General features: G+C 50.3%; 62 protein-coding genes, 2 pseudogenes and 1 riboswitch (1 of these 65 running past the window's edge). Of the genes and pseudogenes, 24 read left to right on the top strand and 40 right to left on the bottom strand.

The window, feature by feature from the left end; genetic code table 11:
* A pseudogene (locus tag ACFRAM_RS21895) lies at nt 1-3,626 on the bottom strand (hypothetical protein); the annotation flags it as partial.
* A gap of 195 nt (nt 3,627-3,821) precedes the next feature.
* Here ACFRAM_RS21895 and ACFRAM_RS21890 point away from each other — a divergent pair.
* Both ACFRAM_RS21890 and asd read left to right on the top strand, forming a co-directional pair.
* Complete coding sequence (locus ACFRAM_RS21890) at nt 3,822-4,904, top strand: YheC/YheD family endospore coat-associated protein (protein ID WP_379468023.1); 1,083 nt, start codon at nt 3,822-3,824, stop codon at nt 4,902-4,904.
* 104 nt (nt 4,905-5,008) lie between these two features.
* On the top strand, nt 5,009-5,800 hold the full coding sequence (gene asd / locus ACFRAM_RS21885; RefSeq protein ID WP_175371343.1) for an archaetidylserine decarboxylase: 792 nt from the start codon (nt 5,009-5,011) through the stop codon (nt 5,798-5,800).
* A 155-nt stretch (nt 5,801-5,955) separates the two neighbouring features.
* On the opposite strand, the gene ACFRAM_RS21880 is transcribed toward asd, so the two are convergent.
* From ACFRAM_RS21880 to pdxR, 4 genes are all read right to left on the bottom strand, one after another.
* A complete protein-coding gene (locus ACFRAM_RS21880) occupies nt 5,956-12,933 on the bottom strand; it encodes a glycoside hydrolase family 3 C-terminal domain-containing protein (RefSeq protein WP_379468017.1) in 6,978 nt (2,325 codons plus the stop codon).
* Nucleotides 12,934-13,453: 520 nt separating this feature from the next.
* Entirely contained in the window at nt 13,454-14,203 is a 750-nt protein-coding gene (gene gpmA / locus ACFRAM_RS21875) for a 2,3-diphosphoglycerate-dependent phosphoglycerate mutase (protein ID WP_379468015.1), read from the bottom strand.
* Between the two features lie 230 nt (nt 14,204-14,433).
* Nucleotides 14,434-15,219 (bottom strand): helix-turn-helix domain-containing protein, encoded by a 786-nt coding sequence (locus ACFRAM_RS21870; RefSeq protein ID WP_175371346.1) that lies wholly within the window; start codon nt 15,217-15,219, stop codon nt 14,434-14,436.
* A 53-nt stretch (nt 15,220-15,272) separates the two neighbouring features.
* Nucleotides 15,273-16,877: a MocR-like pyridoxine biosynthesis transcription factor PdxR gene (pdxR, locus tag ACFRAM_RS21865; RefSeq protein ID WP_379468012.1), complete on the bottom strand. Its 1,605-nt coding sequence runs from the start codon at nt 16,875-16,877 to the stop codon at nt 15,273-15,275.
* Between the two features lie 81 nt (nt 16,878-16,958).
* Between pdxR and ACFRAM_RS21860 the strand changes: the two genes are divergently transcribed.
* From ACFRAM_RS21860 to ACFRAM_RS21850, 3 genes are all read left to right on the top strand, one after another.
* Complete coding sequence (locus ACFRAM_RS21860) at nt 16,959-17,579, top strand: pyridoxamine 5'-phosphate oxidase family protein (RefSeq protein ID WP_379468010.1); 621 nt, start codon at nt 16,959-16,961, stop codon at nt 17,577-17,579.
* Between the two features lie 342 nt (nt 17,580-17,921).
* Nucleotides 17,922-19,223 (top strand): aminotransferase class I/II-fold pyridoxal phosphate-dependent enzyme, encoded by a 1,302-nt coding sequence (locus tag ACFRAM_RS21855; protein ID WP_379468008.1) that lies wholly within the window; start codon nt 17,922-17,924, stop codon nt 19,221-19,223.
* Between the two features lie 156 nt (nt 19,224-19,379).
* Nucleotides 19,380-19,496, top strand: coding sequence for a YjcZ family sporulation protein (locus tag ACFRAM_RS21850; protein ID WP_217492848.1), 117 nt, complete (start codon nt 19,380-19,382; stop codon nt 19,494-19,496).
* A gap of 192 nt (nt 19,497-19,688) precedes the next feature.
* Here the strand turns inward: ACFRAM_RS21850 and ACFRAM_RS21845 are convergent, their stop codons facing one another.
* Complete coding sequence (locus ACFRAM_RS21845; protein WP_379468005.1) at nt 19,689-27,506, bottom strand: glycoside hydrolase family 3 N-terminal domain-containing protein; 7,818 nt, start codon at nt 27,504-27,506, stop codon at nt 19,689-19,691.
* Nucleotides 27,507-27,779: 273 nt separating this feature from the next.
* Here ACFRAM_RS21845 and ACFRAM_RS21840 point away from each other — a divergent pair, with 273 nt between their 5' ends.
* Nucleotides 27,780-28,142, top strand: coding sequence for a RidA family protein (locus ACFRAM_RS21840; protein WP_379468003.1), 363 nt, complete (start codon nt 27,780-27,782; stop codon nt 28,140-28,142).
* A gap of 125 nt (nt 28,143-28,267) precedes the next feature.
* Here the strand turns inward: ACFRAM_RS21840 and thrS are convergent, their stop codons facing one another.
* A complete protein-coding gene (gene thrS, locus ACFRAM_RS21835) occupies nt 28,268-30,223 on the bottom strand; it encodes a threonine--tRNA ligase (protein ID WP_379468001.1) in 1,956 nt (651 codons plus the stop codon).
* Nucleotides 30,224-30,364: 141 nt separating this feature from the next.
* Here thrS and ACFRAM_RS21830 point away from each other — a divergent pair, with 141 nt between their 5' ends.
* Together ACFRAM_RS21830 and ACFRAM_RS21825 are read left to right on the top strand one after the other, a co-directional pair.
* On the top strand, nt 30,365-30,487 hold the full coding sequence (locus tag ACFRAM_RS21830) for a hypothetical protein (protein WP_379467999.1): 123 nt from the start codon (nt 30,365-30,367) through the stop codon (nt 30,485-30,487).
* A 517-nt stretch (nt 30,488-31,004) separates the two neighbouring features.
* A pseudogene (locus tag ACFRAM_RS21825) lies at nt 31,005-31,208 on the top strand (transposase); the annotation flags it as partial.
* 95 nt (nt 31,209-31,303) lie between these two features.
* Here ACFRAM_RS21825 and ACFRAM_RS21820 read toward each other — a convergent pair.
* The 5 genes from ACFRAM_RS21820 to ACFRAM_RS21800 form a co-directional block, all read right to left on the bottom strand.
* On the bottom strand, nt 31,304-32,524 hold the full coding sequence (locus tag ACFRAM_RS21820; protein ID WP_379467995.1) for an ABC transporter permease: 1,221 nt from the start codon (nt 32,522-32,524) through the stop codon (nt 31,304-31,306).
* A 1-nt stretch (nt 32,525) separates the two neighbouring features.
* The gene (locus tag ACFRAM_RS21815) at nt 32,526-33,272 is read right to left on the bottom strand and encodes an ABC transporter ATP-binding protein (protein WP_379467993.1); all 747 of its coding nucleotides are present in this window, start codon (nt 33,270-33,272) and stop codon (nt 32,526-32,528) included.
* On the bottom strand, nt 33,269-34,759 hold the full coding sequence (locus ACFRAM_RS21810) for a DEAD/DEAH box helicase (RefSeq protein ID WP_379467991.1): 1,491 nt from the start codon (nt 34,757-34,759) through the stop codon (nt 33,269-33,271). Before ACFRAM_RS21810 ends, ACFRAM_RS21815 begins: the two co-directional genes overlap by 4 nt.
* A 98-nt stretch (nt 34,760-34,857) precedes the next feature.
* Complete coding sequence (locus tag ACFRAM_RS21805) at nt 34,858-35,634, bottom strand: SDR family NAD(P)-dependent oxidoreductase (RefSeq protein ID WP_379467989.1); 777 nt, start codon at nt 35,632-35,634, stop codon at nt 34,858-34,860.
* Between the two features lie 29 nt (nt 35,635-35,663).
* Nucleotides 35,664-36,119, bottom strand: coding sequence for a chemotaxis protein CheX (locus ACFRAM_RS21800; RefSeq protein WP_175371356.1), 456 nt, complete (start codon nt 36,117-36,119; stop codon nt 35,664-35,666).
* A gap of 250 nt (nt 36,120-36,369) precedes the next feature.
* Here ACFRAM_RS21800 and ACFRAM_RS21795 point away from each other — a divergent pair, with 250 nt between their 5' ends.
* The gene (locus ACFRAM_RS21795; protein ID WP_175371357.1) at nt 36,370-37,272 is read left to right on the top strand and encodes a LysR family transcriptional regulator; all 903 of its coding nucleotides are present in this window, start codon (nt 36,370-36,372) and stop codon (nt 37,270-37,272) included.
* A 42-nt stretch (nt 37,273-37,314) separates the two neighbouring features.
* Nucleotides 37,315-38,124 carry a histidinol-phosphatase gene (locus tag ACFRAM_RS21790; protein WP_379468050.1) on the top strand — a complete coding sequence of 270 codons (810 nt, stop codon included), beginning with the start codon at nt 37,315-37,317 and terminating at the stop codon, nt 38,122-38,124.
* A 134-nt stretch (nt 38,125-38,258) separates the two neighbouring features.
* On the opposite strand, the gene ACFRAM_RS21785 is transcribed toward ACFRAM_RS21790, so the two are convergent.
* The 6 genes from ACFRAM_RS21785 to ACFRAM_RS21760 all read right to left on the bottom strand — a co-directional run bounded on the left by ACFRAM_RS21785 (nt 38,259) and on the right by ACFRAM_RS21760 (nt 44,316).
* On the bottom strand, nt 38,259-38,816 hold the full coding sequence (locus ACFRAM_RS21785; protein ID WP_379467984.1) for a GNAT family N-acetyltransferase: 558 nt from the start codon (nt 38,814-38,816) through the stop codon (nt 38,259-38,261).
* A gap of 68 nt (nt 38,817-38,884) precedes the next feature.
* Nucleotides 38,885-39,790, bottom strand: a complete 906-nt coding sequence (locus ACFRAM_RS21780) for a metallophosphoesterase (protein ID WP_379467982.1) — start codon at nt 39,788-39,790, stop codon at nt 38,885-38,887.
* A gap of 41 nt (nt 39,791-39,831) precedes the next feature.
* Complete coding sequence (locus tag ACFRAM_RS21775; protein ID WP_379467980.1) at nt 39,832-40,620, bottom strand: DUF3891 family protein; 789 nt, start codon at nt 40,618-40,620, stop codon at nt 39,832-39,834.
* A gap of 228 nt (nt 40,621-40,848) precedes the next feature.
* Nucleotides 40,849-41,613, bottom strand: coding sequence for a succinate dehydrogenase iron-sulfur subunit (gene sdhB, locus ACFRAM_RS21770; RefSeq protein WP_066376509.1), 765 nt, complete (start codon nt 41,611-41,613; stop codon nt 40,849-40,851).
* A 180-nt stretch (nt 41,614-41,793) separates the two neighbouring features.
* Nucleotides 41,794-43,539: a succinate dehydrogenase flavoprotein subunit gene (sdhA, locus tag ACFRAM_RS21765; protein WP_066376507.1), complete on the bottom strand. Its 1,746-nt coding sequence runs from the start codon at nt 43,537-43,539 to the stop codon at nt 41,794-41,796.
* A gap of 111 nt (nt 43,540-43,650) precedes the next feature.
* Entirely contained in the window at nt 43,651-44,316 is a 666-nt protein-coding gene (locus ACFRAM_RS21760) for a succinate dehydrogenase cytochrome b558 subunit (RefSeq protein ID WP_175371362.1), read from the bottom strand.
* Between the two features lie 440 nt (nt 44,317-44,756).
* Here ACFRAM_RS21760 and ACFRAM_RS21755 point away from each other — a divergent pair, with 440 nt between their 5' ends.
* Complete coding sequence (locus tag ACFRAM_RS21755) at nt 44,757-45,659, top strand: LysR family transcriptional regulator (RefSeq protein ID WP_175371363.1); 903 nt, start codon at nt 44,757-44,759, stop codon at nt 45,657-45,659.
* 65 nt (nt 45,660-45,724) lie between these two features.
* Here ACFRAM_RS21755 and ACFRAM_RS21750 read toward each other — a convergent pair whose 3' ends face one another.
* The gene (locus ACFRAM_RS21750; RefSeq protein WP_066376500.1) at nt 45,725-46,390 is read right to left on the bottom strand and encodes a potassium channel family protein; all 666 of its coding nucleotides are present in this window, start codon (nt 46,388-46,390) and stop codon (nt 45,725-45,727) included.
* Nucleotides 46,391-46,404: 14 nt separating this feature from the next.
* Nucleotides 46,405-47,763 carry a TrkH family potassium uptake protein gene (locus ACFRAM_RS21745; protein ID WP_379467976.1) on the bottom strand — a complete coding sequence of 453 codons (1,359 nt, stop codon included), beginning with the start codon at nt 47,761-47,763 and terminating at the stop codon, nt 46,405-46,407.
* A 92-nt stretch (nt 47,764-47,855) separates the two neighbouring features.
* A riboswitch (cyclic di-AMP (ydaO/yuaA leader) is annotated at nt 47,856-48,028 on the bottom strand.
* Nucleotides 48,029-48,296: 268 nt separating this feature from the next.
* Between ACFRAM_RS21745 and ACFRAM_RS21740 the strand changes: the two genes are divergently transcribed.
* The 4 genes from ACFRAM_RS21740 to ACFRAM_RS21725 all read left to right on the top strand — a co-directional run bounded on the left by ACFRAM_RS21740 (nt 48,297) and on the right by ACFRAM_RS21725 (nt 52,772).
* The gene (locus ACFRAM_RS21740; protein ID WP_379467973.1) at nt 48,297-48,680 is read left to right on the top strand and encodes a GntR family transcriptional regulator; all 384 of its coding nucleotides are present in this window, start codon (nt 48,297-48,299) and stop codon (nt 48,678-48,680) included.
* Nucleotides 48,680-49,411, top strand: a complete 732-nt coding sequence (locus ACFRAM_RS21735) for an ABC transporter ATP-binding protein (protein WP_379467970.1) — start codon at nt 48,680-48,682, stop codon at nt 49,409-49,411. The genes ACFRAM_RS21740 and ACFRAM_RS21735 overlap by 1 nt, the downstream gene beginning before the upstream one ends.
* Nucleotides 49,408-50,955, top strand: coding sequence for a hypothetical protein (locus tag ACFRAM_RS21730; RefSeq protein WP_379467968.1), 1,548 nt, complete (start codon nt 49,408-49,410; stop codon nt 50,953-50,955). Before ACFRAM_RS21735 ends, ACFRAM_RS21730 begins: the two co-directional genes overlap by 4 nt.
* A gap of 137 nt (nt 50,956-51,092) precedes the next feature.
* Nucleotides 51,093-52,772: a CPBP family glutamic-type intramembrane protease gene (locus ACFRAM_RS21725; RefSeq protein WP_379467965.1), complete on the top strand. Its 1,680-nt coding sequence runs from the start codon at nt 51,093-51,095 to the stop codon at nt 52,770-52,772.
* Nucleotides 52,773-52,852: 80 nt separating this feature from the next.
* Here ACFRAM_RS21725 and ACFRAM_RS21720 read toward each other — a convergent pair whose 3' ends face one another.
* From ACFRAM_RS21720 to trxA, 8 genes are all read right to left on the bottom strand, one after another.
* Nucleotides 52,853-54,655: a cache domain-containing sensor histidine kinase gene (locus ACFRAM_RS21720; protein WP_379467962.1), complete on the bottom strand. Its 1,803-nt coding sequence runs from the start codon at nt 54,653-54,655 to the stop codon at nt 52,853-52,855.
* Nucleotides 54,656-54,660: 5 nt separating this feature from the next.
* Nucleotides 54,661-56,232 (bottom strand): response regulator, encoded by a 1,572-nt coding sequence (locus tag ACFRAM_RS21715; RefSeq protein ID WP_379467960.1) that lies wholly within the window; start codon nt 56,230-56,232, stop codon nt 54,661-54,663.
* Nucleotides 56,233-56,303: 71 nt separating this feature from the next.
* Nucleotides 56,304-58,031, bottom strand: coding sequence for an extracellular solute-binding protein (locus tag ACFRAM_RS21710; RefSeq protein ID WP_379467958.1), 1,728 nt, complete (start codon nt 58,029-58,031; stop codon nt 56,304-56,306).
* Nucleotides 58,032-58,113: 82 nt separating this feature from the next.
* On the bottom strand, nt 58,114-58,974 hold the full coding sequence (locus ACFRAM_RS21705) for a carbohydrate ABC transporter permease (RefSeq protein WP_379468047.1): 861 nt from the start codon (nt 58,972-58,974) through the stop codon (nt 58,114-58,116).
* Between the two features lie 63 nt (nt 58,975-59,037).
* Nucleotides 59,038-59,913 (bottom strand): ABC transporter permease, encoded by an 876-nt coding sequence (locus ACFRAM_RS21700; RefSeq protein WP_379468045.1) that lies wholly within the window; start codon nt 59,911-59,913, stop codon nt 59,038-59,040.
* Nucleotides 59,914-60,141: 228 nt separating this feature from the next.
* Complete coding sequence (locus tag ACFRAM_RS21695) at nt 60,142-64,437, bottom strand: discoidin domain-containing protein (protein ID WP_379467956.1); 4,296 nt, start codon at nt 64,435-64,437, stop codon at nt 60,142-60,144.
* 347 nt (nt 64,438-64,784) lie between these two features.
* Nucleotides 64,785-66,764 carry an excinuclease ABC subunit UvrC gene (uvrC, locus tag ACFRAM_RS21690; RefSeq protein ID WP_379467954.1) on the bottom strand — a complete coding sequence of 660 codons (1,980 nt, stop codon included), beginning with the start codon at nt 66,762-66,764 and terminating at the stop codon, nt 64,785-64,787.
* 188 nt (nt 66,765-66,952) lie between these two features.
* Nucleotides 66,953-67,270, bottom strand: a complete 318-nt coding sequence (gene trxA, locus ACFRAM_RS21685; protein WP_066376474.1) for a thioredoxin — start codon at nt 67,268-67,270, stop codon at nt 66,953-66,955.
* A gap of 340 nt (nt 67,271-67,610) precedes the next feature.
* On the opposite strand from trxA, the gene ACFRAM_RS21680 reads away from it, so the two are divergent.
* A complete protein-coding gene (locus ACFRAM_RS21680) occupies nt 67,611-67,769 on the top strand; it encodes a YqzM family protein (protein WP_139085089.1) in 159 nt (52 codons plus the stop codon).
* Nucleotides 67,770-67,998: 229 nt separating this feature from the next.
* On the opposite strand, the gene dnaI is transcribed toward ACFRAM_RS21680, so the two are convergent.
* From dnaI to ACFRAM_RS21665, 3 genes are all read right to left on the bottom strand, one after another.
* Nucleotides 67,999-68,952, bottom strand: a complete 954-nt coding sequence (gene dnaI, locus ACFRAM_RS21675; protein ID WP_379467950.1) for a primosomal protein DnaI — start codon at nt 68,950-68,952, stop codon at nt 67,999-68,001.
* 18 nt (nt 68,953-68,970) lie between these two features.
* On the bottom strand, nt 68,971-70,506 hold the full coding sequence (locus ACFRAM_RS21670) for a replication initiation and membrane attachment family protein (RefSeq protein WP_379467948.1): 1,536 nt from the start codon (nt 70,504-70,506) through the stop codon (nt 68,971-68,973).
* A gap of 331 nt (nt 70,507-70,837) precedes the next feature.
* The gene (locus ACFRAM_RS21665; RefSeq protein ID WP_066376464.1) at nt 70,838-71,134 is read right to left on the bottom strand and encodes a YuiB family protein; all 297 of its coding nucleotides are present in this window, start codon (nt 71,132-71,134) and stop codon (nt 70,838-70,840) included.
* Between the two features lie 456 nt (nt 71,135-71,590).
* Between ACFRAM_RS21665 and hemQ the strand changes: the two genes are divergently transcribed.
* Nucleotides 71,591-72,346 (top strand): hydrogen peroxide-dependent heme synthase, encoded by a 756-nt coding sequence (gene hemQ / locus ACFRAM_RS21660; RefSeq protein ID WP_175371375.1) that lies wholly within the window; start codon nt 71,591-71,593, stop codon nt 72,344-72,346.
* Nucleotides 72,347-72,484: 138 nt separating this feature from the next.
* Here the strand turns inward: hemQ and ACFRAM_RS21655 are convergent, their stop codons facing one another.
* Nucleotides 72,485-72,742: a hypothetical protein gene (locus ACFRAM_RS21655; protein WP_175371376.1), complete on the bottom strand. Its 258-nt coding sequence runs from the start codon at nt 72,740-72,742 to the stop codon at nt 72,485-72,487.
* Nucleotide 72,743: 1 nt separating this feature from the next.
* On the bottom strand, nt 72,744-73,937 hold the full coding sequence (locus ACFRAM_RS21650; RefSeq protein ID WP_175371377.1) for an NAD(P)/FAD-dependent oxidoreductase: 1,194 nt from the start codon (nt 73,935-73,937) through the stop codon (nt 72,744-72,746).
* 317 nt (nt 73,938-74,254) lie between these two features.
* Between ACFRAM_RS21650 and ACFRAM_RS21645 the strand changes: the two genes are divergently transcribed.
* Nucleotides 74,255-75,229, top strand: a complete 975-nt coding sequence (locus ACFRAM_RS21645; RefSeq protein ID WP_379468043.1) for an NAD(P)/FAD-dependent oxidoreductase — start codon at nt 74,255-74,257, stop codon at nt 75,227-75,229.
* A gap of 183 nt (nt 75,230-75,412) precedes the next feature.
* On the opposite strand, the gene sda is transcribed toward ACFRAM_RS21645, so the two are convergent.
* Nucleotides 75,413-75,556, bottom strand: coding sequence for a sporulation histidine kinase inhibitor Sda (gene sda / locus ACFRAM_RS21640; RefSeq protein ID WP_175371379.1), 144 nt, complete (start codon nt 75,554-75,556; stop codon nt 75,413-75,415).
* 317 nt (nt 75,557-75,873) lie between these two features.
* On the bottom strand, nt 75,874-76,536 hold the full coding sequence (locus ACFRAM_RS21635) for a YheC/YheD family protein (RefSeq protein WP_175371380.1): 663 nt from the start codon (nt 76,534-76,536) through the stop codon (nt 75,874-75,876).
* 388 nt (nt 76,537-76,924) lie between these two features.
* Between ACFRAM_RS21635 and ACFRAM_RS21630 the strand changes: the two genes are divergently transcribed.
* From ACFRAM_RS21630 to ACFRAM_RS21620, 3 genes are all read left to right on the top strand, one after another.
* The gene (locus tag ACFRAM_RS21630) at nt 76,925-77,134 is read left to right on the top strand and encodes a hypothetical protein (protein ID WP_066376429.1); all 210 of its coding nucleotides are present in this window, start codon (nt 76,925-76,927) and stop codon (nt 77,132-77,134) included.
* A gap of 260 nt (nt 77,135-77,394) precedes the next feature.
* Entirely contained in the window at nt 77,395-77,973 is a 579-nt protein-coding gene (locus ACFRAM_RS21625; protein WP_379467943.1) for a hypothetical protein, read from the top strand.
* A 242-nt stretch (nt 77,974-78,215) separates the two neighbouring features.
* Nucleotides 78,216-78,680, top strand: a complete 465-nt coding sequence (locus ACFRAM_RS21620; protein ID WP_379467941.1) for a hypothetical protein — start codon at nt 78,216-78,218, stop codon at nt 78,678-78,680.
* 462 nt (nt 78,681-79,142) lie between these two features.
* Here ACFRAM_RS21620 and ACFRAM_RS21615 read toward each other — a convergent pair whose 3' ends face one another.
* Nucleotides 79,143-79,502, bottom strand: a complete 360-nt coding sequence (locus ACFRAM_RS21615) for a HesB/IscA family protein (RefSeq protein WP_175371384.1) — start codon at nt 79,500-79,502, stop codon at nt 79,143-79,145.
* A 377-nt stretch (nt 79,503-79,879) separates the two neighbouring features.
* Here ACFRAM_RS21615 and mqnE point away from each other — a divergent pair, with 377 nt between their 5' ends.
* Together mqnE and ACFRAM_RS21605 are read left to right on the top strand one after the other, a co-directional pair.
* Complete coding sequence (gene mqnE / locus ACFRAM_RS21610; RefSeq protein WP_379467939.1) at nt 79,880-80,986, top strand: aminofutalosine synthase MqnE; 1,107 nt, start codon at nt 79,880-79,882, stop codon at nt 80,984-80,986.
* 49 nt (nt 80,987-81,035) lie between these two features.
* Nucleotides 81,036-82,097 carry an NAD(P)/FAD-dependent oxidoreductase gene (locus tag ACFRAM_RS21605; protein WP_379467937.1) on the top strand — a complete coding sequence of 354 codons (1,062 nt, stop codon included), beginning with the start codon at nt 81,036-81,038 and terminating at the stop codon, nt 82,095-82,097.
* 12 nt (nt 82,098-82,109) lie between these two features.
* On the opposite strand, the gene ACFRAM_RS21600 is transcribed toward ACFRAM_RS21605, so the two are convergent.
* Nucleotides 82,110-82,364 carry a YuzB family protein gene (locus tag ACFRAM_RS21600; RefSeq protein ID WP_379467935.1) on the bottom strand — a complete coding sequence of 85 codons (255 nt, stop codon included), beginning with the start codon at nt 82,362-82,364 and terminating at the stop codon, nt 82,110-82,112.
* Between the two features lie 82 nt (nt 82,365-82,446).
* On the opposite strand from ACFRAM_RS21600, the gene ACFRAM_RS21595 reads away from it, so the two are divergent.
* Complete coding sequence (locus ACFRAM_RS21595) at nt 82,447-82,695, top strand: NifU family protein (protein ID WP_066376413.1); 249 nt, start codon at nt 82,447-82,449, stop codon at nt 82,693-82,695.
* Between the two features lie 134 nt (nt 82,696-82,829).
* On the opposite strand, the gene ACFRAM_RS21590 is transcribed toward ACFRAM_RS21595, so the two are convergent.
* The 3 genes from ACFRAM_RS21590 to ACFRAM_RS21580 form a co-directional block, all read right to left on the bottom strand.
* The gene (locus ACFRAM_RS21590) at nt 82,830-83,705 is read right to left on the bottom strand and encodes a MetQ/NlpA family ABC transporter substrate-binding protein (RefSeq protein WP_379467933.1); all 876 of its coding nucleotides are present in this window, start codon (nt 83,703-83,705) and stop codon (nt 82,830-82,832) included.
* Between the two features lie 64 nt (nt 83,706-83,769).
* Nucleotides 83,770-84,438, bottom strand: coding sequence for a methionine ABC transporter permease (locus tag ACFRAM_RS21585; protein ID WP_379467931.1), 669 nt, complete (start codon nt 84,436-84,438; stop codon nt 83,770-83,772).
* Nucleotides 84,438-85,212, bottom strand: the 3' portion of a protein-coding gene (locus ACFRAM_RS21580; protein WP_379467928.1) for a methionine ABC transporter ATP-binding protein. Its footprint extends 242 nt past the window's final position; 775 of the gene's 1,017 nt are visible here — the last part of the coding sequence; the start codon falls outside the window, past its right edge; its stop codon occupies nt 84,438-84,440. The genes ACFRAM_RS21585 and ACFRAM_RS21580 overlap by 1 nt, the downstream gene beginning before the upstream one ends.

Genomic DNA, 85,212 nt, shown 5'->3' with positions numbered 1-85,212 from the left:
CTTCCGTCCACCAACAGTTCGGCTGTACGCACCTCTTCAGCCAGATGGGCGAGAGTAATGCTGCTTGGGAGGATGTGGCGGCTATCGACCGTCTCGTCTGCGATATGCTCTCCATTTACACTGCCCGGGGCTAGATGAAGCGATTCTACAGAGTTTTCCGCCAGCTTGGCACCGGTAATACTTCCGTCCACCAACAGTTCGGCTGTACGCACCTCTTCAGCCAGATGGGCGAGAGTAATGCTGCTTGGGAGGATGTGGCGGCTATCGACCGTCTCATCTGCGATATGCTTCCCATTTACACTGCCCGGGGCTAGATGAAGCGAGTCTACAGAGCTTTCCGCCAGCTTGGCACCAGTAATACTTCCGTCCACCAACAGTTCAGCTGACCGTACCTCTTCAGCCAGATGTGACAGGTTAATGCAGCCAGGTATGATGTGACGGCTATCGACCGTCTCTGCTGCCAAATGCTCACCGTATACACTACCCAGCGCTAATTGGGTGGAGCCTACGGAGCTGCCCGCCAGCTTGATACCAGTAATGCTGCCGTCTGGGAAAAGCTCAGCCGTTCGCACTTCTTCTGCCAGATGCTGCATGGAGATACTGCCAGGTATGATGTGACGACCCTCTACCATCTCTCCGGCTAAATGCTCTCCATAAACACTGCCCGGAGCAAGATGAAGGGAACCTACTGCATCCTGCGCAAGCTTTACCCCGGTGATACTGCCGTCAGGCAGAAGATCGGCAGTCCGTACTTCTCCGTCCAAATGCTCCAGTGTAATGCTGCCGGGACGGATGTGATGGCCTTCTACCATCTCCCCGGCTAAATGCTCGCCATATACACTGCCAGGTGTAAGGTGGAAGGAGCCTACAGAGCCTTTTGCCAGCTTTTCTCCGGTAATGCTGCCATCGGGCAACAGCTCGGAGGTCCGCACTTCCTCCGCCAGATGATCCATGGTGATACTGCCGGGGCGGATGTGACGGTTTTCTACCGACTGATCGTCCAAGTGCTGACCCTTTATACTATCCGGTGTAAGATGGACCGTGTCCACCGAACCTTCCGCCAACTTCGCTCCGGTAATACTGCCATCGGGTAACAGCTTAGCTGTCCGCGTTTCTTGTGCAAGATGCTCCAGCGTGATACTTCCATACACGATATGATGGCCTTCTACGGTATTCCCGGCTATATGCTCACCATACACACTCTCGGGTGTGAGATGAAGGGGACCGATGACGCTGTCGGCGAGCTTCTCTCCGGTAATACTTCCATCTGGCAGTAGTTCTGCTGTCCGCACTTCCTCGGCTAAATGCTGTAGTGTAATCTCACCAAGCTCGATATGGCGGCCTTTGACCGCACCGGAGCCCAGATGACCTTCCCCCACACTATCCGCAGCCAGGTGACCAGCATTCACCGAACTCTTCGCCAGCTTCGTGCCGTCGATGCTTCCATTCTGAAGCTGAATGGACGAAATGGCGTTCGGGATAATATGGCCATTGCCGATAGAAAGTGGACGGATATGTGTTCCGCCAATACTTCCGATGGACAAATGCTTGCCCTGTAAGGCACTGTCGGCGACCGCGCTTGACCCGATCACCCCTGGAGACAAGTGCTCGGGAAGAACGGCACCCGCCGTCAGCTTGGATGAATCCACGCTACCGTCCGCCAGCTTGATCGAGGTGACCGATAAGTCACCAAGTTTATCCGTGGATACACTCTCCGGCGAGAGCTTAAGTGAAGTCACGGCATAATCAGCCAGGTGATGCGGCTGAACCGCCCCTGCGGATAAATGAATCTCCTTCACTGCACCGGAGGCCAGCTTGTCGCCCGAAACTGCGCCGGGTTGCAGAGCTGTCTCTGTCACACTGTTGTCCCCAAGATGCCGCCGCTCTACCGATCCCGGCGCCAAATGTTCGGCCTGCACTGCGGCACTCTTTAACACACGTCCGCTAATACTGTCATCGGACAAATGCTTCTCCCCTACCGTACCTTGAGCCAGATGATCCCCGCTGACCGCTTCCCGGGCGAGGGCATGACTGCCTACCGCACCGGCTGCCAATTTAGAGGTGGTAACTGCACCGTCCGCCAGCTTGCCAGAGGTAATGCTGAGTGGACGGAGATGCTCTTGACCCACAGCTTCCACTGCGAGCTGTCCCCCCGTAACAGCACCGGAACTAAGATGGAGGGTCTTTACCGCTTCCTCCTGAATCTGCTCGGGCCCCACTGCGTTCTCTGCCAGATGAGAATGCTCCACAGTCTCCCGCTGGATATGAACGGAGGATACAGATTGTGCGGCCAGTTGTGGACCGCGTACGGCTGACTTGGCGATGTGCCGGGTATTCACGGCTTCATCGGCCAGCTTGTGCGCCAGCACACTTTGGTCCGCAATTTTCGAAGCTGTGACCGCCTGCTCCACAAGCTGGGCGGTACCGACGGCCCCCTCTGCCAGCTTCACGAAAGAAATGCTTCGATCAGCCAGATGACGGCCGGTAATCTCCCCTTCGGCGATGTGTTCCCCCCCAATGCTGTCTGGGCTGAGATGCGTCGCCCGCACCGCTTCCGTGCGGAGCTGGCGCGATCCGATGGCGCCATCAACCAGATGGCTGCTGTCGATGATCCCGGACTGGAGCTGCTCCTTGCCGATCAGCCCGCTGGCTAGTTGATCCCGCCCGATGGCACCCGGCGCCAGATGCTGCGCCAGGATGACACTGTCGCCGAGATGACCACTTTCAATAATACCTTGGGCCAGCTTGGCACCCGTGATTCCGCCATCGGCAATCTGGTCTTCTGCCACCGCGCCGTCCGCCAGCTTCGAGCGGTCAATGCTGCCGTTAGCCAAATGGCGGCTGGCAATGCTGCCGCTTCCTATTTTGTCACCGGTAACGGCACCGTCTTCCAACAAATCCGACGTGATAATGAATTGGCTTAAATGACGGCTCTCTATCGAATGGTCGGCAATTTTACCGCCGTCCATTACGCGGTCTGCAAGCTTATCCGGACCGATGCTGCCATTCTTCAGCTTTTCTGCGCCAATGGAGTGGTCCAGCAGCTTGCTTCCGGTCACACTGCCTTCTGCCAAATGCTCACCCGAAACAGCTTCGTGAGCAAGCTTGGAGGAGGTTACTGCCTTGTCCGCAATATTTATACTCTGTACGGCATAATCCTGTAGCCAAGGTGTGCCAATAATACCGTACTTGAGCTTGGAACCATCGATCGTGCGGGGAGCAATCTTGGCCCCGGTGACGGATGCATCGGACAGATCATCTGTATACACGGGCTGCAGACGCTCCTTCTCTGCCAGCCTTAAGACAGTTGTATCCGCTTCTTGCTCCTTCTGTGGAGTCAACTGATTCTGAACTTTCTCTTCCCGATGCTGCTCTCCGGCAGGTACGACATTCGGCACGGCCACCGCCGCATCTGCTTCCGCCATCCCCACCGCGCTAATCTGTAATGCCTGCTGTGCCTCTTCATCCGCCTCTTCATCTGCCTCTGTAAAGCTAACTGGGCTCTCTTTCATTGGAAAAGCTTTTTGGCTTCTATCCAGCAGACTCAATTCCTCAGTGTTGGGATTATCTACGAAATAGGGTTTCTTTTTAGCAGAACGCGGCTGCTTTTTTGGGGTTCTCCTCACAAGCAGTCCCCTCCTTCCATCGAATGTATCTCCTAGGCATCATATGCAGCGAGGTAGGCGAATGACACCCTTCTGGCTCCGTAAAAAAGGGCGTCTGCCGCCGCGCATTCGTCCACCCTGATCAGGACGTACAAACATACACTAAGGAGAGAAGCATACTGCCGTAAGCGACTGAAGATAACAGGAGGAACGAACATGGGGCAACAGCTCGTAGGAATACTGCTTAATGCCGCAATGCACCGGGGCGTTCCCCGGCTGAGAACGGGACAGGAATCCCTTTCCAACTATGAGGAGGCAGCCGCTGTGTACGGCCTGGTCCCATGCTTCCTGCGTCTGGATGAAATCGATACAGATTCGGGCTTCAGCGCCGCCTATATAAAAGAAACCCAGGGATACCGGAGAGCCATCATCCCCACGCCCACCGTCATTCATAACCGGGCTATTTACCATCAGAACAGTTCTGGCATGAAAAGGCTGCTCCGCCATGGTCCCAGAGTCTTCAACGCCTGGAACCGTTATGGCAAGGACGAGATCCACACCCTTCTCCGGAAGAGCGCAGAGCTCCGGGACTTCCTACCAGCTACGGCGCTTGGCCTGTCCGGGCTGAAGCTTATGATGGAGCGCTTCCCCGATCTCATCTTGAAGCCTTGCCGAGGCAGTATCGGCAAAGGTGTCATGCGCCTGATTCACCGGAATGCAGGGAACTGGACCTGGATTTACTACTCTGCCAGATCGCGGCACTGGGTAAGCGTTCCTGTTAGTATAGATGCGCTGCCACGGGCGCTGCGGAGTCATCTGGCCTCCGTGCCGTATCTGGTGCAGGAGCGCATTCCGCTAGCCGTCATCGGCCGCCGGCCCTTTGATCTGCGCGTCACCGTTCAGCGCGGCTGGGGCGGGGAATGGCAGATCACCGGCATGTTCGCCAAGGTGGCCGCCCCCGGCGGCTTCGTCTCGAACATTGCCAGAGGCGGCGAAGCGCTCCGTTCCAATGTCGCGCTGGAGAAGGCTTTTCCAGGCGAAACCGCTGCCCATCTTCGCATGTCGGTTGGCACTCTTGGTCTTGCCGTTGCACGTTGGCTGGAACAGGGCCTTCCGGAGCTGGCCGATGTGGGACTGGATATCGGTATCGCTGCGAACGGACGCCTGTTCTTCATCGAGTGCAACGGGCGCGATCAGCGCTACGGATTCCGCAAAGCCGGCCTGGCCGAGACCTGGAAAGACAGCTACCGCCGACCCATGGGCTATGCACGTTTTCTGCTGGAAAATGGCAGGCCTTAGTAGAAGGTTGTTGATTTGTCTCCTATTCTATGTCAATATAATGCAGAGCGGTTACGGTCCGGGTTCGCCGGGCCGTACTGCTGTATTATGGAAGGGAGATGGGCATGGTTAAACAATTGCTACGGCTGATGACCGAGCTGTCCTCACACAGATGGCTTTCGCAGGTGATGGGGGCCTTATCCCATAGCAGACTCAGCCGTTTCTTTATTCCGGCATTTATTCGTTCTTATCGTATTCCAGCCGCTGAAGCGGAAAAGAATCCCGAAGAATACCGTACGCTGAACGAATTCTTCAGCAGACGGCTGAAGCCTGGCATGCGTCCTGTTGCACCGGAGCCCAACGCGCTGGCAAGCCCTGTGGATGCGATGATTACCGCCATGGGAGAAATACAGGCCGGCACTATTATGAATGTAAAAGGCCAGGATTATAAACTGGAGGAACTGCTGAATCATTCCCCCCACCTGGAGCTGTACAAAAGGGGGTTCTTCTTCGTACTCTACCTGAGCCCCACCGACTATCACCGTATACATTCTCCGATTGCGGGACGCAAGGTGGAGAGCGATTATATCCGTGGACGGGCCTATCCCGTCAATGAATTCGGCATGCGGAACATGAAAGGGGTGCTGAGTCGCAACGAACGGCTCATTACCTATATTGCCGGAGACTACGGCGAGACTGCAGTAGTTAAGGTAGGCGCAATGAATGTCAGCAGCATCCGCTACGCGGATGACAAGGTAGTTACGTGGGAAAAAGGCGGCGATCTCGCCTACTTTGAATTTGGGTCAACGGTCGTGCTGCTCACTGAGAACGGTACCTTCTCTCCGCGCCCAGGCCTGCGGGTCAACACCAAAGTGAAAATGGGCGAACTGCTGGGTAGCCTCCATCGCCCACTGTAGTAGAGCGTTCTTTTACAATGACAATGAAAAACAAGGGTATCCCTGTCCGCATGTAAGAGCGGCGCCGGGATACCCTTGTTTAGTTACGCGAGGTGAAGATGGTTTTGGGACAGCCGGCAGACTAATGCAGTCTGCCAGCTCCTTTTAAATAGAGGTTATTGTACAGTTGTGCTTGTGAGGCTGGTATAGTAATCCAGTACGTTCTTGATAATCACAGCTGCTTCCGCTCTTGTGGCCGGTGCAGTCGGGTCCATTTTTCCGCCGGTGCCGCCATTGACAATACCCAGTGCTTTGAAGGCATAGACCGCCTCTTTGGCGTAGTCCGCAATGGAAGCATCATCCGGGAAGTCATGCTCGGTCACTTGCGGCAGCTCCACATTCAGCTTCTTCAATGCGTTGAATGCGATGACACACAGGTCTTGACGGCTGATACTCTTGTTAGGAGCGAACAGGCCATTACCGATGCCGTTGATCAGATTATTAGACGTTCCGATATCAACAAAGGTTTTATACCAGGCTCCGCTCAGAACGTCGGTGAATGATTTCTGTTGGTCGCCCAGACTAAAGTCAAAGCTTTTGACAACCATAGCCAGGAATTCAGCACGGTTCACTTGGCCACTCGGATCAAAGCTTCCGTCCGTGCGCCCACCGATAATTTTTTTCTCAGCCAAGGCTGCTACTGCAGATTCTGCCCAGCTTGGAATCAACACAGCATCTTTAAATTTGAGACTCAATTCTTGCTTGATTTGCTCAGGTGTCTTGATGCCTTCACCTGTCGCTGGAGACTGAGGTTGTTGCTCTCCAGGCTTAACGATTTCCCCTGGAACAGATGGAGTAACCGGTGTGCTTGGGCCCGACCCGCCAGGCTGCTGCCCGCCTCCGCTCGAACCGCCATCACCACCTGAACTTCCGCCACTGTTAGGTCTGACGACTACAGAAATCTCCGCTTTCAGGCTTTGCGGATTAACTACACCTTCCGGCAGGATCAGATTCCCCGTAAGGGTGTATGTTCCTTCTGCATTACCGTTATACCCCTCTTGGTTCCATTGAACGGAAACGATCTTAATGTCTCCATTATTCAAAGTTACGGATACTGCTCCTGGCAGTTCCAGGTTATTAAAGCCAGTACCGTAAGCAACACTCTTGCTCGCCAATGCTTGAACAGTCTTAATTTCTGCCAGCTTAATGACTTCCGGCAGGACATGAACCGTAATAGATGCCTTCAGGTCGTCTGGATTAATAATTCCCTCAGCTGGCACCAGTGTGCCGCTCAAAGTATAGCTTCCTTCCTGATGACCATTGTAGCCTTCACTGCTCCATTTCACGGTGATGTCCTTCGTCTCGCCAGTATCCAATGTCGCTGTAACTGAAGATGGCAGCTTCAATCCGGCAAATTCAGTTCCAAACGGAATACTCTTGCCTTCCAGTTCCTGCACTTCAGTAATCTTGGCAACCTTAACTACTTCCGGCAAGACATTAACGATAATGGAAGCTTTGAGATCGCTTGGATTGATCATTCCTTCTTCCAGCACCAATGTGCCGCTTAGGGTGTACGCTCCCTCTGCATTGCCGTTGTAGCCCGCTGGGCTCCATTCAACCGCAAGTGCCTTCGTACCATACGTATCCAGTGTTACGCTAGCTGACGATGGTAAATCCAGCTTATCAAAGGTTGTTCCGAAGTCAACGCTTCTGCTCTCCAGCTTCTCTACTTCAGTAATCTTGATCGGGTGGGTGCCTTCCGGCAGTACGACCACAGTGATGGCCACTGTTTTATTGGCACTGTTCAGAACACCCTCTGGCAGCTCGAAGGTTCCCGCCAAGGTATAGTTCCCTGCCTTGCCACCGTTGTAATCCTTGGTATCCCACTGTACAGTCAAGTTAACTGTCTTATGATTACCCAGTGTTGCCTCCACTTCTGGCGGCAGATTCAGTTCCTCTGCTGCAGTACCGAACGGTACACTGAGCAGCTGCGGCTGGGCAATCGAGACAATCTCTTTGGCTTGAAGATCTTCCTTCCATTTAGCGTAGAACACTGTGCTTGCATTCAATACCGTCTGCGATGTCAGTGCACTGCCTTCCCCTGCCTTATTGTCATACCAGCCTTCGAAGAGGAAGTCTTCACGAACCGGTGCCTGCGGCAGCGTTCCAAAGGTTTCTCCCTTAAGCGCCTTTACTTTGGCTGCTGCCGGTGCCTCTGGATAATTGAGATCAAAGGTAACCTCAATCGGTTCGGCATAAATGAGTTCAATATACTGTAAGTTGGCGTTCAGTCCATTGAATCGCATATAGACATTTTGTTTTCCTGTTGCTTTGCTTCTGTCCAGGAAAGTGTCATCTGCTACATAGTGATCAATGTTGGCATTGCCCAGCGTTTGCTTGGTGCTAGCCATGCCATATCCGGTCCAGGCAGCGCCTGCCTTTTGAGCCAGAGTGATGCTGGCAAACTCATTTCCGTATTCAAAAGAACCGCCACCACTATAGGCATCAGCATACGCTCTGCCTTGTGTAGTGGATCGTTTTACCGGTTTTCCCGTGTTGTCTGCCTCCGTATAGAACTTGAAGGATGGAGCGGACGCGCCTTCACGGGCATACTGTACTCTGATTTCAGCCAGATTGGTCAGGTCAATCTGCCCAAAGTAGACAAGGTCATTGGAATTGACATAACTCATGGCATCCGTACCCGCTTCAAATCTGAATTGGGTATTGCCTGCATAAATCCATGGTGCGTTATACGCGTAGACTCGAGTACCGTTCTCCACGCTTTGAGTATCCTTTGGCGCCAGATTGACCGGCATGGATGAAGTATTCAAATCTGCGATAGCCGCATTTAGAACAGCAATCGCGTCTGCAACAACCTCGTCATTAATCGGCTCCAGAAGAACACCCTTCACTTCTTCTAGCACAGCATTGAATTTGAGCTTTTTGTAGGATGTATACGCATTCATATCAATGTTCTGTGCAGCTTTGATAGCTGCATCCAGCGCTGATGTGTCTACATTATCCTGCTTCAGCTGGAAGGTCAGCCAGTTGATATCAATACCAGCGCTCTCAAAGACAATTCTGAGATTATGCTCGCCGGCAGATAATTGAACATCCGGAATTCTGAACGTTTTCCATTCGCCCTTGGTCGTAGTCAGATCGAAGGTGCCGAGATGTTTGTCTCCATCATAGACACCGAAGGACATTTGAGCGACATCGGACTGACTGGAACGAAGACGTGATGTGACTTTGTATGTGCCTGCCTTCTCCACATTCACTTTATAGGAGATCGCTTCACCTTTATTGGTGTTGGTGTAGCATAATCCGCCGTCTACATCGTTACAAGTGACCGGCGTGATGACTGGTGTAATGGAGGAGAACTCCGTCTCAGCCACCTTCAGTTTGGTGTTCTTGCCAATTTTCTTCACTGCCAAAGCCACATCACTTTTGATTCTCACATAGTCAAAATCAGCAATAAATGGCTCTGTGAGGACCTGGCTGCCGTTGGAAGCCAGTAATCCAAACTTCGGATTGGCATAATTCGCAGTTGTACTGCCGAGTGAGATATACTCTACGCCATCTGCACTAACATAACCGGAGTAGCTGTTGCCTATTTTTTTGAGGCGCAGATACAGCTCTTTCTTGTCGCCGAACACATTGGTCACCTGACTGGCTGAGAGCTGCCCGATAGTTACAGGTGCTGTTCCTCCAGTTTCTTTGACCATACCTATAATTTTGCCGGTGCTAAATTCATACTTCACCCAAATATAATTGTTGTTATCCTGTGAAGCCGTAATACCCACGCCGTTATAATTCTGATTAGGCGCTTTACTCATATTAATCTTCACAGTAGCTTCCCAGTTACCAAAGGCTTCTTGCTGGAAGTAATTTCTTAGATCGGCATGATCGCTCCAGAAATCGCCTCTTTCAGCAATGATTCTCAAGAATCCGGGAACCGTGCTTAACGACCAGTTATTTTTATTTTCCACATTTGTAGCAGTTTCTTTATTAATGGTCCAGAAGCTGTTCAACGTGGTGCTGTCGAACTCGTCGCTCTGTGGTGTCGTACCAAACTGGATCACATAGGAGTTGGCTTGGTCGGTACTTACAGCTTTGATGGTCACTCTTTTATTAACGTTATCTACTGTGGCCTTCGCTGTTATGCCTGTGTTGGTTTCAAACGTAACTGCAGGCAACACAGCCCCGTTAGTGAGACCTACATCGTAACTGAATCGGGTCTGCGAGAACCCTTCGAGTGGTTTGCCGCCAACGGAAATACTCTTCAAATAGGCATAGGTAGGATTCTCAAAAATCGGCTCCAGACCTTCCTCTGATGAGAATATTACTTTATAAGTCCGTTTCTCTCCTCCGGCAGTAGCTGTAATTACAGCAGCTGGCCGATCTTTGTCGGCTTGTCGAACCGTTACGTCTACCCCAGCCATCCCTGTAGCCTTAACTTCCGGATATGTGCTGGTTTCATCCGTCTCACCAAACGCTTTGTAATCAAGTTTCAGCGGATTGAAGATTTTGATCTTCTTGCCGCCTACTGTAATCCCGGAGAGCTGCGGATCTCCGGCTTTGGCCGTACTTACCCGGAACCAATCTTTCCCCGGTGTATAATTGACGACATAATCAACTTTAGCGGTTCTTGCAAAAGCTGGAGATTGGATCAGGAAGTTCACAATATTTTTGGCAGAGCGCTGCAATTCGCCCAGTGTCAGGCTTCCGTTCGTAAGCGAAGCCATCGTATTGAAGGTGCTGTTATTCCGGTTTCTGTGAGTCTCTGCATTATTATTCGGAATGACCATGTACAAATCGTTTTGCGCGCGAACCATGGATTTGCCGTTCGTTTCGTCATAACGGTTGGAAGAGGCATAGAAGCCTTGGTCTTCGCTCAACTTTGCCCACCAGTCTGTCATGACAATACCATCAAAGCCCCATTCTCCACGCAGGATGGTGGTATTCAGATCATAGTTACTGGCAGCCCAAGTTCCGTTGACCGGTCCATAGGACGTCATTACCGAACGCGCCTTCCCGCTCTTTATTGCCATTTCATAGCCTTTCAAATAAATCTCACGCAATGCTCTTTCCGAGACGAGTGCATTGACAAGGTGTCTGTCTGTTTCTTGGTTGTTAGCCACGAAATGCTTGAGTGTCGGTGCTGTACCGTTCTTCTGAAGGCCTTTTGTCTGCGCAGCAGCCATGATGCCTGTCAGCAGCGGGTCTTCTGAGAAATACTCGAAGTTTCTGCCGTTCAGCGGACTTCTGTGGATATTGATCCCTGGTCCAAGTAAAGTGTCAATATTATTGATCAGCATTTCTTTGCCGAGCAGGTCGAACAGTCTTTCATTCAGTTCAGTGTTCCATGTGCAGGCCAGCATCGTCCCGTTCGGAATACTGGTCGCTCTCTCTGCGTTGGTCTCCATCCGGATGCCCGATGGGCCGTCGGCAGCACTGTCGATCGGAAGCCCGAATTTCAGTAGGTTTTGGGTGACGCCGCCAAATGCTGCAGCAGTACCGGCAGTAACTTTAGGGCTGGACATCCCTTCCCCTAGAATAATCGCCCCCAGATCATTGTTGGAGAATTGAGCAATAAACTGGTCCATCGTAACTTTTTGATTGTACACATCCAATAAGGTGTAGCCCTTGTCTCCAGTTTGCGGAATGGCCGCAGGGAGGTTTTGCTTGATTCTCTCATCCAGGTTGTTACTCCGTGTCGGTACCTTTTCAGTAACTTCACTAAAGGTTCCGTCCCCCTTAGGCGCACCTGGTTTAATACGGTCAAAATTCTTAGTCGGTGCGAGCGCTTCCTGCAAAACTTCTACAACCTTCAACTGAGGCAATGTATACGTCTTTTGCTTCACGCTGTCTCTTACGCTGTTCCCTACAAAAATGTTATAGTCACCGGCCTCCAGAACATAAGAGGAATCGTGACCTGTAATTCCGCTGTCATCATACGAAGCCATATCTTTGGTATCGTACGTAATCGTGATTGACTGAGATTCCCCAGGTTGAAGCAACCGGGTTTTGGCAAAAGCAGCAAGTTCCTTGGTTGGCTTGCCAAGCTTCCCTTGCGGCGCGCCGTAATACACCTGCACAACTTCCTTACCTTCGGTCTTTCCCGTATTCTGCACAGTTACGTTTACAGCAACTTCATCGTCGCTAACGTTAACATTATTCGTAGTAATCTTGAAATTGGTATAGGACAGTCCGAATCCAAATGGATAAAGCACCTTTTCAGGAGCAAAGGTCTCAAAATAACGATAACCTACATAAATGTCCTCGGCATATGCATTTTCCGTTCTGCTGCCAAAATTGGCTGTGGAACGATAGTCAGCCAGTGTAGCTGCAATCGTATCACTCAATTTGCCGCTTGGCGTAACATCTCCGGTCAGCACGTCGGCTACTGCACTGCCGCCCTCCATTCCCCCCTGCCATGCATAGACAATAGCAGCTTTGGGATAGTTCTTGGCCCATGACATATCGATAACGTTGGCTACGTTCAAGACAATCGCAACCCGATCGAATTTGGCATACACCTTGTTAAGCATATCGACTTCAAGATCCGTGAGACGGTAGGCGCCTTTGACGTCCGTGTTATCCTTGTCTTCACCGGCTGTTCTGCCGATGATGACCACAGCTGCGTCAGATTTTGCCTTTGCTGCATCCACGATAGGATCCGTTAAAGGCATTTCCGCCTGAGACCACGGCTCGGCTGCCCATCCTCCACCGCCATTGTTAAAGGGGTGCGTTTTGATCCACTCCGCATAGATCTTCGCCAGATCTTCATTCAATTTGAGGCTGGGATTATTTCGTAGCCCCTCCAGAATGCCATTCACATACTCCACACGAACAGCTCCGCCGGAGCCTGTGCCGGATTTGTAGTAATGCGCTTGTATGCGGCCAAACACCGATACATTTTCACTCTTCTTGATCGGAAGCACTTGTTCATTCTCGTTCACTTGTGCCCCGGCAGGTTTATACCCCGGATTTTGCAGCAGCACAATCCCTTCGGCGGCTACTTCTCTGGACACATCCGCCAATCCCGGCAGAACCTTGGCCAAAGCAGGAGAACTGGTACCAGGCGTTATGATTGAGGCTAGCAGGATAAAGCAGAATACAATCTTAAGTAAGCGGTTACAATTTTTCCTCATTCCTATACACCATTCCTTTCGTTTAAGGGATAGCTTGAGAGATTCACTTTAATAGAACCCGATCGGAGTCTGCAAAAAACGACACGTAAATACATGAACATTCATTTATTATATAATATGGAGTTATTTGTTAATCAGAGGGATTATACTTCCGATATTGCTGTATCTATTAGCGTGGAATTCGGAATTGCTCAAGAACGGGTTACAATCTCAGGGGATCACCTCCAATATTACAGATTTATATTTGTTGAAACGAAAACCGGACCATAACTTCCAAACACCTGTAAGTGTGAGAATATTCATTGATTCCCCCTTTGCTTGATTAGCTCATCTTGATAGTAGCATCAGAATTTTCATCCTAACATAGAAAATCCTCATCCGTTCCATGAATATCCTCATGTATCATTTGTTTTGTGCCGCTTTACCGCATAAAAGGGAGTTCCAAAGCCATCATCCGGCTTAAAGAACTCCCTTTTTCCTTGATCAGCCCTGTATGGACTGGCACGTTAACCTCGTTCGATTACTCTGTAACCTTACTCTGATTGGCTACCTCCTGAGCCTTGGCCTGCACTTCAGCCGGCTCTCCAAGATAGAACCGACTGATCGGATTCACATTCTCGTCCAGCTTGTAAACCAGCGGAACGCCTGTAGGGATGTTCAAATCCAGTAGGGTCGCCTCGTCAATGTCTTCCATATATTTGATCAACGCCCGCAGTGTATTGCCATGTGCAGAGATCAGAACCCGCTCCTTCTTGCGAATCAGTGGTACAATCCGGTTGACCCAGAAGTCACCGACCCGATGTACAGTATCCTCCAGGCTCTCACCACGCGGAATATCGCCCTCCCGGACATTTTGATAACGGATATCGGTCCGGGGATATCTTGGATCATCCGGCTCCAAAAGCGGTGGACGGACAGACAGACTACGCCGCCAGATATGAAGCTGCTCCTCGCCGTATTTCACTGCCGTTTCACTCTTGCTGAGCCCTTGCAGCGCCCCGTAATGACGCTCATTCAGCTTCCAGGATTTCTGTACGGGAAGCCATAACAAATCCAATTCCTCAAGAATATAATGCAGGGTCTTAATGGAACGCTTCAACACGGAGGCAAAGGCCAGATCGAACGTATACCCGGCTTCTCTCAGCAGCTTGCCTGCTTCCTTGGCCTCCTGGACTCCTTTCTCGGTCAGATCGGGGTCACTCCAGCCTGTGAACAGGTTCTGCCTATTATATTCACTCTCACCATGCCGTATTAACACAATCTCATACATTTCTCTCTCTCCTTTAGCCTCTGGTATCGTCATCCCCAAGGTCCTTATGTAGCACCCCTGACAAAAGCGCACTTATATACCTTATACCCCGGTTACATCCGAAGGATACGCTTCTATAATACGATTATACTCCCGCTATTCATGACATCACAAAAAACCGGTCACCACATGGGCGCCGGTTCTCTGTGATTTTATTATATACATTGTAATTATAATCAGGCCCTGCGACTTCAGCGGATCTCAGAGGGGCTTTTTCCCGTATACTGCTTGAACTGGCGGCTGAAGAAGAAAATATCACGGTACCCCAGCGCGTCCGCCACTTCGGTAACGTTCATCCCGGCATACAGCAGCAAATGCTGGGCCCGTTCAATTCGGGCACGGATAACATAGGACTGGACAGACGAACCGGTAAGCTCCTTGAATTTGATGGAGAAATACCGCGACGACAGTCCCGCCCGGGCAGCAAGATCCTCCACCCGATGCGATAAACCGGGATGCTGGCTTACATAGTTGGCGACCTCATGAATCACCTCGGCGAGCTGGTTGCTGACATGACGCTCCACCGGCATGACCCGATCCTCCCGCAGCAAGTGGATCATCAGTTGCTTCAGGATCAATTGGCCTTCTTGCTCAGCAGCGAAGGTCTGCACGAGAAAGAGCCGGACATAACGGGCGAGCAGATGCTCGAATTCCACCGTCTCCGTGAGTACGCGGTAAGGCTGTGGAACCTCGGTTACATCTTCAGCTACATCGAAATGAATGTATGTAAGCACGAGCGGTTTTTGCGGATTATGTGAAGCCACTGTATGGTCTCCCGGACGGAACAGGAAGCAGCTCCCCTTGCCAATCTCATAAGGAACCCCGTTGCGCTCCAACGTGCCTTCCCCGCTCCAGATATAGAATAAATCATAATTTTGCAACGGCTTCTCCCGCTTCTGCCATTTCCAACCTGGTTCGCACACAATTTTCGCCAGGGCAGGCAGAATGACAAAAGAGGACGGCGATGCATGCAGCATAAATGTGACCTCCTGAAAGTTTAGTGCAGCTGTTCTTCTTCCATCATACCTTGTCACGTGGCATTTTGCACATCATCCCATGCCTGTTTTAGACGACGCATGCCTTCTTTAATAGAGGGAAGATCCAAATGGGAAAAATAAAAGCAGGCCGCAGGGTCTCCCCGCGCCACCCGGTACAGCCCGGCGTCCCGAAAGCCTGCGCCGCGCCGGAGGGCCGCGGCGCGGAAAGCCTCGAACGCCTCCGCGCTGCCCAGCCAGCGGGCGTACACATGCAGGCCAGCATCGCCGGGCAGCGGCTCGAACAGGCCGCCAAGCTGCGATGACAGCAGGGCGCGGAAGGCCCGCCCGCGCTCGCCGTAGATGCGGGTCATCCGCCGCAGATGGCGGCGGTACCCGCCGGTGTTCATGAACCGCGCCAGGGCCCGCTGCTCCAGCAGCCCTGCCGCCAGCGGTTCATAGAGGGCTTTGGCGGCCACCGCTGGGCCGGCAAGCGGCTGCGGCAGCACGGCGTAGCCGAGCCGCAGGCCTGCGAACATCGTGTTGGAGAAGGAGCCGATGTAAATCACACGGTCACCCCGGTCGAGCGCCTTCAAAGGCTCGATCGGACGGCCCGTCCAGCGGAATTCGCTGTCATAGTCGTCCTCAAGGATGACGGCATGATGACGCTGCGCCCAGTCCAGCAGCGCTCGCCGCCGCTCCAGGGGCAGCACAGCGCCCGTGGGGAACTGTCGGCTCGGTGTCACGAATAGCAGCCGAGCGTTCCAGTCCTCCGGCACAAGACCGTTATCATCGACCGTGCCGGGTATTAACACTCCGCCGGTCACCTCCACCGCCCGGCGGATGCCGTGAAAGCCGGGGTCCTCGGCAACGGCGGGCGCGCCAGGGTCCAGCAGCAGTTGAGTCAGCAGAACGATGCCCTGCATCGATCCGCTGAACAACACGATCTGCCCGGCCTCTGCGCGGATGCCACGGGTAATCCGCAGATGTGCGGCGATAGCCCGCCTTAAGCCTTCATCGCCCTGTGGCGGGCCAGCGCTCTCCAGCAGTGTGCCGCCCTTACCTCCGGCATAGGCAAGAGCGCTTTTCCATTCACTGTAAGGAAAATGCACCATTTGCATTCCCTTGCTGCTAAAATCGATGACATCTCCCCCGAAGTCTTCATAAATTCGGGCTGGGGCCGAGGCGACTGCCAGACGCTTCCCCCAGGCCGAGAGTGGAAGATGAGCCAGTTCATCATATTCCGCGGCCTCTGAAGCACCCCCTTCATTAGTGATAAAGGGTGAAAGGGGCCGTTCATGGGTTTCCTGATGCGTTGCGGCGAAGATATCCTCCGACACAAACGTTCCCCGGCCGGTCTCTCCCTGAACATACCCGTCGGCCAGGAGCATTTCATAGACTTGAGAAGCCGAACCTCGGGACAGGTTATATAACTCGGCTAATCTTCGCGTGGATGGCAGCCGGGTGCCGCCTGGCAGCGTCCCCTCCAAAATGGCCGCACGCAGAGCATGATAGAGTGCCAGATATTTATAGCGATGTAACGCCAGATACTGATCGTAAGGTAATGTAAGCTCCATAATGAAGTCATTCCTTTCACTCATGAAACCAATTGGACTAATAAAAATAATGCAAATCGGTCCTTTTTTATTGTCAATTTTCATTCTATCCTGTAGAAACCAAGACATACAAGGATAAGCAGGAGCGAACGCTCCACAAATTCAAGAATCAGAGGAGTGTTCAACATGCGCAGAAAAGAATTTCAAATCGACAACGAGGAGGAGCTGCAAACCTTCCTGAACGAGATGAGCTTCGGCTTTCTCGGTACGACGGATGAGCAAGGACGGCCAAGGGTGACCCCGCTGAATTTTGTTTACACAGACGGATGCTTTTATTTTCACGGCAGCCATGCCGGGGGCAAGATGGAGGCCATCCGCCGCCAGGAGCGGGTATGCTTCACGGTTGCGGACGAGTACGCTTTGATTCCCTCCTATTTCAGTGATCCGCATCTCGCCTGCCCTGCCACTGCATATTTTAAGAGCGTGACGGCCTTCGGCACCGCCGAACCGGTGAGTGATATCACTGAAAAAGCAACGGTGTTAGCCCTGTTTATGAAAAAACTGCAGCCCGAAGGCGGCTATGACGAAATTGATGCGACTGACCCGCAATATCGCGGCCGCCTGAAGGGCGTTGCCGTTGTCCGCATTACGCCGGATGAGTTGACCGCCAAATTCAAATTTGGACAGAATCTCAAAGAAGACGAACGGACAGGCGTGATCAGCGGTCTAGCAGAGCGCAACGGAGAACGGGATGCAGAGACGATAGAATTGATGAAGAAATTCTGTCCTTATCCACATGATTTATAAATTAAGACCGAGGAGTCACCTAATTATTAGTCCAGTGGACAACGTATACTCGCCGGACTTGCTGAAATGCATGGGGTACCCAAGCAGTTCTTTCCCGCTCCCTTCAAGGCAGGGATAACAAGATGCTGCACCCTTATGAAATGAGGTTCAAAAAGAACTGTCCGTCTACTGCGGACAGTTCTTTTTTCAAAACTAAAACGGACTGCTGAGGCCGCTGGAAATGCCGTAAAACTATTTGAAAAAAACGCGCTTTCATCAGTGACGGCGGCATTTCGCGATGATATAATGTTAGGCAATGTTAAGCGTATCTATTCCCCAAGATAACCCGGAAGGATGAAACTGATGAATTCATTGGCTGGACAATTGAACGAAAGTATCAAAGCCGGAAATGAACATGTCTACGAGATGCTCTCCACCCTTGGCAAGGAAATTTATTTCCCTAAAGAAGGGATTCTAAGCCAATCTGCGGAAGCTGGTGCTCATGCCAAGAAATACAATGCTACGATCGGCATTGCCACTGAAGGCGGCGTACCTATGCACCTTGGCGTCATTCAAGATAAACTCTCTGCCTACAGCCCCAAGGATCTTTACAGCTATGCTCCCCCGGCAGGCAAGCCGGAGCTGCGTACTGTGTGGCGTGAGAAGATGCTGCTTGAGAATCCGTCGCTGGAAGGCAAGTCCTTCAGCAATCCCGTTGTGACCAACGCGCTCACGCATGGACTTAGCATTGTTGCTGACCTGTTCGCAGAGCCGGGCGATGCCGTCATCTATCCGGACAAGAACTGGGAGAACTATGAGCTGACCTTTGGCATCCGTCGTCATGCCGAGACCGTTAACTATCCGCTCTTCACGGACGAAATGACCTTCAACAGCGCAGGTCTGCTGGATGCATTGCTCGCTCAGAAAGAACGCGGTAAAGCAATCGTACTGCTCAACTTCCCGAACAATCCTACAGGATACACCCCGGGACTTAAGGAAGGCGAAGAGATTGTAGCAGCCATTCTTCGTGCAGCTGAGGAAGGTATTAACGTAGTTGTAGTTAGCGACGATGCGTATTTTGGGTTGTTCTTCGAGGATTCACTCAAGGAATCCCTGTTCGGCAAACTGGCCAGCCTGCATCCGCGTGTTCTCGCCGTGAGGGTAGACGGAGCGACGAAGGAAGAATTCGTCTGGGGCTTCCGTGTTGGCTTCATTACCTTTGCTTCGGAGAACAAAGATTTGCTGTCTGCACTGGAGCAGAAGACGCTCGGTATCATCCGTGCCACGATCTCCAGCGGAGCCCATCCGTCGCAGACTTTCGTGCTGGATGCGCTGAAGGCACCGGAATTCTCGGCTCAAAAGGAAGAGAAATTCCAAATCATGAAAGGGCGCGCCAATAAAGTGAAGTCGCTGCTCGACAGCGGTAAATACGGTGACGATGTCTGGACCTACTATCCGTTCAACTCCGGTTACTTTATGTGCCTGAAGCTGAAGACTGTCTCTGCGGAAGCGCTGCGGCTGCATCTCATACACCATTATGGACTTGGCACCATCGCACTCGGCGAGACCGATCTGCGCATTGCCTTCTCCTGTATTGAAGAGGAGCATCTGGAAGACCTGTTCGATCTGGTCTATGCAGGCGTTCGTGATCTTGAGAAAGCTTGATTTCACTGATTTTTCATCCAATATCAGTCCCGACTTGATCCGGGACTGATATTTTTTTGTCATTCTTTCCGGCATTGGCCCATACACCTCTCCCCCTCCGCACATACAATACGATGTACTCAAGTACACACACTCACATGCGGAAGGGGAATGAACATGAGCGAAGAAGTTAGAGGCGGATACGGACACGGACACGGTGGATTCACAAGTACTGGCGCCATTTTGGTTCTCTTTATCCTGCTGGTCATCATCAGCCGTTCACTCTTTATCTAAGTGGAACTGACAAAGTAAAGAAGAGCGCCTCTGCGCTCTTCTTATTCTGTTAGTATCTCATCGCATCACATTCGTAGGAAGGTCTCAGAGATGATTATCCTTTGAAACAGCAGCCGCATTGAAAAAAACGCCTTGACGAAAGCATACGTCAAGGCGTTTATTTATGCTCACCGTTACCTACCGGCAGGGCGATTACAAATTATACAGATTGTAGATCAGCACCGCGGCCTCTGCACGGGTCGTTACCCCGTGCGGATGGAGACGCGTACCATCCCCTTTGATAATTCCTGCTGCGATCAGCCCCGCAACGCTATCTTGGGCGTATGGCGCCACTTGACCACCATCGCTGAAGCTTTGCAAAGAGGCCCCGCTTCCCGCCGGCAGTTTCTTCCCTGCCGCGGCGATTGCCTTGGCGGCCAGAGTCATCATCTCCTGACGCGTCACTGAAGCATCAGGATCAAAGCTTCCATCCGGACGGCCGGAGGCAATGTTCAGCTGCTTGGCAATAGCCAGCGCTTCGTATCGGTAGTCGCCCGCTTTCACATCACTGAAGCTGCTGTCACTTGCGGCAGCAGTGTCCAGACCGAGCGCTCTGACAAGCAGGAGTACAAAGTCTCCGCGTTTCACCTCACTCTGCGGTCCAAACGTTTGGTCCGAAATACCGGTAATAATTCCTTTGGACCCAAGCACTTCAATCGCCTGACGGGCCCATGGGTAACGCCCGATATCCCCGAAGGTCTTCTCCGTAAACGTAATGACATACGTGCCGGAGAATGCTCCGCTAAAGACTACTGCCCCTGCATCACTGTGATATTGACCACTTGGTACAGCGGTCAGTGTTCCTGCTGCATTCAGGCTGTGGATCGTGAGATGTTCCTCTTTACCACGTTCTCCAGCCAGTAGCACATACGGCAGGGCGACTGTGATCCGCAAATCCGGTGATTTCCACGACACTTCTTTTCCATTGATCGTTGCACTAATTTTGTAAGCTGGCCGTGCATTTTGTCCTGCCAATGATCCTTCTGCCTTGGCGATGGTAATGATCCATGGCGATTGACTCTGATCCGCCCCCGCCTTCAGCACACTGGCCGGAATCAACAGCGTACCGAATCCGGTACGGACTTCAATAGAAGTCTTCGCATCCGCGAATAATACTCCTGCCGGCAGCCCAAGCTCATAGGCTTTGGCATCCGCCAGAGCTGGAATTTCAATGACAACATTCTTTGCATTGCCAGACAGTGCAGCTTCCGCCTGCTTCAAGGCTTCTGCGCTGACCATCGCCCTTGCACTACCACTGTCTTTGGTTAAGACTGGTGACGCGGTGATGATTTTGCCGCCAACAACACTTTCTTTGCTTCCACCCGCTGCGGGTGTTGGACTTGGTGTCGGGGCATACCCTGAGTTCTGATCCGGGCTATAGGTTGATCCCGGCGTTGGGATTGGTGTCGGGCTTGGTGTAGGACTTGGCGTTGTACCTGGTTCACCATCCTCACCCAGGATATATTTAAAGCTCGATACGTCGCTGTCCTTCCAACCCTCTTTGAGCGCGATAGCCTTAATCGTTTTACTTTTGCCTACAAAGATTGGTCCGCTGTAAAGTTGACTGCTTGCTGTTGGAACGGAACCATCCTGGGTATAACGAATTTCCGCTCCGGCTGTTGCTGTCGTCAGCTTCACCTTCACCTCGCCGGTGTATGTGCCTCCAGCAGGGTCTGCTTGCGGCGCGGATACCTTCTTCACTTCAGAGTCTTCGGTGATGAGGTAAGAGAACGGTGCAACATAGCTGCTGTTCATGCCTTCCTTCACCGCTACGGAACGAATGACGGTCATATCCGAAATCTCAATCGGTCCGCTGTACAGCTTGCTGTCTGCTGTAGGCAGAGAACCATCTGTAGTGTAGTAGATTTCTGCTCCTTCCGTTTCCGTGCTTAAGGTTACGATTTGCAATCCTTTGTACGTGCCCCACTTCAGAGAAGAGACAGGCAGTGCAGCCTTGCCTTCCTTCACTTCGCTATCGTCCGCCGGCTCCAGTGAGAACCAATCCAGGTTCGCCCCGTTGTTGTTTAACGTGATCCGCAGAATCTGTTCTCCCTGTGCAAGCCGGACAACACCACCTGCCTCACTGTATGAGTCCCAGTTACCTGTTGCGGGCATGGCCGCATCCAGCAGCTTATTACTGTTCGCGGACAGGGCAGCACTTACGCCGCCTTCTGTGGTGGCATAGCGATAAATGATTTTGTATAATCCGGCTTCAGCAACACTCAGCTTATAATCAAAGGAACCGCCGGATGAGGTAAATCCAATATTTTTAAATTGCAAAGTGCCGTCCTTCAAATTGCTCTGAATCCCGTTTGTTGCTGCATTATAATAGTTTTCAGCTTCAACTTTAATGAACCTGCTGCTGTCCATGACATCCGGTACATATTGTTCTACTGCGATGCCGCTGAGTTCATATCCGCCCGAGCCTGCTTGCAGACGCAGCTTCTGCTCGCCGCTCTTCAACGAAAGAACTGCACGAATACCGACTGTCTGTGAATAGAGATTCGGTACATCTACTGTTTTCAAGGTTTGACCTGTTTCAGTTTTGAAAATAATCCCCTGAGATGCTGCACCTGTGGATGTCGCTGTCAGCGTTACCGCATAGTCGCCATCCTCCGGTACATTCACCCAATAGTCCACGCTATCCCCGGCATGAATACCCGTTAGCTTGGCTCCGCTGCCTCCACCACTCGCTGTCATCCCTTGCAGGCGGTAGAATTGATCCAGCGAACTCAGCTCCAAAAGATTGGTAGGCGCAACCGCACGGGTCGTTCCCGCCAGCGTAGCTTCCGCCGTCAGCGTGCCGCCACCTTCAGAATCAGCGTAAGCGCTGGTTGGCACGTTCACCTTCAGCTTCAAATCGCTATAATATGGCTGCCCATCCCAGGCCAGCGTCAGCTTCACTTGAACCGGGTTGATTAGAACCGCCGAGGCAATGGAGACATGACCCTGATCTTTTGCCGTTCCAGACACGGTAATGTCTTGAAGATGTTCAGGGACAAACGTTCCCCCGGTCAGGGAGATTATGATTTCCTGTCCCTTCACGTTATAAGGCAGATTGGATGGTTCCAGCGTAATGCTCTCCTCATCATTCACTGCCTTCACGGTAACAGGCACTTTCAGAAGCTTCACATTGCCGTAAGCTCTCTGTGATTCGGTCTGATATACATCAGCCGTAACGGTCAGTACACGGTCTTTGTCAAAATCAACGCTCCGCATGCCTTCCAGTACAACTTTGGCTGTGTGATCGTCTACCCGATACACGCTGTTCACTACGGTACCAGGGTAATCTTCAACGTTCCAATATGCTGCATCCAGTACTGATGCATATTTTTCGTTGCGCAGAGTAACTAACACTTCGGCTCCATCCTCCTGGCCTTCAGTGAGGATCGTGTCTGATTGCAGTGCAGGGCCGATCACCAGTGATTTAAGCTGGAAGCCTTCCCCTGTTACTTTTAGCGTCAAGGTCTGATCCCCCGCAGGGAGAGTCACGGCACCTTGGAAGGATTGCCAGTTGCTCCATCCGCCCGTACCCGGCAAACCGTAGGTCGCTGCGGTCACAGTACTGTCTCCTTCACCTGCGAGCAGTTCGAACCCGGCGCCGTTATTAGCAGTGGCATAGGATAGCAGCAACGGATAGCTGCCGGCCTCTGGGACATTGACCTTATATTTCGCCCAATCGCCATTGCCGGTAAATCCAACCGCTTCGTCCTTCACTAGGACCCCGGAGGATTCGGTAAAATCTGCGGCAGGAAGGATGCCCGGCAGATTATTTGCTTCAGCAGAAGCTTTTGCAAGAGTCAGCGATTTAATATTATAGCCCTTGCCGGTGGTCTTCAGCGTGAGCTTATGAGTTCCTTTATCCAGTGATAGAATCGTGCGGTTTGCGGCAAAATCCTCTTCACCCGCAGTCTGCTTGGTCAAGTGAATGACTCCAACAGGCTTCTGGTCTTCAAAGATCTCCACTTGCTGTCCAGCTCCGGCAGTGCCGGTAAAGCTGTGTTCAAAATTCAGGACATAGCTTCCGCTTTCCTGTACATTCACTACATAGTCGAAGGAAGAGGTGCCTTCGGAAAGTCCGGAAATATATCCATTAGCATGCTTGGTGTATTGGCCCTCGGCAGCATCAAAATCAACAGCATTCCAAGTGCCTGGCACCTTCTTAATTCCATTCACACGTTCCCATGTATACGTTCCTACCGATTTAGCCGGTAATACTGCAGTAATCTGTGTACCGTCGGCAAGCAGCTTGAAACGCTGTGCTTCATTCGTCTGGTTGATCACCACGGTTACGATTTCTTTGCCATCCGGGCTTGCAAACGCCACGTTGGTTATAGTGCTGCTTGAGCCATAGTCACTATCAATCCGCACATAACCTGGCTTGACGAACTTTGTATATTGGCCCATCAAATAATATTCCGGCAGCAGCCAATAGTTGTTGCGGTCCGATGAATCTTGCACAATCGGCGTAGGATCGGGAATTCCCGTCCATTGGTGGGAGGCGATATCGCTGTCCAGCATCGCTACCCAGGAGTTGTAGCTACGGGCCCAATTACGGAAATACTGGGCCATCCGGTCAGCACCTGACGTCCCCCATACCGCACGTTCAGTCAGGTAGACATGCTTCTCAGGATACAGGTCATGAAGCTGGGTCATCAGCCCAAGATCGCCTCCGTAATCATGGAAGGCTGTACCGTCCACGGCATCATAGGCACCCTCTTCCTTATTCCCGAGAATCTGTGCCGGATACGCCATCGTATCACCAGGGTTGTGGTCAAACGTCCACAGCTTCACATACGTGAACCCGGCAGCATCCAGTTCAGCACGTAAAAGCTTGGCGAGCCGGGACTGCTGTTCCCACGACATTCTGGTACTAGGGTACTCAATCTCCAGCAGAGGTTCATTCTGCATGGTCATTCCCTCAAAAGTAATGCCGAGCTTCGCATATTCCTGGAGGAATCTCACATAATATTTGGCCAGCACTGGCAAATATTCTTCCTTCACTTGCCCCTTGATCATGCTGTCCGTTGTTTTCATCCAACCCGGCGGGCTCCATGGTGAAGCAAAAAACTTAATGTCCGGGTTAATGCTCTGAATTTTTTTCACGGTGCTGATGATATGGTAGTCAATATCCTTCTGGATCGAGAAATGCTCCAGGTTAACATCTGTTTGTCCTGGCGGCATATCGTTATAGCTGTAAAATTCTTTATCTGTAAAATCGGCCGTCCCGATCGTCAGGCGCAGCATACTCATGCCGATTCCGTCCTTCGGATCGATCATCTGGCGAAGCAGCTCATCCTGCTTGGCCGGAGACATCTTGGCCAGATTGTTGACGGTCGATTCCTCCATCGAGGTTCCGATACCCAGAATCGACTGATATTTCTTGTCCGGATCAATGTGAATGGACGTGCCTTCCGCATTATTCGGCAGGGCAATATTCAGCGGTTTCTGCTGCTCCAGCTTGGCATCGCCCTCCTGGTAGCGGTCGGCATAATACCATTTCCGGTCAGATGGATCACGTTCTCTAGAGACCCAGGAGCTGACTGCATCCTGCTTAATGACGTTCTCTTGAACCTCTTCCCCGCCGCCGCCCGGGTTAGGTTCTTCGGTGGAGACATCCCCAGTCCGGGTGTATTGAACCCAGTTCAGGTTGATGTTGCCGCTGGTAAATTCAAGACGGATTTTTTGCAAGCCTGCCTTGTGGAAGACTACATTATCCACCGCTTGAGTCTGCCAGTTCTGCCAGCCTCCTGTCGATGTTACGCTTAAGGTGCCTAGTGTCTTCCCTTCTGCGGATTTGACCCTGATGCCCGTAGGGTTGCCATTGACTGCATACCGGAAATCCACCCGATAAGTGCCTGCTTCAGCCACATTGACATTATAGTCCAGCCACTCCCCTGCTGCGGTGTAGCCAACATTGAGTCCTCCGCCTACATCCTGTGTCTCCTGGGTTTGCAGACCTGCGCTCTTGGCGCTGAAATCTTCAGCCTCAATTTTCCCTGGAATGAGATGTGACGGATCCTGGACTACCGGTCCTTCCGGCAGAACAGGTGTCTCTTCATTTTTAGTCAAACCATAACCAGTCTTGAACAAGATATTCTCACTCTCGTTATTCACCGGATATTGGTCCAGTGTGAACGGCCAGCGGATCGGATTCTTGCCCTTAAATTCCTTGTCGCCGAACAATACATCGGCAACTCCTGCTCCCTCTGTACCTGGCAGCCAAGCCGCGACGAGTGCGTCCCAATCCTTCAACTGCGGAGCAATTGTCATCGGACGTCCGGAGACGAGCACCACAATAATCGGAATATTAGGATCAGCAGCCCGAATGTTGGCCACTGTTGCCAGATCCTGCTCATCCAGGTTCAGATTTGCACGGTCCCCGGCGCTCTCCGCATATGGCGTTTCGCCAATTACAGCGATAGCCACATCATGGCCGGCCGCACCGCGTCCATTTTTGTTATACGTAACGCTTGCGGACGGTGAGACCACATCCTTGATGCCTTGCAGAATGGTGGTTCCTTCCGTGATCTTTCCGGATTTGCCCTGCCAGGTGATCGACCAGCCCCCGGCCTGATTACCAAGATCATCCGCATTCTTCCCGGCGACAAAAATCTTCTTCATTCCGCCTAGCTGGGATAGAATCGGCTTGCCGTTCACCTTGTCATTCTTCAATAGCACCAGAGATTCCGCTACCGACTGACGCGCCAGTGCCCGGTTCTCCGCGGAGCCGAAGGCACCCGCCAGATCAAAATCACTCTTCGGATGCTCGAACAGTCCGGACGCGATTTTCACCCTAATAATACGCTCGGCAGCATCAGTAATGCGCTCCTCCTTGATTCTGCCTTCGCCTACAAGATCCTTGATATGCTTCAGACTGACTTTCCAGTCTGCTGTCAGCATGAACATATCAACCCCGGCGTTGATAGAAGCAGCAAGCTGATTCTTCAATCCGCTGACCGGATTCCCGTCACTATCCCGCGTAATTTGCTGTACAGCGTTATAGTCAGAAACAACAAATCCTGTAAAGCCCAGGCCTCCGTTCTTCTTGTCGCCCTTCAAGACATCTGTGAGCAGATGCTGGTTAGCATGCATCTTCAAACCGTTAATGCTGTGATAGGAGGCCATTACAGTCTGCACACCCGCATTCACTGCAGCCTCATATACTTTCAGATCCTTCTTGATAATTTCTTCTTCGGTGTAGTGAGTAGTATCACCCTGATTTACTCCATTGTCCGTGTAGCCCTCACCTAAATAATGCTTGGCAGTACCAGTTATGGTACCTGAACCAGACAATTCCGCAGGCGTTCGCCCCTGCAATCCCAGAATATAAGCCGCCCCAAGCTTGGCAGTAACCTCTTGATTGTCGCTGAATCCCTCATATGTGCGTCCCCATCTAACGTTGTAGGGAGAGGCCATGGTTGGTGCAAAGGTCCAGTTGGCTCCGGTAGCCGCGACTTCTTTGGCAACAGCTGCCCCGATCTTCTCAGTCAGTTCAAGATCATTCGCTGCACCCAGCCCGATGTTGTGAGGGAACAGCGTAGCCCCTATGAGATTGTTATGTCCATGCACTGCATCGACGCCATACAGCAGGGGAATACCCAGCCGCGTCGACAATGCGCCATCCTGATATCCGTCGATCAGCGCTCTCCAGTGATCCGGTGTGCTGTCGCTTTCTTTTCCATTCGGAAAGGAGCCGCCGCCACTGAGGACAGAGCCCAGTCTATACTCCATCACTTCCTCAGGTGTTACCGAGGCTCTTTCAGCTTGAATCATCTGCCCGATCTTCTCGTCCAGTGTCATGCGGGACAGCAAGTCGGCTGTACGTTCATCCACGCTTTTCCTCGCATCATAGTATACCGGAAGTCCTGTCTCATCACTTGCGGCACTTGCCACGCCTGCCCCCAGCACATCCAAAACCACTGAAGACAGCAAAAGCATTACCAAAAAAATGGACAATCTTCTTTTCACGCCTGAATCCTCCCCCAATGTTGTTGTTTGGTACGGAAATTAGTGCGCACTCCCACTTGGAAGCGTATACAAATTTAAGCTCAGGCTTATTATGCTGGAGACGATTGGTAAAAGACAGGCCTCATTTTTTAAATCATCTGCACCGTTTTTGCGAAATTAACAATGAATCAGGATTTACGGCGGTCTGAAAGAAGGTACTATGAATCATAGATTTAAGAACATACGTTTGGTATAATGGATATAAAATTACATAATAGATAGCGAGGAAAATAAATGATTACGCGCTTATCCAACCATTACGGGGATGATACCTGCTCTGCTTTCACCGCTGCCGGAGATTTCATCTTTCTTGCCCATCATTCTGGAGGACACGAGCGGGACGACATTGCTTTCCAGATGGTGCAGAGCTTCGAGAATCTCAAGACCACCCTGCATGCCGCAGGAGCCAGACTTGGCGATCTTGTGCAAATCAACCTGTATCTGCGGGATATCGAGCATTTCTCCGCCGCCCGCGACGTATTTCGCACTTACTTTGATAATGAGACGTTTCCGGCAAGAATGACCACCACCAGCAAATTTGTGAATTCATCCTGTCTGTGCATGATCGATGGGATTGCTTATAAACCCCGGAGCTAGTCTGGCATTCTTGGGAATCACACGCAGGGATCTGACCGCATCTAATTTTATTGCCAGTATTGTTTTTACCGCGAAAAAAAAGAGCGCCTGACGGAATCCGCCCGGCGCTCTCTTCATTAGTTATCTTAAGCTTGTGGTATTGCTATTGCATAATTGTCATCAAGAAATTCAAGGGACTTCAGTGCAATCTCCTGCTTGATCACTGCCAGGAAGGATTGCAGATCTGTTGTGACCGTCTCAGCCTGCCCCCGCTTGCGGAGTGAGATGGATTGTCCGGCCTGCTCGCTCTCACCCAGTACGATCATGTACGGAACCTTGGCCATTTGCGCTTCACGGATTTTGTAACCCAGCTTCTCGCTACGGTAGTCAACCTCAGTGCGAATACCTGCCGCCTCCAAGACCTTTCTCACCTGCGAGGCATATTCACTGTACCTGTCAGAGACCGGCAGGATCTGGACCTGCACAGGGGATATCCATACCGGGAAGGCCCCGGAGAAATGCTCTATTAATATCCCGATAAAGCGATCAATGGAGCCGTAGACTGCCCGGTGGATGACCACAGGCCGATGCTTTCCGTTATCTTCGCCAATGTAATTGAGGTCGAATTTCTCAGGCATCTGGAAGTCCAGCTGAATGGTTCCACACTGCCAGCTGCGCTTCAGCGCGTCGAGAATGTGGAAGTCGATCTTCGGTCCGTAGAAGGCCCCGTCCCCCGGATTGATCCGGTACTGGATGCCGCGCTTCTCCAGCACATTTTGCAGGGATTGCTCCGCCGCGTCCCACAGCTCCTCGGAGCCCATGTAATCCTCAGGACGAGTAGACAATTCAATGCTGTACTGAAAACCAAAGACCTGATAGATATGGTCAATGAGCTCAATGACGCCGGCGATCTCCTCCTCGATCTGGGAAGGGAGCACGAACAAATGAGCATCATCCTGACAGAAGGAGCGTACCCGCATCATGCCATTTAGCGCGCCAGAGAATTCATGGCGGTGAACCTGGCCGAATTCGGCCAGACGCATCGGAAGCTCCCGGTAGGAATGTCGGCTGTTCTTGAACATCAGCATGTGACCCGGACAGTTCATAGGCTTCAATGCGAACTTCGTATCGTCTACATCTGTGAAGTACATATTGTCCTTATAGTGATCCCAGTGCCCTGATTGCTCCCACATCCGGACGTTCATCATAAATGGTGTACGCACTTCATCATAGCCGCCCTGTCTTAGCAACTCACGGGAGAAGTCCTCCAGCTCTGTACGAATAATCATGCCTTTGGGCAGGAAGAAAGGCATGCCCGGCGCTTCTTCCGAGAACATGAACAATTCCAATTCTTTGCCCAGCTTGCGGTGATCCCGTTTCTTGGCTTCCTCCAGCAGGTTCAGATGCTCATCCAACTGACTCTGCTTCGGAAAAGATGTACCGTATATGCGTTGCAGCATGATGTTATTGGAATCTCCCCGCCAGTATGCACCGGCTACATTCAGCAGCTTGAACGCCTTGATCTTGCCAGTAGACGGCAGATGCGGTCCCCGGCAGAGATCGAAGAATTCTCCCTGGTCATAGATGCTGATAACCGAATCTTCCGGCAAATCACGAATCAATTCCAGCTTGTAGGGATCTTCCAGTTCCCCGAAGATGGCCAGCGCCTCTTCCCGGCTAACTACACGGCGAGTAATCGGGAGATTTTCTTGGATAATCTTCTTCATTTCTTTCTCAATGACTTTCAGATCGTCTGTAGACAAGGATTTCTCCATGTCGATATCGTAATAGAATCCGTCTTCGATAACGGGACCAATGCCCAATTTGACGGCCTTTTGCCCATATATTCTTTTCAGTGCCTGAGCCAAGAGATGAGCTGTGCTGTGCCGGTATATCTTCAGTCCTTCCTCATTCTCCAGCGTCACAATCTCGATCCCGCTATCGCCTTCTACCGCTGTGCGGAGATCCACCAATTCACCATCCACTTTGCCGGCAACTGCCGATTTCCGCAAAGCGGGGCTGATGGAACCTGCAATCTGTTCTACAGTCACGCCTTGTTCATATGCCCGGACAGATCCGTCCGGAAGTATCACTTTAACCATTTGTTATGCCTCCATCCACGAATTATTGAACGCAAAAAAACACTCATCCCAAGGGACGAGTGCGTTCAGCTCGTGGTTCCACCCTAATTTGACCCGCAACTTGCCAGGTCCTCATCAGCATCTTGTAACGGAGATGGTCCGGTGATGTATACTTCCGCAGGCACGGAGCCTTCAGGTTCCACATCACGGCTACAAAGGGGTAACTCCATCGTCAATCAGAAGAAGCTTGCAGCGGTTGCTTCTCTCTCTGTGCAGCTTGATTAATGGAATCATGTCTCTGGTCATAGCCGGGATTGTATGGCTTGGCGTTGATTATAGCTGTGCTTAAAAATAAAGTCAAGGCGTTATTTGACACGATCCCCTCACGCAATGGACTGTCCCAGAACTAGGTGTTCATTGATGAGAAGCCCAACTGCTTAAAAATAATGCGAAAAATAGTTAATGGCGGAGCTGAGGAGCAGCGCGCTACGGGCAAGGAACGAAGTGTAATTAGCGGCATTTTTGTACCTTAAATCGTCAACAGCTGAGGGTTAGAGTAGATTAAGTGCAATATTGTACCTTAAATTTTCCAGAAGCCCCCGTTCAGCGTGCTTTTACGAAAAATAAGATACAATAATGCCCTTATTTCCCTCATTTGCCTATATTAAAGAAAAATAAGGTACAAAAATACTCTTAGTGGCCGAGGTGCCCCCTCTTTTACACTGTTCAGAGGACTGGTGAAGGAGAATTGCAAATATACCGCTTCTACTGGTTGAAATCTGTCGACAGATTATGATTCGGTGAAGGGGGTTACGCTTTGGCCGTACGTCGAATGACGGAACCGGAGTGTGTGTTTGGACAACTAAAGAACAACCGGGGTTTCCGGCGATTTCTGCTTCGCGGCATAGAGAAAGTGACGCCCCCGGTCGGATGGCTTTCGCTTGCCCATAACGTGTTGAAGCAAGCCGCAGTGGACCAAAAAAGCAGAGCAGCGATTCTCCAATAACGGGTGAATCGCTGCTCTGCTTACTTTTTTGTCGCTAGAATGAAAGAAGCGGTGTCCGATCGTTAGAAAAACCACTTCAGGGACAGCCCCTTCTGCTATAAATCTTCGTCATCCAGTGAAGCTTCCTTACGGGAAGCGTAAGCCTTAAACAGGTAAGTCAACAGCGCGCCGGCGACCAGATTTCCGGCCACCAGCCCTGGCTGTTCCCCGATGCCCCTGAGGAAGGGCAGCCATAACAATACAGCCAATGCAAGCTGGACGCGGAAGATAAACATGATCGAATTCTGCGCTTTACTGCCCTGTGGCAGAGGATACACAATTAGCCAGAAGGACTCGCTATGAAGCCTCCGCAATGCAGACAACTGAATGCCGACAATGAACAGGAAAAATAGATAAATCCCGCTGCCCAGATAGCTGGCATAGTTCCACCAGTTCAGGAACAGGGCAATCACGGCGATCCGCAACACAATTGCGAAGATGTCACCGCGGGCAAAGCTCTTGGTCAGCAGAAAACGGTAGGCCGTAATCTGCCGCCAAGGCAAGCGGCTCCCCCATTTGGAGAGATAACGACGGGCATTAACCCGCTGCTCGCGCCCAGGCACGTCCACGAACCAGCCGAGAATCATCAGCGCCCGAGCACCCTGGTTCTTATCGGTGGCGATGAGCCGTTCCCACGCCACACGGTGACGGCCCGGAACGGCAAGTGCTGCGAGGTAAGCTGCTGCCAGCAGCACAATGAAGATCAACGCCCGGCCGGGCGGCTGCCAAATCCAGGCTGCGATCATGAGACCGCCAACCGCCCAGCGCAGGAGGGCGAACGACCTGGAGGCAGGGCGCGACAACATGCCAAGCTCGCGCCAGCAGCCGAAGCTCGACAGCAGCTTCACTCCCGCCAATAAGAGCACTGTAGCCCCGAGCAGCTTGGGAGTGTCTTCCGTGCGTATGTACAGCGGCCATAACGTTATCAGCACAAAGGCCAGCCGCAGGAGCTTCCACACATTCCCGCTAACCCAAGCCGGAGCAAAATATTCCCGCATCCGGTGACCTTGCGGCAGCAGGAATACGGTATCCGGACTTTGCAAATAAGTCCTGAAGCTGCTGTGCACCGCCGCAGGCAGCAGCAGTACCAGCATGATCCAGCGAATAGGAACGCCCTCCGGAATGTTCCGGAGCAGAGAAGTATACCAAGCGGAAAAAGCGATCACGATGAAGAGGAATACCATGGCCACACCACTCTGGATAATGTATCCGGCATAAGGCAGCATTTTCCCCATGGACTGGCCGCGCCGCTGCCGCCGCAGCTCTTTCAGATCCATATCACTGACCTCCTTGAACCAACTCGTAGAACAGCTGCTCCAAAGACTGTCCCGGAGACCCGGCCGCCGCAGTCATTTCGTCCAGCGTGCCGCTGGAGATCACCTTACCCTGGTGCAGAACAATAAAACGATCGCAATAGTTCTCGATCGTGGACAGAATATGAGAGCTGAGCAGAATCGACGCGCCGGATTTCTTCAGATCCATCATGAAGTCCAACAGGGAACGAATTCCTAGCGGGTCCAGACCCAGAAAAGGCTCGTCAATCACATACAAGGCAGGACGTGCCACGAAAGCGCACATAATCATCACCTTCTGCTTCATGCCCTTGGACAGATGAGAAGACAGGGTGTCCATCTTGTCCTCCATGCGAAATAGCTTTGCGAGTTGGATGCTGCGAGATTCATAGTCGCTGCGGTCCACACCATAAGCTCGCGCTGTAAATTCAACATGCTCCCGCACTGTCATCTCTTCGTACAACAGCGGAGATTCCGGTACAAAGGACAACGCCCCGTGATACCCCTCGGGATCAGAAAGTCGTGTCTTATCGTTGACCCGGATTTCTCCCTTGTGCGGGGACATCAGCCCAAGAATATGTTTCATCGTCGTGCTCTTGCCTGCCCCGTTCAGGCCGATCAGACCAACCATCTCACCAGGCTGCACTTGTAGCGCAATGTCATGCAGCACTGGCTTGTTCAGACTGTAGCCACCAGTTAAACCCGTAATTTGTAATACGGGAGTTATACTCATTGGCCATCCCCCCTAGGAGTTTTGTTCTTGAGCCACTTCGGTGCTCCCTTATTCTTCCGGTCCTGCTCGCGGACCTTGTTGCTCGCCCGTTTATTGGGAACAGGTGCTGCTCCTCCGCGGTGATCCCGCCGTGGTTCCCCACCGGAAGACGTACCCGCTTTTTCTTGCGCCGAACGCTGGGTCGGCTCGGTAGAATTGGCCGCTTTTGCAGCAGCAGAACCAGTACCTGTACTGGACGTCCGTACTGTAGGCTTGCCGTTACGCGATGCCGTTTCCCCGCTTGAAGAACTGCCGCGCGGCGCCGTTGCGCCGCTATAAGAACCGCCACTGCGAGCCGCACCGCGGGCTTCATCCGACGTAAGCACCTTCCCGGCGAACAATTCGCGCTCTTCCAGCGCAATGTCCAGCTCCCGTGCGAATTTGCGCATAATAAAAGTCTGCTGCTCTGTCACAATGGAGACCGATAAACCGCGGCGGCCCATGCGACCGGTCCGGCCAGCCCGGTGTACATAATGCTCAGAGTCAAAGGCGGGATCAAAGCTCACCACCAGCGACAAATCCTCAATATCCAATCCCCGCGCAGCCACGTCACTGGCGACCAGCACCTTGAATTTACCGTCACGGAACTTCGACAATACATGGCTACGTGTAACTTTATCTGCATCTCCGTAAAGTGCTGCGGCTGTCAATCCCAGATGGTTCAGCTTAGCTTCTACTTCGGCAATATCATCTGTGGCATTCACGAACACAATGGCCTTCTTGGGATTGTAATGGCGAATCACCCGGCGTAGCATGTCGATCTTGTTCCGTTCCTCAGTTACCACGTAATGATGCTCCAGAGTTTGGGAGGTCATCACTCCCGGGGCAATGCCAACCTCTGCCGGGTTCTTCATCTCCCGTGCCGCTAGTGCTTTCGTCTCCGGCCCAATCGTGGCCGATAACATAACGAGCTGTCTTGTCCGCAGCGCACTGCTGACAATCTTCGCTACCTCTCCGGCTCCGCTTAGTTGGAACATTTGGTCTGCCTCGTCAATAACGATGGTGGTGACCTCATGCATCTTCAACTTGCGCAGTCCGATCAGTTCCCGGATTCGGCCAGGGGTACCGACTACAAGCTGTGGATGCTCACGCAGCTTGTCTATCTGCCGCTTGATCGCCGCACCGCCGATCAGTCCCTGCACACGGATTCCCCGGTGAGCACCATAACGCTCAGCTTCACGCAGAATCTGCATAGCCAGCTCCTGTGTAGGCGCAAGCACGAGCTTCTGCACCACTTTCTGTTCCGGGTTGATGCCCTGAAGCAGCGGCAGCAGATAGGCCAGCGTTTTACCTGTGCCAGTCTGGGAAGCCGCAATCACGTCTCTTCCTTCCAGCAGCAACGGAATGGTCTGCTCCTGTACAGGGGAAGGCTCGTTGATGCCGAATTCTGACAATCGGGCTGCTAGGTCTTCCTGGATGCCGATGGCCGCAAATGAAGCTTTAGTCATAATAGTAATTCATCCTTTTCGCTTGAGATAATATCTTTATTATATGCCAAAAAGGCCTCTCCACCAAATGGAAGGCCCCATCGTCCTGTTGCCGCTCGTTATTTACGGTTCATGGCGTTATAGGTTAGCTTGTCCGCCAGCCGGGGAAAAAGTCCATACAGCCGGATGCCGAAGGCCGCGAGGCCCGGTAAATCCAGCTCCTCTTTGCCCTTCTCCATCAACCGGACAATCTTGGTGGAGACATGCTCCGGTGTCATCATCATTCTCGCCACGCTCTTCTCATACCCCCCGGACGGGTCCGCAATCTTGAAGAAATCCGTCGCGATCGGCCCAGGATTGACTGCCGAGACAATGATGCCGGTCTTGCGCAGCTCTTGTCGCAGCGCATTCGTAAAACCCAGCACAGCGTGCTTGGTTGCAGTATATGCCACCGCTTTAGAGGTTCCAATCTTGCCCGCCATGGAAGCCACATTCACGATCTGGCCGCTTCCCCGTGCCAACATATGCGGAACTACCGCCTTGGTGCAACGGACAATCCCCATGTAATTGACATCCATCATATCGTCAAATTCCTCGGGGTCCATGTCTGTGAACGGGGCAAATTTGCCATACCCAGCATTGTTAAGCAAAATATCGATTCTGCCATAATCGGCAAGGATTCTGTCAAACGTCTCTTCAACGGCTGCCGCATCCCGTACATCGCACGGATACAATCCAAAAACGCCCGGAATCCCGGCCGCCGTTTCTTTTAGCTTGTCTTCTGAACGCGCCAACAGAACAGGAACCGCACCCCGGCCGCTCAACATCTGCGCCGTGAGTGCGCCGATGCCGCTCGACGCCCCTGTAATGACAACAATTTTATTCTTCAGCTCCATGAAATGCAGTTCAGCTCCCTGTCTTTACGCTAAGAGATCATCACCTGAATATCCAGTTCGCCGATACCTTCCATCAGCAGTGGGATGCTAAGCGCTTTGCTTGATTCAAACGACATACTGTCCGATTTCATCACCTTCGGCGGTGTAATATCTACAGAAACCCCCTGATTGGATAAAATGGTGCTGGCATTGCCGCTGATCATATTGCTGAGCTCCGAAATCGCGCTTTGGCCCATCTCGTCCATTTCCGTGATGACAAAGCCACCCATCATGATCGATACCATACGTAGCGCTACCTGCTCTGCAATCCCGAAAATAATATTTCCGCTAAGCTGTCCGGTCATCCCTACCTGTATCCATATATGATTATCGATTTGCTTGATCTCTTTGACACCCAGATTACCGGTGGACGGCGAAACCTGAATTACTTGCTCAATTACAATGCGTGCAGACTCCAGAAACGGATTGATTACTTCTGCTTTCATGAAGATGCTGTCCCCCCTCGCTAGGCTTTAGTCATATACCAAAAGTCCCAGGCAATATAAATTATTATACTCCATATATCGGCACAATTCACCAAAAATTAAGGCCTGACCAACTAAAATCCCAAGATTACTCAAGGCGGATCATTGCCCTGCCGGGTGTAATCTCCTATAATTTAATCAAATACCAACAATGTGCGTAAGATACGTTAATAACAAGGAGCCACTTCGGTTGGTCCAAGGGAGGAATTCCATGAACATCAGCCAGCTTGAGACGCTTATCACCATCTCCAAAACCATGAGCTTTCGCAAAGCGGGAGAGCAGCTCAACCTGACCCAACCGGCGGTTTCGGCACAAATCAAAAGTCTAGAGGAAGAATTCAAGACCCAACTCGTTGACCGGAACCAGCCCGTCACGTTGACCGATAGGGGCCAAGTATTCTTGACCCATGCAGAACAAATTGTAAATATTGTCGAGGAATTAAAGCAGCGGCTTGCGGATCTGGAAGAGAACCCGCAGGGGCATATCGTTCTCGGCACGACCACTTCCATCGCCATTCAAATTCTTCCGCGTATTCTCTCTTACTTTAAAGACCAGTTTCCCCATATCAAAACATCTATCTCGTCAATGTCCTCCTCTCAGATTTATCATCAAGTAGAGAACGGACTCGTCGATGTCGGCATCGGTTATCTGATCGGCAACAATTCGGGCGTGAGCACGTCCACTCTGTATTATGATACCTTCGAGCTTGTCGTTTCACCCCGCCATCCGCTGGCACAGGTCAAGACCGCAGGAATAGAAGCCCTGGCCAAAACGCCGCTGATCCTGCTGTCGCCGGATACCGTCGGCCGCAAATTTGCCGATGAGGTCCTGGCCAAACATGGCATTCAGCCCCAGGTTATTATGGAGCTGACCAGCAGTGAGGAAGTCAAACGGATGGTGGAACTGGATCTCGGCGCCGCTATTATCTCCAAGCAGTCAGTCACCGCAGAAGTACGGGCAGGAAGCCTGAAAATTGTGCCGATAATCGAGCTTGAAGTCACCCATCCGGTAGGCGTCATTACCAAATCCGGCAAATATGTCAACTCCGCTATGAGACAATTTCTAAGCGATCTCAAAGGCATGCCGGAAACGCAGTTCATCGGTTCAGAATAACCGACACACCACTATATTTTGATCAAAAGGAGAGGTCCCGCCATGAAATTCGATCTGCACACACATCATTTTCGCTGCGGCCATGCCGACGGAAACATCCGCGATTATATTGAGGCTGGACTGAGCGCCGGACTGAGCGCCATAGGTATCTCCGATCACACCCCTTACTTCGGAAGCCCCGAGGAACAAGCCTACCCGCGCATCGCTATGGCGAAGTCAGAGCTGGCATTCTATGTTGATGAAGTTCTGTCGCTGAAAAAAGAATACGAAGGCCGGATCGACGTGCTTCTGGGTATCGAATCGGATTATTTCCCACAATATGCGGAGCTATATCGCACGACACTCGCACGCCATCCTTTCGACTATATTATCGGGTCGGTGCATTATGTGGCTGATGTCAGTATTTTCAATAAAGGCCGCTGGAAAGGGCTGAACAGTTCTGACAAAATTGCTGCCAAAACCGAGTATTACCGCCTGATTGCTGAGTCCGCTCGCAGCGGCATGTTCCAAATACTGGGGCATATCGATGCTATGAAGGGCAATTACCCGGCTTTCTCTGAGATTCCTGCACCAGGGCCGTTGGATGACTGCCTGCGCACCATCGGTGAGAGCGGCGTGGCGATCGAGATCAACACCTCAGGTAAAACGAAGCTGAGCGGCGGCTGGTACCCGTCTGACGCCATTTTGGAGCGGGCCCTGCATTTCGGTGTCGAGGTTACCTTCGGCTCTGATGCACACAAGCCGTCCCGTGTGGCTGATGAATTAGACGACGTCGCTGCGCGCCTCAAGGAAATCGGGTTCAAACACTGGGTATACTTCAAGCAGCGCGAGAAGGTCACCGTAGCCCTCTAGCCACATGCATAACCGTACATTCCCATATATGAATAACGGCAAAAAAAAATGGACCCGAGTGATCGGGTCCCAAAGCAGTTATATATTTTCAAAAGGGGGTCATGTACTTAGTTTAACCGGACACTGTTAGAGTTTTATAACGGCATTATTTCATTTGTGTAACAAAGCCTAAAGACTTTCATTACATCGCCTCCGGAAGCTACAATCGGCACCGTTCGCTCCAGTTGCAAGCCATTTTTTAGCATCACCCGCTCTGAACCACTGTTGTCCCCACGGCATCGGCCTTCTACCACCTTCAGCCCCAGCTCCTGAAATCCATAGTTCAGCAAGAGTCCTACTGCCTCTGTAGCGTAGCCATGTCCCCACCACTTTGGATCAACCATGTAGCCTAAAATAGCTCTGCCCTCCTGCCGGTTCCAGTTCTGCAAAGAGACGGTTCCCACCAGTCCCTGCTGTCCGCGTCTATAAATCCCCGCATGCAGTGCACTATGATCAATGGCGTACAGCATTCGGTTGATCAGCCTATCCATAAAGGCAGGCTGCGACCCTCCCGGGCGCATCACAATATGTGCCTTGACCTGTGGATGAGAGAGCAGCATCCGCAAAGTACGGGCATCCTCCGGCAACATGGGCCGCAGTTCTATTGCCGTCCCGTTCTGATGGGGCAGCTTCAAGGTCTCATAGGGACTCATTAACTCTCCACACTCCTCAATCGAAAGCTACACAATATTGTGTTCTGCTTCACGCCTTACTCCTTGGCTCAAGCCTGACGCAAGGTTAATACCGTAAGCTCGGGCCTGCAAAGCAGCCGGAAGGGCATATAAGTCTCGCCAAAGCCCCGGTTCACATAGACCGGCATCCGCTTGTTCTCCGTGTAATACAATCCGGATATGTATTTTAGCGATCCATAGGGAGTGAACGGCGCACCAACCACTGGCAGACGGATTTGCCCGCCATGGCTGTGCCCCGACAACTGTAGATGAAAAGGGTAGTCCTCCGCCGTATCGGCGTAATCCGGTTCATGCATCAGTAGCAGCGTGAAGGTCCCCGGCGGAACGCCTTGCAGCGCTGCCTCCGGGTCGGGTTTGCCATGCAGCAAATCATCGAGTCCGGTGATCGCCATTACCGCACCGCCACGCTTGATTAGCATAGATTCATTGCGCAGCACCTGAAATCCCGCTGATTTTAGCAACCCGGTAACTTTGTCCGTATTCTTATAATCATGGTTGCCCAGAATCGCATACTTGCCAAGGGGAGCCTTCAACTCAGCCAGCACAGGTACAGATTCCGTCAGGTCGCCGGGATTACTGTCCACAATATCACCGGTAAAACAAATCAGATCCGGGTCAGCCTCCCTGATATGACTAACCAAACGGGTTATATCACTGGCATCTTTGTTAAAACCCAGATGTGTGTCGCTGAAATGCACCACTTTCAGACCTGCAAAAGCTCCCGGTAGCCCAGCTAGAGGTAGCTCCAACCGGGTCACCTCCAGCCAGCGCGGCTCTGCCAACCAAGAGTAGCCACCGGTCAGAAGCCCTGCGCCTACAACGGCTGCCGCGCCGCGAGCCAAAAACTGGCGACGGCTAATTTTGGGCCGCTGGTGCTGCATATTGTTCTTATCTGTACCTTCAAGGGGAGGAACCCCGGACGAGCTTTTATTCATAGGGTATTCTCCTTTCGGGCTAATTACTTCCGGATTTCACCTTATTGCTCCGGGCCAGTCAGCACCAGATGTACTTCCTCCTCCGGCGCCTCCTTGTATGCAGAGGCAATCCCCTTTTCCTTGATTACCGACCTCTGGACACGACGCTGTTTGAAGGATACTTCCAGTTGCCGCCTAAATGGAAACGGGTTCAAAATCAAAGTCCCCTCATCCTTCCATGTCGCCGTAATCCGCTGTCCGGAAGTAAAGGAAAAATCCTCACTGCCGGAAAACCCGTCACGCCACCAAGGATGTCCCTCTGCTTTCGTACTACCAGGCTTATTCAGCCCCAAGTACAACGAGAGATCATCACAGAACTGCAGCAGATGGGAATCATAGCGCAGTTCACTCTCCCCGATTGGAGCAGTCGCCTCTAACTCATGGCGGATGCGGGCCCGGCGGGCCTTCTCATGCTCCTGGTATACAGTCAGTTCAGGATAATCCTCGCCGGATATATCAATCAGCCGATCGAAGTGCAGGCTGCATAGAAGCGCACCATATGGCGTGTCAGCTTCAATCTCGTTCAGCCCTCGCTGATAAAAGGTTAGTTTCGGAACTAAAGGGAAATCGAAGAAGGTATAAGGCGCATCAGCCGCATCGTTCCAGAAAGGCGTCTCATCGAGATCAATCCAGCCCCGATCATGCTCAGCCACCGCTCGCAGCACTTCCTCCCGCCGGTACTCCCCAAGACCGCGCTCTTCCTTGATCCATTCCGCAAGGACACCCGACAATTCCCCATGCTCGTGCTGCTTCATCATCACAAATGCTCCGTCCTGCTCCCGACAAATCACATCTATTCCTCCCCAACTCTTCCTGCTCTCTGGCTTACATAAACTATAATGATTATATCATAGTTGGATATGATGACATAAATCCAGCAGGAAAGCGCTTTTATAATAGACTTTATGGATATTTACGCTAAAAAGTGCAGGCTCAAACCCGTCTGCTAAAAAAAACAGACAGCCACCCCGCAGCAGATGGCTGGGAATGGCTGTCTGTACTGCTTAGCAGAGTGCCTGTTACACACCCAGCCAGCGTTTGAACATATGTTTTGTAGTCTGCTTGTTAATCTCGGCAATCGAAGTTGTCAGTGGAATGCCCTTCGGACAAGCCGCCACACAGTTCTGCGAGTTACCGCACCCGTCAATCCCGCCATCGTCCATCAGTGCTTCGAGGCGCTCTTCAGCATTCATCTCGCCCGTTGGATGGGCATTAAACAACCGGACCTGAGAGATGGCTGCCGGACCGATAAAATCGGTCTTGGCATTGACATTCGGGCAGGCCTCCAGGCAGACGCCACAGGTCATGCATTTGGACAACTCGTACGCCCATTGCCGTTTCTTTTCAGGCATACGCGGCCCCGGACCCAAATCATAGGTACCGTCAATAGGAATCCAGGCTTTTACCCGTTTAAGCGCGTTAAACATCCGACTGCGGTCAATGACAAGGTCACGCACCACAGGGAATGTCTTCATCGGTTCGATCCGGACAGGCTGTTCCAGATTATCGATCAGGGCCGCACAGGCTTGGCGGGGCTTGCCGTTGATGACCATAGAGCAGGCACCACACACTTCCTCCAAACAGTTGGAGTCCCAACATACCGGAACCGTATTGTCGCCCTTGGCATTGACCGGATTACGCTGAATTTCCATCAGGGCGCTGATCACGTTCATCCCCGGACGGTAAGGAAGATCAAATTCCTCTGTATACGACGAGCTTTGCGGATCATCCTGGCGGGTGATAACAAACTTTACGTTTTTGGGAGCTTGGGCTGTTTCCGCCATCATCGTTACCTCCTAAAAGTGTTGTGAAGTATACGCTTCTTAAATCTCACTAACGATCTACCAATAGGACTGTTTGTTAACTGTCCTGTCCATGAGCCAGCTGATCTTACAATTGTACCTATTCGTCCGTCAGCCCCATGCATGAGTGTCAATTTTCTGAAGCAGTGGCTTTGCCGGCGCTTACTTGTCCTTCGAGTAGTCGCGAATCCGCGGCGGGATTAGTGAGACATCCACGGCTTCGTAAGAAATCTGCGGGCCTTCCGCAGTCCACTCCGCTTTGGTTGTCTTCAGGAACTCCTCGTCGTTGCGGTCAGGGAACTCTGGCTTGTAGTGTGCCCCGCGGCTCTCGTTGCGGAGCAATGCGCCCAACGTCATCGCCTCGGACAACTCCAGCATGTTCCACAGCTGGCGGGTGAACGCGACGCCTTGGTTGTTCCAGCGTGACGTATCGTTCATGTTGATGTTTTGATACCGCTGCTTAAGCTCCTTAATTTTGCCGATTGTCGCTTCCAGCTTGGTGTTGTGGCGCACCACCGTCATGTTGGCGGTCATCCATTCGCCCAGTTCCTTGTGAATGACATAGGCATTCTCGTTGCCCGACATCCCCAGGAGGGATTCATATTTATCGACCTGCTTCTTGTGGAAGCCATCGAACACGGTGGAGGAGATATCCTGCACCGATTTCTTCAAGCCTTTAATATATTCAACCGCCTTCGGCCCGGCGACCATGCCGCCGTAAATGGCGGATACCAATGAGTTCGCGCCGAGGCGGTTCGCTCCATGGTACTGGTACTCACATTCCCCAGCCGCGAAGAGGCCCGGAATGTTCGTCATCTGGTTGTAGTCGACCCACATGCCGCCCATGGAATAGTGGACCGCCGGGAAGATTTTCATTGGAATCTTGCGTGGATCATCGCCCATGAACTTCTCATAGATTTCGATAATCCCGCCCAACTTAACGTCCAGCTCCTTCGGATCTTTGTGGGAAAGATCGAGATAGACCATGTTCTCTCCGTTAATGCCGAGGCCTTGATCCACACAGACATTGAAAATTTCACGGGTCGCGATGTCACGCGGCACCAGGTTACCGTACGCCGGATATTTTTCCTCGAGGAAATACCATGGCTTGCCGTCCTTGTAAGTCCAGATCCGTCCGCCCTCCCCGCGCGCCGATTCCGACATCAGCCGCAGCTTGTCGTCGCCCGGAATGGCTGTAGGGTGAATCTGAATGAACTCTCCGTTCGCGTAATGCACACCCTGTTGATAGACGGCGCTGGCCGCAGTACCTGTGTTAATGACAGAGTTGGTCGTTTTGCCGAAAATAATGCCGGGACCGCCGCTGGCCAGAATTACGGCATCGGCCGGGAAAGTCTCGATTTCCATCGTCTTCAGATTCTGGGCGCTGATTCCGCGGCAGACGCCGTCGTTATCAATAATGGCCGAAAGGAATTCCCAGTTCTCGCTCTTGGTGACCAGACCCTCCGCCTCCCAGCGGCGAACCTGCTCGTCAAGTGCGTACAGCAGCTGCTGACCTGTCGTCGCTCCCGCAAAAGCCGTCCGGTGGCGCTTCGTGCCGCCAAACCGGCGGAAATCGAGCAAACCTTCCGGCGTACGGTTGAACATAACGCCCATCCGGTCCATCAAGTGGATAATGCCGGGCGCCGCTTCACACATCGCCTTGACTGGCGGCTGATTCGCTAAGAAGTCTCCACCGTAGACCGTGTCGTCAAAATGCTCCCAGGGCGAGTCGCCCTCGCCCTTGGTGTTCACGGCACCATTGATGCCGCCTTGGGCGCAGACAGAGTGTGATCTTTTGACAGGGACAAGCGAGAATAGATGAACATGCGCACCGGACTCGGCTGCCTTGATGGTCGCCATCAAGCCGGCCAGACCACCGCCCACGATAATGATGTCTGCTGTTGCCATGATAAGTTCACTCCTAACAGTTTTGTCAGCATATGCCGCATCGATCAGCTTCGTACAAAACCCGCTTCAAAAGCACACGCTTACCGAAAATATGAAAAATCTACTTTTAATTTAGATAAAGGTTTTCAATGATTGCAGGGCAGTAGCAGTTGTCTGGAACTCACTGTCACGGAAAGTAACCAGCGATACCAGGAACATAACTGTTACGATTACGAACAGCCCCAGGCAGATCACGGAAGATACGCGCTGCGAACGCGGCCCGACGGTAATACCCCAGCTGATCAGGAACGACCACAGACCGTTGGCAAAGTGGAAGGACGCCGCCACGATCGCGATGATGTAGAATGTAAGCAGCAGCGGCTGTGTCACAATATTGTGCATCAATCCGCCAAGCTCCTCATGCTTCACATTGCCAAGCGTTACTTGGAAACGAGTCTCGAACACATGCCAGACGATAAAGATAAACGTGATAACCCCTGTGACCCGCTGCAGCGTATAGCGCCAGTTGCGTTCCAGCTTAAAACGGTTCAGGTTTGGCTTCGACTGGTAGGCGATGTACAGACCGTATACCCCGTGGTACAGCAAGGGAAGCCATATACCGAACAATTCCAGGAAGAAGACGAGCGGCAGGCTGTTCAGCCACAGCACACTGTCTGTGAAACCGGAAGCGCCACCCTCAACTGCCGAGAAATTCGTCAGCATGTGCTCAAGAAAAAAGCCCCCGAGCGGGATAACGCCGAGCAAGGAATGAATCTTTCTGGAATAAAATCCTCTCATACTGGTGTGTCCCCTTTCCGATTAAAACAGCGTTTTCATTAATGAGCATTTATCGCCGGGACTACTTCTTGAAACAGCGCATGATGACATAAAAAAGGGTATCTCCCGATTTGCAACCCGCTATCCCTTGTGTTCCCGGACTTTGATTATTTATTCACAAAGTGTGAATATCTTGTGTCACTTTTCATGTTACTCTTTTTTGTCTTATAAGGGAATTGCAATATAATTATTAATCGTTATACAATTAATGCATAAGAATGTTTTTTATGTGATAATGATTATCATTTACAGCGCTTTTTTTTCCTTTTCATTCCTGAAAGCACTACTTATCTGTGATTCAACCCTCAATCGTTCTATGCTTTTTATCACTTCTTATACCGGCAGAATAAGGCACAATCCTGACAGAGTCATACCTTGTATTATTACGGGAGGAAGACACTATGTTTGACGATCTGGATATATTCGCGGCAGTGGTGGAGCATTCCAGCCTGAACCGGGCTTCACGCCAGCTTAACCTGTCACAACCCGCCCTTTCCCGCAAAATCTCCAAGCTGGAGGAGAGGCTGGGCGTTCCATTGTTCAACCGGTACGGCAAGCGCTTAGAACTCACCGAAGTTGGCCGCCTCGCTTACACCTATGCGCTAGAGCAGCGACAACAGCGTTCCAAGTTTCTGGAGGCGCTCTCAAAGTTCAAAGAAGGCGAACCCCAGCTTGTTACGCTGGGGGCCAGCCTGACCACGCTGCAGACTACATTGCCGCCGCTGGTCAACACCTATATGGAGAAGTATCCCGCTGCCGAACTGAAACTGATTACCGGAAAGACGCATGAGATTGTCTCCTCGGTCAGCGAGGGCAAGTGTGATGTAGGAATTATTGCTTCCTCCATTCAGGAGCCCGGGCTGCGCTGTATTCCGCTCTTCGAGGATCAGCTCCGCCTGGTGGTCTCCAGTCAGCATCCGCTCACGCTGCTGCCCAAGCTGAGCATGGACCATCTCTCACGCCTGCCGATGATCCTGTTCTCCAAGGGAACCTGGTACCGCCGCCTGACCGACGATTTGTTCCAGCGCTGCGGTATTGATCCCGATGTGCGCATGGAGATCGATTCCTTCGAGGCGATCGTCCGGCTGCTGCCGACGGCGAAGACCGCGGCACTCCTGCCCAAATCCTATCTGCGTCCCGAGCTGCTGAATGGCAGCGGGCTCGTCTCGCTGCATATCAAGGAGCTGGAGCAGACCCAGCGGACTACCTGTCTGATCTACCGGGACGGCGGCGGGCTAAGCGGTGCTGCCCGCTCACTGGTGCAGGTGACAGAAGAAGTATTTCTGCCGAAGCTGACCGATTGAGAAGAGGCTTTGCTCTAAAAAACCCGCCTGCGGACAAGCCGCAGACGGGTTTTTGGCATAAACAATTACAGGTTAACGGCTTCTTCCTCAAATTGGTCAATACCCTCATTGGAGCCGATGACGACCATAATATCACCTTCGTACAAGGAATCCAGCGCAGTCGGAGCGACGATAATTCCACTCTCCCTATTGATGGCAATGATGCTGCACCCGTATTTGGCCCGGGTATTCAGCTGGGACAGACTCTTGCCATCCATACAGGATGGAACATTCATCTCGACAATTTTATAATCCTTGGATATTTCGATATAATCCAGCAGATTGGGAGTGACTAACTGGTGAGCCACCCGAACCCCCATATCCCGCTCGGGGAAAATCACCCGGTCCACACCCAGCTTGGTCAAGGCGCGTCCATGAAGAATAGATATAGCCTTGGCCACCACCTGCTTGACACCAAGCTCCTTCAGCAGAATGGCTGTCAGAATACTACGCTCCATATTATCGCCAATGGCTACAATACCACAGTCAAAATTTCGGACACCGAGCGAACGCAAAATGCCCTCGTCTGTGGCATCCGCCATCACCGCATGGGTGAGCTTGTCGCTCATCTCCTCCACCCGTTCTTCCAGATGGTCCACTCCGAGCACCTCATAGCCCATATCCATCAGCTCAAGCGCCAAGCTTGAACCGAACCGTCCCAGCCCAATTACTACAAATTGCTGTGGTTTCATCTCCCGATAACTCCTTATCCAATAATCATTTTGCCTTCCGGATACTGATACAATGGTTTGCCCTGTTTTGGGCCAAGTGCATAGGCCAGCGTCAATAGTCCCAGCCTGCCAGCGAACATAGTGAGACAGATGAGGATTTTGCCGACTAACGACAGCTCCGGCGTCAACCCCATGCTCAGCCCCACGGTCGCGAAAGCCGAAGTCGTCTCGAACAAAATCTCCAAAAAGTCGCGTCCCTCCGTCGTCGAGAGCACCATAGATACAGTGACAATCAATAGCAGAGCGAGCAAGGTGATGGTCAGTGCTTTGAACACCCGCTCCTGTGCCAGCCGGTAACGGAAGAATACTATATCCTCACGCCCACGCAGCATGGAGATTACAGCGCCGATCATGAGCGTAAAGGTCGTTGTTTTGATCCCGCCCCCGGTAGAACCGGGAGAAGCACCGATAAACATTAGAATCACGATAAAAAATTGCGTAGCCTGGCGTAGCCCGGAAATATCCAGTGTATTGGCCCCGGCCGTACGCGGTGTAACGGACTGGAAGAATGCAGCCAGTATTTTGCCGCCAATGTTCAGGGAGCCCATGCTCCGCGGATTCGTAAATTCAAATACAAAAATCACGAGCGTGCCCGCCAGAATCAGCGCTGCGGTTGTGGATAATACCACCTTGCTGTGCAGCGACAACCTGCGCTTGCGCCGGTAATCGACGATATCGGCAATTACGATAAACCCAAGCCCACCGGTGACAATCAGGAACATGACAATCAGATTCACTACAGGATCATTGACATATCCCATCAGGCTGCGGTAATGGCCGAACAGGTCAAAACCTGCATTGTTGAACATGGAAATGGAATGGAACAGTCCAAAGTAAATCGCCTTGCCGAGCGGCATATCAAACGCCCAGCGTATCGACAGCAGCAGTGCCGCACTCCCCTCGATCATGAGTGAATAGATCAGCACCCGACGGATGAGCCGTACAATGCCTTCCATCGAGTTCTGGTTCATGGCCTCCTGCAGAATAAGTCGGTCGCGCAGCGATATTTTCCGCTTTAACACCAGAGCAAAGAGTGTTGCCATCGTCATGAAGCCCAGGCCGCCAACCTGAATCAGGATCATAATGACGGTCTGCCCAAAAAGGGAAAAATACGTGCCGGTGTCCACAACTACCAGCCCCGTAACACAGGTAGCAGAAGTTGCTGTAAATAGCGCATCTATAAAGTTCAATGAATGTCCCGTCCGACTGGCAACCGGAAGCATCAGCAGCAGCGTACCAATCAAAATGATCGCCGCAAAACCGAGTACCAGCGTCTGAGGCGGGGAAAGCTTCAATATTGTAAAACGGTTCAACCTGGGGAATGGCGAAGCCAAATCCTCACCTCTCACTATAATAAATTGACGTTGTATATCATTAGAATGCCAAACAAAAAAAGCACTGGAACACCAATGCCTCTCCCCTTGGTTCCTGCAGTGTTCTGAAGCCTACGAGGTTAGCTGACGGATTCGGGCAGCTGCAGTGCCCTATTCGTTCCCGGAACGAAATTCACCCCTGAAGATCGGCGCAAACTTACGCTGTATGCACCCTTCACTTCATATGGTTCCCCCGTTTTCAATTGAAATTCGGCTTATATCTAATTGCATTCAAATTATATACGTTCTGTCCTGACATCACAAAGACACTATTAAGTATATTTGGATAAAATAATGTCTTAAAGAGTGACCGGGAACACAGGAGACCCTGTTCTCATTCCTTTTCCGTGACTTTCCTGTAATTGCATCGTTTTTCACGGTTTCATGAATATCTAGAACTTTTAACCTTGAAATTGTATGGTGAGGAATGATACACTACACACAACAAGTGTATGACCTATACCCATACACATTATTCCTACTAGGGGGAAGTCATGGAAGAATCTTTGGAGCTGCTGCCGCAGCAATTTCAGATCAATCCCTCGCGTCCCATCTATGAACAATTCGTCGAAGCCATCCGGGGCCGGATTGTTACCGGTCTCATCCCGCTTGGCTCGCGTCTGCCATCCGTGAGGGATTTGGCAGCCGACCGAGGCGTGAATCCGACTACAGCTGCAAGAACTTATCAGGAGCTGGAGCGAATGGGCCTGATTGTCACCTATCGTGGACAGGGTACCTTTGTTACGAGGGAACAGGATGTCATCGGGGAGGCTCGCAAGGAAATGATCCTGGAGGCCGTGCGGCAATTTAAAGCTGCGGGTGCCAGCCTGGGGCTGTCAGCAGAGCAGATGCTGCAATTTGATAAGGAGGAATCTTGATGCGTACGAATAAAGATATTTCATCACTGCCAGAACTCAAGGCAGCCGTGCAATGTCAGAACCTGACGCTCCGCACGAGGAAAAAAACAATTTTGGACGACGTTAGCTTCCATATTCCCCAAGGCAGTATCACTGGACTGCTCGGTCCTAACGGTGCGGGCAAGTCTACCCTATTACGCCTGATCACCGGACTGGCTACACCAGACTCCGGCTCTGTGAAGATTTTCGGCGAACCTGCCGGCGTAGACCGCCTAGGACAGTTATCCCTGTTGCCGGACCGCAGCAGCCTGCCTGGATGGCTGACTGTAGGGCGCTGGCTTCACTTTGCTGAAGGCATATATCCCGATTGGGACAATGTGAAGGCAGAACAACTAATGGGTCAGCTTTCCGTTAAGAGGGAATCCCGTATCTCAACCTTATCCCGCGGGGAAGAAGCCAGACTGCAACTGCTGACCTGCCTGTCCCGCAAAGCTCCGTTAGTCATACTCGATGAGCCCTTCACTGGCGTGGACCTCATTTCCAGAGAGGAAATTGCATCCACAGTTGTGGGCGAGATGGCTGATGGTGAGCGTACCTTTTTGATTGCTACACATGATATCCGGGAAATGGAGCTACTGTTTGACCGCCTAATTCTAATCGGTAACGGACGGATACAAGGTATTGAGGATGTGGAACGGCTCCGTCAGTCCGGTCATTCCGTTGAATCCCGTTACAGGGAAGTGTTCGCATGACAGCGCTTAGAGCGTTAACAGATCTGGAGTACAGCCGCTATAATCCGTTTAAGTGGGGCCAAAAATCTTTTTTAGGGATTACTGTATCCCTATTCGCTCTGCTCTTGGGTATCGGATGGTATCTCTTTCATGGCAGACAGCCTTCCCTGCAAGCTCCTTTTACAGCAGGCACCTTTCTTATGGTAGGGATCATTATGTATCTTGCTTCAGTCGATATGCTGTTGTTTACAGTCCATAGTAGCCGGGAGTGGATTCTGAATTTCCCGCACCCCCGCAAGCTACTGCTGTATGCCAAGGCGATCAGCCTGTTTAAGCATGGATTGTATCTTGCTTCCATCGTTATAGCTGCTAATATCGGACTGTATGTACTCTTCAACCTGACAGGACACTATGAGCACCTTCTGTTCAAAGAGCTCATCCTGACAGTAGTCGCTCATGCACTCTTTATGGTTTCGATCTTTCCGCTCGCCATCGTATGCGGATTGCTGGCAGGAACCATTCTTATGGGCTGGAAAATGCTGCTGTTCGTTCCCTTTTCATTATTATGGCTGTCGCCATTGATGGCTTTGGCCACCTACTTGAACTCCACTGCTTTGAACGGTGAGCAAATACAATACCTAAATCCGACCTATATTCTGCTGTATACGGTAGGAATTCTACTGATTGGCTGGCCTCTGGGCTACATGCTGATCCATTGGATTGCCAAGGCTGGTCTCGAAAGAATGAGTGAGATCCGATATAATTTCCTGGCCGTACAGCTTCCGATTGTTAAAGAGCAGAACACTATAAAGTCGTACCGGCGTTCTTCCGGATTCCAGGCACTGTATCAACTGGAGCTCAGCCGTCTGCAGTATTTCGAAGGATTACTACCCATTAAGGTGATCAAGGGAGTCGTACTTGCTGGGGCGTTTATCTTGTTCTACCTGTTCCCCGAAGACGATCAGTTTGTACTGACTCTGACCAAGATGCAATTTATCTTGCCTGTGCTGGTAGCTTCCATATGGATCATGTGCAAGAGCGGGGTGGAGCACAAGCAGCTGAATTGGCGCCTCTCTTTTCCCCATCCTAGACTGCTGCTTATAACATCTAGTATCGTCGCAACAGGGGTCACCGTCCTTCGCCTACATCTGATGCTGAGCATAGCCACTCTGGCTGGAATCGGGGCAGCTCTCGCAGGAGGAAGAACCAATTTCGCATCCGTTACTGATTATCTGCATTGGTTTGCATACATCTTCTTAACATCAGCACTGATGCTCATCCTATCCCTCTGCCTGCTGCAAATCAGCTATTATCTGATGAAATCAAAGATACTGATCGGACTAATCTTCCCGCTGTATATGATCATTGCGCTTCAACAAACGATTGTGAATAATACCTTTCTCCCGGAAAATATACAAATCGGACAGACGCCGAATTGGCTGCTGCTTGGATGGGTAACCTTGATCGGATTGCCGCTTGCCGCGGCCTGCCTCCCTCTCGGGGCCAGATATCTACACCTCGTTATCGCTCAAAGCAATGAAACGGTCATCCGAAAGAAACATTAGAGTCATAAAAACAGGCCCCTCTGCGTAAGAATACTTGTTAGAAGATTGTAGACAAGCAAAATAACTGGTTTGCTCTCATTTGTACCGTATTGCAAGTAGTGCCATAATATATGAGTTCACCCAAAAGGAGGCGTTATATGAATCCCGTCGGCCAGCCCCTTAAGCAGCGTCCTCTCTCCAAAGGGCTTATTATTTCGGGCATCATCGGCATTGCCCTGTTCATTATGTTCCAAGTGTTCCCTTCCTTACTCGGAGGTGTACCTGAAGGAAACACCGCGGTAATCAGTAAAGACGTGGCACGGAGTAACGCCGCAGCGTTCGCGGCAGAGAAACTGGGCTATGCCGTCTCGGACGGAGAATGGAACATCACCTACCAGTCCGAATCTTCCTTCTTCGGCTATATGTCGCGGGAGAAACTGCTGGAGGACTATAGTAAAAAGAAACTGGACCAGCGTTATCCCTACGATGTTTATCATGCGGCCTTCACACCTGCAGGCCAGAATGGTACTCTTCTGACCGTGAATCTTAATATGTATACCGGGCAGGCGGTCAGCTTTGCCCGCGGGGCAGCCGTTCCGGGCGGCAATTCGCGCAGCGGTGCTCATTCCATTGCCGCGAGCGAGGAAGAAACGCCACTGTCCTTAGCACAGAAGGAGCAGCTGGCCCGTCCCTGGCTGAAGGAATGGGGCGTTAATCCTGCCAAGCTGCAAATTGAGCCGGGTAGCAGCGGCAGTTCCGGGCTGACGTACACAGACAGCTCGGTCACTGTAGGAGAATCACGCCTGCAGTATCAATTTACTTTTGATGGAGGAGATGTTTCCTCCTTCAAGCCCGGATTTACAGCGCCAGGCTGGCATACTTCGTACGTAGACAGCCAGAAGTCATTGGCTACGAAAATGACCCTGTACGGCTATGGCCTGCCGACCATCGCTCTGGGCGTGCTGGCCTTGATCTACAGCATTCTGAAGCGGAGCCATACTTCTTTTAAGCGCGGCCTCTTCCTCAGCACGGTTCATTTCCTGATTATGATGGCCACTACGTACAACATGCTGCCGGAGACCTCCGGCGATAATGTGGAGGCACGGGTTACGGCCATTGTGATGTTCGTGATTTATGCGCTTTACAGCCTGCTTATGTCTTCCCTGCTCTACTTCTCACTGGTCGGCGGAGACGGCCTCTGGCGTAAAGAAGAGGGGATGAATCCATGGCCCCGTGCCAAAGAGCCGGGATACGGCCAATATGTACTGGACAGCATTCGTGCCGGGTACGTCTGGGCCTTTGTCCTGCTTGGGGTTCAAACGCTGATGTTCATCCTCCTGTCATTGACCCTGCACAATTGGTCCACAACCGATGCCAGCCAGTCGCCTTATAATATGAGGTACGCTTGGCTGCTGCCGGTCATAGCCTGGCTCGCAGGCCTGTCTGAGGAAGCTATCTACCGCCTGTTCGGTATTCGTATGTTGAAGAAAATCGTGCGCAGCACATTAATTGCCAGCCTGATTACAACCCTCATCTGGGCTTTCGGGCATACGCTGTACCCGATCTATCCGATCTCTTCGCGCCCGATTGAGCTGACTGTGATCGGACTGCTGTTCAGCTACATTTTCCTGCGCTATGGCTTCATTGCCGTCATGTTCAGCCATGTCGTGTTTGACAGCATTCTGATGGGTGTGACGCTGATCTTCATGAAGGAAAGTGTTAATGTGTGGGCAGGCATCTTTGCCATTGTGATGCCATTCCTGGTCGCTTATATCGTCTACCTGTTTAACCGATCCAAGACTCCGGGAGATCCTGAAGTCGTCAATCCAGTGATATAAAAGAAAGGGATGCTCCAAAGGCCGTTCACCGGCCTTTGGAGCATCCCTTTTACATGTACAGATGGATGTCATCGCTTGGATTACATCGTCAAGCCTTGTTCGCCCTTCGTATCCTTGCCTGGCAGACGGGAAGGAAAACGAATTCGGATGACCGTTCCCTCACCTAGTGAGCTATTGATAATTACACCGTATTCCTTGCCGTACTGCAGCTTGATGCGCTGATCCACATTGCGGATGCCATAGCCAATTCCCTTGTCTGTCGGGTCCAGCACCAGTTCAATGATTTCTTCTTTCATACCAAGTCCATTATCTTCAACTTCGAAGCAGATATCCTCGCCCTCAGGATACGCACGGATGATAATCGAAATCTCATCATCGTACCAGGCATGTTCGAGCGCATTTTCCACAAACGGCTGCAGAATAAACTTCACCGTCTCGTATTCCATCACTTCCGGCGCAATCTCATAAGTCACGTTGATGCGGTCAGCATTCTTGATCTTCTGAATCTCCAGATAGGATTCCACAATCTGAATCTCCTGCTCAATCGGAATAATCATATCTCCGCGATGCAGAGAAAGACGGTAGAATCTCGCCAAAGCCCTTACGATCTCATGCAGCTTATCAATTTCCCCCAGCTTCGCCATCCGGCTGATGGACGAGAAGGTGTTATACAGAAAATGCGGATTCATCTGGGAATGAAGCACCTGCAGCTCCGTTTCCTTCTTCTCCAGATTACTGATATACACTTCATCAATCAACCGCTGAATCGTCGACGCCATATCATTGAAGGCACTACCAATCTCTGAAAATTCATCGTTCCCCTGAATCGGCATCCGCTTGTGGAAGTTCCCTTCCTGGAAGGACTTCAGAGAAGCAGTCAGCTTCATGAACCGCCGTGAGAAATACTGGGACATAATAATGCTGATCACGAACAGTAGCGCCAGAATCAATACGCAGATCCATATCGTCACATTACGCACTTGTTCAGAGTTCTTTTTCAATGAAGAATACGGGACCCAGGCTACTATGCTCGCCGACATGTTATCAATTGGCGTCTTAATCTCCATGAAAGATTCAGGTTTGACGATATCCCCATTGGCAGCGCCAGACAGCATCGCCGGGTCCATCTGATTCTTCGAGCTGGAGAACAGCAGATGATCCTTATCATCTACAATAAAGAGGATGCTGTCCTCGCCCAGATGTCCAGTATCTACGTCGGAGAAAATATACTTCATATTCACCGTCATCTTAATCAGGCCGCTCAGTTGCAGGGTATCGTAATTGATCAGTGGTCTCAGGTAAGATATGCTACCCGTTTCTCTGTCCTTATCCACCTGCTTCCACTCCGCCGAGCCAAAATGCAGATCCAGTGATTGATACCACGGTGCATTCTGAATCCGCTCGCTGTGAAAGAGAGAATACTTGCGCCCTCCCTGTCCCGTATTTACGGTACTGTTATCATTATAGTAATACTCGCTAAGGTAGTAATACTCGCTAACATTCGGGTTGTCCACATACAGAGACAACTTCACTTCCTGATTGGGTAAGCTTGCGGCATTCTCCAATTTGGGCAGAATGTACTGGGACATAATATTGTATTTTTCCCACCCGGAATGATAGCCGGTCAAATAACGTGACAACGTCTGATCTGCGTAAATCTCATCCGAGCTGCGAATCAGGTCCTTCAGACGATAATCGACGTTATTGCCTACCTGCTTCACCGTAACTTCGAGACTGCTTCTAGTATGCTCTGCAATCGTATTTACGGATGAGATGTACGCATAACTGCCGATGCCTATGACCGGAGTCAGCACCAGCAGCAAATAGGATATCAACAGCTTGTAGCCCAAAGGCATATAAGTGGAAGGAAAGCGTCTCTGCATGAAGATCAACTCTGCTTTCTGTAATCTGCTGCGGTAATGTTGAAGAATTCACGGAATTGTCTGCTGAAATAGGCAATATTCTTGTAGCCCACCATCTCGGCCACCTCATAAATCTTGTACTGGTGCTGATCCAGCAGGGTAATCGCCTTTTCCATACGGATACGAACCAGATATTCATTGAAGCTCTCTCCCATATGCTCCTTGAACATCACGCCCAGGTGATTCGGAGAATAGGCAAAATGGTTAGCCACCTCGCGCAGCGTCAAGTTATCGGACAGCTTCTCCTTGATATATTGTTCAATGTGCTCCATTAAACGCCGGTTCTTATGCTGTTTCTTCATAAACAGAATCTCCGAAATCTGGAACAGCGTATTGCGAAGCCAGCGTTTGATGTCCTCCACAGTTTCCAAATTATGAATGACATCCATTTGCTGAATGCCCCATCCAAGCAGACTCTCATAGGTCTCATTCAATGTTCCCAGATAAGCTTCAAGCCGGGTCGCAATGTGAATAGAGAAGTGGTATACCTTGACTGGATGCTCAAAATCAGCGGCCACGTCGAATAGCTCATCAATACAGTCGCAAATATCAATCAGTCTGTATCCAGCCATCGCTCCAAACATGGCTTCCAGCACAACGCTCAAATCCTTAATATCCTTGGTCATTCCTGCTTTATTCATCACCGGGTGGATGACCCGGTTCTTGCCGATGAACATCTTCCCGTTCATAAAGGTCTTAGCTTGGGAAAAAGACACCGGAAGCTCTTCCAGGGAATTCGCTTGACTTCCATAGCTTACAGTTATCGTAAACGAGGTCTGCTCACGCACCTCTTGTACCAGCTTTTGCAACTGCAGTTCCAGCAGGTCTGACTCCGTTGTGTAGATCAGCCCAATCTGCGAGCGGTTCAAACGGCATATTTTACCAGTGCCCGCAGCCTCCAGCCGGCTGGCAATATATCCATAGAGATCGTCCAGAGCGGCATTTCCGGATTCTGGATTGTCGCCGATCCGCGACAACACATCGTCGGCCTCAATCAGCACCGCGTAAGCGCTTGTAAATACTAAATCCATAGGATACCGAGCCAGAAAAGCACCAAGAGTCTCCTGATCGATCGTGCCCTCCAGCAAATGTCTCAGCACATCGTTCTTGATGAACTCAAACGAGGTCATGGCACTGGTATCTTCACTTCGTTTGACGCGTTCACTGTCCAGTTCTGCTGTCGCCGTCTTCAGAACCGCCACGATCTCTTCATCATCAACCGGCTTCAGAATATAGCCATGCGCCTTGAGATCAAGCGCCTGCTTGGCATAATGGAAATCCTGATAACCACTGATGAAAACCGTTTTGATGCCTGGATTCTTCTCCAGTGCTTTGCGTGACAGCTCAATGCCAGAAATCACCGGCATTTTAATGTCGGTGATCAGCAAATCAATATCATGATTTTCTATAAATTGAAGCGCAGCAAGCGCCTTGTTCTCGCTACACACTACCTCGATCCCAAGGTCATTCCAGGGAATAAGACAGCGAAGCCCCTCTAGATCATAATTCTCATCGTCCACAAGCACGGCCCTATACATGACAATCCCTCCCCCTTCATGAGGAAAAGAGGGCACGGATTGTGTCCCTCTTGTTCCCGCCTTAGCTGGCGTTAGCCTTTAATTTTGCTGAGATTTTGTTGCCATACATTTGTTTTCCATTTCAGGACTTTATCATAGCCCATCTTAGCAGCTTCTTTGTCAGTTTCCTCGATCAAACGAAGCACTTCTTCGTCGCTCTTCGCGAAAATGATCTTAGGCAGAACCTGAGCGTATTGGTCTTTCAAGCGTTGCAGGATGATACCCTCTTCAGAGTTAGGAGCTGGATCAAGATTCGAGAACTCGGTGATGTTCTTGGAAGTCTTGAAGGAGATGTTGGCCTGAGCCAGTGTCGTCCAATCCTGTGCTTCGGAAGGCAGCAGCTTCTCGCGCTCTGCTTTTACTTTATCAACATAGGAAGTATTTCCGTACCAGTTAAATTCACCAATCTTCAATTCATCGTATTTCTTAGGATCGCGATGGATATAAGCATCATTTGGAATAGGTACTCCATCTTCTACTTTATCATAAAATAGTCCAGGAGGCCCGAAGAATAATACTTGCTGTCCTTCAGGACTGGTTGCCCAGTTCATGTAGGAGAAGATCGCTTCAGGATCTTTAGCATTGGTAGTAATTACGTTTACGTTCCAACCCAATGTGTTGAAGCCGGAAGGATAGACCTTATCCTTGTCTACGCCTTCTTTGTGTACAGGCCAGATTGGCTCGTAGCCACCTTCAGGATCTTTAGCAGTCAGCAGGTTGTTCGCTTCGCGTCCGATACCTTCAACTACTGCGTCATAAGCGCCGAATACAGCGATTTTACCGGTTTTCAGCTTCTCAAGCACCTGATCACGGGTTTGGGTCAGCAAATCCTGGGAAGTCAGACCTTCACGGAACAATCTGCTTGCATACAAAGCAGTATCCTTAAAGCCTTGATCCTGATAGACCGAAGTCAGCTCAGCACCGTTTGGCACCCCGAAAATTTGGCCCGATCCCGGAGAGATAAAACCAGGTGTACGATCATCTGCGGAACCACTGTAGAACATACCGATCATTTGCAAATCAGCGCCATCACGAGTTTCACCAAAGTCAATCGGCACCATGTTAGGGAATTTTTCTTTGACTTGCTTCAGATAGGACTCAAGGTCATCCCATGTTTCAAGTTTAGGAGATCCAAGCGCTTTATAGGTCTTCTTCTCTACTAGATATGCTGCGTTACCATTACCATTCTTACCGCTGATGTACCAGTTCGGAATCTGATACAGCTTGCCATCTTCACTGCGCAGCATGTTCAGCGTTTCCTCGCCTACATTCTTCACAAACTCAGGATATTTCTCCAGGTAAGGATCGATTGCAACCAGCTTACCTGCTTTTTGCAGACGCTCCACGTCTTTACCGCGGTCCAAAATAATATTGTCAGGCAATTGATTGGATACGATCATAGCATTCAGCTTTTGAGCTGCAGCGCCGTTAGATTGTACCGGATCAAGTGTCACCTTGAGATGCTCTGTAATCCATTGACCATGTGGTCTTTCTGCCCATGTTGGTGCAGTGTACCAGTCATAATTGACAAAGCTTGTGAACGTAACCGGTTTCACTTTTGCCGCTGCGTCTCCAGCTTCACCTGCTGGACTGTTGCTAGGAGTTGTGTTGGTTCCTGTATTTTCTGCACTTTTCTCTGTGTTGGTTGCAGCGGGACTTGCTTCAGGCGCAGCATTATTGTTGTTACTGGAGCAAGCAGCGAGCATGCTTGTAGCCAAAGCACTAACAAGTAATACTTGCCCTATCTTATTTTTGTTCATTACATAACCCCTCTCACATTTACAGTTTAATATGTCATTAGTGGGTGGCAGCCGAAGCTGCCCCCACAGATAACCATTGATACTACTCTTTCAGTGATCCTACCAATGCGCCCTTGACGAAGAACTTTTGCAGGAACGGATAGATCATTAGAATCGGCAGCGTAGCAATCATCATTGTTGCCATCTGAAGTGCCTTGACCGTCACTGTGTTCTGCACCAGACTTTGCGCATACGAGTTCAGATTGCTCATCAGACTCGCGGTGGCGCCTGCATTAATGATCTGTACAAGCAGCGTTTGCAGTGGGATCAGATTCTGATCGCTGATAAAGATGGCCGGTGTGAACCAGTCATTCCACAATCCAACGGCGGTGAACAATCCGAGTGTCGCCATAACCGGTCCAGAGATCGGTAGTACAATCTTGAAAAATACACCAAAGTTGGAGCTTCCGTCAATCCTAGCTGATTCCTCAAGTCCGTCAGGTAGCTCTGCAAAGAAGGTACGGAAGATAATCATGTTAAATACATTGACCATACCATGAATTAACAAAAACGTGAACGTGTTGTAAAGGTGCATCTGGTAGATGAGGATGAAGTAAGGAATCAATCCTCCGGTGAAGTACATTGTAACGATACAGATGATCATGTAGAATTTCTTGAACACAATGCCTTTCTTGGAAAGACCGTAAGCAAAGAGTGATGTGAAGAACATGGATAACGCTGTACCAAGTATCGTCCGCAGGATGGTAATCATATAAGCTCTGAAGATGTTATCTTCCTTGAAGACGATATTGTAATTCTCTAACGTGAACGAACGGGGCCAGAATGTAACACCGCCGAGTGCTGTATCACTACCATTGTTAAATGAAATTACTAATGAATTCCAGAACGGATAAAAAGTAATGAAGGCAAGAAAGATTAGTACGACATAAATAATCCCATGCATGATTTTATCAGAACGACTGCTTTTCAAGAAGTGTCCTCCTTTCTTGATGAGAACCGGATTGGCCTACCAGAGACTGGCTTTGCCGAAACGGCGTGAGATGGTATTGGCAACATAGAGAAGAAGTACGCTCAACACCGATTTAAGCAATCCGGCTGCGGTCGCGTATGAATAACGCTGGTTCAGAATCCCCATTTGGTATACATAGGTATCTACCGTCTGTGCGTAAGGCATCAGAATACCGTTATTCAAGTTTTTGGTCAGCAGCAAGATATCTTCAAAGCCTGCATTCAGGATATTACCTACACCAAGCAGTAGGAAAATTGTGATAACCGGCGCAATGCTTGGAATAGTAATGGTGAAGATTTGCTTAAATTTACTCGCCCCATCAATGGAAGCTGCTTCATACATCGCTGGATCAATCCCGGCAATAGCTGCCATATAGACGATGGAACCAAACCCGATTTCCTTCCACACGCCTACAGATACGAGAATGCCCCAGAAGTATTCTGGAATGGACAGCCAGTTGATCGGCTGATCGATCAGATTCATTTTGACCAGAACATCATTCACCGCACCGTTATCTACAGCCAGCATCGAGAATACTAGGCCGGATACAACGACCCAGGAGATAAAGTGAGGAATGTACGTAACGGTCTGGACAATGCTTTTAAATACTATATTTTTCACTTCATTCAACATTAGAGCCAAAATAATCGGCGCCGGGAACCCGACCAGAAGCTTCAGCATACTGATGCCGAAGGTATTTCTGACAATGCTCCAGAACTCCGGTGATTCAAAGAACATCCGGAAGTGCATCGTTCCGACCCACGGACTTGCGGCAAATCCCTCGAACATATTGTATTCCTTAAAGGCCATAAGCACGCCCCACATCGGAATATAGCTGAAGATCAGAATGAATATAATTGAGGGAAGAATCATGAGCTGATAATCCCACTGCCGGGCGAACCTGCTCCAGACTCCCGTGCCCGGAGCTTTCGTGCTCAAGGGTTTATACGCCTTGGCCGGTACGCCACTGGGTATCGTTTCTTTTTTCATAGCATCACCATTTCTTTCATTTGATGCTATTATCTTACCGCTAAAGTGAAAGCGATCTCTACGAGAAGAATTAACGATTATTTTACATAATCAACGGTCTTGTAAATTTTATTAATAGATGGATATCTCCCACAAAGAATAGCCATAATTGGTGCCTCGCTCCTGACCGTTCACGCGTACATAACGAGCCTCTGTCGGGTTAAAGCTAATCTGCTCCAGCCCCCCTCTGCCTGATTTGGTGTCATACACCTGTGTCCAGGTCTTGCCGTCTACTGACAGTTCAATGGTATATGCCTTCGCATAAGCTCCTTCCCAGTCCAGCACTACACGGCTAACTGTCTTCACTGCTTCAAGGTCTACCTGAAGGAACTGGACATCACTGTAGGCTGACTCCCAGCGGGTTCCAGGATCACCATCCACCGCATATACTGCGGCCTGGACAGAATTGGGCGATGAGGTTACGGGCTTGTGCAGTGCGAGGTTCACCGTATTGACTTCTGCCACAGGCTGCTGCACAGCGGCCTCTTCATAACCAGAAGCCTCCACTGTAATCTCATAATCTTTGGCGGCTTCGAACAGCGCACCATCCAGTTCAATTTGTCCTGCACTTATCGTAAACTGGTCTGCCGTCAGCTCCTTGTCGTCCACCTTAATGGACTCTACCGCCTTTCTCCAAGCCGGACTATCAGGGAAAGTAATGTTGACTGGCTGACTATCCGCGCTCGCTGAAGAATCCGCCGTAAGGGCAGGTGCTGCGAGCAGATTGGCGCCTGTTCCATAGACTTCAAACTCCCATAGTGAGTAGCCGTAAGGAGTGCCCCGCTGAGTGCCTGTCAATTTGACATAGCGGGCAGTCGTAGGATTAAGACTCAGTCTTTCTATCCCACCGGCACCTGTCGTTGTAGCATAGACTTGATTCCAGCTAGTTCCGTTCACGGAAGTCTCGATTTGGTATGACTTGGCGTAAGCCCCCTCCCAGTTCAGAACAATATAGTTAATGGACCTGGAGGCGCCCAGATCAACCTGAATGAATTGAGGATCACTGAAATCGGATTCCCATCTGGTGCCGGGATCGCCATCAAACGCGTAGCGTGCCAGCGTCTTCGGATTTGGTGATGACGTCGCCGTCTTGTTCAAAGCCAGGTTAGGACCCGTTGGACCGGTTCCTGTCGTATTTTTAGTCGGGTCAACTTTGACCAGCTTCTTGGCTGCCACCTTGGCAGAACCAGTTACACCGCTAGCATTGCGGAAAGTAACCGTAATTTCGGCGTCTGTTGGATTCCAGATCAGCGCCTGGTAGGCAGAGCCTTTTTTATATACAGTGGCACTGTGTCCGTTGGTCGCCCAAATATCGGTGCTGCGCTTTCCAAGGGATGCCATGCTGTGTACGAACCAGTAGGTATTGAACAACTCATTTTGCTGCACAGGCGCAGGATTCCATTTATTGAGCACTGCCTGTGGATCGCTCAGCGCCTGAATCGGCCAGACGATATGGTACCAATCCTGTTCCGGTCCGCCGTTGTCAGCGACAAAACCGCTGTACAGCCCGGCAACCTTCGCACTGTCTTTTTCAAAACCATAGCTGGTCAAATACTCTGAGGTCGGCAGCCAATGGATACCATACACGTATACCGGATTCCCATTGAAGAAGGTGCCGAAGAAGTTGGAGCTGCCGTAGACTTGCCCTACAGTCTTATGCGTGTAGCTCGGAAGCCAATTGTCGTTGTCATAATTGAACCAGTATTGCTTCACTGCATTCAGTTCGGTGGTGAAGCCCATGATAGAAGCATCGCGGTAGTTCTTCTGCCCGGTCAAGGCGCTCCACATGTATTGTCCAACCCAACCGAACAGCGACTCCCCGGCGGCTTCCTGGTTGTTGCCACTGTCATTGTCGGCATAACCGCCAGCCCAAGAATGGCCTTCATAGGCATCGAAGCTGCGCATATACGGATATTTAGGATCGGTCTTGGACGGGTTGGCATAATCGCGGATTAACTCATCAACCATGCCGCTGTATTTGTTCTTGAAGTCATTATCGAAGGTCGCCAGCACGGCGGAAGCAAAGACATAATAGCCATAGGTAAAGTGATGGTCGGTAATGCCGGAGTTGGCCCCGAACTCACTGGTCTTATAGATCAGCGTACCCCAATCAGGGTTGTAATCGAAGAAGTAATCGGATTCGCCCGCTGTGTAAGTGTACCAGTCCGCAAGAATAGTCTTCATTCTGGACAGGAACAGATTCTTGTAATGGTCGTTGCCAATCTGATCAGCAATCAGGACGCCCATTGCCAGCGGATGAAGCTTCTTGCCTTGCCAGTAGGCATCGGCTTTCATAAGATCGGTTGCAGTATCCGTGTCCAGTATCGCCAACTGATTCAGCAGTGTCTGACGTGAATAGGTCGGATCATCCGGTTCAGTGAACTGCGGTACAATACCGTAGAACTTGTCAACGGTCCGGAAGGTGTTGCCTTCACTCACTTTCATCGTGCCCCGGATGGATGGATAGGACAGTGCTGTCAGCGGTGTAGTCGTTACCTTCCATTGGTGTGGAAGCTGCGCCATGAGGGTTGTATTCGCAAATCCCGGACGTTTCAACTGTGTAGTCACATTGAAGTCAGTTGTGACGTCGGAAGTAGTCTCATTAAAGCTATACACTACTTTGGTATCGGTTACAAAAGCATACGCGTGCTGGTGATAATAGCTGAGATCTGCTGTTTTCGGAATAGCTGCCAGTGACAAATAGTTCTGGCCCTGTCCGAGTTGAATTTTCAGCTTGGAGCCTACCTTCTTGAAAATCGTTCCCGGAGGAGCAAACACGCCATACGTTCTTTTTACCATGGCAGGTGTAGGCGCACCATTAGAATTGGTGATTTCGAGTCCGATATGATCCGCGGTGATCGACGAGCCGTCAGCCGCCAGAATTTCTGTGTTCTGATCATTGAAGAAGCGGACCGATGCCGGCAAATAGAGTTCCGGGCTGTTCGGATCGCTGAATTCCGAGAAAAGATACGGCGAGCCTTTTACAAAGGTGGTTTTCAGCTTCTCCGCAGCACCGTCGCTCAGTACCGCGACTGCAGACCAGTCTCCATATCCGGTGATACGATTGGTCATCGCAGAGGTATTAATGTTGCTGGCCATCAGATACAAGTCCGGACTTCCCGCCGCTTCCTGCGCCTTACCGTCCGCACTTAAATAGCCGGCGCCAGGGTTCAAGACGCTAAGTCCTTGCTTGGTGAACTTGGATTTAAGCGGCAGGGTAATAATACCGTTGCCGAGCTTGTTAACCATAATCGATTGCCACCAGTCATTCGACGGCAGCGGTGCGTTCAGATTATCGGCTTTGTAGAGCGGGTATTTAGGCTGTGGAACCGAGCGGTTATTCATAGAATGACTGCCTTGTCCCACTGGAACTGTAGTAAGGGTCGGCAATGGCGCAATGGTATAGGTCGGCCTTGGATCACCCTGTACATAATCATAAGCCTTGAATTCAAAAATCGAGTAGCCAAAGGTAGTCGCCCGGGCGATTCCCTTCATCTGCAGGTAACGTCCGCTAGCATACACGGGCAAGTTAAGTGTTCCACCGTCGCCATGCATTTCGCGGTAAATAGTAGTCCAGTTGTTCCCGTCATTCGAGAGCTGGATATCATAGATACGGCCGGCAGCCGCTTCCCAGTCGATAATTACCCGGCCCAGCGTACGAACGCTGCCAAGATCCACTCTGATCCATTCATCATCTGTCGGATTGGAAGACCAGCGGGTGTCCTTGTTACCGTCAACCGCCAGCTGCGGCAAGGTAGAGTTCGGAGGCAGGTAAGGAGACTGCTCATAAGAGGAGGCCGTTACCGGACGGTTCAGGGCCACATTCGGTCCAAGGGCCACAGGTGGAGGATTGACACCTCCGGTGCCGTAAATCTCAAACTCGAAGAGCGAGATGCCATATTGCGGTAGCGCTTTCTCAGTAGCTTGAAGGCGTACGTATCTACCGGTGCCGTTTACTACAAAATCTTCAATGCCACCGGTACCGTTCACCTTGGAATGAATCTCATTCCACTGCAGTTCATCTTGGGACACCTGAATTTTATAGGCTTTAGCATAAGCGCCTTCCCAACGCAGCACGATCCGGTCTACTTGGGCCGAGGCGCCAAGATCCACATAAATCCAGTCATTTGTATTTCCCCAAGAGCTGCTCCAACGTGAAGACGTATTGCCGTCCACCGCCAGATCAGGTGTGTTATTTCCTTCCGAGCCAGACGCATACGCTGGCCTGTCAAGGGAAAGCAGGTATGAAGGTGCTGCCTCCGCCCGCTGAGGGGCAACAAGCACCAGGCTGAAAAGCAGGGATAGTACAAGCGTCATCGCTGTAAACTTTGTACTTTTTTTACCGTTCATCACACGAAAAGGTGTCATTAACGTTAAATCCTCCTTCAAATTTTTATAATTGGGAAAAATGATTGCATATGATCTTGCTTTTGCATTTCATTACATGATCTTGGGCTTCATCAACTCCTTTTCATACTTGAAAGGCAATAATTTGCCACCAACTTGAAGCGCTTTCATTTAATTCGTGTACACTATAACTTTTTATGTATGCGGATACAATTATACAAAGCAACGATTTCATGCAGTTTTACACGAACTTCCAAATCATGTGAACTTCACCTAAAATGAAGCAGGTCTTTCGTACCATAAAATCAAATATAACAAAAAGGCTGACCCCTGAAGGTCAGCCTCTGTACAATACGATCACGCCCATGTTATGAATTCTCCGCCCCATCTTCCTGTACTACCGGTTCCTCATCCCGAAGGGCTTCCAGAATCTGTCCTGCAAGCTTCTCTCCAATAGACAATGTACGGAAATCCTCGATACTGGCCTCTTTGATTTTCTTAAGTGAGCCAAAATGCTTCAGCAGCAGCTTGCGCCGCTTCTCACCAATGCCCGGAATGGAATCAAGCTTCGAGGTGACCATGGACTTCCCGCGCTGCTCGCGGTGGAAGGTGATCGCGAATCTGTGCACTTCATCCTGGATGCGCTGGAGCAGATAGAATTCCTGGCTATCACGCGCCAGACCCACCGGCTCCGGAGGATCGCCAACCAGCAGCTGGGCTGTCTTGTGCTTCACGTCCTTCACAAGACCGCAGACCGGAATGAACAGACCAAGCTCGTTCTCCAGAATGTCTACCGCAGCTGAAATCTGCCCTTTACCGCCGTCGACCACGATCAGGTCGGGCATCGGCAGATTCTCTTTCAGCACCCGTTCATAGCGCCGCCGAATGACTTCACGCATCGTCTCATAATCATCCGGCCCTTGAACCGTACGTACTTTGTACTTGCGGTACTCCTTCCGGGCCGGCTTGCCGTCGATGAATACGACCATCGCCGACACCGGATTTGTGCCCTGGATGTTAGAGTTATCGAACGCCTCGATCCGGTGAAGAGATTCCAGGCCCAGGCTCTGGCCCAGGCTGAACGCCGCACCCGAGGTGCGCTCTTCATCCCGCTCGATGAGCCGGAATTTCTCGTCCAGCGACACCCGTCCGTTCTCGCAGGCCATGCGCACCATCTGCTTCTTCAGGCCGCGCTGCGGCACCAGCACCTTGACGCCAAGCCACTCCTGAATAGCTGCTGCTCCGCCAGCAGCATCTACAACCCCGGCTGCGGCCGCTTCTGCAGCCGCAGCTTCACGCTGCGCAGCCTCTTGCGCCGTCTCCGGCTCTTCCTCTGCGCCGTCCGCCTCACCGGCGGCAGCAGGTGTGGACGATGCCTTCACCGGCTGATCTTCCGCGGTGGCTTCGCGTACCGCATCCGGCAACAGAATCTCCTGCGGCAACGCTGGGTTGTCACTGTAATATTGAGTGACGTAAGACATAAAGTCGCTGTACGCTTCGCCATAGAACGGGAAGGCCGACGAGTGCCGTTGAATCATTTTACCCTGACGCATGTACAGAATCTGCACACACATCCAGCCCTTATCCACAGCATAGCCGAAGACATCGCGGTCTTTGGTATCCGTAGTATTGATATTCTGCTTCTCCATCAGAGCCTCAATATACATGATCTGGTCACGCAGTTCCTTGGCCCGCTCGAAATACAGCTCCTCGGCCGCCTCCTGCATCTTCTGCTGAAGATCTTTCTTGACCGCCTCATGCCCGCCTCCGAGAAAAGCAGCAATACTCTGCGTGATCTCTTCATACTGAGATTTCTGCACCTCTTTCTCACACGGAGCCAGACATTGGCCCATATGATAATAGAGACAGACCTCCTTCGGCATCACGCCGCATTTGCGCAGCGGATACATCCGGTCAAGCAGCTTCTTCGTCTGCTGGGCAGCATAAGCATTCGGGTATGGCCCAAAATATTTGGCTTTATCTTTAATCACCCGGCGGGTTACTTCCAGCCGCGGGTGCGTTTCGTTCGTGATTTTCAAATACGGAAAGGTCTTGTCGTCCTTGAGCTGCACGTTATAGCGCGGCATATGCTTCTTAATCAGATTGCACTCCAGAATCAGAGCTTCCATATTGCTGGACGTGACAATATACTCGAAATCGGTAATATCGAGCACAAGACGCTGGGTTTTGCCGTTATGACTGCCTGTAAAATAAGAGCGGACCCGGTTCTTCAGCACCTTCGCCTTGCCCACATAAATAATGGTGCCTTCCTTGTTCTTCATCAGATAACACCCGGGCAGGTCGGGCAGCAGTGCCAGCTTGTTGCGGATATGATCCATATGATCCATGATTTACCCCCACCTAAATCCTTCCCCTTGGGGAGACGCCGCAGAGCATGATCTAATCAGACACCCAATTCAGGTAACCAAAAAAGAGATCCGTGCTGCGGATAATTTATCTCTAATTATAGCACACAAAGCGCCTCCGGAATGAACCGAAGGCGCTAAGCAACAGACCTAGAAGGCCGTATCAAATCTTATTGATGTTTGGCAACGATATTTTTCAGGGATTCTTTGGAGTTCAGTCCCACTACTTTATCAACCGGTTGACCGTCTTTGAAGAAGATCAGTGTCGGAATGCTCATTACGCCAAAGCGGGAAGCTGTTTCCGGGTTCTCATCCACGTTCACCTTAGCGATTTTCACGCTGTCACCCAGTTCTGCGGACAATTCGTCCAGAATCGGAGCAAGCATTTTACAAGGGCCGCACCAAGGAGCCCAGAAATCTACAACAACAGTCCCTTGACCTTCCACTTCATTGGTGAAGGATTGGTCGGACACGTTCACGATAGCCATGATATGTTCCTCCTTTTAGTTTTGCGAAGCCATGCTTGCTTAGTAAGCCTGAAGCTTAGGTTGGCATAACAGCTCCGAAATTATAATGAATAAATTGTTTCATGTAATATGATAACCAGATTACCAATTACCGACACGCTCTAAGTATAACATATTTATAATGAATTTGTGAAATGTCTCATGCAATTATATTGCTCTCCAGTTATTTTGCCGGGAACACTCTTATCTTTACAAGTGGTCAGCAGGTTCGTTATACTTATGGAAAGCGCATTATTTGTCAATGACTTATCTCATAATGATTTAAGAATGCAGGCCTGACGCCTGCAAGGAGGCAAAGACTATGGATGTCAACGCGCATGTACGTGACCCGCGGGAGCATGTCAACGAAGAGCCCCGCAACGACCTTGGCGATCTGATGAACGGATTCTTCGGCATGACAACCTTCATGGCGGTAGTGTTCTTCGGTATGGTCATCATCAAGTTCATCCTTTCGGAATAGCAAGCACGGCCCATTATCGTCCGTCTTTGCTATCGAAGCAAAAATCCGTTATCTTCCCCCAGAGGAAGATAACGGATTTTTTGTGCGCTATAAGCTGAACTTAATATCCGAACGTAAGGCTCGGTCGTCACTACGGTGAATGTTTGGACTTTCCCTTCGTTCCTTCTCGCTTTTCGTTACATTATTTTGTTCGTTTTATATTGATCCATAGCTGCCCCTGCATACACAGTTATCGCTTGCCCCGTTGATTCTCCCCGTACAGCGGAATAACATCAACAAACGGTGCAATCCGGTCCATCAGCCGTTGGCCCTTGTAAATCTCCTCTCCGTCCTTGCTGGTGAAGCTGAGATGCTTCTCCAGACCTTCAAGCGGATAGTTCGAGGTGTATAAGGTCGGCTTGCGGTTCATCCGGTAGTTCAGGATGGCCCCCAGGATGTGATCGCGTGCCCAGGGATTCAGGTTCTCTGCACCGATATCGTCAAAGATCAGCAGATCGCAGTTCTTCAGCGTATCCACAGTCTCCTTCAGCTTCTGACCATCCATCATGATCGATTTCAGATCCTCGATAAAATCAGGCATATACACGATAACGCCGTTATAGCCAGCCACCGCGAGTTCGTGCAGCAAATAGCACATTAGAAAGGTCTTGCCAGTACCGAACGAGCCATGTAAATAGATGCCGTGCGGGGTCAGACCATTCTCTTTCGTGGTAGTAATGTAATCAAATAATTTATTAACGGCAACCCCCCGGCGAGGGTCCTTGCCCATAATATCGATCTCGTCATAACCGCCGTGCAGAACACGCTCGTCCACATAAAAGCTGCGGATCCGCTTGCGAATGCTATCCTGACTGTCCTGCGCCACCTTCAGAGCACACGGCGTCTTGCGTTCATACAGATCCGGCGCACCACTGACACTCTCCACGGTTAGCTTGCTGTAATGACCCGGAAAATCATTCGGGCATGCCGCAAGGCCGGGACAGTTAGCGCAGTGGCGGCTTTCCTCCACATACTGGTACAGGCGGCTCAGATGAAGCCGCAGACGTGATTCGTCCAGCTCGGGATGTTCTTCCCGGAGCTGCTTCACCAGGGGATGGTTCAGCAGTCCTTGCTCCAGATCACGGGAACGCTGGCGCAGAGCGGGATTGTTCATTGAACGCAGCACATCGCCCGTAGACTCCATTGTTCCACCACACTTTCTTTACGGCGCCTTGGAGACGCCTTTTTTCTTGCCAGCCTTAATTTCGGCAGCTTTCTTCATCATCGCCGCGAATTCCTCTTCCGATACCGTTCCGGCACTGCCATCATCCAGCGCAATCGGAATATCCGGCTTCGCCGGACGGTTTCCGTTCCGCGTATAAGTGCGTGTACGGCCCCCGGCTGCGGGACTGCTCGCATTCTTACCTTTAACCTTGGACTGATCACGAATATACCGTACGGCTTTCTCGTAAGTATTGACCTGCTTAACCAGCATGTTGGAAGCAATCGCCTCTACGAAATTACGGTTCATCCGTTGGTCACCACCAGAAGCAACCATAGTCATTAAGTAATGGATAAGGACGTTGATAACTTCGCCGTTCAATTTGTAGTTCAAGTCGATCTTCTCGAAAATGTCCAGCAGCTGCCCCGGCACCGTGCCCGGGAAAAATGTTTGCAGTAGCCGTGTATAAGGCTCGTTGCGCAGCATCATATTATATTGGTGAATATCGCATTTGGACAGAAACTGTGGAGGGACCTCCACATAATATTCCATCTCGACAGCCTGTTCTAGCGGAGCAATAGCGTCGCTATTCTCCTCACTCACTGCAGAGCGGAGGGACACCACCTTAGCAGCAGCGACTTCGCGCTTCTCCTGCCGTTTCAGATCCTGCCGGAAATGCTGGCTGGCGATATGCTGAAGCGTGTCCAGAATCACCTCACCGTCCGGCGCGAACACTCCATCCTCATCCAGCAGGCGGCATATATCCTGCGGGCCCAGATCATACTTGCGGGCCACATAATTAATGACCCCCATCTGGTTATGATCGAAGCGCAGCTTCTCTACATGGGACCGGTTCACCGATTCTCGCGGGAATCGCAGAATAATATCACTATATCCAATAGCCTGGTCTCCATCTTCGCGGGCACCAGGCTGCCGTACAGTGGCAACCTCGGCCAGCGCCTGCTCCAGCTCATAATCTATCACATGTGTATTGAGCTCAAAAATATCATAGAACGGCAGCGAGATGTTCTCCTTGCCAAGCGAGCGGCGGCTAAGCTCCTCCGGCTCCCGGGTCCAGAACTGCTCCCGCAGCGCCAGCACGGCGAATTTGCCGATTTTGTCACGCAACAGCAGGGTTAGATGCTGGGTAGCAAAAAACTCGGTAGGCGAAAGCGGAGCCAGCAGCTCATATTCATACATATAGTCATCCGTCTCCGGCATATAAATCCGGCAGGTCTGTAATAGCCCCACTGCTTCAAGCCGGGAAGCTTGATCAATCAAATATTTACGGCCTTTCTCGTTCGGTTCTACGCCCAGTGTCATGAACAGTCGACGTTGCTGCTCTACTCCGGAGTAGCCAATAGTCTCTGCCGGGATATGCTCGAAGAGCAAACGGTACAGGCTGATGGCGAAAGCACCCACCATAGGCTGGTATACGGAGCCCAGCATTCGTCCATCAAGCACACTAAGGCCGAATTCGCGGGAAACGCAGTACCGATGATGTTCGGTAAAATGATGTAAATGACTCATGCGCATCTGCGGAAACCTCCCCCTTATCTGCACGAATTCATATAGAGTTCTATTCTATCACAAAAAACGCAGCCGGAAATGTAAAAAAAAGTGCAATTTCGACCTTTTCCGCGAACCACCGATTCACTGCACCAGCTATCATTTTCCAAGCCCTTATACATAGCCGATTTTATTCCTGCGAGTTCCTGTTTATTCTTTAATAGGACTTATTTTCATGTCTCTTCTCAATAAAAAAAGAAATCACAGTCATCGGAATGACCGGATTTCCCGGCAGACTGAGAGCCCTTTCAAAAATAGGGCGGACAGTCCGGTTCAAATATTATATGTCGTTGTGGGACTAAAACATTTTGTAGCCGCCGATCCGCAGCTTGCGAATCGTCCAGCCACTGAGCACAGCACCGATCAGACCGGCAACACCCGTGAGATAATCGACAATATGGAAGGAAGATAAATGCTCCCAGAGGGTCATGGCGCTGCGATCCCAAATGGAATACACGACGACCGGTAAAATGACGATTACAAACAGGTAAGCTGGAAACCAGGTGGTCTTCATTAACATGTTAAGGATAAAGCCAATGCCGAACATCATGACAAAGAACAAAACGGCCAGAACAAACACAGGAATCAATCCCATCTACCGTCTTCACCCCTCTCTATAAAGAACCGCACATCTAACACGAGCTAATAGTAAGTTTACTAGAAAAAATGTAACGAATCAATGAACTTTACCGAAAAAAGGATGTTATGGTTTGCTCTTGAGTCGCTGCATGCGATACAATGCAACTAGGACAAATTGGACTATACATAGTTTATGCGCCCTGTAGCCATAGTAAGACACTATGGCCTCTATGATATAAGCGAAGCTTACGCTAGTAAAACTAAGCCCACGCTTCCGAAGCAAGTTTTACCGATGGGTCTCTAAGCAGTTTAAGCTAGTAAAACTAAGCCAATGCTTCCGAAGTAAGTTTTACCGATGTATTTTCAAAGAAGCTAAGCTAGTAAAACTAAGCTGATGCTTCCGAAGCGAGTTTTACCGATGTATTTCTTAGGAAGCTGATGCTAGTAAAACTTTTAAGGAGTGAGAAAGAACATGAACGAAGCCGCTTTAACCCTGGAAGGGTGGTACGCCCTGCATGACTTCCGCTCTCTGAACTGGACCGCTTGGACGGCAGCTGATGATGAAGAACGTGCCGTTGCTCTGGAAGAACTGCATGCTTTTATACAAGAATGGGGTCCTGTGGAGGAAGCCAAGCAGGGCAGCTCCGCAGTATACGCCATTGTAGGCCAGAAGGCCGATTTCGTACTGATGTACCTGCGTGAGACCCTGGAAGATCTGAACCGGTTGGAGACGGCCTTTAACAAGACCGCTTTCGCCCAATATACAACGAAAGCCTACTCCTATGTCAGCATTGTCGAACTTAGCAACTATGCTGCAAGTGGAAGCAGCAACGGCGGAGATCCAATGCAGAGTCCCCATGTCCAAGCACGGCTCAAGCCTATTTTGCCGCAAGCGAAGCATATTTGCTTCTACCCGATGAACAAGAAGCGGCACCTGGACGACAACTGGTATACTCTCGATATGGACAAGCGGCGTGAGCTGATGCATTCCCATGGCCTGATTGGCCGCAGCTATGCTGGCAAGGTTAAGCAGATTATTACCGGCTCTGTCGGCTTTGACGACTGGGAATGGGGCGTTACTTTGTTCGCTGAAGATGCACTCCAGTTCAAAAAGCTGATCTACGAAATGCGCTTTGACGAGGTCAGTTCCCGCTATGGCGAATTCGGTCCTTTCTATGTCGGCAACCTGCTGACACCAGAGTCCTTCGAAGAGATGCTGAAGCTATAATCGGAGACTCATTTTCATACTTTGGTAACGACAAACGGGGTGTCCTCAAAGCCATGGCTTTGGAGACACCCCGTTTTATGGTTAAGCATCCTGGCTGCAATGATGAACGCTTGTCCTTCATCACAGCTTGATGCTTACTTATTCTTCTTCGGGTCCACCCTCAGTATCCTTCAGGCTTTCCAAATACTCTGCTGTCGCCCGGTCACGAGCCCGCCCCTTATCCTTCAGACGTTCAATGCCCGGCAGAATCAACAGATCAATCTCCTTCTGGACATTATAGGCCAGATCATAGCGATTCTGATCTTCAAGATAAGAACCCACTTCAATCAGACCGTTATAACGGTCCAGTTCCTCACGCGTAAGCAGTCCTCTCACTTGCACGCTGCAATGGCGCATCTTAGAGGAATTTTCCTTTTTTCAATACGAGCGGAATGCCGCCAATAATGAACAGGTAACGCGCATCGACCACTTTCTTCAACTGCGCAGCAAACCAGCCTTTGTATGTCTTGGAGCCGACAACAGCGACACCTTGACCTCTACCAAGGGAGGCTACAGTTCCTTTGTTGCTGAATACAAATTTCTTCGGCTGTTGATTGCGGATGGATGCCACCAAGTTATGCGCACAACATTCGCCTTGTTGCATTGCAATTTGAGCCGTTGGCGGGTATGGACGCCCTTCCGGATTGATCATAAGCGAGCCGTCGCCGATGATAAAGATGTTGTCATGGCCAGGCGCACGCAGGAACTCGTCCACTTTAACACGACCACGCATAGCTTCAAAGCCAGCAGCTTCAATCAGACGGTTACCGCGGATACCGCCGGTCCATACGATTGTCGAAGCTTTGATTTCTTCGCCGGTAGCCAAGATAACTCCGTCAGGCAGACATTCCTTGATGGCAACGCCCATTTTGAAGGTAACACCTTTCTTCGTCAGGACGTTCATTGCATGCTCCACCAGTTCAGGTGCAAAGCCTGGCAATGCTGTTGGTGCTGCTTCTACGTTGTAGATATTCACAAGGCTAGGATCAACGTCGAACTCTTTGCACAGCTCAGGAATACGGTCCGCCAGTTCTGCTACAAACTCGATACCACTGAAGCCTGCACCGCCAACCACGAAGTTGATGTGCTCTTGTGCATTGCCTTCGTTCTTATACTTCGCGAATTGATATTCGATATGCTCACGGATCAAACGCACAGAGTTAATACTGCGGATCGTCATTGCATATTTATCCAATCCAGGAATACCAAAGGTTTCAGGCTCTCCACCCAAGGCAATCACGAGATAGTCGTACGAAAGCGTGCCATCCTCAAGGATAACTTTCTTTTGTTGGGTACGAATTTCTTGTACCGAAGATTTAACAAGGTCAATCTTGAACTCGTCGATCAGCTTGGAAATAGGTACACGGGTATGCTCAATGCTGTCCGTGCCAGCTGCCGGCATGTGAAGGTGCGTGGTGAAATAGTGGTACTCGTGCCGGTTAACCAAAGTCACGTCTGCCTCATTGTAATTCAACGCCTTTTGCAACCGCTGGGCGGTCAAAATTCCTCCGTACCCCGCGCCGAGGATTACGATTTTAGGAATACTGCTCATGTTCCGACTCCTTCCAACAGGTAAATCTGTCTATGTGGTATTTTTTAAAAACCATTTTTGTGAAATTATACACTTAAATTCAGAGGAAATTCCAATCAAACTTAAAGTATTTCGAAAATTGACATATCTATTGTAAACCTAACTCGATTATTAATCAAATGTTATCATCAAAAAATGGATATCCTTTGAACGAAGGTCAAATTCTTTGCAGGTATCAGCCACAATGTTTATAATGGGAGTGTAAACAAGTATGGCAAATTGAATATATCAACTCGGAGGTGTAATATCCTGTGACTCTAGATTCTTCCGGCGTTCCTATGAGCGACCTTCTAATCATAGGCGGCGGTCCAGCCGGCATGTTCGCCGCATTTTACGGCGGTATGCGCCAGGCATCTGTAACCCTTATTGAAAGTATGCCCCAACTTGGGGGACAGCTTGCCGCTCTTTATCCTGAAAAATATATTTATGATGTGGCTGGTTTCCCAAAAGTTACCGCACAGGAACTTGTGGACAATCTGAGCCGCCAAATGGAGCTGTTCCAATCCGATATCCGCTTGGAAGAGAAGGTCGTTTCCGTACAGAAGCGCGATGAACGCCATTTCGTGGTAACAACTGACAAAGCAGAATACCACAGTAAAGCTGTGATCATCACAGCTGGAGTAGGCGCATTCGAGCCACGTCGTCTGGAATTGCCAGAGGCACAGCGTTTTGAGAAAGCCAACCTGCACTATTTCATCAACGATCTGAACGCCTTCAAGGGTAAAAAAGTGCTGATCAGTGGCGGTGGCGACTCCGCAGTAGACTGGGCTTTGATGCTTGAACCAATTGCCGAGCAAGTCACCCTGATTCACCGCCGGGATAAATTCCGCGCGCATGAGCATAGCGTGGAGAAGCTGATGGCTTCCAAGGTCAACGTCATTACTCCAACCGAAATTACCGCCTTGCATGGCGAGGAATTCATAACCAAAGTAACATTATCCCATATCAAAACCAAAGAAACACAGGAAATCGAAGTGGACAGCGTGATTGTCAATTTCGGCTTCGTTTCGTCCTTGGGCCCCATTGCTGAATGGGGAATTGAGATTGCGAGCAACTCTATTGTGGTGGACTCCCGCATGGAGACCAATATCCCCGGCATTTTTGCCGCAGGTGACATTACGACTTATCCGGGCAAGCTGAAGCTGATCGCCGTAGGTTTTGGTGAAGCTCCAACTGCCGTGAACAACGCGAAAGTCTATATCGATCCAGAGGCCAAGCTCTCTCCAGGACACAGCAGTAACTTGAAGCTGTAGAGGTTTGACAGACCAATTCCAATGACTTAGCGAGAAGAATAATTATTCATTAAAATGTATGAATGATTACATCATAATAAAAGGGTATCCTGCCGTCGGCTTAACACCAAGCCGGGAAGGATACCCTATTTTGTGTAACTTGCGGTTTGATATATGTAGCTGCTGCAGAAGAACGTCTGCGTCTTAATGGAGTACCGCATGATCTGGAGAGTGTAAGTTCCGTTTGCGAATTTCAACGAGTAATAGAGCGATGAAATCATGCTCTAGTTGCAGCTCTATTGCTCTATGGTAAGAGTCAAGCAGCATCTCATCCGACAATTCAACCATAACGATCACCTACCTTTCCTTTATTTGGATCTGAATCTATCATATCAAACTATCATTTTTCGAACAAGCGTTCTCACTATCCACAAGTACATGTGGAAATCCTGTGCATAATTTGTGTGTAAGGGTGAGAAAGAGTATCGCTACGCAGTGGACTATGGGGATAAGAGTTATACACAGGAGATTTTCCACATGTACACAGAAAAATATTTTTTCAAAATTGTCATATTTTACTGTAATTATTTTCTCAAAGGAAACACAACTAAACGCAATTTTATCCTACTACTTCTATTATCGTCAATTCTTAAAAATTATTTAATTTATTGGGGACGTGTATTCACTTCCAAAATCCATATTTTACCACTATAATCCACGGCATAATCAAAGCCCAACTCGCCTATTCCTGGGAAACGCCGCTCCATCAATTCAATACAAATCAGCGTCAAACGACGCATCTCCGCCCGCTTGGCAGATGACTTCACCCTCGGGAGCGAACGTCTCAGCCCTTCGCGACAGCTCAGCATCGTTCCGCCTTTACACAGATTGGTGACAAACAAGCCGGGCCGGGCCAAACGCCCCACCATTGAACGAAATTCCCAGTGCTCACCGTTCTTCACTACTTTAACGCGATAGTCGATGGGCCGGCCAGCAATCCGTGCTAGAGATATCCCCTGCTGGATCAGGTATCTGCGCCGCACCCTTACTCTGTTCAGTGCATTTCGCATAGCGTAAAAATCGCGGTAGATCCGCGTCTTCGACATATAAGTAAACCCATACCCTCGCCGGTCGCGGAACACTTTGATCACACCGTAGCCTCCGCCGCCCACAACGGGTTTGATGACTACATTTCCATATCTGCCCAGCATATTCAGCAAAGCAGCATCACTATATTGCTGTGTTCTTGGAATGTAACCGGCAACCCTGGAATCGCTAAGCAACGCCTCGGTTTTCAGCCATTTGCTGGCCAGTTGTCTTCCTGCCATCGTCCTCCCTCTCCCTTCATTATCGTAGCCTACCGTATACTTTACTCAGAAAGTACCCCGCCCTCCTGTATGATTGTCCGTGCCCGGGCCGCTTACAGCAAAAAGGGGCGCTCGTGCCAGAGGCAGCCGCCCTCGACGCACGCCCAAGATACTGCATCTTTCGGCAAAAGAATATAATCCTTGGCAAAAGCAAGAAAAAACAAGAATGGGCTGTGACAACCCCGGAATTTTGTCGCAGGCTGCCAGGGCGAAATACGACACATTTTGTAAACGCAATCAAATCAGCTGTAGCAAGCAAGAAACCGCTTTTCAAACTTGGGCAAGTATCGTATAGTAAAAAATAATCATGACATTAATTTGAAACATTTTACATGGGAGGCGCTCTGGATTGGCTCAATTTTTCGAGGTTTTGTATTGGGTGGCGATGATCGCGATGTCCGTTGTTCTGGCAGGGACGACCCTTCTGGTCTGCGCTATCGGCTTTAAGTTCATCAAGGACCGCCGCAGAGTACTCGGGGCAAGCTGCATTGCCTTCTCTCTGGTTGCCGCAGGAATGATCGTGTTCATGGTCAATTACAAATTCATTATCCCAGCGTGAGACGGCAGCAGCTTCAATGCTACATATAATAGAAGAGAAATTTGTCAGTAAGACAAGATTCATAGACAGCATACAAATAAACCTGCGACGCTCAGGACTTTTACAGTCCCGAAAATCGCAGGTTTTTGTCTTTGTGTACCCATCCCCATCATACTCATCCCAAGATTAGATTTAAAGCATTGTCAGGTAATTTTCGATTGACACTGCAGGAGAGGACATGCGTATAATTAGATAAAGTACCATAATATGGAGGGTGTTTATTGAAAACAATCAAGCCTATCCTTGTGTTAGTAGTTATTGTGATACTCCTCACCTCCTGCGTATCGAGGCAAGACAGAAAATTCAATGATTTAGTCACCCAGGCCAAACAGCATCAGGATAACCTGGATTATGAAGCAGCTTTAGAGGTGTACAACAAGGCTTTAGAGATCAAGGAAGATGTTGAGGTACGTAGCAGCACTGTCAAATTAAAGACGGAAGTGACTCAAATTCAAGAGGTTAAGGCTATAGTATCCAAAATCAAAGATCAGACCAGCCAATTTAAAGGGGTTTTAACGAATAAGGATGTTACTGATTTGTGTGGAGGACTTCTCGAATCCTTATCTCGGCTGGAAAACTACGACACTTCAGCAGACACTACGGCCTCCGAATACATCAGTAATTTAAAAAGGTCAACTACCTTTCGGTTATTAAAAGTGCAAATCGAAACCGCGCAAGTGCTTAGTTCAGGAAAAGGCAGCAAGAAAATCCCTTACGAATCCACCGAGAAAATTCTCAAGACTGCAACCAGTTTGTTCAACGAATTCCCCTTCCCGCCCAGCTTCTCTTCTGTAGGCTAACTCCTTTACTTCATGAGAATAAAAACCTCCCGAAGGTGTATTGGCATCATACATCATTCGGGAGGTGAAATAGCAAACATCCTTTAGGTTATTATCAATCCAAGAGATGTTTGCTGTCTATTTTATTTCATATACAATTATACGACTTCTTTATGATTATTCTCGTAAAACTATCAACTTTTTGAATACGAAGATTGAAAGTAGGAAATAAATATTTGGTAAAGAAAGGGTGGAAAATAAACATGTTAAAAAAAATATTTTTAGCAGCCTTTGCAGTGACTATAATTTCAGGAATGGCATTAAGTGCAAATTCAAAAGCGGATTCCGATCCAGAATCGGTAACCGTAAATAAGATAGAAGAAAATCCTGTTAACACTAATTTTTCAACAAATAACGTAGAATCCGTAGAATCAGTAAAAAACGTAGAATCCATAGAATCAAAAATCGCAAAAGGGTATTATAGTCAACTATATACACCTCATGGCATGTTCTTGCGAGCAGATAAACAAAGTATCTTTAAGGAATCGGAGATAGCAAGAAATTTAGATCAAATCGGGCCTAATACGAATCAACTAATTTTTGAGGGCGAGTTTTTTTTAAAAGTAGATGAATCAACATTTCTTAAATCGTATCCCAATTCGTTGCTCTTAAATGAAACAGATGAAAATTCGGCTGATACTGATGTTCCATCAAGTTTATCAAAATAGTAATTTCATTAAGAAGGAGCCGTTGTTTTTCGACAATGGCTCCTTCTTGGCTTTCTTGTTTCACTTAATCATTGACAGATCCATGTCCACTAATAGTGGTGTTAAAGTGCGTTCCCTAAGTCCTTCCGAGCGTTTTGCATTAATAGCAAAGTCCAATCCCTGCTGAAACGTTATCCTCGTGTATTCCTCTTGATCCTGTCTTCTTCCAATTGGTGATCTCCGTTGTTTCTTGTTCAACATAAAAAACCTCCTGAAAAAGTGTATTTTGTATCATGCACAATTCAAGAGGTTCGGAAGCCGCAATCCTCGCAACATCATTTTAGGGTTGTTGCCACACAAATTGACGATTGCGGTGTACTTATTTTCCTTTGCAAATCATAATCCACGGTTATTAGATCAACATTCTATCCCAGAGCTTAGCTCTTTTGCTCAACAAGCTCGTAAAACCGCATCACTACACTATTAGCAAGGCTCCGCATTCGGCTTTCCGGCATCCGTAGCCGTACGGAAGCTGCTGCCACAGCCGCAGGTAGCGGTTGCGTTAGGGTTGTTGATGGTAAAGCCTCCGGTCATACCAGATTCCTCGAAATCGATCTCCAGACCGTTGAGGTAGCGCAGATCATCCTTCTCAACCACGACCTTGAGGCCCTCCACGTCCATGTATACGTCTTTGTCGGTCTCGTTGTCATCGAAGCCCATGGCGTAAGAGAACCCGCTGCAGCCCCCGGCTGCCACACCCAGACGCAGGAACATCCCCGGTGTCTCCTGTTCTCCAAGCATTGTCTTCAACTGCTCCGCAGCTGTTTCACTAATATTAATCATAACTGTACCTCCCTAAATCATAATGTGATGCTCCGGCGAATTCGTCAGGAACATTCCGGTATTAAAGGTCCAGAGGACCAAAAGTTATTTTTCTGAAGTAAGTTAAGTATACTCCACTATCCCCAGGCTCTCAAGTTATAACTGCCATGATCAAGGTTATTGATTACACCTAAGCAGATGTGCTTCAGATGTTGCTCCCCCCAAAAGAGAGGTTTATAATAGGGGAGGCAGCCCGAGCAAAAATTCAAAAAATTGTCACGGGAAGAGCTGGCGCCCTTATCGCTACAGGATAAAGAAATGCCTGAGATTCAGGCAGGTCTTGGTATGATACTGCGATGCATTGTTTTTGCTTCGCTAAACTTTCAGGAGGAAATGATATGTCTACTCTTATAACCCCTCATACGGATGCCAGAATGGCAACCATTATTGAGAAAGTCCGTGGCGGAGAACGGTTGAATTTGGAAGATGGCGTTTATTTATATGAAAGCAACGACTTGCTGACCATTGGACAGCTGGCCAATGAAGTCAATCTTCGCAAGAACGGAAACAAGGTTTATTTTATCGAAAATATGAGTCTGTATTTCACCAATGTCTGCGAATCACGCTGCGCATTCTGCAATTTCCGCAAAGACGACGGTGAAGAAGGCGCGTATACCCTTTCGGGTCCGGAAATGGTGCAATATGTCGAACAACACATTAATCCAGGGGTGCGGGAGTTCCATATTGTCGGCGGGCATAATGATAAGGTACCCTTTCAATATTATGTCGATTCTTTGCAAGCCCTGCATGACAGATTTCCCGAAGTTACCCTAAAAGCATACACGGCAGCGGAAATTGACTTTTTCACTCGAATCAGTGGACTGAGTATCCGGGAAGTGCTGGAAAAACTGCGTGCAGCCGGTCTCAAAACGTTAACTGGTGGCGGCGCGGAAATTCTGTCTGACCAATATCGTAAAAAAATGCGGGTGGATAAAGCTAACGTTGAGGAATATCTGGAGGTTCACCGGACCGCGCACAACCTTGGTATGAAGACCCATACGACCATGCTGTACGGCTCTATCGAGTCTCGTGAGGACCGCATTCGCCACATGATGCAAATTCGCGAACTGCAGGACGAAACAAACGGCTTTATGGTGTTCATTCCACTGTCCATGCAGCCTAAGAACAAGAACGCAGGCATTATGCGCCGCAACTCGGCTTATGAGGATCTCAAGACAATTGCTGTCAGCCGATTAATGCTGGACAATTTCGACCATATTAAGGCGTACTTCATTAATATCGGTGCACAATTAACACAGGTAGCGCTCAACTTCGGTGCATCCGATGTTCACGGGACGATCCTGAAGGAACGCATCAGTCATGCTGCAGGTGCACTGACTCCTGAAGGCTTGACCCGCGATGAGCTAATCTGGTTAGTAAAAGGTGCCGGGCGAATTCCTGTCGAACGCGATACTTTCTATAACGAAATCAAGGTCTACGAATAAGAAAGCCGGATTCTGCCGGCTATGCCTATCTGAAAGGAAGTAAGGTCTCATGCAAACACTGCTTGTTCTAGGAGGCGGCTACGGCGGCCTCGCCCTGATTCAAGAATTGATTAGCAACCATCTTCCCTCTGACGTAGAAATTGTTTTGATTGACCGGATGCCCTATCAGGGCATCAAGACGGAATACTATGCGCTTGCCGCAGGTACCGTCACTGATTACCATCTGCGCATCCAGTTCCCGGTTCATCCCCGTCTCACCGTTCGATACGGTGAGATTGCTTCCATTGACCTGAAGAGCCGGGTGGTATCCATGGAGGGCGGCGAGCCGATCTCCTATGATATCCTGGCCATCGCGCTGGGTTGCACGGATAATTACCACAACATCCCTGGAGCAGATCAATATACCTGCAGTATTCAGACGTTCGCGGGTACACGCGAGACTTACCGTCGCCTGAATGATGTCAAGCCTTACGGTAAAGTGAATATCGTCGGTGGCGGACTCAGCGGGGTTGAACTGGCAGCAGAGCTAAGGGAAAGTCGCCCTGACCTCAACATCTCCATTCTGGACCGGGGAGAACGTGTGCTATCCGCCTTCCCGGCGAAGCTCTCGCAATATGTTGAGGAATGGTTCAATGTACATCACGTGGAGACTGTATCCCGTGTCTGCGTATCCCACGTCGAGGATGGAGCTGTCTTTAATGCCGATCAAGCCATTGCCTCGGACGTAACCGTATGGACGGGCGGTATCCAGCCAGTCAAGGTCGTTCAGGACCTGGATGTGGCGAAGGATCGCGGCGGCCGGGTTATTCTCGATGAATACTACCGGGTGCCACAGTATCCGGAAGTGTTCGTGATCGGCGACTGTGCAAGTCTGCCGTTCGCCCCAAGCGCCCAGGCAGCTGGAGGACAAGGTGAGCAGGTAGGGCAGGTTCTGCAGGCACTTTGGCGGAATGAGACGCCAAAGCTGCATGAAATCCGCCTGAAAGGCACACTAGGCTCCCTCGGCAAGAACGCCGGATTTGGACTTATGGGCCGGCGTTCTGTCATGGGCAGAGTCCCCCGCCTGCTGAAGAGCGGGGTGCTCTGGATGTCCAAACGTCATTTTGGCTAAGATTGGATGGGACTAGTCCAGATCAATATTGAACCATTCTTCCAATTCTTTGATCTTGGCATCTATCCCTGCTTCCAGTTCTTCTGCGGTCTCGGCTTCCACAATTTCGCCTTCTACCATGGCGAACGGAGCCAGGTAGCACTGTCCGCAATTGTTCAGACAACCATATTCAATGACGTCATATTCGGGGTTTTGTTCCAGCTTGATGCGCAAACGATCGGTTCCGTGGCCGGCATTACTGGCACAAAATTCTATTATTGGTCTCATGATGATCTCCCTATTCTGTCCTAACCATTTTATTTTTTAATCTTTTGTACTATAATAACACTAAGAAAGGAGTGATTGAGAAATGAGTGAAACTACACAAAGCACGTCCATGTATGATGAAGTGCTGGAAGTGCTCGATAAGCTCCGTCCGTTCCTGCAACGCGATGGCGGTGACGTAGAACTGATTGATGTCGAAGACGGCATTGTTAAATTGAAGCTGATGGGTGCCTGCGGTAGCTGCCCAAGCTCCACAATTACTCTGAAAGCTGGGATTGAGCGTGCCCTCATTGAAGAAGTAGAAGGCATTGAAGAAGTTATTCAAGTATTCTAATCCCGTTCTATAGTTGTCCCGGAAGCCTGTCACAGGTATCCGGGACTTCTTTTTTTGGCAACTAATATGCGCATTATCATACCAAAAACCCCCGCGGCCTTCAAGGCCGCGGGGGTTTGCTGTTAAATATGATCTTAGAATGCTGGAATGATGGAACCTTGGTACTTGTCTTCGATGAACTTCTTAGCTTCAGGAGAAGTCAGAGCCGCAGCCAGCTTCTTGATCGCATCGGAGTCCTTGTTGTCTGCACGGGATACCAGGATGTTAGCGTATGGGGAATCTCCACCTTCGATGAACAGAGCATCTTTGGTTGGCACCAGATTGGCTTCCAGTGCAAAGTTAGTGTTAATCAGCGCAAGATCTACTTCATCCAATTGGCGTGGCAGCATTGCTGCATCCAGTTCAATGATATTCAGGTTTTTCTTGTTCTCAGTGATGTCTGCTTTGGTAGAAGTAATGTTAGTGTCATCTTTCAACGTGATCAGACCATTCTTAGCCAAAAGAATCAATGCACGTCCACCGTTGGTTGGATCGTTCGGAATCGCTACTTTGGCACCATCTTTCAGCTCGTCGATGGATTTGATTTTCTTGGAGTAACCGCCAAATGGCTCAACGTGAACAGCAGCTACAGATACAAGATCCGTTCCGTTCTTCTGGTTCTGGTCGTCAAGGTAAGGCTGATGCTGGAAGAAGTTCGCATCCAGTTGCTTCTCAGCCAGCTGAACGTTTGGTTGTACATAGTCCGTGAATTCTTTAATTTCCAGCTTGATGCCTTGAGCTTCAAGCAATGGAGCGATAGCTTTCAAAATTTCAGCGTGCGGCACTGGAGATGCACCTACAACCAATGTAACAGGATCAGCTGCTGGTTCTGTAGTCGGCTCAGCGGAAGCATCCGAAGGAGCATTGGTCGCTGCGGAGTTCGCAGCATTATTGGCAGTGTTGTTGCTGCCGCAAGCAGCCAGCACCAGAATCAGTGTCAGGCTAAAAAAGGTCAGTAGTACTTTTTTCATTTGTAAATCCCCCTTAAAACAGTATGTTTTTTGTGTAAATAAGGATATCTATAATTAATGGCCCTTATTTCCTTGTAAAATACCTCACTAGCCGATCGCCGGCCATTTGCAGCAACTGCACCAGAATAACCATCAGCGCTACAGAGATAATCATGACTTCCTTCTCATACCGATAGTATCCATAACGGATAGCCAAGTCACCCAGACCACCGCCGCCAACCATCCCCGACATTGCCGTGTAGGAGACCAGCGTCACAATCGTAATCGTTACCCCAGCCAACAAACCTGGACGAGCCTCTGGCAGCAGTACACGCGTGACAATCTGTCCGGTAGAAGCTCCCATACCTTGTGCAGCCTCGATTACTCCGCGATCTACCTCACGCAGCGCCGTCTCCACCAGCCGGGCGAAGAACGGTGCAGCCCCAATGACGAGTGCGGGAATCGTGCCCAACACACCAATCGAGGTGCCTACAATCGATTTGCTAATCGGGATCAGCGCTACCATCAGAATGATGAACGGTACGGATCGCAGAATATTCACAACGAACGATAGAATTGAATAGATCACTCTTAAAAAGGACTGGTTGGATCTGCCCCATAAATATAGCACAATTCCGAGCGGCAAACCAAGAATAATTGTGAATATTCCGGAAATTCCTAGCATTTTCAGAGTGGATACCGCAGCATCCATCATTTCCGACCAGTTAATTTTGCTGAAATCCAAGCCACCCATTACGCAATCACCTCCACATCAAGGCCTTGAGCGGTCAGCTCTGCGATGGTCTGTGCAACCTTCCCGGCCTCTCCTTCAAAACGAACGATCAGTTGCCCGTAAGGCACATCCTTGATCGTAGAGATGGTACCCGAAAGAATGGAAAAATCGACGCCTGTCTCTCGCGCAATCTGGGATAAGGCCGACCCGTACGTTTTTTCCCCGAGGAAAGTAATCTTGACTGCTTGCGCTGAGCCATCATGGGAGGCGTCGATAGCCGCCCGCAGCGGACCATCGTGCTGTGCCTCACTGCGAATGAACTCGCGGGTGATCTCATGCTTGGGCTTCAGGAAGACCTCCGTCACTTCTCCCTGCTCGACGATGCCTCCGCCATGGATAACAGCCACCCGGTCACAAATGCTCTGGATTACATGCATTTCGTGCGTAATCAGCACAATCGTCAGATTGAACCGTTTATTGATGTCCAGAAGCAGACGGAGAATCGAGTCTGTTGTCTGTGGGTCAAGTGCCGAGGTCGCCTCGTCACAGAGAAGCACGTCCGGGTCGCTGGCCAACGCACGGGCGATACCGACACGCTGTTTTTGACCGCCCGATAATTGAGCCGGGTACTTGTCCCGATGTTCCTCCAGTCCTACCAGAGCCAACAATTCCTTGACCTTATTGTCAATAAACTTCTTCGAAGCGCGTGTCAGCCGCAGCGGAAAAGCGATATTCTCGTAGATGGTCGCGGAGGACAGCAGATTGAAGTGCTGAAAAATCATCCCGATCTTGCGC

The organism is Paenibacillus sp. NPDC056722 (assembly GCF_042790635.1).
GTDB lineage: Bacteria > Bacillota > Bacilli > Paenibacillales > Paenibacillaceae > Paenibacillus_AQ > Paenibacillus_AQ agri.
This window is presented reverse-complemented; position numbering and strand designations above follow the sequence as displayed.

What these genes read in the sequence shown, in the direction of transcription:
- trxA (WP_066376474.1), bottom strand. Translation starts at nt 67,270, where the DNA reads ATGGCTATCGTGAACGTGTCCGACCAATCCTTCACCAATGAAGTGGAA.
- ACFRAM_RS21680 (WP_139085089.1), top strand. Translation starts at nt 67,611, where the DNA reads ATGGATGTCAACGCGCATGTACGTGACCCGCGGGAGCATGTCAACGAA.
- sdhA (WP_066376507.1), bottom strand. Translation starts at nt 43,539, where the DNA reads ATGGCAACAGCAGACATCATTATCGTGGGCGGTGGTCTGGCCGGCTTG.
- ACFRAM_RS21755 (WP_175371363.1), top strand. Translation starts at nt 44,757, where the DNA reads ATGTTTGACGATCTGGATATATTCGCGGCAGTGGTGGAGCATTCCAGC.
- ACFRAM_RS21670 (WP_379467948.1), bottom strand. Translation starts at nt 70,506, where the DNA reads ATGCGCATGAGTCATTTACATCATTTTACCGAACATCATCGGTACTGC.
- sda (WP_175371379.1), bottom strand. Translation starts at nt 75,556, where the DNA reads ATGGTTGAATTGTCGGATGAGATGCTGCTTGACTCTTACCATAGAGCA.
- pdxR (WP_379468012.1), bottom strand. Translation starts at nt 16,877, where the DNA reads ATGAAAATTGACAATAAAAAAGGACCGATTTGCATTATTTTTATTAGT.
- ACFRAM_RS21820 (WP_379467995.1), bottom strand. Translation starts at nt 32,524, where the DNA reads ATGGATCTGAAAGAGCTGCGGCGGCAGCGGCGCGGCCAGTCCATGGGG.
- asd (WP_175371343.1), top strand. Translation starts at nt 5,009, where the DNA reads ATGGTTAAACAATTGCTACGGCTGATGACCGAGCTGTCCTCACACAGA.
- ACFRAM_RS21850 (WP_217492848.1), top strand. Translation starts at nt 19,380, where the DNA reads ATGAGCGAAGAAGTTAGAGGCGGATACGGACACGGACACGGTGGATTC.
- ACFRAM_RS21805 (WP_379467989.1), bottom strand. Translation starts at nt 35,634, where the DNA reads ATGGAGCTGAAGAATAAAATTGTTGTCATTACAGGGGCGTCGAGCGGC.
- ACFRAM_RS21700 (WP_379468045.1), bottom strand. Translation starts at nt 59,913, where the DNA reads ATGATTCTTCCCTCAATTATATTCATTCTGATCTTCAGCTATATTCCG.
- ACFRAM_RS21595 (WP_066376413.1), top strand. Translation starts at nt 82,447, where the DNA reads ATGAGTGAAACTACACAAAGCACGTCCATGTATGATGAAGTGCTGGAA.
- ACFRAM_RS21655 (WP_175371376.1), bottom strand. Translation starts at nt 72,742, where the DNA reads ATGCGCCATTGCAGCGTGCAAGTGAGAGGACTGCTTACGCGTGAGGAA.
- ACFRAM_RS21760 (WP_175371362.1), bottom strand. Translation starts at nt 44,316, where the DNA reads ATGAGAGGATTTTATTCCAGAAAGATTCATTCCTTGCTCGGCGTTATC.
- ACFRAM_RS21890 (WP_379468023.1), top strand. Translation starts at nt 3,822, where the DNA reads ATGGGGCAACAGCTCGTAGGAATACTGCTTAATGCCGCAATGCACCGG.
- ACFRAM_RS21665 (WP_066376464.1), bottom strand. Translation starts at nt 71,134, where the DNA reads ATGGGATTGATTCCTGTGTTTGTTCTGGCCGTTTTGTTCTTTGTCATG.
- ACFRAM_RS21585 (WP_379467931.1), bottom strand. Translation starts at nt 84,438, where the DNA reads ATGGGTGGCTTGGATTTCAGCAAAATTAACTGGTCGGAAATGATGGAT.
- ACFRAM_RS21785 (WP_379467984.1), bottom strand. Translation starts at nt 38,816, where the DNA reads ATGAGTCCCTATGAGACCTTGAAGCTGCCCCATCAGAACGGGACGGCA.
- ACFRAM_RS21590 (WP_379467933.1), bottom strand. Translation starts at nt 83,705, where the DNA reads ATGAAAAAAGTACTACTGACCTTTTTTAGCCTGACACTGATTCTGGTG.
- uvrC (WP_379467954.1), bottom strand. Translation starts at nt 66,764, where the DNA reads ATGGATCATATGGATCATATCCGCAACAAGCTGGCACTGCTGCCCGAC.
- ACFRAM_RS21645 (WP_379468043.1), top strand. Translation starts at nt 74,255, where the DNA reads ATGAGCGACCTTCTAATCATAGGCGGCGGTCCAGCCGGCATGTTCGCC.
- ACFRAM_RS21795 (WP_175371357.1), top strand. Translation starts at nt 36,370, where the DNA reads ATGAACATCAGCCAGCTTGAGACGCTTATCACCATCTCCAAAACCATG.
- ACFRAM_RS21710 (WP_379467958.1), bottom strand. Translation starts at nt 58,031, where the DNA reads ATGAACAAAAATAAGATAGGGCAAGTATTACTTGTTAGTGCTTTGGCT.
- hemQ (WP_175371375.1), top strand. Translation starts at nt 71,591, where the DNA reads ATGAACGAAGCCGCTTTAACCCTGGAAGGGTGGTACGCCCTGCATGAC.
- ACFRAM_RS21810 (WP_379467991.1), bottom strand. Translation starts at nt 34,759, where the DNA reads ATGACTAAAGCTTCATTTGCGGCCATCGGCATCCAGGAAGACCTAGCA.
- ACFRAM_RS21705 (WP_379468047.1), bottom strand. Translation starts at nt 58,974, where the DNA reads ATGCATGGGATTATTTATGTCGTACTAATCTTTCTTGCCTTCATTACT.
- ACFRAM_RS21650 (WP_175371377.1), bottom strand. Translation starts at nt 73,937, where the DNA reads ATGAGCAGTATTCCTAAAATCGTAATCCTCGGCGCGGGGTACGGAGGA.
- ACFRAM_RS21725 (WP_379467965.1), top strand. Translation starts at nt 51,093, where the DNA reads ATGAATCCCGTCGGCCAGCCCCTTAAGCAGCGTCCTCTCTCCAAAGGG.
- ACFRAM_RS21620 (WP_379467941.1), top strand. Translation starts at nt 78,216, where the DNA reads ATGTTAAAAAAAATATTTTTAGCAGCCTTTGCAGTGACTATAATTTCA.
- ACFRAM_RS21780 (WP_379467982.1), bottom strand. Translation starts at nt 39,790, where the DNA reads ATGAATAAAAGCTCGTCCGGGGTTCCTCCCCTTGAAGGTACAGATAAG.
- ACFRAM_RS21860 (WP_379468010.1), top strand. Translation starts at nt 16,959, where the DNA reads ATGCGCAGAAAAGAATTTCAAATCGACAACGAGGAGGAGCTGCAAACC.
- ACFRAM_RS21840 (WP_379468003.1), top strand. Translation starts at nt 27,780, where the DNA reads ATGATTACGCGCTTATCCAACCATTACGGGGATGATACCTGCTCTGCT.
- ACFRAM_RS21635 (WP_175371380.1), bottom strand. Translation starts at nt 76,536, where the DNA reads ATGGCAGGAAGACAACTGGCCAGCAAATGGCTGAAAACCGAGGCGTTG.
- ACFRAM_RS21735 (WP_379467970.1), top strand. Translation starts at nt 48,680, where the DNA reads ATGCGTACGAATAAAGATATTTCATCACTGCCAGAACTCAAGGCAGCC.
- ACFRAM_RS21750 (WP_066376500.1), bottom strand. Translation starts at nt 46,390, where the DNA reads ATGAAACCACAGCAATTTGTAGTAATTGGGCTGGGACGGTTCGGTTCA.
- mqnE (WP_379467939.1), top strand. Translation starts at nt 79,880, where the DNA reads ATGTCTACTCTTATAACCCCTCATACGGATGCCAGAATGGCAACCATT.
- ACFRAM_RS21880 (WP_379468017.1), bottom strand. Translation starts at nt 12,933, where the DNA reads ATGAGGAAAAATTGTAACCGCTTACTTAAGATTGTATTCTGCTTTATC.
- ACFRAM_RS21815 (WP_379467993.1), bottom strand. Translation starts at nt 33,272, where the DNA reads ATGAGTATAACTCCCGTATTACAAATTACGGGTTTAACTGGTGGCTAC.
- ACFRAM_RS21790 (WP_379468050.1), top strand. Translation starts at nt 37,315, where the DNA reads ATGAAATTCGATCTGCACACACATCATTTTCGCTGCGGCCATGCCGAC.
- gpmA (WP_379468015.1), bottom strand. Translation starts at nt 14,203, where the DNA reads ATGTATGAGATTGTGTTAATACGGCATGGTGAGAGTGAATATAATAGG.
- ACFRAM_RS21720 (WP_379467962.1), bottom strand. Translation starts at nt 54,655, where the DNA reads ATGCAGAGACGCTTTCCTTCCACTTATATGCCTTTGGGCTACAAGCTG.
- ACFRAM_RS21740 (WP_379467973.1), top strand. Translation starts at nt 48,297, where the DNA reads ATGGAAGAATCTTTGGAGCTGCTGCCGCAGCAATTTCAGATCAATCCC.
- ACFRAM_RS21615 (WP_175371384.1), bottom strand. Translation starts at nt 79,502, where the DNA reads ATGATTAATATTAGTGAAACAGCTGCGGAGCAGTTGAAGACAATGCTT.
- ACFRAM_RS21600 (WP_379467935.1), bottom strand. Translation starts at nt 82,364, where the DNA reads ATGAGACCAATAATAGAATTTTGTGCCAGTAATGCCGGCCACGGAACC.
- ACFRAM_RS21695 (WP_379467956.1), bottom strand. Translation starts at nt 64,437, where the DNA reads ATGACACCTTTTCGTGTGATGAACGGTAAAAAAAGTACAAAGTTTACA.
- thrS (WP_379468001.1), bottom strand. Translation starts at nt 30,223, where the DNA reads ATGGTTAAAGTGATACTTCCGGACGGATCTGTCCGGGCATATGAACAA.
- dnaI (WP_379467950.1), bottom strand. Translation starts at nt 68,952, where the DNA reads ATGGAGTCTACGGGCGATGTGCTGCGTTCAATGAACAATCCCGCTCTG.
- ACFRAM_RS21855 (WP_379468008.1), top strand. Translation starts at nt 17,922, where the DNA reads ATGAATTCATTGGCTGGACAATTGAACGAAAGTATCAAAGCCGGAAAT.
- ACFRAM_RS21730 (WP_379467968.1), top strand. Translation starts at nt 49,408, where the DNA reads ATGACAGCGCTTAGAGCGTTAACAGATCTGGAGTACAGCCGCTATAAT.
- ACFRAM_RS21605 (WP_379467937.1), top strand. Translation starts at nt 81,036, where the DNA reads ATGCAAACACTGCTTGTTCTAGGAGGCGGCTACGGCGGCCTCGCCCTG.
- ACFRAM_RS21800 (WP_175371356.1), bottom strand. Translation starts at nt 36,119, where the DNA reads ATGAAAGCAGAAGTAATCAATCCGTTTCTGGAGTCTGCACGCATTGTA.
- ACFRAM_RS21715 (WP_379467960.1), bottom strand. Translation starts at nt 56,232, where the DNA reads ATGTATAGGGCCGTGCTTGTGGACGATGAGAATTATGATCTAGAGGGG.
- sdhB (WP_066376509.1), bottom strand. Translation starts at nt 41,613, where the DNA reads ATGGCGGAAACAGCCCAAGCTCCCAAAAACGTAAAGTTTGTTATCACC.
- ACFRAM_RS21870 (WP_175371346.1), bottom strand. Translation starts at nt 15,219, where the DNA reads ATGCTGCATGCATCGCCGTCCTCTTTTGTCATTCTGCCTGCCCTGGCG.